Below are 114,828 nucleotides of genomic sequence, written 5' to 3'. Positions count from 1 at the left end.
GCTGCAGGACGAAATCGAGTCGGCGAACGCGCGGTACCTGAACGCAAAAGCGGAGCAGCTGGAAGCCGCCGCGAAAATGTGAGAAAGGAAGGATGACTTGAAAGAGGGATATGTGCTGAAAAGCAATCAAAAGCCGGACGGGGACGCGCTGGAAAAAATCAACCGCTATACCCGCAGGGAGTTTTCCGCCGAGGAGATTTACACCTTTTCGGTGGTGCTGTGCGACAACGAAATCGACCGCGACTGCGAACGATTTGCGGTGGAGGCGCTGGAAAAGCTGGCGGTGCTGTTCGTGGGGAAAACCGGGATTTTCAACCACAGCATGCAGACGCAGAACCAGACGGCGCGCATTTACGACTGCGCGGTGGAACGGGACGGCGAACGGACGACCGAAGCGGGCGAGCCGTACTGCCGCCTGGTGGCGCGGGCGTATCTGCCGAAAAGCGACAAAAACCGCGATCTGATTCTGGAGCTGGACAGCGGGATCAAAAAGGAAGTCAGCGTGGGCTGCGCGGTCAAAAAGGTCACTTGCAGCATCTGCGGCGCGGACCTGAAAAAGGGCGGCTGCGCCCATGGGAAAGGAAAAAGTTACGGCGGGAAAACCTGCTGCGCGGTTTTAAGCGAGCCGACGGACGCCTATGAATGGTCGTTTGTGGCGGTGCCCGCCCAGCGGGAGGCCGGAGTGATCAAGAACTTTTCCACCGAAAACGCGGAAGAGGTGGAAAAAACGCTCGCGCTCGCAAACGGGGAGATCACCCTGAGCGCGGAGCAGGCGCACCGGCTTTCCAAACGGCTGGAAGCGCTGAAAGAGCGGGCCGAGTGCGGGAAGCTGTACCGCGGCGAGCTGGAAAACAGCTTCGTGAAATACGCGGGCATCGCGCAACCGGAAATCCCGGCGCGGACGGCGGCGCGCGTCGCCGCCGAAATGGAGCTCGGGGACCTGAAATGCTTTGAAAAGGCATACCGCAAAAAGGCGGAGGAGGTTCTGCCTCTGGCTCCGCAGCTTGCTGCGGCGCGCCGGGCCGAGGATTTCGGGTTCAATGCGGAATTTAAAATATAAAGAACAAACGGAGGAGAGAAAATGAACATTTCTTTGAACGGTTATGGGGAACAGGTGGCTACTTTTGAGGCGGAAACCGGCGTGGTTCCGGGAATTCCGGTAAAAATGACCGGAAACGGCCTTGTCGGCGCGGGGCAGGCGCAGGACGAATTCTGCGGGGTGGCGGTTTCCGTGCGCGGGGGCTTCGCGGCGGTACAGCTGCGCGGCTATGTGACGGTGCCGTATTCCGGGACCGCTCCGGCGGCCGGATACCGGTTCCTGAGCTGTGACGGGAACGGCGGGGTACGGGTACAGGCCGAAAGCACGGGCAGGAGCCTGCTTGTCACCGACGCGGATGTTACGGCGCAGACCTGCGGAATCATTCTTTAATAACGGGAGGAAAAAAGATGGCATTTTATGAATCGGTAAAACTCGAAAAAGGAATGTACGGCACACCGGGGAAAAGCTTTACGGAGGTTCTGGAAAGCCTGGACCCCACCGAAAATTACGCGGGCACCGGGTTGGAAGGGCTTGACGCGTACCAAAGACAGCTGAAACGCTTCGACATCCGCGTGAGCGGCGCGGATTCCGACCGGCTCGAAAAGTTTTTCCAGACGGCGGATTCCTCGGCGCTTTTCCCGGAGTACGTCAACCGCGCGGTGCGTCAGGGAATGGAGCTGGCGAACCTGCTGCCGAACCTCGTCGCGACGACGACCAACATCGGCTCCATGGATTACCGCACCATTACGTCCAATCCGGGCAGGGACGACAAGGCGCTCAAGCCCGTCGCGGAGGGCGCGCAGATTCCGCAGACCGTCGTCAGGACGCAGGACCATCTGGTCAGGCTGCAGAAACGCGGCAGGATGCTGGTCGCGAGCTACGAGGCGCTCCGCTTCCAGAAGCTGGACCTGTTCACCGTCACCCTGCGCCAGATCGGCGCTTATATCGCCCGCGCGCAGCTTGCGGACGCGGTGGAGGTGCTGCTGCACGGGGACGACGGCCAGTCGCCCGCCGGTACGGTGGAAACGGCCGGGGCCAAACCGGATTACGCCGATATGGTGAACCTGTGGGGCTCCCTTGCGCCGTATTCGCTCAATACCCTACTGGCTTCCACGGCGACCGTAAAGGATATCCTGTCCATCGGCGAGTTTAAGGACGCGAACGCGGGACTGAATTTTCAGGGTACCGGCAAGCTGGCCGCCCCGCTCGGCGCGAACCTTCTGCATGTGCCGGATCTGGAGGACAACCGGATCATCGGGCTCGACAAAACCTGCGCGCTGGAAATGGTGCAGGCCGGAGGGGTGCGGACCGATTACGACAAGCTGATCGACCGTCAGCTGGAGCGCGCCGCCATCACCGCGATCGCGGGGTTTGCCAAGATTTTCGACAGCGCCGTCAAGGTGCTGGGCTATCAGTCCTGAGGGCGACGATATGGTGATTGAGGATGTGGCCGAACGCTTTGCGCTGATGGCGGACTTAAACGCCGAGTCCGCCGCCCGGTTCCTGCCCCTGTGCGAGGACGCGATGACGGAAATCGGCCGCCGCGTCAAAGAGGACGTTCCCGAAGCGCAGGGGCTTCTGTGCGCGGCGGCGGCTTCGCTCGCGCTGTACCGCTGGGCGGTGACGACGGCGGGGGCCGGGGTGGAGAGCTTTTCGGCGGGGGATATCAGGGTGACGAAAAGCTGCGCCGGTGTGGAAATGGCCAGACAGGCGTGGCGGGAATCCGCCGCCGCCGCGGCCCCGTATTTAAAGGACGACGGTTTTTTATTTGAGAGGATCTGCCCATGAAGCGGAAGGAAGCGCTGGAAAGGCTCTTTCAGAAATACGGCGAAAAAGTGATCGTTCGTGACCGGGAAGTCAGCGCGATTTTACGGCCTTTGCAGTACAAAAGCGGCGCGTCCCTGAATCTGCCCACGGAATATTACGATAACCTGCATTACCTTTACACCGGCCCTGCAGGGGAACCGCTTTGTACCGGGGATGCGGTTTCCAGCGGTGCACGCAACTACGTTGTCAAGCGCGCCGACACGGCCCTGATGGCGGGGGAAGAGCTTTACGTCTGGGCGGTTCTGAAGGTGCTGGACGACGGCGCGGACCGGGAGGTGTTTCTGGAAGCGGATGGAAAACGGGCCGCGGTCGCGGACAGCTACACGGTAAAATGCGTGCAGCAAAGCCGCACGGTTTCGGCCTGGGGCGAACAGGACGCGGTTTCCACCGCGCCCGGGCGGATCAGCTATGAGCTGACCGTCCGGAACGTCCGGCCGGAAAACGGCGCGGATCTGTGCGCGCTTTCCGGCTTTTGCCTGATCGCCGCGGGAAACGGCGAAAGGACGGTCTATTCCGGGTGCAGGTGGAAAAACATCACGGCACAGGGCGGGGCGGGCAACACGCCCCGTCAAAGCATGGAGATGGTGGCCGCGGCGCGGACACAGGAAAAGGAGGCGGAAAGCGGTGGACAGTGAGCTGGACGAAATTTCGGAAGGACTGGAACGGGATTTCCGCAGGTACCCCCATCCGCTGGACACGGGGGAGGAAAACGCATGAAAATACAGCCCATGAGCTATAAAAATTATGTGTGGCCCTTTAACCCGAAGCAGGTGGAGGTCGCCTATTCCAGAAATATCCAGAACCTGAAGCTGCCCCTGTACGGGAGCGTTCTGCAGGATCTGGGCTTTGACAAGCGGGTCGTGACTGGGTCGGGGGAATTCATCGGCAGCGGATGCATGGAGGAATTCAGCCGTCTGGCGGCGGTGTTCGCCTCCGGGGAAAGCGGGCTGCTGCGGCTGCCGGGGGACACGCCGTTCCCGGCGGCGTTCGCGTCGCTGAAAATGATCGGCGAAGCCCAGCCGGACTGCGTTTCCTACAGCTTTGTCTTTGTGGAGGACGACGCCGGTCCCAAGGAGGCATCCCTTTCCGAAACAAGCTATGTCTGCAGGGGCGGGGAAAGCCTTTGGGAAGTGGCGAACCTTTACGGGACGGACGTGGACACGCTGAAAGGCCTGAATCCGCTGATCCAGTGGCCGAACGCGCTAAAGGTTGGGCAAAAGGTGGTGCTTCCGTGACCTATGTGGGCGTAACGCCGCAGGGGGTGGGGCTTTTGCTCCCGCCCCCGGTTTCGGCAAGGCTGATTTGCGGGGAGGACGCGCCGGCGGACGGTTTCACCGGCGTGTTCCCGCTTGAAAAAAGCCTGGGGCGGCTGACAGGGCTGAAAATCTATGACCGGAACCGGAAGCTGTGCTTCGACGGAATCGTGGACGAGCAGAAGGAAAGCGTCGGCGGCGGATGGAAGCTGACGCTTTCCGCCCGCAGCCGCGCCGCGCTCCTGCTGGACAACGAGGCCGTTCCGCAGACCTACTGTATGCCGTCGCTGAAGACCGTCTTTGAAAGGCATGTGAAGCCCTACGGCTTTTCGGGCTTTATAGGCGACAGCCGGACCTTTCACGGAACGTACACGGTGACGAAGGGAATGAGCGAGTGGCAGGCCGCCGCCGGATTCTGCACCCGCTTTTTAAAAGTGGCGCCGCGGATTGCGGACGGCACGTTCGACGCGTCCGGCGCGAAGCCGCAGGGGGAGCTGCTGTTTGACAATGCGGGCGGGATCGGGTATACCTCCGTTTCGGTGGAAAACCTGTACTGCAGCGCTCTTTCGGAGGTTCTGGCAAAGTCCGGAAGCGCCGGGACTTACAGCCCGGCTGCACAGAGCGCGGAGGCGGTTTCCCTTGGAATCCGGCGCAGGAGATGCCTTGCGCAGGGCGACGCCGACGGGCTGATCCGCGCCGCGGAGAAAAAGGCGTACCGGGTGACCGCGGACTGTCCGGGGGAAATCGCGGCCGCTCTTTTTACAGCCGCAAGGGTGCGGGACCCGATGCTCGGCACAGTGGAAAAGCTGTATGTTTCACAGACGGAGTACCGCCTGAACGCAGACGGGGAAAGCACCCGGTTTACTTTGAGGAGGTGAGGAGCATGTGGCTTTCACAGCAGGTGATCGCCGCGCAGAACCGGAAAACCGCCGCACAGGTGGCGGAAGTGACCGGGGCGGCGGTGATGCAGGGAGAAAACGAATACCGGAGCATTCCGCTTTTGGGGCCGTGGGGCATCGCCTATCTGCCGCCGAACGCGGCGAAGACGGTCGTTGTCGGCACCGGTTCGGGGAACGCCTGTATCGGCGCGGTGACGGATGAAAAAGGAATCGCCCCGGGCGAGCTGCTGCTGTTTTCGTCCGGCGGAGCGAGCATTTACCTGAAAAACAGCGGAGAGGTCGTCATCAACGGACAGGTCTTTGCCGCTCGGAAGGAGGATTAGCATGGATACGGCGTTAATCGGAGGGGATTTTCTGCCCGGTTCCAACGGCCGCCCAAAGCAGATCGGCGGCGCGCGGGAGCTTTTGCAGCGCGCCGCGGTCCGTTTGACCGTACCGCTCGGCGGCTTCGTGTACGACCCTTCCCTCGGGAGCCGGCTGTATGAACTGAAGCCGGGCGGCAGCGGGCTGAACGAAAAGGCCCTTGCTATGGCGCAGGAAGCGCTCAGGGCCCTGCCGCAGGTCACGGTGGAGAACGCGGAATGCTCGGGGGACCCGCCGGCCGCGGTGGTCACGCTGAGCTGCGGCGGGGAAAAAGCGGAGATAGAGGTGAAATTTTAGTGTACAGCTACAAGGAGATATTGACGCGGATGCAGGATGAGTTTACGTCCCTTGCCGGATACGCCCCGGACGACGCTTCGGACATCGGCATCCGTATGAAGGTGCTGGCAGGGGAGCTTTATTCGATCGGCAGCGCGGTGGACTGGCTGAAAATGCAGACGTTCGCGCAGAGCGCGCAGGGGGAGCAGCTTGAGCTGCGCGCGCAGGAGCGCGGGCTTCAGCGCAAGCAGCCGGTGGCGGCCCGGGGAAGCATCGTCTTTCAGCGCGCCGCGCCGCTCTGGTACGACGTTCCGGTTCCCGCCGGAACGGTCTGCGCGGCCTTTGGCGACGAGCCGGTACGGTACGTCACGACCGAAAGCGCCCTGCTGAGAAACGGCGAGCTGAGCGTCGAGGTCCCGGCAAAAGCGGAACAGGGCGGGAAAAGCGGGAACACGCAGCCGGGCACCGTCACCGTCATGGTCACGCCGCCGCCCGCCATAGAAAGCGCGTCGAATCCGTCCGCCTTCACCGGAGGGGAGGACGGCGAAAGCGACAGCGAGCTGCGCGCCCGTCTGATGCAGAGTTACGCGAGCATTTCCAACGGCACCAACGCGGCCTTTTACCGCGAATGCGCTTTGAAGTACGACGGCGTTTACTCCGTGGGCGTGGTACCGCGCGAAAACGGAGCGGGAACGGTCGGACTCTACCTTGGCGGCAGGGGAGCCGCTCCCCTGCCGGAAATCGTCGGCCGGGTGCAGAATGATCTGAACCTGCTGCGTGAAGTGAACGTCGACGTGAAGGTTGCGGCGGCGCAGACCGTCCCGGTGGAGATCGACATTGCCGTTACCCCGGCGGACGCCGTTTCCGAACAGGATGCGAAGGCCGCCTGCGAACAGGCGGTCAGGGAATACTTTGACGAGCTGTCGGTCGGGGAGCCGGTGATTGTGACCGCGCTGGGCGTATGGGTTTTCGCGACGGGAAAGATCAAAAATTATCTCTTTAACACATCCGTGACCATGGACAGGAAGATCGGCGCGAATCAGCTTGCGGTCTGCGGCACGGTGCGGGTGGGGCATTACGCGGGGGTTGGGCAATGAAAGCTTTGGAATCGATGATCGCGAAAATGAAAGCGGTAAAGCTCTATTCGCTCAGCGGGAATACCACCGTGGACTGTGAGCTGCGGGCGTACGCGCAGGGGTTTGCCATGGTCTGCGGCGAGCTGGAAACGCTGCAGCGGGAAAGCTTTGTCGCCACCGCGTCGGATTACGGGCTGGAAAATGCCGAGAAGCTTTTGCGGATCGGCGCGCAGGGAAACGGGGAAGAACGGCGCAATGCCGTCATGAAGCGCTGCGCCGTTACGCCGAACGATTTTACCGTGAGCGATATGGAGCAGATTTTTGCGATGGAGGGCGTCGATGCCCGAATCTGCGAACGGTTCGCCGATCAATGCATTTATGTAAACTGCATGGACGCGTCGTTCACGGAAGAAAAGAAAGAAGCCGTTTTGCAGACTGCCAAAAACTACCTTCCCGCACATTTGAACGCGGAACTGGATTTTAGAAGCATTTCATGGAACAATATCGACGGTGCGGATGAAACGTTTGACACAAAAGACGCTTTTTCCTACACATGGGATGCGATCGACGGTTTCGGCGGCGGAATGGTAAAGATCTGAAGGAGGAAGCAATGCCTACAAACAATAAAACATCCCTGGGACTGAACAGCTGGGTGGGAACCGACAAACCGATGCGCGGCGACTTTGTGGCGGACAACACGCTGCTGGATTCGCTGCTGGCCGCCCATTTCGGAAATACGCAGATGCATTTGTCGCCGGAGGACCGGACTTTGCTCACACAGGCGTTTACCGTCGGAAGCTATTATGGAAACGGAGAAGCCTCACAGGTGATCACGCTGCCGTTTGCGCCCCGATTCGTGCTGGTTTTTATGGAAGGAATGCCCGCAAACGACTATTTTCCGGGCGGCGGATATAACGAAAACAGCTTTGCGGTTGCTGCCCAGACGGGCGAAAGCAGGGGCGTTTCTCTTTCCGAAGGCAAGCTGACGGTGTACCAGACGCAAAATGCACAGGCCGGAGGAATCCTGAATAATTTAAATAGCGATACGAGGAGTTATCTCTATGTCGCTTTTCGATAGAATTTGCATTATTTCGGGTTTTGAGATAAAATAATAGCGGAAAAACAGCGGATCATGCTGAAAGGGGATGGAAAAACTGGATCTGTACGAAAATGAGGAAAAACCGGAGCGCGCGCTGCTGGTGGAAGTCAATACGGGCGAATATGACGCGGAAACTTCGCTGGCGGAGCTGTACGAGCTTGTCAGCAGCGCGGGAGCGGAACCTTTCGGCGCAATCACGCAGAACCGGCCCACTTACGACAACGCTACCTGCGTCGGGTCGGGAATGATGGAGGAAATAGCGGATTTCTGTGAAAAGCATGAAATCGACCTGCTTATTTTTGACTGTGAGCTTTCTCCTACTCAAATCCGGAATATTGAACAGATCAGCAAGGTGCGCGTCGTGGACCGCACGATGCTGATTCTGGATATTTTCGCGGCGCGCGCGAAAAGCAAAGAGGGCCGGCTCCAGGTGGAGCTGGCGCAGCTGAAGTACCTGCTGCCCCGGCTGTCCGGAAAGGGAACGTCGCTTTCCCGCCTCGGCGGCGGAATCGGCACGCGCGGCCCGGGCGAAAGCAAGCTGGAAACCGACCGGCGGCATATCCGCAGGAGGATCGACACGCTCAGGGAGCAGCTGGAAGCGGTGGAAAAGCACCGCAGCCAGATTACCCGCCGCCGTCAGAAGGACGGGGTCGTCACCGTTGCGCTGGTGGGCTACACCAACGCGGGGAAATCCACGCTGATGAATACCCTGACACAGGCCGGGGTGCTGGCGGAAGATAAGCTTTTCGCCACGCTGGACCCCACCGCCCGCTCGCTGAAGCTGCCGAACGGCGCCACGGTGATGCTGATCGACACCGTCGGGCTGGTGCGCCGCCTGCCGCATCATCTGGTGCAGGCTTTCCATTCCACGCTGGAACAGGCTGCCACCGCCGACATCATCCTGAATATCTGCGACGCTTCCAGCCCGGAAGCACAGGAGCATTTGAAAATCACGAAGGACCTTTTGTCGGAGCTTGGCTGCGAGGGAAGGCCGGTGATCCCCGTGTTCAACAAATGCGACCTTCTTCCCGCGGCCAACATCATCCCGTTTATGGGCAATTCCGTACGGATCAGCGCGGCGACGGGTGCGGGGATCGAAAAACTGCTCAGCGCGATCGAGGAGAATCTGCCGGTCAAAAGCAAACGGGTGAAGATGCTGCTTCCGTTTTCGCAAAGCGGCCTTGCGGCGCAGATCCGCCGCGAGGGGACGGTGGAAAACGAGGAGTACACTGACCTCGGGCTGGTGCTGACGGCACAGGTCCCGTCGACCTTGGACGGTTCCATCGGAAAATATATCATTGAATGAAAAGAGCCGGTTCCCGCAGCAGGGAACCGGCTCTTTTACGTTTTTTTGAGGGCTACGCTTTTTCCAGTACCTTTACGATTTCACCGACGAACATCTTGTGGTAGTCCTTCTGGGGATAGCACTTTCCGTCGATCGCGGGGTCGATAAAGCAGGCGGGGTCAATGGGCTGCCCGTGCAGCTTGCGGCAGATGAAAACGAGCTTTGCCTCTTCAAAATAAGGCGCGGCTTCGTCGTAAACGGGCGTCAGGCCGGCGTCTTTGATTTTGTCGGTATCGCGGCCGGAGCGGCTGCCGCAGCAGTTCAGGGCCTTGCGCTGAGACTCGTCGAAGAAGCAGAGGGAATAAAAATCCTCTTTTTCGACGAATTCGAGAGTATAACGCTGCGGACGGATAAAAATAAAGGAAACGTATCGGTTCCAAAGCTCGCCCAGAGCGCCCCAGCTGGCCGTCATGGTGTTGCACTTTTCCCGGCTGCCCGCGGTAATCAGCATCCACTCCTTATCGATCTTGGTGAATGGATTAAAATTCATGGTGGTAATGTCGATTTGCTGAAACATCAAAAACACCTCCGTTAAATTGGTCCTTGTTTCTATTTTATTTTACCACGTTTGGATATATCTCACAATCAAAAATAATTTGATTTGGATGTTTTTATCTATTAAAGATAAAATGAATATTTATGCACAAAATGCTTGAATTACCGTATAAATAGTGTATAATAAAACACAACAAAACAAACGGGAGGCCTATGCAATGGAAAACAAGATTAAAAAAGTCGTTCTCGCCTATTCCGGCGGATTGGATACTTCGATTATTATTCCCTGGCTGAAGGAAAATTATAACAACTGCGAGGTCGTCGCGGTCGCCGCGGACGTCGGGCAGGGCGCAGAGCTGAACGGCCTTGAGGAAAAGGCGAAAAAGACGGGCGCGTCAAAGCTGTATATCGCCGACCTGAAAAAGGCGTTCGCCGAAGATTATATCTGGCCGACGCTCAAGGCCGGGGCGGTGTACGAGAACAAATATCTGCTCGGGACCTCCTTTGCAAGGCCGCTGATCGCGAAAAGGCTGGTGGAAATCGCCCAGGCCGAGGGCGCGGACGCCATCTGCCACGGCTGCACCGGCAAAGGCAACGACCAGGTGCGGTTTGAGCTTGCCATCAAGGCGTTCGCGCCGAAGATGAAGATCATCGCCCCGTGGAGGGAGTGGTCCATCAAATCCCGCGACGAAGAGATCGACTACGCCGAGGCGCACAATATTCCGCTGAATATTACGAGGGAGACGAACTACTCCAAGGATAAAAACCTGTGGCATCTTTCCCACGAAGGACTCGATCTGGAGGACCCCGCGAACGAGCCGGCCTATCAGAAGCCGGGCTTCCTGGAGCTGGGCGTTTCGCCGGAGCAGGCGCCCGACAAGCCGACTTACATCACTCTTGCGTTTGAGAAGGGCATCCCGGTGTCCCTTAACGGCAGCAGGCTCTGCGCGGTCGACATGATTGCGCAGCTGAATCAGATCGGCGGGGAAAACGGCATCGGTATCGCGGATATCGTGGAAAACAGGCTGGTGGGCATGAAGTCCCGCGGCGTGTACGAAACCCCGGGCGGCACCATTCTGTACCACGCGCACAACAAGCTGGAAGAGCTCTGCCTTGACAGGGACACCTACCACTACAAGCAGGGCGTGGGCAATAAATTTGCGGAGCTGGTTTATTTCGGCCAGTGGTTCACCCCGCTGCGCGAGGCGCTTTCCGCCTTTGTGGAAAGCACCCAGCAGACCGTGACCGGCGAAGTGAAGCTGAAGCTGTACAAGGGCAATATCATCGACGCGGGGGTCACTTCCCCGTATTCTCTCTATGACGAGGATATTGCGACCTTCAGCGAGGACGAGGTCTACAATCAGGCGGACGCCAACGGGTTTATCAACCTGTTCGGGCTGCCGATTCAGGTACAGGCGCTGAAAAAGCAGAAAAAATAAGGGATCATCCATTTTGGGGCAGGCATACGGTCTGCCCCACATTTTCAATAAACGGAGTGTGTGTGACTTGAAGCTGTGGGCGGGAAGATTCCATAAGGAACTCGATCAGAAAACCAATGATTTTAATTCATCCATTTCCTTTGACAGCCGGATGGCAAGGGAAGATATAGAGGGCAGTATCGCCCACGCAGCCATGCTCGGCGCCTGCGGGGTGATCGACGCGGCGGAGAGCGAAAAAATCTGTGCGGAGCTGAAAAAAATCCTCGCGGAGATCGAAAGCGGAACGCTTTCCATCGACGGGGAAGCCGAGGATATCCACACCTTTGTGGAGGGCGAGCTGACCGCGCGGCTGGGAGCCGCGGGCAAACGGCTGCACACCGCGCGCAGCCGGAACGACCAGGTTGCGGTGGACGTGAAGCTGTATCTGAAAAAACAGTGCGTCCTGCTGCACGGCCAGATCAAGGAGCTGATCGGCGTGCTGTGTAAAAAGGCGCTGGAAAACAGCGATGTGGTCATGCCGGGCTACACCCACATGCAGCGCGCGCAGCCCATCACCTTCGGGCACCACCTTCTGGCCTACGCGGAAATGTTCCAGCGCGACCTGTCCCGTCTGGAGGATACCGGAAAGCGCATGGACGAATGCCCGCTCGGCTCCGGCGCGCTGGCGGGGACCACCTATCCGCTGGACCGCGAGATGACCGCTTCGCTTTTGGGCTTTGCCGGGGCGACGAACAACAGCCTCGACGGCGTTTCCGACCGGGATTTCTGCATGGAGCTTGCCGCGGATATCGCCATCGCCATGGTGCACCTTTCCCGGTTTTCGGAGGAAATTATCCTCTGGTGTTCGTGGGAATTCAAATTTGTGGAGCTGGACGATGCGTTTTCCACCGGCTCCAGCATCATGCCGCAGAAAAAGAACCCCGATATCGCGGAGCTGGTCCGCGGCAAGAGCGGGCGCGCCATCGGCGACCTGACCACGCTGCTGACCATGATGAAGGGCCTTCCCCTTGCGTACAACAAGGATATGCAGGAGGATAAGGAAGCGATTTTCGACGCGGCGGACACCCTGCATATGTGCCTGACCGCCTTTATCCCGATGGTGGACACCATGCGGGTGCTGCCTCAGAACATGCGGAAAGCGGCGGCGAAGGGCTTTATCAACGCGACCGACTGCGCCGATTATCTGGTCGGCAAGGGAATGCCCTTCCGCGACGCGTACAAAGTGACCGGCGAACTGGTGGCGTACTGCATTGAAAACGGGCTGACGCTCGAAACCGTGCCGCTTGAGAAGTACAAAGAATTCAGCGGGCTGTTCGACGGCGGGATCTTCGACGCGATTTCGCTGGAAAACTGCGTGAACGGCAGGAAGGTGCTGGGCGGCCCGGCTCCGGAAAATGTGCGCGCACAGGCGGAAAGAGTGCTGAAAAAGCTGGGGGTGCAGCCATGATCCGGGCAGGAGTGGTCGGCGCGACGGGCTACGCGGGCGCGGAGCTCTGCCGGCTGCTGAGCGGGCACCCGCAGGCGGAGCTTGCGGCGGTCAGCTCGGTCAGCTTCGAAGGGCAGGCCCTTTCGGAAATTTACCCGGCGTACCGCGGCGTATGCGACATGGTCTGCGGCACCCAGGGCGAGGTCGTTGAAAAAAGCGACGCGGTCTTTGCCGCGCTGCCCCACGGCCTTTCACAGGAGCTGGCCGCGGAATGCTTCGCAAAGGGAAAGGTCTTTATCGACCTCGGCGCGGATTTCCGGCTGGAAAACGAGGAGGATTACCGCGAGTGGTACGGCGGGACGTTCCTGCATCCCGGCCTTCACGCGCTCGCCGTTTATGCTCTGCCGGAGCTTTTCCGGGAACAGATCCGGGGCAAAAAAATCATTGCGAACCCCGGCTGCTACACCACCGCGGTGCCGCTCGCGTTGGCGCCGGCTTTGAAAAACGGCCTGATTGAGAAGGACGGCATCATTGCCGACTGCAAAAGCGGCGTGACCGGCGCGGGCAGGAAACCGAGCCAGAACACCCATTACCCGGAGCTGAACGAGGGCATGAGCGCCTATAAGGTCGCCTGCCACCGGCATACGCCGGAGATGGAGCAGAGCCTTTCCCATGTGGCGGGCGCGCCGGTGAAGCTGACCTTCGTGCCGCATCTGCTGCCGGTCAACCGGGGAATCCTCGCCACCTGCTACGCGAAGCTGGCCGCGGGAGCGACCATGGAACAGATACAAAAAGCCTATCACGACGCGTACGATTCGGAATATTTTATCCGGCTGCTGCCGCAGGGCATAGAAGCGGACATCAAAAATGTACGATATTCCAATTTCTGCGATATTTCACTCCACGCCGATTCCCGTACCGGCACGCTGGTCGCCATCTCGGCAATCGACAACATGGTCAAGGGCGCGGCGGGGCAGGCAATCCAGAATATGAATCTTGCGTTTGGAATAGAGGAAACAGCCGGGCTGAAAGCATTGCCCCCGGCATTTTAAGGGGATAGTGAAAATGGAATGGATCGAGGGCGGCGTTACCGCCGCACAGGGCTTTACCGCAGCGGGGATTTACAGCGGAATCCGCAAAAACAAATCGAAGCCGGATCTCGCGATGATTTATGCAAAGGTTCCGTGTTCCGCCGCGGCCGTCTATACGCAGAACTTAGTCAAGGGCGCGCCGGTTGTGGTGACGCGGAAAAATATCGCCGACGGCAAAGCGCAGGCGGTGATCTGCAATTCGGGCAACGCCAATACCTGCAACGCCGACGGCGAGGAAAAGGCGTGGAGGATGTGCGAAATTGCCGCGAAGGAGCTCGGCATTGCGCCGCAGGACGTGGTCGTCGCCTCCACCGGGGTCATCGGCCAGGTGCTGCCGATCGAACCGATCGAACAGGCCGCTCCCGCGCTGGCAAAGGCGCTTTCGCCCGACGGCTCGGGGGACGCCGCGAGGGCGATTATGACGACGGACACCGAAATGAAAAATTTAGCGGTCAGGCTGACCATCGGCGGAAAATCCGTCCATATCGGCGGCATTGCGAAGGGCTCCGGCATGATTCATCCGAATATGGCGACCATGCTCTGCTTTCTGACCACGGACGCCGCGATTTCGGCCTGCGCGCTGAACGCCGCTTTGAAGGAAGCGGTGCACGTCAGCTTCAATATGGTCAGCGTCGACGGCGATACCTCCACCAACGACATGACCGCCGTCCTTGCCTCCGGCCTCGCCGGGAACGGGGAAATCACGGGGGAATCTGAAGATTACCATCTTTTTGTGCAGGGCCTGACCGCCCTTTGCACCGCGCTCGCGAGAAAAGTCGCAAAGGACGGCGAGGGCGCGACCAAGCTTTTGGTCTGCCGGGTAACGGGCGCGAAAAGCGAAAAGGACGCGCGGCTGGTTGCCAAAAGCGTGATCTGCTCCAGCCTGTTCAAGGCGGCGATGTTCGGAGCAGACGCGAACTGGGGGCGCGTTCTGTGCGCGATCGGCTACGCGGGCGCGGATGTGGACGTAAGCTTGGTGGACGTCACGTTTGAATCGAAGGCGGGCCGCATAGAGGTCTGTAAAAACGGCACGGGAATCGATTTTGACGAGGATGAGGCAAAGAAAATCCTGACGCAGGAGGAAATCAATGTGGATGTGGCGCTGAACGGCGGAGAGTTCCGCGCCTGCGCGTTCGGCTGCGACCTCACCTACGACTATGTAAAAATCAACGGGGATTACCGGAGCTGAGGAACGCGGGCGGAGGAAGGAACAGTATGGATATCAGCAATGCGGACCGGGCGCGGGTTCTGGTGCAGGCCCTGCCGTATATACAGAAATACGCGGGCAAGACGGTCGTTGTAAAATACGGCGGAAACGCCATGGTGAACGAGGACCTGAAGGACGCGGTCATGAGCGATATCGTTCTGATGCAGCTCGTCGGCATCAACGTGGTGCTGGTGCACGGCGGCGGTCCGGAAATCAGCGCGATGCTCAAAAAGATCGGCAAGGAAAGCCGTTTTGTCGGCGGGCTGCGCGTGACCGACGCGGAAACTGTGGACGTTGTGCAGATGGTGCTGGCGGGCAAGGTCAACAAGGACCTCGTCCAGCTTCTGGAACGGCACAACGGCCGGGCCATCGGCCTGTGCGGGCTGGACGGCGGCATGATGAAGGCAAAAAAGCTCGCTGCGGGGGAGGACCTCGGCTTTGTGGGCGAAATTACCGAAGTGAATACCGAAATCGTTTCCCAGACCACGGCAAACGGCTATGTGCCGATTGTGGCGACCGTAGCCGGCGGCGAAAACGGGGAAGTGTACAATATCAACGCGGACATCGCCGCGGCGCGCATCGCGGCGGAAATGGGCGCGATCAAGCTGATCCTGATGACGGACATCAAAGGGCTTCTCAGCGATAAGGAAGACGAAAGCACCCTGATTCCGGTCGTCAACGTCAGCGACGTGCCGAAGCTGCAGAATCAGGGCATCATCAGCGGGGGCATGATCCCGAAAATCGACTGCTGCGTCGAAGCCGTGCGGCGGGGCGTGAGCCGGGCGCACATCATCGACGGGCGTATCCCGCACTCCATTCTGATCGAGCTTTTTTCAGACGAGGGCATCGGCACGATGTTCTGCTGATTGATCGAACGACCGGGGAATGCCGTACGGGGAAAATGGAATCATAATAGGGGTGACAGAAATGACCTTGGAAGAAATTCAGGAACAGGACCACAGGTATCTTATGCAGACCTACGGGCGGTTTCCCGTGGCGCTTGTTTCCGGCCACGGCGCGACCGCGGTGGACTGCAACGGAAAAGAGTATATCGATTTTACAAGCGGAATCGGCGTCAATTCGCTGGGCTACTGCGACGAACGATGGACGCGGGCCGTCGCGAAACAGGCGGCGACTTTGCAGCATACCTCCAATTTATACTATCAGCCCATGCAGACAAAGCTGGCGGAAAAGCTTTGCGCCCTGACCGGGTTTTCAAAGGTCTTTTTCGGGAATTCCGGCGCGGAGGCAAACGAATGCGCGGTCAAGGTGGCGCGAAAGTACGCCGCCGACAAATACGGAAAAAACCGGTGCCGGATCGTCACCCTGCAAAATTCGTTCCACGGCCGCACCCTCACCACGCTGGCGGCGACCGGGCAGGACGCGTTCCATGAAAAATTTACCCCGCTGACACAGGGCTTTTCCTACGCGTTTCCCAACATGGACAGCGTAAAGGAAAATGTGTCGGGGGACACCTGCGCGGTGATGATCGAGCTGGTGCAGGGCGAGGGCGGCGTTCTGCCGCTAAAAGACGGCTTTGTAAAGGAACTGGCCGCGTTCTGCGGGGAGCGGGATATTCTGCTCATCGTCGACGAGGTTCAGACGGGCGTCGGCCGTACGGGGAAACTGTACTGCTTCCAGAATTACGGGGTCATGCCGGATATCCTGACCAGCGCGAAGGGCCTCGGCGGAGGACTGCCGGTCGGCGCGTGCCTCTGTACCGAGCGCCTCGGCGGGGTGATGGACGCCGGTTCGCACGGCTCCACCTTCGGCGGCAACCCGGTCGTCTGCGCGGGAGCGCTCGCGGTGCTGGACGTGGTCGGGGACGGGGGCTTTTTACGGGAGGTGCGTGAAAAGGGCGCGTACCTTACGGAAAAGCTTTCCGCCATGGAGGAAATCGAGTTTGTCCGCGGGCTGGGCATGATGCTCGGCGCGAAGCTGAAAAAGGGGAGCGCCAAAGAGGCCGCGCAGAAATGCGCAGAAAGCGGCCTTCTGGTCCTGACGGCAAAAGAGCTGCTCCGCTTCCTGCCGCCGCTGACGATTGCCTATGAAGAGATCGACAAGGGTCTCGCGGTCCTGCAAAAAGTGATCCGGACCCTGAAATAAAGGAAGATAGAAAAACGGTAAAATAACATTTGATTTTTAGGAGGGCAACTATGAAACATCTGCTGAAAATGCTTGACCTGACCAGCGAGGATATCGCCTCCGTCCTGAACCTTGCCGACCAGCTCAAATACGAGCAGAAGCACGGCATCGAGCACCGGCATCTGGCGGGGAAAACGCTGGGAATGATCTTTGAGAAGGCTTCCACCAGGACCCGCGTTTCCTTTGAAGTCGGTATGTACCAGCTGGGCGGACTGCCGATTTTCCTTTCCGCGAAGGATCTTCAGATCGGCCGCGGCGAGCCGGTGCAGGACACCGCCCGCGTGCTTTCCCGCTATCTGGACGGCATCATGATCCGCACCTTCAAGCAGTCGGAGGTCGAAGCGCTGGCACAAAACGGCACCATCCCGATCATCAACGGCCTGACCGACTTTTCCCACCCGTGCCAGGTGCTGGCCGACCTGATGACCATCCGCGAGTACAAGGGCAGCCTTGACGGGCTGAAGATGTGCTACATCGGCGACGGAAACAACATGATGAATTCGCTGATCGTGGGCGGCCTGAAAATGAAGATGGAGGTTGCCGTCGCCTGCCCGAAGGAATACCGTCCGGCCGCCGCGGTCCTCGATTTTGCGGTCACACATCCCGCGTTCAGCATGACCACCGACCCGAAGGAAGCCGCAAAGGGAGCCGACGTGGTGATTACCGACGTGTGGGCCTCCATGGGACAGGAGGAAGAAGCGCAGAAACGCCGCGATGCGTTCAAGGGCTTCCAGATCAATGAGGAAATCATGTCCGCCGCCAAGAGCGACGCCATTGTCCAGCATTGTCTGCCCGCGCACCGCGGCGAGGAAATCACTGCGGAAATGTTTGAAAAACACGCGAAGGAAATTTTTGACGAGGCTGAAAACCGTCTGCACGCGCAGAAAGCCGTGCTGGTCAGCCTGATGGGCGGGAAATAAGGGGTTATTTGACCAGCATCCCGCTGTCGGAAACCTGCAGGATCAGAATCTGTTCCTCCAGTCCGGTGGTTGCGTTGATATAGACCAGGACCTGTTCGTTATTCTGTCCGCTGCATACAAATTCATAGGTGAGCACTTCGCTCAGACCGGGGGTTGGAATCAAAGCCAGCCCTCTTTTTTTGACCGTCAGCTTTTTGCTGACGGAAGCCTGCGCCTGGTCGGCGGTGATTTTCGCGGCCAGCGTCCGGTCATGGTGGTTCATGATATAGCCCGTGGAGTTGAACAGAACGATTTCCCCGTCGTCCAGCGCGACGGAAATTTTGATCAGATCGGGGTAGCAGATAATATCGTCTTTGTAATAGGCGTAGTTGATCATGCAGATGCCGTCGTTGATGACGTAGTAGGTCTGCTTCATATCCGAAATGCCCCGGCCCTTCAAAAAGGCGGCGGCTTTTTTGGACGCGTCCTCGTAGCTGAGGTTTTCGGCGGTCACGTCGCGCGAATTCTCCATGCTGGAAATAAATCCTCCCGCCTTTGTCACACAGATGCGGATACCGCCGTTGTTTGCGGTGAAATTATAGGTGGGCAGGTTCCCCGCCGTGTCCTGCGTATGCGCGAGCTTGTCCTGCGCGGCCCCCAGGAATTCCGCCGCGATACTCTGTGCGTTGCCCTGGGCGATCTGTTCGCGGCCCTCGGTCAGCATCGGCTTCATCTGGCTGATATGGTCGGAGAATGGACCGTCGTAAATCAGCGAAGGGAAGTCGGTAAAGTCCTCCGAGGTTTTCTTGAACTCGCTGGAAAGCTGGTCGGACTGAATATCGGTCTTTACGTTCTGCAGGCCGGACTGCAGCGTTTTGGCGTACTTTTCCAGCTGGTTCATGGTCTTGTAGTCCTCTTCGCTGATCTTCTGTCCGGAAGAGATTTTGGTGGACAGCGTCATGGCGAAATCACCGACCTGAGTAATGAATTTGGTCACGTTGTCCAGCGAATGGTCGGTGACCGGCAGCACCGCCAGCGCGGATTTCGCCATGCTGGATTCCCTCATCAGCTTGGCGGCCAGCCCGTTTTGCTGGGTTGACGTATTTGCGTAGGAGGCCTTGTTCAGCGCGGTCTCAATGTTGGACACGCAGCCGTTCAGGTCGCCTACGGCGCGCTTGTAGTTGTATTCCAGATTCATTTTATATTTGTTTGCGGAAACATAACCCATCGCGGTCGTCGCTCCGAGCGTTACAATCAGCGCAACTACGGCGATCAGCGAAATAATTCTTTTTTTATTCATCATTTTTCACCCCATGACGGTATTTTTTACACGCAAGGCAAAAATATACAGATTTTTCGGTTTGAGGCGGAATCAACATGATATAATAATCGCAAGCGAATATGATATCCGCTTCGCCAATTTATAAAGATACCACAACGGCGCTTTGCGCCTGCGGTATCGTAAAAAAATCAAAGCGGGAGGGATTTTTATGGCAAAACCGGTCATCGGCTTAACGCCGCTTTACGATCCAGAGCAGGAGCGGTTCTGGATGCGCCCGAACTATCTGCGCGCCGTTGAGGAAGCGGGCGGCGTGCCGCTGGTCCTGCCGCTGACGGACGGGGAAGAGGACATTGCCGCGCTGACCGGACTGTGCGACGGATTTCTGTTTACCGGCGGGCCGGACGTACACCCCTCGCTGTTCAACGAAGAGACGCTGCGCTTCTGCGGGCCGATCGATCCGCGGCGCGACCGGTTTGAAATCCTTCTGCTGAACCGGGCAGTAAAGCTCGACAAGCCTGTGCTGGGCATCTGCAGGGGCATCCAGCTGATGAATGTGGCGCTCGGCGGCAGCCTGTATCAGGATATCTCGGCGCAGGTGCAGGGACTGCCGGTCGCCCATTACCAGAAGCCTCCCTACGATGTGGCGGTGCACGGCATTGACATCGAAAAGGAAAGCCCGCTCTGCGCCATCCTTCATAAAACGAAAATGACGGTCAACAGCATGCACCATCAGGCGGTAAAGGACCTTGCGCCGCCGCTCCGGTGCGCCGCCAGCTCGGCGGACGGATTGGCGGAGTGCGTCTGGATGCCGGAAAAGCGGTTTTTTCTGGGGGTGCAGTGGCATCCGGAGTATTTATTTGGTTCGGAGAGCGGGGACCTTTTCCGCGCTTTCCTCGGCGCCGCGAGGGAATAATGATCCTTTCCGTATGCGGCGGCGGGCCGTTTTTCTTTGCCATTACTTGCTATTTTTTGTGTGCGAAAGTATAATAGGTAGTATTGCAGTACCGACATTACGGGAAAGAAACCGGAGCAGAAAATTGCTGTGACTGAAAAACAAGCCGGAGGCATTTATGGATATTCAAAAATTTTACAGTTCGATACGGGGAAAGAGAGTGGCCTTCTGCGGCATCGGCGGAAGCAACCTGCCGCTGATCAAAATCTTTGCGCGGCGCGGGGCGGCCGTAACGGCCCGCGACCGGCGGACGGAGGAAAAGCTGGGCGAAACAGCCGGCGAGCTGAAAGAGCTGGGCGTCACGCTGAAGCTGGGGGAGGGCTATCTGGAAAATCTTGACGAAGACATCATTTTCCGTACGCCCGGCATGAAATATTATCTGCCCGAGCTGAACGCGGCCCGCGAGCGCGGCGCGGCGGTCACCTCTGAAATGGAGGTTTTCTTCGACCTGTGCCCCTGTAAAATTTTCGCGGTGACCGGTAGCGACGGAAAAACCACCACCACCACCATCCTTTCGGAAATGCTCAAAGCGGCCGGAAAAACCGTCCATCTGGGCGGAAACATCGGCAATCCCCTTCTGCCTGAAATCGAAAGCATTCATCCCGACGACGTGGCGGTGGTGGAGCTTTCCAGCTTCCAGCTGATTTCCATGCGCCGCAGCCCGGACGTCGCCGTGGTGACCAACGTCACCCCGAACCATCTGGACATGCATAAGGACATGCAGGAGTATATCGACGCGAAAAAGAATATTCTTCTGCACCAGAACGCCTTCGGGCGCGCGGTGCTCAACGCGGACTATGAAATTACGGCCGGCTTCGCAAAGGACGTCCGCGGCGACAGGCTGATGTTCAGCCGGAAGGGCAGATGCGCGCGCGGCGCGTGGCTTAACGATCAAAATGGAATCATCCTGTCGCTGGACGGGAAGGACATTCCCGTGATGAGCGCTTCGGAGATAAGAATCCCCGGCGGCCACAATATTGAAAATTACCTTGCCGCCGTCTGCGCCCTGTGGGGGACCGTCGGCACGGATGTGATGGTTCAGACCGCGCGCACCTTTTCCGGAGTGGAGCACCGCAACGAATTTGTGCGCGAGCTGGACGGCGTGAAATATTACAACGATTCCATCGGGACCACCCCGAGCCGCACGGCGAACGGAACCCTGAAGCTTTTCGACCGCAAGATCATTCTGATCGCGGGCGGCTACGACAAAAAAATCCCGTTTGACTCCTTCGGCCCCGCCGTGGCGGACAGCGTAAAGACGCTGGTGCTGATGGGCGCGACCGCGGACAAAATCGAGCGGAGCGTCAAGGCGGCGCCGAACTACCGGGAGGGCGGCCCGAAGATCCTCCGGGTGCGCTCGCTGGAAGAAGCGGTCCAGGCCTGCCGGGCCGAGGCGGTACCGGGCGACATCGTATCCCTTTCGCCGGCCTGCGCCAGCTTCGACATGTTCCCGAACTACGAAACGCGCGGAGAGGAATTCAAAAAACTGGTGGAACGGCTGTAATCCGGCCGTTTTCCCTTTACATAGATCAACACAGTAAAAAACTGACCAGTCAGGAATATAGCAGATAACGGAGTGAATACCATGGATGAACTGAAGAGGCTTGTTTTTCGCCTCTGCGCAGCTCCCGGCACGCCGGGGGACGAAAACGCCGCGGCAAAAACGGCGGTAAAAGAGCTTTCCCGATACGCACAGGCCCGTATTGACAAGATGGGCAACGTGATTGCGAAAATGGGGAAGCCCGGCGCGGAAAAGCATATTCTGCTTGACGCGCATATCGATCAGATCGGACTGATCGTGACCAATATTGATAAACATGGATTTATCCGGGTTGGCCGCAGCGGCGGGGTGGACCGCCGCGTAATGCCGGGCAGCCCGGTCACCATTTACGGCAAGGAAGTGCTGACCGGCATCGTCTGCTGCACGCCGCCCCACCTTTCGGACGGCAGCGAGGACAGGGTGCTTCCGGTGGAAAAAATGGCGGTGGACGCGGGGCTTTCCCGGGAAGAAGCGGAAAAGCTGATCCGTCCTGGCGACCGGATTCTGTTCCGTGCCGCGCCGAAAAGCCTTCTGGGCACGCGGGTAACCGCCCCCGGGCTGGACGACCGCGCGGGCGTCGCCGCGCTGGTCCGCTGCGCGCAGCTGCTTTCCGGCTGCGATCTCGGCTGTGAAGTCACCCTTCTTTTCAGCAGCCGGGAGGAGGTCGGCGGTCAGGGCGCTTTGACGGGCGCCTATTCCGTCAACCCGACCCATGCGGTGATCGTGGACGTCAGCTTTGCCAAACAGCCGCATGTCCCTCCGGAAAAATGCGGGAAGCTGGGCGGCGGCCCGATGATCGGCATCGCGCCCCCGCTCGACCGTGAAATGGCCGGCGGGATGATCGAAACGGCGAAAAAGAACGGGATTCCCTATAAGCTCGACGTGATGGGCGGCTCGACGGGAACGAATTCCGACGGGATCGCGGCGACGCGACGGGGCGTGAAGGCGGAGCTGGTTTCCATCCCGCTCCGGTACATGCACACGCCGGTCGAGGTCGTCGACCTTACGGATCTGGAAAATACCGCAAGGCTGATCGCGGAATACATCAAGGGGGTGGAGTGATGGACTGGAAGCTTCTGGAGCGCCTGTGTACGGCGCGCGGCATTTCCGGACAGGAGGACGAAGTGCGGAAGATCATTCTCGAGGAGATCAAACCGTACGCCACGAGCATTGAAACCACTCCGCTCGGCAGTCTCATCGTCTTTAAAAAGGGCGCGAAACGCCCCAAAACCAAGCTGATGCTGAACGCCCATATGGACGAGGTCGGTATGATCGTGACCGATATTACGGACGACGGCCTTTTGAAATTCGAACCCGTCGGCGGCATAGACCGCCGCGTCCTCTGCGGCAGGCCGGTCACGGTCGGCGCGGAGGTCGGCGCGGAGGTCGGCGGGGTGATCGGCGCAAAGCCGATTCATCTTCTGGAAGAGGAAGAAAAGGAAAAGTCCGTGCCGGTGAAGGAATTATATATCGATATCGGCGCGAAGGACCGGGAAGAAGCGGAGCGGTATGTCGCCCCCGGGGACCCGGTCACCTTCGACTCTGTTTTCGACACGGCCCACGGCATGATCAAGAGCCGCGCGCTCGACGACCGGGCCGGGTGCGCCATGCTCATCCATATGATTCAGAGCGAGCAGAAATACGATCTGTATTTTGTGTTCGCCGTACAGGAGGAAACCGGGCTGACGGGTTCCCGGACGGCGGCCTTTGCGGTGGAGCCGCAGGCGGCGATCGTTCTGGAAAGCACCACGGCGGCGGATGTGGCCGGGGTGGATAAAGAAAACCGGGTCTGCTTTGTCGGCGGCGGCGCGGTGATCTCCTTTATGGACAAGCGTACGATTTACGATAAGGAATACTATCATCTGGCGTTTCAGGCGGCGAAAAAGGCCGGGGTAAGCTGCCAGCCGAAACGGGCTGTCGCGGGCGGAAACGACGCCGGCGCCATCCACGTTTCCCGCGGAGGGGTAAGAACCGTTGCGGTTTCCCTCCCGTGCAGGTACCTGCACTCCGCGGTGAGCCTGATAGCACAGGAGGACTTCATTTCCGCGCAGAAGCTTGTTTGTGAGCTTGCGGACAGGATTGCGGGCGAGGAACAAGATGATTAAAAAAGTAGAATATGAAGAGGCCCTTTCCCCGTTCGGCGCGACAGTGTTTGGGTGTCAGATCCTTTCCACCGCACAGGCCTACGGCCTGAACGAACCGTTTGCCCAGTTCTGGGTGCAGGAGGAAACCGGTACGCTGCTGTGCAAGCTGGACGATACGGTGATTCTGGACGCCGGGGAAGCGGATTTTGAGGAATTGGCCGATTTTATCCGTATGACGGGTGCGGACCGTTTGCTCTGCGGCTCCGACGCGGCGCGGAAAATCGGGTTCCCGGTTACAAAGCGCGGGCAGATCATGCGTTATGACAATGCTTCGCCCGTGCAGCCGAGGTCCCCGTTTGAAGCGAACCCCAGCTTGCGCGACATTCACGCGCTCCTTTCGGCCTGCGCTTCGGAAAGCTTTACGCCGCCGGAGTTCGAGCCGTTTTATATGGATATGTCCCACCGCATCCGTCACGATACCGCCGTGACGGCGGGAATCCGTCAGGGGGACAGGCTGGTTTCCTGCGCGATCTGTTCCACCCGGACGGAACAGACGGCCGTGCTGTCGGCGGTCTGCGTGGACCCTGAACATCGAAGAAAAGGTCTGGGGCATGAAACGCTTTCCGCGGTGATTTCCCAGCTGCCGGGCAAAAGGATTTTTATTTTGCGCGCTCAGGATGAAAACGAGGATTTCTACCGCTCCTATGGCTTTTCCGGATGCGGGGAATTTTCAGAAATGAAGATTTGATATCTTCAGCATGCGGGCGGGCTGACTCCGCTTCTGGGCCGGGACGGCAAGCCCGTGGTCCGTTTTGTCAATGATGAGGAATAGTTGAGGAACAAACATGCTTTACCCTTCTTTCACAATCGATCAAAAGATAAAGGACGCCGCGGAAAAGGCGTCGAAAATGATTGCGCCGGTTCTGGAAAGAATTGACGGGACTACCGATTACAATCAGCAAAAAATGATCGCGGCGTTTCATCGGGCGGGGGTCAGCGAAAGCCATTTTGCGGCGTCCACCGGTTACGGTTACGGCGACCGCGGGCGCGACGCGCTGGACGCGGTTTATGCCGCGGCGCTCGGCGCTCAGGACGCGCTTGTGCGCTGCAATTTCGTCAGCGGCACCCACGCGCTGACGGTGGCGCTGTTCGGGGTGCTGCGCCCGGGCGACATCATGCTCAGCGTAACGGGGATTCCCTACGACACCCTGCGCGGGGTCATCGGCCTTACCGGCGACGGCAACGGCTCCTTAAAGGAGTTTGGCATCCGGTACGAACAGCTGGAGCTGAAAGCGGACGGGACGCCTGATTATGAGGAAATCGGGCGGCGGGTCAATCCCAAAATCAGGATGGTCTATATCCAGCGCTCGTGCGGATACAGCCTGAGGCCCTCCCTTTTTGTGGAGGATATTGAAAAAATAGCGAAGATCGCAAAATCCAAGGCGCCGGACTGCATCGTGATGGTGGACAACTGCTACGGCGAATTCGTCCAGACGGCGGAACCGGTGGGCCGCGGGGCGGACCTGATGGCCGGTTCGCTGATCAAAAATCCGGGCGGCGGCGTCGCGCCTACCGGGGGGTATATCGCCGGGCGAAAGGATCTGGTGGAAAGCTGTTCCTACCGCCTGACCACGCCGGGCACCGGCCGCGAAATCGGCGCGACCCTCGGCAACAACCGGGAGCTGTTCATGGGCGCTTTCCACGCGCCGCACGTCACCGGCGAAGCGCTGAAAACCGCCTCGTTTACCGCGGCGCTGTTCAGCCTTTTCGGATACGACGTCACCCCGAAGTATGACGAGCCGCGCGCCGATATCATCCAGGCCGTGCTGCTGCGCGGGGAAGAGGCGCTGATCGCTTTCTGCAAAGGGGTGCAGAAGGGCGCTCCCGTGGATTCCTTTGTGACCCCGGAGCCTTGGGATATGCCCGGCTACGACTGCAAGGTCATTATGGCGGCGGGCGCGTTCACGCTCGGCGCTTCCATTGAGCTTTCCGCGGACGCGCCCCTGCGCGAGCCTTACGCCGCGTGGATGCAGGGCGGGCTGAACTACCACAGCGGCCGTCTCGGTGCGATGCTGGCCGCCCAGTCCATGCTGGAGCAGGGGATTCTGGGCGGATAAAGGGCTTGCAAAAAAGCTGTTATTACGGTATAATAGCTTTCGCACGCGGATATGGTGGAATTGGCAGACACGCCAGATTTAGGTTCTGGTGAGTAACCCTCGTGCAGGTTCAAGTCCTGTTATCCGCACCAAAATGGCGGTTCGGCCCGAAGGGCCGGACCGCTATTTTTGTACGATGACCGGCGAAAATCTGCCGGCGCAGGTCCGGAGAAATGGCTGGGGAATTTATTGCAGAAAGAAGAACTGAGGGACTCGCGGAACGCGGGCGGAATGTGCCAATACCTTCAAGTCCTGTTATCCGCACCATTGCGAATGACCCTCGAGTGGTCATAACGACAAAGGCAAGCTGATGATATGTCAGCCTGCCTTTGTTTTCTGCCATTATTAGGTTTAATTTATTAAAAAATATCTTGAAATTACCCTTATATCAAAAGTTTATGATAATATATCTTTATAAATCTAAATAATGTTGCCCTTTTCAATGCAATTCTTATCCTTTTTGGGGGTATATGTGGAGGCATATTTTTTGCCTACTAAACTTTCCAAAGGGTGAAAAGTGTGACTAGTGAAGAATTCAGAAGCAACCCGTTGTTTCTGAGAAATCAATTCAAGAGTGATGGGGTCTTTGAAATGCCAATTATTTGTCGGCAGAACATTGACCTCAAAGATGTTCAACTGATTGGTTATGACCAAATTAAACCCGGCGATAAAGCTAATGAGCAAAGTTTTGTCCACTTTTTTTTGGATGATTACAAATTTGAAGTCGTCTGGAATGATCCTGAGCCGCGTCTTGAAAAACTTAGTCAGTACAAAGGGGTATTGTCACCTCAATTTAGCGCCTATTATACCATGCCGGTATCGTTGCAAATTTACAACACATTCCGTTCGAGGTGGTGCGGTGCATACTTACAGTCTAAAGGATTTACGGTAATCCCTACCGTGTATTGGGGACAACCTCAAAGCTATTGGTATTGTTTTGATGGAATCGAAAAGAACTCCGTTGTTGCACTTTCTACATTGGGTGTAAAAAAAGAAAAGGATTTTTTTCTACAAGGCTACAACGAAATGCTCCGACGTATTGAGCCGAAAGCGGTTATTTGCTACTGTGATCCGTTTCCCGAAATGAAGGGCCATGTTATCAAGGTTGATTACTCCAAAACTAACAATCTGCCACATAAAAAGACTTTTTACGGGTTTGTGGATAATAGCTGTTACAAAGCAGGATCGACACAGTTGCTTGAGGAACCAAAAGAAGTCAACGGACATTATGTAATTAAAACAGGCGGATATGTTATCACATCCGGATTCGGCGGAGGAGGGGGAGGTAGTCGGACATGGGGCAATCGTGAAGCGCTCCCTGATCACTTTGACAGACATGGCAATGATTTTGGTGCTCCAAATGAAGAAAATTATGCACAACAGGCAAATAGGTTTTTCAGGAGCGAGATCGCTATCAAGTGAAAACAGATATGGATGGTATTATCAGAGTTTATGATCCTGAAACAAATACTTTTGGATCATATAATTCTGATGGAACAACCAGAACTTTCTTTAAACCACGCGGCGGCCAAAAGTACTTTGATAACCAGCCTGGAGAATAAATTTAATTATTGGAGGTATAACTAATGAAGAATATCTGTCCTGTATGTAAATATGATGGACTGTTAAATCCCGCTTATGACAATCGTGGCGTAGGTTCTGATGAAGTTTGTCCCTGCTGCGGATTTCAATTTGGGTGCGACGACTTTCCAAATAAAGATGAATCTATTGCAAAATGGCGTAAACATTGGATTAGTTTAGGATGTAAATGGTTTTCAAGAAAAGCACTGCCGCCCATTGACTGGAATGCAGAAGAACAGATGAAAAGATAATTGCTTTCTATATTTATAGACCGCTTTACTTTTAATGTAATATTCGTTTGCCTGATGCCGAAAACCTTTATTTTATGCAGATTCCTGAGTTTGTCGTTATGAACACTCGTACCACTAGCAGAGCCGTCGAACTTGACGACTCTGCTCTCTCTTTCTCTTGATTTCTTCGATTTTCCCGCGTATGCTTGCTTTTTGAGTAAGAAAATGTTGGAAGAGCTCGTGTTGACAGTTGCTGTATTCCATGATATAATTTTTTTGAACTCAAGTCATAAGGTGATTTGAGCGTTTCATCGGAGGGCTTTATCTTAGAATTAGAGCCGGATAAGATGTCGGGAGATTCCCGGTATTTTATCCGGCTTTTTTGCTGGCCGGAAACGCGCTCGACGAGTATATTTTTTAGGAGGACCTTTGCATGCAGTCTCAACAAAACGATAAACAATTTGTTAAATATGTTATTCCAGCCGTTATCGGAATGGTGGTACAGGCTCTTTATGTTATTTTAGACGGTATTATTGTGGGACAGGGGATTGGTGAAATCGGGCTTGCCTCAGTTAATATCGCGTTTCCCTGCAGCATGGTGGTCATCGCGCTGGCTATGCTGATTGCGAGCGGCGGCGCAAATGTATATTCATTTTATAAAGGGCAGGGGGAAGCCGGCAAGGCCAACAATATTTTCAACCAATGCTTAACGCTGGCCGTTTCCATTGGGGCGGTAATAGCCTTGTTAGGCTTCTTCTTCCGTCAGCCGCTGGCGGTGTTTTTTGGTGCAGACGAGATGCTGTTGCCTTCCACCGTAGCGTATTTGAAATGGATCGCGCCATTTTCACTGCTGCAAATGCTTGTTTGCCTTCTTGCGGTATTCGTCCGTAACGACGACGCCCCGCGGCTGGCCATGTTCGCGTCCGTTACCGGAGCGGTCATCAATGCCATCCTTGACGTCATTTTTATCCTTATTTTAGATTTTGGTATTGAAGCCGCAGCTATAACAAACGGGATTGGAATGCTGATAGAGCTTACATTTTATACTGCTCATTTTGCAAGAAAGCGAGGCGTTTTGCGGATTCGCGCGCCTCATTTTGATATCACCGATGTTAAACGCGTGCTCGGCAATGGGTTTGCCACTTTTCTTATGGAATTCAGCCTTCCTGCCGTCACGTTTTCCTTTAACCTGGCGATCATGCGTACGCAAGGAACGCTTGGGGTAACCGCCTACTCGATCGTCGGGTACGTTTGCTCTATAATCAACATGACGTTGATTGGTGTTACCCAGGGCGCTCAACCCCTCATGAGTTTTTACCACGGCAGCGGGGACACTGCGGCTTTTGACCGGGTATACCGTCTTGGAGTCCGCACCAATCTCATTGTCCCGGCGGTATTGGTCAGCCTTTGTATTGCGTTCAGTGGCGGCATTGTAACCCTGTTTCGTGGAGGCAACCCGGAGCTGACAGCCTTGACGACTCGAATGCTCCGTCTTTACCCGATTGCGCACATCGCTATCGGTCCAACGCTCATGAATATCCTCTATTTTCAAACTACGGAGCGCAACGCATTTTCGACGTTGATCTCCTTCCTGCGTTGCATCGGCTTTGTTCAGATATTTCTGTTGCTCTCACTGTTCGTTTTCGACGGAAAGGGGCTTTATCTCACCTTCCTTGCCGGTGAAGCGTGCCATGTGTTCATTTCTCTGATTTTGGTAAGACGGGTAAAGCGAACCGAGAAAAAGGGACTTGATGAGGACACGGAACGCCGCATAACCGTCCACACTTGATCGAAGCTGCCCGCATGGAAGGACAATAGCGAAAAATGCTCGGAGACAATAAACACATGTGACTTTGCAAGGTTTATTGGTGTAAATACTGATTTGTGATTGCCCTCAAACCATTGATATTACTGGGTCCTTAAAAAATGCTGTAAGAACACTCGCACTACGAATTACCCCTCGAATGTTCATAAGGACAAAAACAGGTTGGCTTATTCCAACCTGTTTTTGTTTGTGGTACAATATGCACATACCATGAAAGGGATGGGTCAAATTAATGGAATCTACAACAGATAGATTTTGGAGCTCCTTCCAGAACAATTTTTCAAATTTAAGAATTGCAATAGAAGAGGCCTGTGAAGATTTGAATTCGCCCGGGAAAAAACAGAAAGTTTTTGATTCTTTGAATAATACAATCCATAGCTTATTGGATTATTGGGAGCGGGTAAAGAAAGACAGTAATATATCTGCTGAAACCAAAAAGAAAATGCGTGCCTTTGCTTACGCGAATAATAAACTGAAGCATGAATATGATTTGGTTTCTATTGAAGACAGAAAAGGTGGATTTTCATTTCCTATTACGTTTCCTTTAAAAATTGAAAAAGTTCGATATAAATGGTCTGATTTAGACTATATCCATAGAGAAAGTTCCAATCAGAAAAATGATTTTCAACAATATTGCCGCTTTTTAAAACAAAAGGAAATTATCAGCAGTTTAGAAGATATCTCATCGTTGATTGGACCTGATTCAAAGGATAAATAGCTGACAGATAAAAACATATACCATGTAATACCCGCTTACTCATGCCGAAAGGCCCTGTTGCGGGTTCTACAAGAACACTTAAAGGTTTCGCCGTTCTGACCACATCATCATTTGCATAACAGTAAATATGTAAGAATTACAAGTAACGTACTTAACAAGGTGCCAAGCAAATAATATTCGGCAAATGACGGCTCTTTCGATATTTTATCATATCGGGCAACTGATTTTGCGGTTAATACCAATCCTATCGCGGCATATTGATTTACACTCAATAGCAGTACGATGATCATCCTTTCAAGTGTTCCAATAAACGCCCCGACATTTTTGATGGTTTTATCGCTGCTTCCATCTTTGCTGCCTGGCTTGTATTGGGACAATATTTTCTTAATCGTGATGTTAGCAGGCTTACAAACAATCAAAATAATACAGGACCATCTTAAAGCGGTCATACCGTTATCAGTAAATATGCTCAGAAAACTTTTCGCTTCAGGTAAAACCGCTATATTGTAATTGCAGTATTTGAAAATGATTACCGTAATTATCAGTGACAAAATGTGTATCCATTGATCCGTGCAATAAACAATTGATTCTGAGACGGAATTATCATATTTACTATAGAGATACTTAACCGAATCGATCAAAAAGTGTAAAACGGATAAGACGAAAACTGCGATAGCAATTTGCATAGACCATATTAAGATAGTGCCCACACAGAATACGGCAGCATAAAGGATACTATGAAGCACAACATACTTGTACTTGAAGATCTTCTTCTCGGAAATTGTATCGGTTTGGAGATAGAAATCTCCAAGTACATGAAGAAGTACAAAGAGGATCAATAAATTTTTATACACCGTTATCCTCCTTTATATCCGATAGAACTTTCGCAATGGTTTCTATCGCTTTTCGATAAGTGTAGTAATTTGCAGAGGATAATGCTTTTTGTACATTGGATTGATTGATGTTTAGGATTCTTGCTGTATCCTTTTGCGTACCGCCGGTTTTTAAATAGGAATTGATAATTTCGACTTGACGAGGTGTCCACGTTTCTTTTATTGTCGTTAATAATGAAAAAACGGTATTGATTAATTCGGACATATCAGGATTGCCCTGTACTTCAATTCTGACATTAACCTTTGACTCCATTTTCTTTTTTTCAGATGCCTTTAGTCCGTCGATCATTTTTCTTGCATTATAATAGGCCGGGCCATCGGCTCCCAACGGCATATTGGAATTGATATCCGTGGTTATTTCTCCAACGCCAATGCCAAACCGCAATTGAATTGGGTGCATTTCCCTTTCGATTTTGTCAATAATGAATATCGCGGAGGAACCTGCTTTTAAAAGCCCCTGAAACTCGTCACCAAGGGTTATCATGAATTTTGAAGCGATGTTGTCCCGGTACTCATGATTGATTGCATCCAATACTTCTTTGAGACGGATCTGCACAGCACGTCTGTTTTCTAACTGCTTTGAGTTTTTGATATCTCCGATTATGGCAACCAATGGATTGTAATCAAAGGAAAAGAACATTGAAAACACCTCTGTTGTTGATTATAACTTTCTTTTGGGAACACGTCAATAAAATATGCGCTTATCAGCATATATTTTATGATTATGTGCAGTTAGTAATGTTTTATTATATTATGCGCTAAAAGGGATGTTAATATACAATATGCGCTTAAATGCGCATATTGTATAGCCCTGCTGAATAATGGATGCGCCGACAATGGAATGCCCGTTGAAACGCCACTGATTCTTGGTGTAACACCGCTGATGAGGGAATAGAATACAGAACCGGCAAAGACTAACTTCGCGACGTGGTTACGCAGGTCACGGTAACTGACAGAACGATATAATAAGGATTTTCGGACGAGATCCTGCTTCTTAACTGCCTGTAAGACTTGGATATTACTGGCTTTTTCCATAAATGCTGTAAGGACACCCCACCATAATATTTTGTCTTGCAAACGCAGTCGACTTTTTTTCTTTCGTATGATAAAATATAATAAAAAATAATGTGCGATTTTCATTATTCAGAGGGGAGCATAGCATGATAAAAAATAAACGATCGAATCCATTGAGGTCCATCCTTGTTATCTATTTGGTATGCTTTGTGTTCAGGACCATTGAATATATGATTATTCGCACGGATCAAGGCATTTTCGGTGAGGCGTTTATACATAAACTGATGGGCATCATCGTGCTCATGCTGGCGCTGCGGTATTTTTCACTCAAATGGCCTGAAATAGGATTTACGGGTAAATCAGTAATAAGAAATGCGCTCTTTGGCTTGCTGCTGGGTGCGGCCGTGTTCATGGTTGCCTATGGAACCGAATTCTTCCTGCAACTGTCGGGAGGCAATAGCCCCTCGCTGCAAGCTTATGTGACCAGCTACGCGATCGACGGCAACCAGGGTAGGCAAACCGGTTTGTTGTTTTTTGCCTTTTGTATTATGGGCAACCTTATCAATGTGACTATGGAGGAAGGGATATTCCGCGGCCTGTTTGTTAAGCTGCTGGAAGTTAAATACTCTTCTCTGAAAGCGATCGTTCTTTCTTCCGTCCTCTTTGGCGTCTGGCATATCGCGGCGCCTGTGCGCAGTTTTCTGGATGGAGAAATAAGCTCAACCGGAGCGATCATGTCCGCCTTCCTGCTCATTTTGACAGCAGGAATCGCCGGAACGAAATTCGGCCTGCTGACCAAAATCACCGGATCGCTTTGGATGCCGATGGCTGACCACTTCTTCAACAATACGATTATCAATATTTTGCATGTTGTAACGATTTCCGGAGCAGATGAATTACAGGTCGTACGTATTTCGATTGCTCAGGCGGTGTCGTTCCTCATTGTTCTTTTCATCTATTGGAAAAGCGGAGCATCGCACAAACAGACGTTTCGTGCATAACCGCGTGACGGGTAACCGATTGAGGAGGCTAATATGCAAAGGAAAAAAATACTTCTGTGGGCAGTTGTTGTTTTACTGGTGATTGGGATTGTGTATGGCGGCAGATATTTTATGGAACTTAGAAATTATAGGCAGGGGATAGCAGATATCCATGTCCAAAATATAGATTTATCAGCAATCCCGGATGGGGAATATTTTGGCGACTGCGATGTCGACTTTATCCGTGTCAGAGTCCGTGTCCTGATGAAGGAGGGCAAAATGCAGGAGCTTGAATTGCTGGAACACTACAACGAGCGGGGAGAAGCGGCAAATGTATTGCCGTCCAGAATGCTGGAAGAGCAGCGCATAGATGTGGATACGATATCCGGGGCTACGTCTTCCAGCAAAGTTATCCAGCAGGCCGTGTACAATGCGTTGACGGGAAAACGTGCAGAGTAAGCGTATCTATCATTTTTACCCGGACCAGGAAAGAAATTAGGAAAGCCGCATGGATGCCGGCTCTCCTGATTTCTTTTGCGCTGAAGCTGCAGCAGAAAGCCGCCCTTGTTTACGGGGCGGCAGAGAAACCAAAGGCATCATGAAAGATTACTATATAATATGGGGATCGTTGACCGCTTGTCAATATGGCTGTTAGGGATCCCGGACAGGCAGATACAAAAAGTGATCGGATTTTATAAAAGGACGGCTCCTGCCGGAAAGCAAAAGGGAACCATTTTGTACGGCCAAAAAAGATTTTGGACGAATATTATAAAATGCAAGGAGTGATTTTATGGAAAAGTCAGATTTCATAACAGCACTAAAGAATATCAAATATAGAAAATCATTCGCTGACAGAAAGGGGAATATCAATGGCATCAGTATGAGGACAACTGATTTAGCAATTGAAGCCCTTGAAAAGCAGATACCGAAAAAGCCGATAGCAAATATATCCGATGTTCCTGTTCGGATCGATCATGTTATGTTCAGACCGGGGGTTGCATTTTATACTTGCTTAATCTGTGGAACGCCTACGGCACCCACACAGCAATATTGCGTTGAATGCGGCCAGCGCTTCGATTGGAGTAAAAGCGGCGGATGAGGCTTCGGAGTAATCCGAAGCCCTCATTTTTTATGATGGTGTTTGTTCTTTGCCGGTTTTAGAAAAACCACAATGCAGCCCAGTACCAGTCCGAGAAGCATTGACAATATGAACTTCATAGATAGCACAACTCCTTTATAATTTATTGTACTCTTTTTCTTCAAAACCTTAGATACCTCCGATTGGCTTCCGGGAGGTTTTTTGCTTGGATATACCGTATACCAACATGATCGATCGGCTTATTTTATCGGTGGTATTGTAAATTCCTTCGGTAAAAACGGCCCTCTCAGCTGCTTTTTGGCAGCCGGGAGGGCTTTCTGCTCTTTATTTGTTCTCCGTCAGGCTGGATACGGGTACATTGATCTTGGTAACCGGATCGTTAAGATAATGTACCACACAGCATTGATCGGGTTCATTCAGCCTTTCCATATAGACTTTATTCCCGTTATGAATCACATTTGCCATAACAGGCGATGAGATAATTTCTCTTGCACGTTGATTATCCATAATAAACACCCCTATATTAGCATGTCTTTTTTCTAATCATAAATTCACGGAAACGGCAAAGAAATTAAGCATCGTTTTATCTTATTCAAATATTATAAATCAATTGAACATAATGCCTTCACAATTACGTGATATATTTACAGTAATGATTTAGGAGGCATTTTATATGATGATAATGGCTGGTATAATTTTAGCCTTGTTGGCGATAACATATTTCAGTATAAAAAATCAGTATCGGAATTTGAATGCGGCATATGTGAAAATCCGTCCGGATGCAATGGAGCTTCTAAACGAGCGATTTGACAATGGCGAGATCAGTTATGAAGAATATCGAATATTAAGGAATCAACTGCTGAAATAGAGAGCAAATTCCTCGCCCGCTTACAGTGGCGGCGGGAGGAATTCGGGGACCGGCGCAACAGGTACGAGGCACCGCATAAAGGAAAGCCGCATCGGAAGGAATGATATGCTACCCCCAGATAGGACAGTGAAATAAAAAAGCACTGTTCTTCAGTCTGGGGGTAAAATTATGCCGAATAGGAAGAAGACAACAGCCGAAGAAAAGATCCGTATTGTAGAATTGTATTTGTCAGGCAAAATTGGATACAGCGAAGCAGGAAAACAGGCGGGAGTAGATTGCAAGACGATTGCGCGTTGGGTCAGTCGGTACAAGACGGAAGGGCCTGCGGGGTTTCTGACCCACGGACACGACCGGGCATACGGCAAGGAAACGAAACTATCGGCAGTTTTGGATTATCTTGCTGGGAAAGGTTCTCTTCAGGAAATCTGCGAAAAGTACGGAATCCGTGATACCCGGCAGCTCAGGGATTGGCTGAGGGTATATAATTGTCATGAAGACTTCAGGATACATACGGGAGGGAGTCGCATGACGAAGGGCCGGGATACAACCGCGAAAGAACGGATGGAGATCGTAAAAGCGTGTATCGTCAACGGGAATGATTACGGCGGTACAGCGCTTAAGTATCGAGTTTCTTACCAGCAGGTTTACACCTGGACGAGGAAATACCGAAATATGGGCAGGGCGGGGCTGGAGGACCGGCGGGGACACCGGGCCGGGACGCTTCCGAGCCGGACGCCGGAAGAAGAACTCAGAGACAAGGTTGCTCAGCTTGAACGGAAAAACTATGATCTGGAAATGGAGAACGCTCTGTTAAAAAAAGTGAAGGAATTGGAGAGGAGGCGACGTTGAGCTTCATCAGGCATCCGGCGGCTTACGGCGCGGTAAGCACGCTGTCTGCGGAACGGGTATTCCCTGTTTGGAAACTCTGCGGCTTTCTGCACATCACGCGCTCGGCGTATTACAGATGGCTGAAGCACCCGAAAAGCAGCCGCGAGTTGGAAAACGAACTCATCGCAGGCGAGGTCGAGAAAATCCATAGCCTGCATACGGATATGGGATACCGCAGAATACGGGATGAGTTGGACAGGCATCATGGCATTCATGTCAACGACAAGCGAGTACTCCGCATCGACCGTGCACTTCATATTCAGTCCAGCGTCAAATACCGTCGGCACGGGTGCACAAAAAGTGCGGCATCGCCGGAATACATTGCCAAAAACTATTTGAACCGCAAATTTTATGCGGACGCTCCGAACCGAAAATGGTTGACCGATGTAACGGAATTCAAGTATTTCATCGGCCCGGAAATCCGCAAGGTTTATCTGAGCGCTATTCTGGACTTGTACGACCGGCGCATCGTTGCCTATGCCGTAGGCGATCATAATGACAACAGGTTGGTATTCAATACGCTGGATGCTGCCGTGGCCGCTAATCCGGACGCACACCCGCTATTTCACAGTGACCGGGGGTACCAGTATACCAGCCGTTCTTTTCACTCGAAATTGCATGCCGCCAAGATGAAGCAAAGCATGTCCAGAGTGGCGCACTGTATTGACAATGGGCCGATGGAAGGCTTTTGGGGTATCCTCAAACGGGAAATGTACTATGGACGCAAATTCACCGACCGGAAACAGATCACGCAAGCCATTTCAGAGTATATTTACTTTTACAACTACCGGCGACTGCAGCGCCGATTGTCTGTTATGACACCCATGGAGTTCCATGCACAGTACGCAAAAGCTGCGTAAAAATTGCTGCCCGCCGGTTCCGGCGGACAGCAGTCCTAAAAATCTTTTTATTTTTTCATTGTCCTCTTGACGGGGTGCACACCAGGAAATCCGATGCGGCTCTTTTCTTGAAAGTCATTCATTTAAGGGACCGTGTTCACTGCAGCCGCGAACATCCGCCGGCAGGCGCGCGAAATATTCAGGAGAAGTTGTTATTTCATGTTAAATGATTTATAATGAAAAAAACACTGTCCATCTGTGCACGGGGCTGCACAGCGGGTTCTCTGGAGGAAGCAATGCGGAACAAATACGATAAATATAATATTGGGAGAGAAGTCGGACGAGCCGTGCGGCGTGCCGTGCGCTCCGGCAATTTTGAAGAAATCGGCCGGGCGGTGGACAAGAGCGTCCGGAAGTTTACCGGCGAGGATGATGAAGACCTTCGCAGCGGGAACGATGCGGGTCAGCGCCCGGCTTATACCTACGGCCGGGCATCGCAGGATACGCGGGCTGCCTACCGGGAACCGTCCGTCCGTACCGCGTTCCGGAGCAGGATGCCGGGGGGAATTTCCGGCCTTGTTTATGCAATCGTCGGCGCCAGTGTGGGAATTCCGATGCTGATCGCGGACATTTCGGTCCTCATGGTAGGCGTTACCGGATATATGACTTTATCGGATTTTGCCGTGGCCTTTTCCGTTTTAATACCCATTACGCTGGCCGTTTTCGGCATGATGGGCTACGGAATCGCCCTGCGCCGCCGTGCGCGCCGCTTTGCGCGGTACCGCGAGGCGATGGGCAGCGCGGCTTTCTGCACGGTGGCCAAGCTGGCCGACACGGCCGGAGTGACGCAGGAACGCGCGAAGAAAGACCTTAAAAAGATGATCGTCAGCGGCGCATGCCCGCAGGGGCATCTGGACCGCGATGAAACCTGCTTTATGGTGGACGACAAGACGTATGGCGAGTATCTGGAAGCGGAGAGGGCCTATGCCGCCCGCACGGAAGCCGCACGGACACAAGAGGCGAAACAGGCGGACCCGAAGGAAGCGGAGCTCGCGGCCGTCAGGGAAGAGGGCAACGGGTATCTGCGGCAGATCCGCGCCGCAAACGACGCCCTGTCGGGCGAGGTGATCTCCGGAAAGCTGGACCGGCTTGAAAACGTGACGGCCCGCATTTTTGAGTGTGTGCGGAAGCATCCCGAAAAGCTGCCGGACATCCGCCGGTTTATTCGTTACTATATGCCCACGACCCTGAAGCTGGTGAAGTCTTACGAAGAGTTTGAAACACAGCCGGTACAGGGGGAAAATATTACCAGAGCCAAGGAGGAAATCGAGCGGGCGCTGGATACGGTCAACAAAGCCTTTGAAAACCTGTTGGATGCCCTGTTCGCCGACGACGCGCTTGACGTTTCCGCGGATATTTCCACGCTGGAAACCATGCTCAAACAGGAGGGCCTGACCGGCAGCGACTTTGCGAAAGAGCCGGACGAAAGCAAACTTTCTTAAAAGGAAACCGAATGATAAAGAATTATTAATTGGTATGGAGGATTTACCATGAATCAGAATGAGATCCCTGTTCCGGAGCTCACCCTTGACCCGGCTTCCGGGCAGCCCGTTTCCGCACAGACGATTCTTGAGCAGGCGGTCCCCGCGCAGGGCGCCGCGCCGGAACCGCAGCTTACTCCTGCCGAACAGAAGATGGTGGCGGATTTCGCCGCGAAGATCGACCTGACGAACAGCAACCAGATTCTTCAGTACGGCGTGGGGGCCCAGAAAAAAATGGCCGACTTTTCCGAAAGCGCGCTGGAAAACGTGCGCACCAAGGATTTGGGCGAAGTCGGTAAGATGCTCTCCGGCGTAGTGGCCGAGCTGAAAAGCTTTGAGGTCGACGAGGACGATAAAGGCTTTTTCGCGCGTTTCAAGCGCGGCGGCAATAAAATCATCGCCCTGAAAGCCCGTTACGCCAAGGCGGAAACCAACGTCGACCAGATCTGCGACGTGCTGGAAGCGCATCAGGTACAGCTTTTAAAGGATATTTCCATTCTGGATAAAATGTATGAGGTCAATAAGACCTATTTCAAGGAGCTTTCCATGTATCTGCTCGCCGGAGATCAGAAGCTAAAGCAGGTGCGCTCAAACGACCTTCCCGCCCTGCAGCAGAAAGCGCAGGCATCCGGCCTGCCGGAGGACGCACAGGCGGCGAACGACCTGTCCAACATGTGCAACCGTTTTGAAAAGAAGCTGCACGATCTGGACCTGACCCGCATGGTATCCATTCAGATGGCGCCCCAGCTGCGCCTGATACAGAACAACGATCTGATTATGAGTGAAAAAATCCAGTCGACCATTGTCAACACCATTCCTCTGTGGAAAAGCCAGATGGTGCTGGCGCTGGGCGTGGAGCACTCCACACAGGCGGCCAAGGCCCAGCGCGAGGTCACGGATATGACGAACACCCTGCTGCGCAAGAATGCCGACGCGCTCAAAATGGCGACGATCGAAACGCAGAAGGAGTCCGAGCGCGGAATTGTGGACATCGAAACGCTGAAGCATACCAACGAGACGCTCATCTCCACGCTGGACGAGGTTATGCAGATCCAGAAGGACGGCCGCGAAAAACGCACGCAGGCGGAACAGGAGCTCAGAAAGCTGGAGACCGACCTGAAAAACAAGCTCCTGCAGCTGCGCTGAGCTTTTTTGAAGCCGATCAAGCCGTTCCTCCTTTTTAGCCCGCTCCGTGAGGGGGCTGGCAGGCGAAGCCTGACTGGGGAGTCTGTATGCCTGCTTCCGACATTCTCAAGGGAACCCGGTTCGCCGGGTTCCCTTTTTGCGTTCGCACAGGGGCCGGGCCGCCGTTTTTCGGTCATCGCGCCAATCGGGCCGGCAACGGGATAAAACGGCAGGAATTTGCGGCGGGCGGGGCGGACGCTCCCTTTTATCCGGATTTTTTTACCTGTTGCGGGCGGAAATGCGACCGGACGGCGTTTTTCCCTTTTCATCCCGCCGCAAACCCGCTATACTGTCTGCAGAGGGGGTGGTCAGGTGAAGATACGCATTGAGGTAGTCAACGATCTGGATGAGGATGAGGTGCTGATCCGCTGCGGCCGCGTGGACGACACCATTCAGAAAATACACCGCTATGTTCTGGAACAGTCCTCCCAGAACACCAAGATCACCTTTTTCAAACAGAATCAGGAATTCTATTTTCCGCTGGACGAGGTCCTGTTCTTTGAAACGGAGGGAGAGCATATTTACGCCCACACCGCAAACGACGCTTACCGGATCAAATACCGTCTGTACGAGCTGGAGGAAATTCTTCCGAAAAACTTTGTGCGGGCGGCGAAATCCACCATCGTCAATATCCTGCAGGTGTACTCCATCACGCGGAACCTTACCGCTTCCAGCCTGGTTCAGTTCATCAACAGCCACAAACAGGTATACGTGTCGCGGTACTATTACAGCGAGCTGCGGCAGCGTTTAAACGAAAGGAGCACTTATGAAAAGTAGAAATTGGTTTTGGGGAATTTTCTTCCTGCTCTCGGCGGTATTTGTCATTGCCAGCCAGACAGGGTCTTTTGTACAGATCGGGTTTGCCAGCGTTCTGGCGACGGTTCTGCTCGCGGCGCTGCTGATCAGCAGCGCGGTTCACCGCAATTACTTCGGCATTTTCGTTCCTCTGGCATTTCTTTATGTGATCTACCAGCAGCCGCTTCACCTCGTCCGGATTTCCCTCTGGCTTTTGATTCTGGCCGCCATTTTTGCCAGCACGGGCTTCAGCTTCCTCTTTCACAGGCACCCGAACAGCCACATGTGCTGGCGCCATGGAGAGTCCATTCAGCCGACGACGGAAAACATCGACGACAACAACCCCTACGCAAAAGTGAATTTCGGCGCATCCAGCAAGTATCTGCACGGCGACCGCCTGAAAAGCGGACAGTTCTACGTCTCGTTCGGCGCGCTGGAGCTGTTCTTCGATCAGGCTCAGCTCAGTCCGGACGGCGCGGAGATTTTCCTTGACTGCAGCTTCGGTGCAATCAAGCTCTATGTTCCCCGCTCCTGGCAGGTCATTGACCATGTAAGCACCAGCCTTGGCGGCGTGGACAACGACATCCGTCTGGCACAGCCCGCGGAAAACGCCCCGCAGCTTACCCTGACGGGCAACGTACAGCTCGGCGGCATAGAGGTCCATTATATCTGAGCCGATTTTTCAAAGCCGCGGCGCGGTTTGCGGGGACGATAAACAGCGTAGCGGTTTTTTTGCCGCATAGACGCCGTCCGGCTGTCAATAATAGACCGGAAGGTGATAAAATGTATCCGGAACGCGTCTATTATGAGCCGGACGCTCTTTCCTATGAACTGGGGGAGCAGCTGCGGCAGAAATTCAATGAAGCGCCGTGGATACCGATCCACAGCCATAACAATATCGAGGAGCTTCGCGGCAATTCCAACCGGGAATTCGGCCGTATGAAGCGGTACCTGATCGTCGGCGTCCGCAAGACGCACAAATATGTGGAAAACCATAAGATTTCCGATTTTCTGGTGCCGTATACCTCCTCCGGCTGCAGCGCGGCGTGCCTTTACTGCTATCTGGTCTGCAACTACAACAAATGCTCGTATTTGAGGCTGTTCGTCAACCGGGAGCAGATGCTCGGCAAGCTGATGAAAACGGCCGCCGCCGCGGACCGCGATCTGACCTTTGAAATCGGCAGCAACAGCGACCTTGTACTGGAAAACACCATTACGGGAAACCTCGTCTGGACGATCGAGCGCTTTGCAAAGAGCGAAAAGGGCTTTCTGACGTTCCCGACCAAGTTCGACATGGTGGACCCCCTGCTGAATCTGGAACACCGGGGCAGGACCATTTTCCGTATGAGCGTCAATCCTCAGGAAATCATCAGCAGGGTGGAATTCGGGACCTCTCCGTTAAAAAACAGGATACAGGCTTTGAATAAGATGTGCGAAGCGGGGTACCGGGTGGGGTTTTTGATTGCCCCGGTCGTTCTTCTGGGCGGCTGGCAGAAGCTCTACGCGCAGCTGATTCAGCAGCTTGTCGACGAACTGTCTCCGAGGGCAAAGAAAGAGCTGACCATTGAGATCATCTTTATGACCTACAGCTATGTTCACCGGGCGATCAACAACGAAGCGTTTCCCAACGCGGCGGAGCTTTACGACGCTTCCCTGATGACGGTGAGAGGGCGCGGAAAGTACTGCTACCGCAACGAGCTGCGCGCGCAGGGGGAAGAACTGCTCCGGCGGGAGATCGCGGAAAAGCTCGGCGGCTGTTCCATTCTCTATGTCGTGTAATTAAATTCTGAGTCCTTACCGCTTTTTCCGGCATATGATGGGGCGGAGGGATGAAAATGTACGAACCGAATTTCAGCGCGGAACTGACCGCCCAGAAGGTCGAGCGGGAATTCCAGTATGAGAATACCGTGATGATCACCATGACCGCCGAATTCCCGGAGGTAAGGCTCGGGGGAAACCGGGCGGCCGAAAGCCGGATCAACGGCATGATCCGGATGCAGACGGAAAATTTCTACCGCTATGTTGCGGGAACCCTGTACCGGCAGGCCGTTCAGGAATACCGCGATTCCCAGACAAACGGATTCCCGTTCCGGCCGTATGACGCCGTTTTGAGATATGAAACGGCCTACAACGAAAACTGTTTTCTGAGCCTTTACCGCGACCAGTACGAATATACGGGCGGGGCGCACGGCAACACCGTCCGTCGTTCCGACACGTGGAGCCTGCAAAACGGCAGGCGTTATCCGCTCGCGCGGTTCTTCGGGCCGCACAGCAATTACCGGTACCGGCTTCTGCAGAATATTTTAAAGCAGGCCGACCGGAATATGGCGGAAAATCCGGGGATCTATTTTGATGATTACCGCAAGCTGATCGCCCAGTACTTCAATGAGGAGCAGTATTACCTGACCCCGCAGGGCGTCGCGATCTATTATCAGCAGTATGAAATCGCGCCGTATTCCACGGGGATCGTCGTTTTTACCGTTCCGTATGACGTTTTGGGCTGGAAGCCGTCCTGTGCGCTCCGCTGAAAAAAATTCAATAAAAACACACGAAAAAGCTGCAGTCCGCGGCTTTTTTCTTTTTTCAATGTTTTCTCCCCACCCCCAACCCCTCCCATTCTTATACAAAGCTCCTCCGACTGTGGGGTGACTATTCGACAAAACGATACAAACAATCGCAAAATCGGACAGGCTGCGGCGTCCGGCGGAAAAATGCTTTCCGGAGGATGCTAAAAAATGATACAAACAGGTTTTGTTATTGTAAAGACTTAAAAGGGAGGATGCACTACAATGGAAACGAAATAAGGGGGGCGATCCCCCGGAAGCGGAGGAGAAAAATTTGAAAAGAATACTTGCTGCAATTTTAACCGTATGCATCGCGGGCCTTGCGTTGGGCGGATGCGCCGGCGCGCCTGCGGCGAACACCGCGTCGGCGGGCACACAGTCCGGCGCGGAAGTCGTTTCCAAGGCGGAGGGCAACAAAAAGCTGACGGTCGGCTTCGCGCAGATCGGGCAGGAATCCGGCTGGCGCGACGCGGAAACGGCGTCCATTCAGTTCTATGCCGGACAGCATGTGGACACCATCGATTTCAAGTTTGCGGACGCACAGCAGAAGCAGGAAAATCAGATTAAGGCGATAAAATCCTTTATTGAGATGGGCGTTGACGTCATCGGCCTCGCCCCGGTTGTGGAAACGGGCTGGGACGCCGTGTTTACAGAGGCGAAGGACGCCGGGATCCCGATCGTTCTGCTCGACCGCAGGGCAAAGGTTTCCGATGACCTGTACGCCACGTTTATCGGCTCCGATTTCATCACGGAAGGGCAGAACGCCGCCGACGAGCTGGCAAAGCTGCTGAACAACAAGGGAAACGTTGTTGAACTGGAAGGAACCGTGGGCGCTTCCGCGGCGAATGACAGAAAGAAAGGCTTTGACGATCAGCTGGCTGCGAAATATCCGGACATGAAGGTTCTGGCTTCTCAGACGGGCGATTTCACAAGGGCCAAGGGCAAGGAAGTCATGGAATCCTTCCTGAAAACCTACGGCAACCAGATCAATGCGGTTTACGCGCATAACGACGACATGATGCTCGGCGCGATCGAGGCTATGAAAGAAGCGGGAATGAAGCCCGGCAAGGACATCAAGACCGTTTCCTGCGACGGCGTCAAGGGGATTTTCCAGGCCATGGTCGACGGGGAAGCAAATGTCACCGTAGAGTGCAACCCGCTGCTCGGACCCCAGTTCTTTGAGACCTGCCAGAAGCTGAAGAACGGCGAAACGGTTGAAAAGTGGATCAAATCCGAAGAAAGCGTTTTCCGCGCCGATACCGCCGCCAAAGACCTTCCCACCCGCGTTTATTAACCTTTTTTATACAATTCTCCGACTCTCTTTAAAATCCGCTCCGTCTTTGTTCGGCGGAGCGGATTTTGCTTCATGGCACACGGGAAAACAATATCACAAAGGAGGAGTCCGCTCATGAGCAGCGAAAATATGCTGATTCGGATGGAACATATTTCCAAGAGCTTTCCGGGGGTGGCGGCGCTGGACGATGTTCCCCTCGAGCTGAAAAGCGGAGAAATCCATGCCCTTCTGGGAGAAAACGGCGCGGGGAAGTCGACTTTGATCAAGGTTCTGACGGGCGTGGAGGAACGGGACGGCGGGTCCGTTTTGCTGGAAGGCGTCCCCATTTTTCCCCAGAGCCCGCAGGACGCGCAGAAGCTGGGCATCAGCACGGTCTATCAGGAAGTCAACCTCTGCCCCAACCTCTCGGTGGCGGAAAATATATACATCGGAAGGGAACCGAAAAAAAGAGGAAGCATCGACTGGAAAAAAATCAATCAGGACTCGGGCGACCTGCTGAAACGGTTCAATCTTACGATCGACGTGACGAAAAATCTGGATTTTTATTCGGTTGCGGTGCAGCAGATGGTGGCCATTGCGCGCGCGGTCGACATCTCCGCGAAGGTGCTCATCCTCGACGAGCCGACTTCCAGCCTGAGCAGCGTGGAGGTGGAAAAGCTTTTTGAAGTGATGAACATGCTGAAGGCGCAGGGAATGGGAATCCTTTTCGTCACGCATTTTCTGGATCAGGTGTACGCGGTTGCGGATACCATCACCGTGCTGCGCAACGGGCGTTACGTCGGCACCTACGCGGCCGCCGAGCTGCACAAAACGCAGCTTGTCGGCAAAATGCTGGGCAAAGAGTACGCCGAGCTGGACCTTTCCTCCGAAAAGGAGGAGCTGACCGGCGGGGAGCTCAGCCTGCTGGAGATGAAGCGGGCCTGCGGGCCGGGAACCGTCAGCGGCGTCGACCTGAAAATTTATAAGGGAGAAGTGCTCGGCATTTCCGGGCTGCTCGGTTCGGGGCGCTCGGAGATTGTCCGCCTGATTTTTGGGATTGATCCTCTGGAGCAGGGGGAGATCAGCCTGAACGGCCGGAAGCTGGCGGGGAAAGGGCCCCTTCCGGCGATTCGCCGCGGCGTTGCGTTCTGCCCCGAAAACCGGAAAACAGAAGGAATTATCGGGGACCTGAGCATCCGGGAAAACATCATTCTCGCCCTGCAGGCGAAAAAGGGCATGCTCAGGGCGATTTCCCGCGCGCAGGCCGAGCGCGTTGCCGACAAATACATCAAACTGCTGGACATCAAGACCCCGTCCCAGGAGCAGCGGGCGAAAAACCTGAGCGGCGGAAACCAGCAGAAGGTCATTCTGGCAAGATGGCTTGCCACGGACCCCCAGCTGCTGATGCTTGACGAACCCACCCGGGGCATCGACGTGGGGACCAAGGCGGAAATTCAGAAAATGATCGTCGGGCTGGCCGAGCAGGGGATGACGGTGGTCTTTATTTCATCCGAAATCGACGAAATGCTCCGCTGCTGCAGCCGCATGATCGTCCTGCGCGACAAAAAGAAGGTCGGCGAGCTCAGCGGGAAGGACATTGCCGAAAGCGCGGTCATGAGCTTAATTGCGGGAGGGGTTAAAAATGGAGAAGATCAAGAAGCTGTCTAAATACCAGGGGTTCTGGCCGGTCGTTGTGCTGCTCGCCATTCTGCTGATCAACGGGATTGTTTCCGGCGGAGCCTTTTTCGAGATCAAAATCGTGGATGCGCACCTGTACGGAAGGCTGATCGATATCCTGCGCAACGGCAGCAAGCTGATGCTCCTGGCGACCGGCATGACGTTCGTCCTCGCGACGGGCGGGACGGATATTTCCGTCGGCTCCGTCATGGCGATCAGCGGTGCCGTCGCGTGCAGCGTCGTGGACGGCAGGGTCCTGCCGGGCGCGGGGCAGAGTGTCCAGACGGCTATTTTGCTGGCGCTTCTGGGCGGCATGCTCTGCGGCGCGTGGAACGGCTTTCTGGTGTCCAAAGTCAAAATCCAGCCCATCGTCGCGACAATGATCCTGATGGTGGCGGGCAGAGGCATTGCCCAGCTGATTACCGACGGAAAAATCGTCACCGTCAATTCGGACGCGTATTACTTCATCAACGGCGGCTATATTCTGGGCTTTCCGTTTCCGCTTTTCATCGTGCTTTTCGTGGTGGCGCTGGCGCTGCTTTTCACCAAAAGGACGGCGTTCGGGCTTTTCCTGGAATCCACGGGGTGCAACCCGGTCGCCAGCCACTTCGCGGGCATTAACGTCAACAGCGTGAAATGGATGGTCTACACCTTCTGCGGCGTCACGGCGGCGGTTGCCGGGCTGATCGAGAGCGCGGGTATCAAGGGTGCCGACTGCAACAACGCCGGGCTCTTTATGGAGCTGGACGCCATCCTCGCGGTGGCGATCGGCGGGACCTCGCTCAGCGGCGGGCGGTTCTCCGTTCCGGCCAGCCTTGCCGGCGCGCTGATTATCCAGAGCATCACGACCTCCGTCTACGCCATGGGGGTGGCGCCGGAAATCACCGCCGTGGTGAAAGCGATCATCGTCATCTGCATCTGCCTCTTCCAGTCGGCGGAATTCAAGGACAAAATGAGAAAGAGATTCTCCGGTCACAAACAGGAAAGGACGGCGAAACCGGCATGAGCGAATCGGTAAAAACAACGAAAAGATTCCGGATACGGAATATGTCGCTGCTGGTCACTGCCCTGCTGTTTATCGGACTTTTTACGGCGGGCTCGGTCGCCTATGACAGATTCCTTTCGCTGTCCACGTTCTGCAACCTGCTGAACGACGGCTCCTATATGATGATCGCCTCCATCGGCATCACGTTTGTCCTGCTGACGGGCGGCATCGACATCTCCATCTCGTCCACCATTGCGTTTACCTGCGTGTTCTCGGCGTTCCTGCTCAGAAGCGGGGTGCCGGCGGGCGCGGTGATTCCGCTGGTGCTGCTGATCGGCCTTCTGTTCGGCGCGCTGATGGGCTTTATGATCCACTCCTATCGGCTCCAGCCGTTCATCGTCACGCTGGCGGGGCAGTTCTTCATGCGCGGCCTGTGCGCCGTCATCAGCACGGAGTCCATTCCGATTACGGATGATTTCTATAAAAAAATGGCGCTGAACAAAATTGCCTTTGCGGGCGCGAAAATCTATTATTACGTCCTGATCGCCGCCGCGGTCCTGCTCGGGGCGATGTTCGTGCTGAAATTCACCCGGTTCGGCAGGACCGTTTACGCGGTTGGCGGCAACGAGCTGTCCGCCTCGCTGATGGGCCTGCCCGTGGGGAGAACCAAGGTGGCGGTTTACGCGATCAGCGGCTTCTGCGCGGCGCTGGCGGGCGTGGTGTTCAGCTTTTATACGCTGGCGGGCTATTCGCTTCAGAACGTGGGGCTTGAGATGGACGCGATTTCCTCCGCGGTCATCGGCGGCACACTGCTGACCGGCGGCGTCGGCACCGTGATCGGCACCACCGTGGGCGTGATGATTCAGGGCGTTATCCAGACCATTGTGACGTACCAGAACCTGAACACCTGGTGGACGAAGGTGTTCAGCGCTGCGCTGCTCTGCCTGTTCATCGTCATTCAGCGTATTCTGGCGGGCAGGTCGGAAAAAATCAAGGACGGAAAACTGGAAAAATCCGCATGAATATGGCAAAATAATTTGATATTTTTTCCTGAATATTATATAATATACACAATTCTCAATCTAAGAAATCAGCAGCCGATGAGGTGAGCGTCTTGCGAAAGATATTGGACAAATTTTTGAACATCCGGTTCCGGAACAAAATGGTACTGTCCTATCTTTTTATGGCGCTCATTCCATTTGCTGTTTTTTCCATTGTCAGCGGACTTGTGTTTGTCAACCAGGCGCAGCAGACCGCAATGGACCACACCGCCCAGACGATCAATCAGGTGTGCGACTCCATCGACGTATATATCGGGACGATTGAAAAAACCGCGAATTATATTTCCGTTGAGCTGAAAAACAACGAGTTCTGGAACCTTCAGTCGGAGGAAGACCCGAAGTGGAAAACGCAGACCGGCCAGATCAGGGAGCTTCTGCAGAATATCGCCTCCTCCCACGACGAGATTGCCGGAATCCTGATCGCCACCAGAAACGACCTCTATGTCAGTACCGGCATGTCCCGGATTTCCCGCGACTCGTTTCACAACGAGTCCTGGTACCGTCAGGCGGAGCAGTCCCCGGAGGAGATCCGCCTCATCAGCGACGCGACGGGCAGGAACATCGTCACCAATCAGGACTACAGCGTGGACGACGTTTTTTCGCTTACCAAGGCGGTCAGGGACCCCAAAACCGGGGAAGTGCTGGGCGTGATCCTGTTCGATATCCGTCACGACATCATCAAAAAGTCCATCAACAGCGTCACCATCGGCGAAAAGGGCTTTGTGTTTGTCACGGATGCGGACAACAGCATTGTCTATGCTCCGGTCAACGACGTGGTGTACCGCGTCAGCCCGCTCTGGCTCGGCGGCAGCGGAAACGCGTTTGTCACCGCGAATATCCGGGGCGGGAACTACCAGATCCATTCCGAGAAATCGGAATACACCGGCTGGCGCACGGTGGGGGTGTTTTCCAACGACGAGGTCATGGCGGGCGTCAACACCATCATTTATATCCTGTTCGGATGCATCCTGTTTACGGTGCTGTTTGTGCTGTTTTCTTCCTTTGAGCTGGCCGAAACCATTACAAAACCCATTTTCAAGCTACAGACCCTGATGAAGCAGGCGGAGGGCGGCGACCTTTCGGTGCGCTTCAACAGCAAATACAACGATGAGATCGGCGAGCTGGGACTGAGCTTCAACCATATGATCGACCAGATCGGGAACCTGATCCGCATGGTGTACGTGGAGCAGCAGAACAAGCGGTTTGCCGAGCTGAAATCCCTGCAGGAGCAGATCAAGCCGCATTTTCTGTACAATACGCTGGACACCATCAGCTGGATGGCGAGGGACTACGGGGCAAGCGACATCGTCCGGCTGGTCGACGCGCTGACCAGCATGTTCCGTATCGGGCTGAGCCACGGCAAGGATATGATCACCATCCGGGAGGAAATCACCCATGTGTCCAATTATCTGTATATTCAGAAAATCCGCTACAAGGATAAGCTGAATTACCGGATCGAGGTGAATGAAAAGCTCGCCGGCTGCAAGGTCCCCAAGCTGATTCTGCAGCCTCTGGTCGAAAACGCCATCTATCACGGCGTCAAGGAAAAGCGCGGGGGCGGCACCATTGCGGTGACCGCGCACAGGAAGGGGAATCTGGTGGTTTTCAGGGTGCACGACGACGGCGCGGGGATTCCCGCCGACCGGCTGGAGCTGCTGAACCATCAGCTGAACAACCACACGGAGCTGGACCAGAAACAGAGCTTCGGCCTCTTTTACATTCAGGAAAGGATCCAGCTGTGCTACGGAAAGGAGTACGGAATCTCCATAGAGAGCCGGGAGGGCGAGGAGACCACGGTGACGGTGATCCTTCCGGCGGATGACGGCGGCTGAGCGAAAGGAGAGGAGATATGTATAAGGTGCTGATCGCGGACGATGAAGAGATCATCCGCAGAGGGATCGCCGGCCTTTTGAAGCAGGACCGGGAAATGCAGGTAGTGGCGCAGGCGGAGGACGGGGAAACCGCGCTGGAGCTTGCGGGAAAATTTGCGCCCGACCTGCTGTTCGTCGATATCAACATGCCGTTTCTGAACGGCATCCAGTTTATTGAAAAGCTGAAGGGCGTTTTAGAGGACGCGCTCGTCGTCGTCATCACCGGGTACGACGATTTTCAGTATGTCCAGAGCGCGCTGCGGCTGGGCGTTTACGATTATCTGCTGAAGCCGATCATGGAGGATGTGTTTTATCGGTCGCTGGACCGCGCCAAGGAAGAACTGAAAAGGAGCCGGGAGCAGACGAAGTACCTGGAATGGGCGAAAGTGCTCCTTGAAAAAAACAAGGCGAAGCTGACGGAGAATTTTTTAAATGACTGGCTCGGCGGCCATTTCTGTGAAGAGGAAATCGACGAGCGGGTCAGCTTTCTGAAATTGAAGTTCCCGGAAGCGTTCGGCGTCGTCGTCGCCGGGCTGGACTATAAAAACAATATGGAAATCGGCGGGGACTGGAACGACGACCTGCTTTATTACGCGGCGGAAAATATTGCGCGGGAGCTTTTCCAGCCGTTTTGCCCGGCCGCCCTTTTCCGCAATCCGGCGGGGAACCTGGTGATGATTTCCTCCAGTCAGCCGCAGGACGCCTGGCAGGACACGGTGAAGCAGCTTCGCAGCCTGCTGGAGCAGCATCTGCCCGTGCGGGCGACGCTGGCGCAGGCGGAGGGAACCGGACGGCGGGAAATTCCCGCGGAATATGAACGTGCCCTCGGCCGCTTTTACGAACTGATGGAGGTCCCCCAGCTGATCAAGGACGTTCAGAATTACATTGACGAAAATTATAAGAACGAGGAATTTTCGCTTCAGGACGCGGCCTGCGCGTTCCATGTGTCCCCCCAGCATCTGAGCCGCGTTTTCCGCCATTCCATGGGGATCACCTTTGTGGATTACGTGACCCGCGCCCGTATCCGCAAGGCGATCGAGCTGCTTTCCAACGAGGAAATGAAGATTTATGAAATCGCCGAGCTGACGGGGTATTCCAGCCAGCACTATTTCAGCAGCGCCTTTAAAAAGGTGCTCGGCGTTTCCCCGGCGGAGTACCGGAAGAACGGGCAGAGTAAAATATCTGTGGCAATGTGAGGGTAAGGGAAATGAGAAAACGGATGCGAGGCTTTCTTGCGGCGCTGCTCTGCGCCGCGGTTCTGCTTTCCCTGTTCCCCGGCTGCAGCAGGCGGGAGCCGGAGAAGGTGGAGTACCTGATCGGGGTTTCCCAGGCGAACATGAGGGAATCGTGGAGGCTGGCGCTCATCAGGGAGCTGAAGGAGGAAGCCGGGAAGCATCCCGGAGTCCGGCTGATTTTTACGGACGCCACGCAGAACAGCGACAAGCAGATCGCGGATATCCGGCGGCTGCTCGCGTGCGGGGTCGATCTGCTGATCGTATCGCCCTGCGACGTGAAAAAGATCACCCCTGTGGTCAGCGGCGTGTACAAATCGATCCCGGTCATCGTGATGGACCGTGTGGTGGAGGGCTACGATTATTCCCTGTTTATCGGGCCGGACAACCGCAGCATCGGCAAACAGGCGGGGGAGTCCGTGCTGCGTATGCTGGACGGGATTCCGGGCGGCGTGCTGGAAATCTGCGGAAGCACGGGCTCCCAGACGAGCGCGGAGCGCAGCGAGGGCTTCCAGAGCTTTCTGAAACCGTACCGCCAGCTCGGCATCCGCAAAATTTCCATTGAGAACGAATCGCGCGACAGCACGGAGGACTATCTGCTGGCAAACAGGGAGAAGCTGAACGGGGTGCGGGTCATTTTCGCGCACAACGATTACATGGCCTTAGGCGCCTGCCGCGCCATCGAAAAGCTGGGGCTGAAAAATATCCGGATTATCGGGGTGGACGGCTTCACCGGGGAAAACGACGGGATCGGGCTGGTCAAAAAGGGCATGATCGACGAGACCATCACCTGCCCGACCGGCGGACGGGAAGCGATCCGGTTTTCCCTGGATATCCTTCAGAATGTGGCCGGCGTGCCGAAGCAGGAAATCCTGCACAGCCATAAAGTGACGAAAGAAAACGTGGACGCGTTTGAGGAAAACCTGAACAAGCCGCAGATTCCTCCTCCGCAGACCATCCGCGTGGGCTACGCGCAGGTGGGGACGGAAAGCGCGTGGCGCCTTGCCAATACGGAATCCATCCAGTCCGCGGCAAAGGAATTCGGAATCCAGCTCTTTTATGAGAACGCCGACCAGTCGCAGCAGCGGCAGATAGAGGCGCTCCGGAAATTTATCGCCATGAAGGTGGACGTGATCGTCCTTTCCCCGGTGATCGACAGCGGCTGGGACGAGGTGCTGCGGGAAGCGAAGGAGGCCGGCATCCCGGTGATTTTGTCCGACCGCGAAATCACGGTGAAGGACGACGGCATGTTCCTGACCTTTATCGGGGCCGATTTCGTGGAGGAGGGCCGCCGCGCCATGCGCTGGATCGCGCAGAACGTTCCCTCCGGCGGGAAAAAGGGCGGAGTCCGCATTATGGAGCTTCAGGGGACGGTGGGCGCGTCGCCCGCCGTGGAGCGGACCGTTGGCTTTGAGGAGATTTTAAAGGAATATTCCGGGTATCAGATCGTTTATTCGCGCAGCGGGGACTTTACCTACGACGGCGGAAAGCGGATTGTGGAGGAATACCTGAAAAACCGTAAATGGGATATCGACGTGGTTTACGCCCACAATGACGATATGGCGCTCGGCGCGGCGGAGGCGCTGGAGAAAAACGGGATCGCTCCCGGAAAGGACGTAAAGATCATTTCCATCGACGGTACAAAGAACGCGCTGCACGCCATTCTGAAAGGGAAAATGAACTGCGTGGTGGAGTGCAACCCCCTGCTCGGCCCGCAGCTGATGAAAGCGATTACCGACCTGATGTCCGGCAAGGAGCTTCCCCTGCGGATCATTACCGACGAAAAGGTCTTTACCAAAGAAAATACGGAGGAAACCATTCAGAGCAGGAAGTACTGAAACCGGTCTTTCCGGGAATATACTATAAGCAGCGGTTCCGTTGTCGGCGGGGCTGCTGTTTTTACCATTTAAAGGATGTTAGGGGGAAATACTTGACAAATATGCGGGGGGAGCATACAATCAATTGTATTAACTGATTAGTACAGTTTGGAGAATCATTGAAATCGAGGGCTCCGCAAAGCGGAGAAAAGGAGAAAGGGAAAATGAACAAAAAGCAGATCGCGGGATTGGTTGCGGCGGCATTGGTCTTCGTCTTCGTATGCGGCGCCAATTTGCTGGTCAAAAACGCCGCGGAGAGCCAGAACAAAAAGGCGCTTGCCGAAAGCCTGCTGGATTCCGTCGGCTCAAAGGTGACGCTTCCGTTCGAGCCGTTTGTCGGGGTGGTCAAGGTGGACGGCACGATCATGAAGTCGTCCTCTTCGTCGTCTCTGTTCCCGACGGAAGGGTACGACCATGAAAAGACGCTCAGCCTGATCGACCAGTACCAGCAGTCCGGAGAGAACAGGGGCATCCTGCTCTACGTCAACACGCCGGGCGGAAGCGTGTACGAAACGGATGAGCTGTACCAGCGGCTGCTAAAGTACAAAAAGGACACCGGCCGCCCGGTCTGGACCTATATGGCCAACGAAGCCTGCTCAGGCGGATACTATGTTTCCATGGCTTCGGATAAAATCTATGCGAACCGGAACACCTGGACGGGTTCCATCGGCGTGATTCTGTCGCTGTCCAACTACAAGGGGCTGATGGATAAGCTCGGCGTGGACATCATCCTGTTTACCAGCGGGCCGAACAAATCCATGGGTAATCCGGGCGTGGACGTGACACAGGAGCAGAAGAAGATTTTTCAGAGTCTGGTGGACGAATCCTACGAGCAGTTTGTGGGGATCGTCGCGCAGGGCCGGAACATGAGCGCGGAGACGGTCAGGCCGATCGCGGACGGGCGCATCTATACGGCGCAGCAGGCGCTTGACCTCAAGCTGATCGACGGCATACAGAACTATGAGGATACGCAGTCCCGGATGGAAGAAGAACTTGGGGAAGACGTGGCTTTCTTCACACCGAAAAACAGCGAGCTTGCTTTGAGCTCCCTGTTTTCCATGGCGAAAAGCTACACCAGCACCGATGTGGATAAGGTGAAGGAATTCCTACAATCACAGGAGAGCGGGGTGCCGATGTATTATGCAGTCACAGGAAAATAACAACCCGGCCTGCGGCGGATTTTTCGTCCGCCTGGCGGCGTACCTCATCGATCTGCTGCTTGTGGGAACGATGCTGCTGATCGTGAAGATTCCCATGTTTTTCGTGCGGCTCAGTCACCCGGACAATTTCCTGACCGGCCCCCTGCTGTTCCGGTTCAGCCTGCTGGACATTCTGCTGTATCTGGCCGCTTCCGCCTATTTTGTGATTTTGACCTATCAGACGGGCGCTACCGTGGGAAAACGGCTGATGAACCTTCGGGTCGTTTCGGTTGACGGCGGGCCGCTCACCCTGCTGAACGTCCTTTACAGGGAAACCGTCGGGCGGTATCTGTCGTCCCTGCTGTTTGTCGGCTATATCCTGGTGGGATTAAACAATGAAAAACGAGGTCTGCACGACATGATCTGCGACACCAAAGTGGTTTATGTCTGCAAATGCATGCAGCTGCCTCCCAGACGGGCGTATCAGCCCATGCCCGCGTATATGCCGTATTACGGGCAGCCCGTGCCGCCCGTGGCCCCGGTGCCGCCGCAGCAGGCGCCGGCCGCGCCGGAACGGAACCCCATCGACGACGGGAGCGCGGACGGCGGGCAGGAGGGTGCCGGCGGCCCAGCCGATGGCCCGCAGGAATGATGCGGCCCCTTTCTGTGATAAATTTTCAAAATGGAATGACATTCCAGGGATTTTGCCTTATAATAAAGCCATACAGACATCGGTCTTTTTGAGTACAACGGCAATGCGGTCGCTACGGCGGCCGCATTTTGCTTTTCAGGAGGTAGTGAGATGAGTATCAGATGGGTTCCCAACCGGATTCCCAAAACGGACGACAGTTATCTGCAGGTCATGTCTCTGAAGAATGTGGAAAAGGCCGCCGCCTTTCACAGGAGCTTTCCGCAGTATGCCCCAACGCCGCTTTTGCCGCTTACCCATATGGCCCGGCGGCTTGGACTGGGCGGAATTTATGTCAAGGATGAATCCCGCCGCTTCGGCTTAAACGCCTTTAAGGTGCTGGGCGGCTCCTACGCCATAGGGCGGTTTATCGCGCAGAGGCTGAAGAAGGATGTTTCGGAGCTGCCGTATGAGGTGCTGATTTCCCAAAAGCTGAAGGAGGAATTCGGAAGCTTTACCTTCTTTACCGCCACCGACGGGAACCACGGGCGCGGCGTGGCCTGGTCGGCCAACCGGCTCGGCCAGAAGGCGGTTGTGTTTATGCCGAAGGGGTCCTCTCCGGTCCGGCTGGAAAACATCCGGAAAGAGGGCGCCGCGGCGACGATAGAGGACGCGAACTACGACGAATGCGTCCGCATCGCGGCCGCGCAGAGCGCAAAGACGCCGAACAGCGTGGTAATTCAGGACACCGCGTGGGAAGGCTACGAGGAAATTCCGACTTGGATTATGCAGGGGTACGGCACCATGGCTTCGGAAGCGGACGCGCAGCTGAAAGGGTTCGGTGTGGAACGCCCGACCCACATTTTCATTCAGGCCGGGGTGGGGTCCCTTGCCGCCGCCGTGCAGGGATATTTTGCAAACCTGTTTCCGGGGCATTGCCCGGTTACGGTGATTGTGGAGCCGGACGCCGCCGACTGCATTTACCGCTCCGCCGCCGTGGGCGACGGACAGATCCGCGCTGTCCGGGGGGACATGAAGACCATCATGGCGGGGCTCGCCTGCGGCGAACCCAACACCATTGGCTGGGATATCCTGAAAAACCACAGCGCTTATTTCGTTTCCTGCTCCGATGAAATCACGGCGAAGGGGATGCGCACTCTGGGCGCGCCGCTCAGGGGGGACTCCCAGGTGATTTCGGGGGAATCCGGCGCGGTGACCATGGGCCTGCTTTGCGCGGCTATGGAGCGCGAGACGCTGAAGGATCTTCGGAAGGCCCTCGGGCTGGATGAAAATTCACGGGTGCTGCTGTTTTCCACCGAGGGGGACACGGACCCGGAAAAATACCGCAGGATTGTCCACGACGGGGAATACCCGTCGTTCCTGTGACGGCTGCGGGGAATGCATATCAAACGACCAATTCGACGACAGGAGGAAACGGATATGATACCGGACTATCGGGAGATTCGCCGCAGGGCACAGGGCTATGAGGCCGCGATGACCGCATTTCTGCGCGATCTGATCGCAATCCCGGGGGAAAGCGGAAAAGAAAAGCAGGTAATTGCGCGCATTGTCCGTGAGATGCGCGCGCTGGAATTTGACCGGGTCGACGTCGACCCGATGGGAAACGTTCTGGGCCGCATGGGCGCGGGGGAAAAGCTGATCGCCTATGACGCGCACATCGACACCGTGGGGACCGGCGACAGGAGCAACTGGAGCTTTGACCCGTATGAGGGCTATGAAACCGATACGGAGATAGGCGGGCTTGGCGCTTCCGACCAGCTGGGCGGGATGGTCAGCGCGGTCTACGGGGCGAAAATCATGAAGGACATGGGCCTCCTTTCCGAAAAATACACCGCGCTGGTGACCGGCACGGTGCAGGAGGAGGACTGCGACGGGCTCTGCTGGCAGTATCTCCATCAGGAGGATCAAATCACCCCGGAGTTTGTCGTCAGCACCGAGCCGACCGACGGCATCATCTGCCGCGGGCAGCGCGGACGGATGGAAATCCGGGTGGAGGTGAAGGGCGTGTCCTGCCACGGCTCCGCCCCGGAGCGCGGCGACAACGCCATCTACAAGATGGCCGACATCCTTCAGGGCATCCGCGGGCTGAATGAACGGCTTCCCGCCGACCCGTTCCTCGGGAAGGGGACCGTCACCGTCTCGGAAATCTTCTTTAACTCGCCGTCCCGCTGCGCGGTCGCGGATTTCTGCGCCGTTTCGCTCGACCGCCGCCTCACCGGCGGAGAAACGTATGAAACGGCGCTGGAGGAGGTGCGCGGCCTGGAGTCCTGCCGAAAGCACGGGGCGTCCGTCGCGATGTATACCTATGAGCGCCCGAGCTACACCGGCCTGACGTATCCCACCGACTGCTACTTTCCGACCTGGGTGCTCCCGGAGGACGCGCCCGCCCTGCGGGCCGCAGTGGAAGCGCACAGGGGCCTTTACGGCGAGCCGGAGGTCGGAAAATGGACGTTTTCCACGAACGGCGTTTCCATCATGGGCCGCTATGGAATCCCCTGCGTCGGCTTCGGCCCCGGGAAAGAAAAAGAGGCCCATTCCCCCGACGAAAAGACCTGGAAGCAGGACCTTGTCCGGTGCGCCGCCGTCTACGCGGCGATCCCTTCCGTTTACTGCGGATAACCGCGCCCTGTTTGTACGATCAAAAGTCCTGTCCGGCTGAAATCGCCGCGTCAAAAACACCCGGAGTACTATGTACTCCGGGTGTTTTTTTTACCGGGGACAATGCTGTCCACGACAGTTTCTCCAAACAGGCCCGAAGACCTGTTGATTTTTGTCGAAGGTATGCTATGATAGAAATATCACGACGCAGGCGGGTCCCTCCGCCCTCCGCTGGAGACGGGGAGGGAGCTTGCCGCAGAAACGGAAGGACAGTATGATCGATATTCAGATAGGCTCCTTTAAGGAAGCACAGATATTATTTCTCTATGAGGACGCGGACCACACCTCGCTGCCGGTCCAAAAAATGTTCCGGGCGGAATTTCTCGAAAGCTTTCCGTTCTGTCAGGATTCCCGCCTGACCCTCTATATCGGGCTGGGGAAACGCGGGGAACTGAGCGCCCGCAGAATGACGGACGCCGTCGCCAAGGGTGCCCGGGAGCTCCGGAGGCTTCATCAGTACGAGGCGGAAATCAATCTGTCCGCAATGGTGCCCGTCTGCGGGCTGGATTGTATCCGCAGCGCGGTTTTGGGCGTCAAGCTGGGTCTGTATGATTACTCCCCGTACCGGGCGGACAGCCGGGAGGATTCCTTCCGCTTCTTTCTGCACGGGATTCCGCAGCGCCTGACGGAAACGGCGGAGGAATATCTGGAAAAGGCCGTCAATCTGGCGGACAGCGTGGTGCTGGCCCGCAACCTTGTCAACGCCCCCGCCAATCGGATGACCCCGTCCATCATGGCGGACACCCTGAGACGGGAAGCGGGAAAATGCGGGGTGCAGGCCGAGATCCTGGACGAAAAGGAGTCCGGGCGGCTGGGAATGTCCGCGTTTCTGACGGTCGGCAGCAGCAGCGCGAACCCGCCGCGCCTGATCGTCCTGCGCTATCTTGCGGATCCCCAGTCCCCGCTGAGGACCGCGCTGGTGGGAAAGGGAGTTACCTGCGACACGGGCGGATACTGCCTGAAAAGCAAGGACTCCATGCTGGGCATCAAGGGGGATATGGCCGGCGGCGCGGCGGTGGCGGGCGCGATTTTCGCCCTTGCGCGAAATCAGGTGAAAACGAACGCCGTGGCCGTGATCCCGGCCTGTGAAAACCGTATTTCCAGACAGAGCTTCCTTCCGGGGGACGTCGTTCGGTCCATGTCCGGCAAGACGATCGAAATCCGGAACACGGACGCGGAAGGCAGGCTGATTCTGGCGGACGCCGTTACATACGCCATCCGTGCGGAGGGTACGACCAGGGTGCTGGATATCGCTACGCTGACGGGCGCGGTCGTGGGCGCGCTCGGCTTTACCACGGCGGGCGTCCTGACGGACAGCGACCAGCTGTGGGACGACCTGTCCGCGGCGGCGCGCATTTCCGGCGAACAGTACTGGCGGCTGCCTATTTTCCCGGAGTATGAGGAAATGGTGAAAAGCAGGATTGCCGACGTCAAAAATATGGGCGAGCATTATTGCGGGACGATTTCCGCCGGTTTATTTATCCGGGAGTTTACGGAGCATCTGCCGTGGATCCATCTGGACATTGCCGGGACGGCGTGGGTGGACAAGCCGGTTTTCGAGCATCAGTCGGCCGGCGCCACCGGCGCGGGAGTCACCACGCTTTACGACCTGCTCAATACGGAAGGACAGTGCAGCGGGCAGAAGATATAAAAAGAACAGGAGCCGCACCAGTTGGCGCGGTTCCTGTTTTCGGGGACTCTATCAAAATAAGGGAATATTCAAAACTTTGCGGCATTCAGCCGTTTGGAAAAATCTCGCGGATTTTCTGTTCGATCAGCTCCGCCATCTTCCGGTGGCCCGCCTGCGTGTAATGGATGCCGTCTTCCGGGCCGACTTCCACGCTTCGGCCCGGATTCAGAAAATGCACGCGGTTCCGTTTTGCGGTCTGCTCATACTCTTCCGCCAGCAGAAGGCTGTTTTTCATCCCTTCGCCGAACATCAGGCGCCAGGCGCGGATCCCCACGTCGGCGATGGGGACCGGCGCGACCAGAAGCACCTGCGGGGCGCCTCCTTCGCTGCCGGACTCCGATTTTAAAATCGTCCGGATCAGATTTTCCATACCCGACGCAATGTCGCACACGGGCAGGGAAAAACGCTTTTTCAGATCGTTTGTGCCCAGCATGATGACGACCAGGTCCAGCGGCTTGTGGCTTTCCAGACAGGGGAGAAGGTAAGTTTTGCCGTTTTTATATTCCTCAATCGGGTCGTCCCAGACGGTCGTTCTGCCGCCCAGCCCTTCTTCGATCACATCGTACCCGCCGCCAAGCAGCTTTTGCAGCAGGCCGGTCCAGCGGACGTCCCGCGCGTATCTGCCCGTCATGCCGGGTTTCATCCCGTAGGTATTGGAATCGCCGTAGCAAAGAATATTTCTCATTTCTTCAGCCCCTGTTTGCAGTATTGGCCGACGATTTTGGCTATAACGCCCCACTGCCGGTCCATTTCCTCCACCAGCCGGAACTGGGTCCGGGCGCGGTCAAGGTTGTGGCTCCCGCGGCTGATCTTGAAATAGGTGTCGCCGGCAAGATAATCCGCCAGAAAGCGGATACCGCATTCCAGCGTCATCATCTTCGCGCCGTCGGGCAGCCTTCTGACTTCCTCGTCGGTCAGCACCTTTCCCGCGACTTCCAGAAAGCCTTTGGTATACGCTTCAAACAGCCCGAGGTCAAAATGTACCTTGGACAGATCCCGTTCGTCCTCCGCCGCCGTGCTCGCCCCGAAGCGGATGGAGTCGCCGAAATCGTACAGGGAAAGGCCGGGCATCACTGTGTCCAGGTCAATGACGCATACGCCTTTTCCGGTTTCGCTGTCGACCAGCACGTTGTTCAGCTTGGTGTCGTTGTGGGTGACCCGCAGGGGAAGCTCCCCCCGCGCCTGCATATCCACCAGAAGACGGGTGTAGTCCTCCTGCCCGAGCACGAAAGCAATTTCCTCTTTCACACCGGCCGCTCTGCCTTTTACGTCCGCGGCGAGCGCCTCTTTAAACTGGAGGATGCGGTTCGGCGTGTCGTGGAACAGCGGGATGGTTTCGTGGAGCGTAGCCGCCGGATAGTCGGCTAAAAGCAGCTGGAACCGGCCGAAGGCCCGGGCGGTGTTGTAAAATTCCTCTTTGGTCCTTGTCTGCTGAAGGGTCACGGTGTTCTCGATAAAATAATAGGAGCGCCAGTAGCCGCCGTCCCCGTCGACATAATAGTACGCGCCGTCCCGTGTGGGAATCAGGTTCAGCGTTTCGCGGTAAGGGTCGCCGCCGGCAGCGGCGATGGCTTTGTGCAGGTAACGGGTAACGCCTATCACGTTTTCCATCAGCTCCGCCGGCTTGCGGAACACGTTGGTGTTGATCCGCTGAAGGATGTATCTGCGGGTTTGTTCCTCAAGCTGGAAAAAGACGGAAAAGGTGTCGTTGATATGTCCGCTTCCATAGGGCAGGATTCCCACATACTGGCCCTCGAACTGAAATTTCTCCGCGATCGCGGGAAGAAGCTCCTTTTTCACCGGTTTCATGTATTGCCCTCCCAAAGCTTATCAGGATAGATCCCCTGTTTTCTCATTTTACGGATTGCTTCCGCCACCACCGGTTTGTCCTCGCGGTAGGTGACCCCGTACCATTTGTCCGGGGACCGCAGCACTTTTACGCTGGCTTTTTTGCCCTTGAGCAGCTCATCCACCACGGTGGGCAGGAAGAACTCTGCTTTCAGAGGGTCCTTTTCTAAAGCGCTGTCCAGAAACGCGGGAAACCTTGCCGCGATTTCCCCGAGGATCGATTCGGAAAAGCCCCACAGATTCATGGAGACGACGCTTCCCCCGGGGATGGTTACCCACGTGTTTCCGCCGTCCTCGGTGTACTGGGCCGCGTTTCCCCGCTTTTCAATGTGGGTGCGTTCGTGGATATCCTCCAGAAATCCGTCCGGGGTGGCGACGCAGACGCCCCTTGCCACATGGCCGTGGTCCGTCAGCGTGTTTTTTAGCGTGTAGCCCACCATCGCGTAACGGTACAGCCCGTCGTCCCGGCTGTGGAGAAGAGTATCGTAAATCAGGCGGAACGCGTCTTTTCCGTAATAATCGTCGGCGTTGATCACCGCGAAGGGCCCGTCGATCGCGTCGCGGCAGCAGAGCACCGCGTGCGCGGTGCCCCAGGGCTTCCCGCGCCCGGGCGGCACCCGGTACCCCTCGGGCAGTACGCCGACCTCCTGATACGCGTATTTTACCTCTATGATTTTGGACATTCTGTCCCCGATAATTTCTTTAAAATCCGCCTCAATGGATTTCTTGATCAAAAAAACAACCTTTTTGAAGCCGGCCTTTACCGCGTCGTAAAGCGAAAAATCGATGATGATCTCCCCGTTGTCCCCCACGGGGTCAATCTGCTTCGGACCGCCGTATCTGCTGCCCATTCCCGCCGCCATGACAACGAGTACAGGTTCCTTCATGCTGCATTCTCCTTTGTACGTTTGCTTTTTTACACTCTCTGCCCTTATTTTAGAGGATGATTGCTTTAAAATAAATATCTTATCCATCACAAAATTTGCACAAAAAATCATTTTTGCACAAAAAGAATCCGCCCGGGATTCCCGGACGGGCCGTATTTTCTGCTGTTCTGTTATGGATCGGCATCACTCAAAATGGGGCGGGCGGCCTTTTTGGCTGTCGGTCCGCAGCTTGACGGAGGAAGAGTACTCCGAGGGGGTCATCCCGGTCACCTTTTTGAAATGGCGGGAGAAGTAATGGATGGACGAGTACCCGAGGTCGTTCGCGATTTCGGTGAAATTCTTCGTCCCCTCGCGGATGGACTGCTTGGCGCTGTCCACCTTCATCTTCCCGAAGTATTCCATCACGCCGCCGCCGGTTTTTTCGCGGAACACCTTTTGGAGGAAGGAACAGCCGCACATGTTGTCCCGGCACACGTCGCTCAGGGTGACCTTGCTGTGTATGTTCTGGCTCAGGTACGCCACGATCCGGGAAAAGGTGTCCTGACCCGATTTTTCCTTAATGGAGGAGGAAACGCGTTCCTCGCCGGCCCCGCCTTTCCGGATCAGGCTGATGAGCATCAGCTCCAGACAGAGCTTGATGACCTGTTCCGAAGCAAAAGCGCCTTTGCCGCTGCGCACCAGCTCCTTCATATCCACATCGTCCAGCGGGGAGGAAAAGGCGTCGAAGGATTCCTCGATCGCGCGGCCGAGCAGGTCGCGTTCAAAATCGCCCACCTTCAGAATCTTGTTGTCGAAGAAATGCATGGCGGGGGAGTCGCATTTGAACGTGATGACCACAAGGTTCGGCGCGATCACGCCGTTGGCCCACAGGCTGTGAAATTCATAGGGCTTGTGAAAGATGATGTCGCCCTTTTTCAGCACGTAATTGGTGTTTCCGGCGGTCACGTCCACCTGCCCCTTGTCCACGTACAGGAATTCCCAGAAATTGTGGGTTTCGCCCGGAAAATAGAAATCGCTGTTGTACTCAAAATAATGGACGGTGATCAGTTCGTTGATTACGATTTCCTGCTTCAAAAAGGTGCTTACAAATTGCGTCATCAGTCTCAGCTCCTTACCTGCGTCAAGCCTTTTATAATATTTAATCATAGCATTCCTTTTCTCTGTAAATATTTCAATACGGAAATATCCGGGATGGGAATCACCGCCCGGGGAAGGTTTGTCATTCTGCGCATAAAATTTGTACAATGTCCGTTTTCCGGTGCTTTTAGCCGTTTTGCGAATTGACAAATGAAATGGCCGTGCTATAATACGAGCAACACAAGGCAAAGGCGCTGCGTTCGGCTGAACGGGGCGTTTTTTTGTTTCCGGGGAGTAAGCTGATACGGAATTTGTCGCGGGCCGGGGTCCGCCCGCAAGACAGGAGAAAATCGCCGCCTGTGAAAGCAAAAGACCTTTTGTGCAACTTAAATGGATTGTGCAAATTTAATGCAAAAAATTCTAAATCAATATTGGTGAAAACACCGTAAAATAGGGATGTTGAACGGCGAATTGGATAAAAATGAAACATTGAAATCCGATTTATTGGTCAATATGCAATCAGTAGGTGTGCCTCAAATTCAAAACATAAAACTTAGGAGGTCTGAAAATGAAAAAGAAATTATGTTCTCTTATGGCCATCGTTTTAATCTGCGCCATGGCGCTCGGCGGCTGCGGCGGAGCTGCTCAGTCATCGGCCCCGGCTGCTTCCGGCGAAGCGCCGGCCGGAGACGCGAAGAGCGACGTAACCGTTACTTATTACTCCATGTGGAACGAAACCGAGCCGCAGGGACAGACCATTGCGGAAGCGGCGGAAGCCTTCAAGGAGAAGACGGGCATCACCGTCGACATCAACTGGCAGGGCCGCGATATCCGCAAGACCCTTCAGCCCGCGCTGGACGCCGGACAGGAAGTCGACCTTTTTGACGAGGACCTCGAGCGTGTAAACGGCACATGGGGCAAATATCTGCTCAATGTGGAGGATCTGGCCGCCAAGTCCTACGACACTACGGACGGCAAACCGCTGACCGACGTGATCAACAAGAAGCTGGTCGACCTTGCCCGGTCCCTCGGGCCGGACGGAAAGCTTTCCACCATCCCTTACCAGCCGTCCACCTTCCTTGTCATGTACAACAAGGACATCTTCAAGACAGCCGGAATTACGGCGGTTCCGAAGACCTGGGAAGAGTGGCTCGACGCCTGCGCCAAGATCAAGGCGGCCGGCAAAACCCCGATTACCGTGGACGACGCGTATATGGCTTCTTTGTTCGGCTACCATATGGCCCGCCTGATCGGCAAGGATAAGACGCTTGCCATGGTGGAAAACAAGAAGATCGACGATCCCGCCGTTCAGACCTTCGGCGAGCAGTGGAAGGAAATGTACGACAAGGGCTACATATCCAAGAACGCGGCCGGCAATATCTATCCCGCGGGCCAGCAGGAAGTCGCAAGCGGCGACGTGGCCATGTATCTGAACGGGACCTGGCTCCCGAATGAAATCAAAAATTCCGCTCCGGCGGACTTCAACTGGGGAACCTTCGCGTATCCGGCGGTCGGCAAGGACGGCGACGGCCCGGAGGCCAACCAGTACGGCGCGCAGTGCTTCGGCATCAATAAGGACAGCAAGCACGCGGAGGAGGCCTTCCAATTCATCGTCTTTATGACCACCGGCGAATGGGACAACAAGCTTGCGGCGGAGTCCATCGGCGTTCCGATGGCGAACGACGCAACGTGGCCGACGCAGCTTGCGGACGCCAAGGCGGTTCTGGACGCGACCACCACCCGGTATCCCTGGGCGGTCGGCATGGAAAACGACGCGGACATCAACGCGAAGATCAAGACCAATTTCGCCCTGCTTGTCAGCGGCAAGCTTGACGCGAAGGGCTTTGCGGACGCAATGAAGAAATAATTCAATCACACAACGGCGGGGAAAGGGCGGCATCGTGTTTACGCTGCCGCCCTTTTGTCCATGGAATTCTCGGGAGGTTCTTATGAAAACAAAAAATAAATCAATGATTGTTATTTTTCTGGCACCCGCGATTTTTCTGTACACCATGGTTTTCCTGTACCCTACCATAAGGACCGTCATTATGAGCTTCTTTAAAGTAGAGGGCGTTACGGACGCCGTCTCGGCATGGAAGTTTAACGGGCTGGGGAATTTCAGGACCCTTTTCCATACACCCCTTTTTATGAGCGCGCTGCAGAATATCAGCCTGATCTGGCTTGTGGGCGGCGTCGGCGTCATGCTGGTCTCGCTGCTTTTCGGGGTGATCCTCACCAGCGGAGTCCACGGGAAAAGCTTTTTCCGCTCCGTGATCTACCTGCCGAACGTCATTTCGGCGGTCGCCATGGGGACCATGTGGATCAACTATGTTTACAATCCCAATTTCGGCCTTCTCAGCTCGATCCTGAAGACCCTCGGCTTTTCGGAAGCGGCCGCCACGCAGTGGACCGGCCCGGAAATGGTGTTCTGGAGCATGCTCGTCGCCTACTGCTTCGGCATGGTGGGGTACCATATGCTGATCTGGATGAGCGGGATCGAGCGGATCCCGGTGGATTTTTACGAGGCCGCCACCATCGAGGGGGCCAACGTGTTCCAGCGGTTTTCAAAAATTACGCTTCCCCTTCTGAAGGGGGTCTGCCGCACGAATATCGTGCTCTGGACCGTCAGCACCATGGCTTTCTTTGTATGGAGCCAGCTGTTTTCGCCCGTGAATCTGAGCGCGAGCACCGTCACGCCGATGTCCTATATGTATGAGCTGGTGTTCGGCGCGAGCAACTCGGCCATTACGGTGCGCGATTCCGGAGCGGGCGCGGCGATCGGCGTTATCCTGACCATTGTGGTCGTGATCGTCTTTCTGTTTACGCAGCTCATTGTCCGTCACGACGACGTTGAGCTTTAAGGGGGAATGAACAATGGCTAATAAAAAAATCAGGCAGAAAACAAATTGGAAAAAAGAACTGGCCCTTGCTCCGGGCTATCTGATCGTCGGAATCTGGGTCGTTTTTACCTTTGTGCTGATCGGCTGGATTATCCTGGCGTCATTCTCCACTACCAGAGAGATTTTTGACGGCAACCTGTTCAAATTCGCAACCGGGCTGCACCCGGAAAACTACGTGAAGGCGTGGAAAACGCATAAGGTATCCAGCTATTTTATGAATTCCCTTGTCTACACGCTGATTTCCTGTACGGTTGTCATTATCGTTGCCGCGCCGGCCGCCTATGTGCTCAGCCGCTTCAAATTCCGCGGCAACGGGTTTCTCCAGAACTTATTCGCGACCGCGCTGGGGATTCCCGCGATCATGATTATCATGCCCCTGTTCGCGCTGTTCAGCCAGATGCATGTCAACCAGTCCAGGGGGCTGCTGATTTTCCTTTACATAGCGATCAACGTCCCGTTTACCGTCTTCTTCCTGAATACCTTTTTCCACAATCTTTCGGTTACGTTTGAGGAGGCCGCGGCCATCGACGGCTGTTCGCCCATGAAAACGTTCTGGATGATCATGCTGCCGCTGGCGCAGCCCGGTATCATCACGGTGACGATCTTCAACTTCATCACCATCTGGAACGAGTATTTTATTTCCCTGATTTTCGCCAATACGGCAAAGACCCGCCCGGTCGCCGTCGGCCTGTACTCCATGATCCAGTCCATGCGCTATACGGGGGACTGGGGCGGCATGTTCGCGGCGGTGGTCATTGTGTTCCTGCCGACGTTCATTCTGTATATCTTCCTTTCGGAAAAGATCATTGCCAGCGTGACCGGCGGAGCCATCAAAGGGTAAGTCCGGCATTGCGGTCAATAAAACAAGGGAGGACGTTTTGATTGAAAATTTATCCGTCGCTGCTGAAAATACCCGGCGCCGCGCTGAAAAACGGCAGTCCTCTGCCGCGCTTTCGCGACCGCGCGCAGGAGAAACCCCTGATCGACGCGGGCCTGCTGGAAAGCGAGAAAAAGGGCTTCGCCTACCAGACCGGTTTCCGCGAGCTGCCCTATACGGTTCAGGACAGCTTTCACCGAGACCTGAAGCCGCGGGAGATGAAAACCGTCGTTATGGAGAACGATTTTCTGCGCGCCGTCTTCCTTGCCGATTTCGGCGGGCGGCTGTGGTCGCTTTTCGACAAAAAGGCGGGGCGGGAGCTTCTGTTTTCCAACCCGGTTTTCCGCCTTGCCAACCTTGCGATCCGCAACGCGTGGTTCTCCGGCGGCATCGAGTGGAATCTGGGGCAGTTCGGCCACACCTGCCTAACCTGTGAGCCGATGTTTTTTGCCCGCTGTACGGGAAAGGACGGGGAGCCGTTCCTGCGCATGTACGAGTACGAGCGGCAGAAATGCTTCTTCCTGCAGATTGATTTCCACCTGCCGGAGGATTCCGACCGGCTGTTCGCCCATGTGAAAATCCTCAATACGCAGCCCCGTGCGGTGCCGCTTTACTGGTGGACCAATATCGCGGTGCGCGAGGAACGGAATGTCCGCGTCCTGTCGCAGAGCGACGGGGTCGTCTGCATCAGGCCGGAAACCATGGGCTCGCAGAATTCCGCCCACGGCTTTGCCCACGACACCATGCCGTATCTGAAAAGCCTGAACGGGCTGGACGCGAGCTATCCGCAGAACCTCACGTATTCCAGCGAATATTTCTTCCAGAACCGGCACGCTCTGTCCGACGCGTGGGAGGCGGCGGTGTACGACGACGGCTCCGCGTTCTGGGAACGCTCCACCGCGGCGCTGTGCTACCGGAAAATGTTCTGCTGGGGCATGCAGCGCGGGGGCTGCCACTGGAAGGACTTCCTTTCGCGGGACGGGGAAGGGAACTACCTTGAGATTCAGGCGGGCTTATCCCCTTCGCAGGTGCACGGCGGGGACATCGGGCCGAACGGCTGTGTGCGGTTCACACAGGTTTTCGGCGGGATGGAGGCCGACACACAGAAAGCCTTTGGTGACTGGGAAGCCTCCAAGCAGTATATTCACGGCCTGATCGACAGCCGCCTGAGCGGGGAAGAGCTGCTGCGGACGGACAGCCTCTGCGAAGCGCTGGAGGATACCCCGCCGGACGAGGTGCTGCATTTCGGCAGCGGCTGGGGCGCGCTGGAAGCCGCCCGCGATCCGGAGATGATTCCGAAGGGCCTCGTTTTCCCAAAGGAGACGCTCGGCGAAAAGCAGGCGCCGTGGCTCGCCCTGCTGCAGACGGGCCGGATGCCCGAACAGGAAAAGGGACTGCCCGTCTCCTGGATGACGGATTCCCGCTGGACGGCGCTTCTGGCCGCTTCTCTAAAAAAAGAGGAAAACAGAAGCGCACAGGCGCTGCTTCACCTGGGGCTGATGCTTTACGAGAGCGGCAAATGGCGGGAGGGAATCGGCGCGATGGAGGAGTCCCTTGCCATTTGTCCCACCGCGATTTGCTGCCGGAATCTGGCGCAGGCCATGGTGCAGGACAACCGGCTGGAAGCGGCCTGCTCCTATATGGAACAGGCGCTGGCTCTGGGCGGCGCCGAACAGTCCGAGGTCATGGCGCAGGACGCGATCGACATCTTCGCAAAGGCCGGACGCTGGCAGAAGGCGTGGGACTGCTACTGCGCGCTTCCGGATTCGCTGAAGGCCGGGGAGCGGGTGCGGCTGAACACCGTGCGCGCCGCCTTTGAGCTGGAGAAGTGGGATTTTCTAAAGGAACAGTTTGCTTTTCCTTTCGCCGTGATGCGGGAGGGGGAGACCATGCTGCTCGACACCTGGTTCATGACGCAGGCCGTGCGGCTGGCGCGGCAGAGGGGGGAGCCGGACTGGAGAACGCTTCTGGACGAAGCGCGGGCCACGCTCGACCCGCCCTACAATCTGGATTTCCGTATGACGATGTGACTGCTTTTGGCAGCCGTATGGCGTTTATTAAGCCATACGGCTGTTTTTTGTGTGAGAATACGGGCATACTTACGCGCGTGCGGGAGCCTCGGATATTTTTCGTAACATAATTGATACTGTTCATTTTCGGTATATAATGATATAATAAATAATCAATATAAAAAAGAAAGGCGTGGTGAAATGAAGCTGAGAGCCGTTGCGATGGCGCTTGTAATGGCGGTGACCCTGTCGGGCTGCTCCTTTATCGGCCTTGACGCCCAGACGCTGATGCACCCGCCGAAACCGACCGGGGAAAAAGCGGATATTCACGCGCTGCTGGAAAGCAAAACCGACGGGAAGATGACGCTGAAATATCCGAAAAGCGGGGACTACCGCTCCGCGATTATCACGCACGACCTGTGCGGCGATAAAAACGACGAGGCCATGGCGATTTACCAGAAGGAAGACGAGACCTCCGGAACCAACATCATGTTCATGAAAAAGGACGGAAAATGGGTGGATATGGGCTTCTTCAGCAATCCCGCCGCCCAAGTGGACAAAGTCTGCTTCGGCGACCTTGACGGCGACGGAAAGAGCGAGGCCGTCGTGGGCTGGGGCAGCAGCCTGAACAATACCAGCACCATCTGCGTCTATTATTATAAAAACGGGAAAATGAACGAGCTGAAGCTGGAACAGACCTATACCGAGCTTGCGGTAATGGATTTTGACGGCGACGGCAGGGACGAGATTTTCACCGCCAACACCAGCGTGGGCGACCAGCCCGCGCTTGCCCGGCTGTTCCGGGTCAAGGACGGCGCCGTGGAGGTAATGGGCTCCTGCCGTATGGACGGCGGCGTCACGAAATACGCCTCCGTGAAGGCCGGGCTGATCAACGAGCGTCAGAACGGCATTATTCTGGACGGGATCAAAAACGAAGGCTCCCTCGTGACGGAGCTCCTATACTGGGACCAGAAGACAAAGCGCCTGAAATCCCCGTTTTACGACGTGAAAACGCAGACGGCCAATTATACGATGCGCAATACGTCCGTTGTTTCAAAGGATATCAACGGCGATAAAATCATAGAAGTTCCGATCGTCAGCCTGATGCCGGGCCACAACGGTGAAAAAACGGATGACGCGGACTATATTACCAACTGGCACCGTTACGACACCCAGACCAACACGTTTGTCCGGGTGATGAGCATGGTCCTGAATTATTCCGACGGCTACTGGTTTCTGGTACCGGACATGTGGCGCGGCAAAGTGACCACCAAAACGGATACCGTGACGCGTATGATTACGTTTTACCGGTGGAATGCGAAGGGGAAAAATTCGGGGACCCTCGGCCCGGCGCTTCTGAAAATTCAGGCGTTTTCTCAGAAGGAATGGGACAGCGGCACAGGAACGGCCGGCTTTTACAAGCTGCTTGACTCTGACAATCTGGTATTTGCAGCCAGCTCCCCGTCGCCGGACGACGCGCTTTCCCTCAGCATCGGCGACGTGAAAAACAGCTTTGAGCTGATCAGCCAGGATTAAATCAGGATAATGGAGGAACGGGTATGAAAAATATCCTTGTTGCCGAAGACGAACAGGCAATCCGGGAATTTGTAGTAATCAATCTGAAACGGGCCGGCTACAATGCTTTTGAAGCGGCCAGCGGGGACGAGGCGCTCGCGGTTTACGACCGGGAAGCGGGCAATATCGACGTGGCGGTGCTGGACATCATGATGCCCGGCAACAGGGACGGCCTTGCCGTCTGTAAGGAGCTGCGGCAGAAAAGCGGCTCCATCGGCATCATCCTTCTGACCGCGCGCACACAGGAAATGGATAAGGTCAGCGGCCTGATGATGGGCGCCGACGACTATGTGACAAAACCGTTCAGCCCCAGCGAGCTCGTCGCAAGGGTGGACGCGGTGTACCGCCGCGTCGCGCTGGAGCAGATGAGGAACGAAAACAATTTCAAGGAGGAAATCCGCTCCGGGGAATTCGCGCTCAACCTGCGCAACCGCACCCTGATGAAGAAGGGCGTGCCGATCGAGCTGACCCAGGTGGAGTTTCAGATCATGGAGTATTTCTTTTCCAATCCGGCCACCGCGCTCGACCGCTCCGATATTTTAAAGCATGTGTGGGGGGACGCGTATTTCGGCGAGGAGAAGATTGTGGACGTGAACATCCGCCGCCTGCGCATGAAGGTGGAGGACGAACCCTCTAACCCCAAGCACATTGTCACGGTCTGGGGGCTGGGGTACAAGTGGGAGGCATAGCCTTCCCGGGGCAGATCAACGATCGTTAAGGAAAGGGGAAATCGGCATGAGAACGAACGGCATTACCAGGCGCTGGCTCTTAAACAGTCTGGGTGTCATTCTGCTCATTCTGGTTACCTTGATTCTCGTCCTTTCTTATGTTGTGCGCGGCTATGTGTACAACGGAATCCAGACGGCGCTGAGCAGCCGCTCCGACGAGCTGACCAACGTGTTCGCGGACTACGGCAGGAAATCGCCGCAGGAATTCAGCACCGCCGCCCGCAATTATGTGGAAAACTTCCCCAATAAAGAGAGCATGGAGCTGATGGTGTTCAACTCCAACGGAAAGATCATCATTACCTCGGTGGGCTTTGCGCCGGACGAAAGCCAGCCCATGCCGGACTATAAGCTGGCGCTGGAAAGCACGGGGGGTTACGGCATCTGGACGGGCAGCCTGACCAGCGGGGAAAAGGTGATGGCCGTTACGCGCGTCATGCGCAACAACGAGGGCGGCTTTGTGGGCGCCATCCGCTATGTGGTTTCGCTGGAGGAGGCCGACAAGCAGGTCGCCATTATTCTGGGGTCCCTGATCCTCGCGGGGCTTCTGATCATTCTGTTCGTGATTGTTTCGAGCTATTATTTTATGAATTCGATTATTACGCCGATCAAGGAAATCGGCGCGACCGCCAAGCGGATTGCGCAGGGCGACTTTAAGGCCAGAATAGAAAAAAGCAACGACGACGAAATCGGCCAGCTCTGCGACACCATCAACGACATGGCCGACGAGCTGGGCGCCGCCGAAAAAATGAAAAACGACTTCATCTCCTCGGTGTCCCACGAGCTGCGGACCCCGCTGACCGCCATCAAGGGCTGGGCGGAAACCATGCAGGGCGGCGGGAACGACAAGGAGACGCTGGACCGCGGCATGGGCATCATCATCCGCGAATCGGAGCGCCTTTCCGGGATTGTGGAGGAGCTTCTGGACTTCTCCCGGATGCAGAGCGGGCGCATGACGCTGACCATGGACAAGATCGACATTCTCGCCGAGCTGGGCGAAGCGGTCTATATGTTCAGCGAACGCGCCAATATGGAACATAAATTTCTGCTTTACGAGGAGCCCGCCATGCTTTCGCCCGTTCTGGGCGACATCAACCGCCTGCGGCAGGTGTTTGTCAATATCATCGACAACGCCCTGAAATATACCGAAGAGGGCGGCACCATCAGCGTGACCGCGACGGAGTCCGGCGGGTTTATCCGCGTCGTGATCAGCGACAACGGCTGCGGGATTCCGGCGGAGCATCTTCCAAAGGTGAAAAAGAAATTCTACAAGGCGAATCAGACCATCCGCGGTTCCGGAATCGGCCTTGCGCTTGCCGACGAGATCATGAAGCTCCACTCCGGCAGCCTGGAGATCGAGAGCCATGAGAACGTGGGGACCGCCGTCACCATCTTTATACCGACCTTAAAACAGCTGGAGACCCAGCCGCAGACCGACGAGACAATGAACGAAGAAAGGAATTCCGAAAAGAATGGGTAGAGAAAAGACGAAATGCATCACATCCATCGGAGGACAGGCGCTGGTGGAGGGAATCATGATGCGCGGTCCGAAAAAAACGGTGGCCTCCGTGCGCGTGAGCGACGGTTCCATCTCCACGCAGGAAATGAGCGCCAGCCTGATGCGGGATAAATATTCCATCCTGCGCCTGCCGCTGCTGCGCGGAATCGCGGGTTTTATCGATTCGCTTTCCGTGGGGTACAAGGCGCTTTCCTATTCCGTGGACAAGGCGGGTCTGGAAGAGGACGAGGAACCGTCCAAGTTTGACAAATGGGTCGAAAAGACCTTCGGCGATAAAATGATGAACGCGATTATGGTGGCGAGCACCGTGCTGGGCCTTCTGCTGGCGGTGGGGCTGTTCTTCTTTCTGCCGACGATCCTTTTCAATCTGGTCCGCGACTACGCGGCCGGCCCGTCCATAGCGCCGTGGCGCTCCCTTGCCGAGGGCGTCATGCGCATTGCGATTTTTATCGGATACGTTTATTTTTGCTCCCGCATGCCGGAAATCCGCCGGCTTTTCCAGTATCACGGCGCGGAGCATAAAACCATCTTCTGCTATGAGAACAACGAAGAGCTCACCGTCGAAAACGTGCGTAAGCACAGCCGGTTCCACCCGCGCTGCGGGACAAGCTTTCTGGTCATAATGCTGCTCCTGAGCATTATTGTGGGATTCTTCATTCCGTTTGGCAACCCGTTTGTCAGGACGATTGTCAAGCTTTTGTGCGTCCCGCTCATCGTCGGTGTCGGCTACGAATTTATCCGCCTGTGCGGCCGTCACGACAACGCCTTCACGCGCGTTATTGCCGCCCCGGGGCTGTGGGTACAGCGGATTACCACCAAGGAACCGGACGACAGCATGATCGAGGTGGCGATCGAAGCCATGAAACAGGTCATTCCGGAAAACGGCGAGGACAAAATCAAGATCGGCGAATAAAGGACAAAGCGGGTGCGGACAGCTTGACACTGGGCGAAACATACCGGATGGGAAAAAACATACTGGCCGGCGCGGGGATTGAAAGCCCCGCGTTCGACGCTTCCTGCCTGTTTGAGAAGGTGTTCGGCCTTGACCGCCAGAGGAGGATCGTCCATGCCGCCGAACCGGCCGAAGAGCAGAAGACGGAGGAATATCTCCGCCTTTCGCGCGAACGCGCGGGCGGCAGGCCGCTGCAGTATATTCTGGGCAGCTGGCCCTTTCTGGGGCTTACGCTTGCGGTCGGCGAGGGCGTGCTGATTCCGCGGGAGGAAACCGAGCTTCTGGTCCAGACGGCGGCGGAGCTGCTCCGCGGCAGGGAGAACCCGGAAGTCCTCGACCTCTGCTCCGGAAGCGGCGCGGTGGCGCTGGGGCTTGCATCCCTCTTTCCGGGCGCGTCCGTACTCGCGGCGGAGCTTTACGGCGAGGCGCTTTCCTATCTTGATCTCAATATCAGAAATACGGGGTTCCGACAGGTGAAATCCGTACAAACGGATGTTTTAAATCCAGAAAGCGCGGCGCGGTTCGCTTCCTTTGACTGTATCGTATCCAATCCTCCCTACGTGGCTGCCGGCGAACTGCGGACGCTCCAGGCCGAGGTGCGGCGGGAACCGCGCACGGCGCTTTTGGGGGGAGAGGACGGCCTGCTGTTTTACCGCGCGATCGCCTCGCTCTGGCTGCCGAAGCTGAAGCCGGGCGGCGCGGCGGCGGCAGAGATCGGCGAAGGGCAGGCGGAACCGGTGGCCCGCCTTTTCCAAAACGCCGGCCTGTCTGAAATCCGGGTGGTCAAAGACTTTAACGGCTTTGACCGGGTCGTCGCGGGTATCCGGAAAAGCAATTAAACATTTGTTCGAATTTTTCTTTCCCTGTCTTGATTTTCGGCAGGAAATACGATATAATTTTTTAGATGATAAAAAATTTGAGGCCGCGCGGCGGGGAAATCCTCACAGCCGCGGCCTGTCATAAACCGGAGGGAAAAATGGCGACAACAGATAAAAACGCGGCGCTTGAAACGGCACTGGCACAGATTGAAAAGCAGTTCGGAAAGGGCGCGGTCATGCGTCTGGGCCAGAATGAGGCCATGCATGTGGAAGCCATCCCGACCGGCTCCCTGTCGCTGGACCTTGCGCTGGGGATCGGCGGCCTTCCGCGCGGCCGTATCGCCGAGATTTACGGGCCGGAAAGCTCCGGTAAAACCACGCTTGCCCTCCACTGTATCGCACAGGGGCAGAAAAACGGCGGCAACGCGGCGTTTATCGATGTGGAACACGCGCTGGACCCCGTGTACGCCCGCGCTTTGGGTGTCGACGTGGATTCTCTGCTGGTTTCGCAGCCGGACACCGGCGAACAGGCGCTTGAAATTACGGAGGCGCTTGTGCGCTCCGGCGCGATCGATGTGATCGTCATCGACTCCGTTGCGGCTCTGGTGCCGCGCGCCGAAATCGAGGGCGAAATGGGCGACAGCCACGTCGGCCTGCAGGCCCGTCTGATGAGCCAGGCCCTGCGCAAGCTGGCGGGCGCGATTTCCAAATCGAGCTGCGTCGCCATTTTTATCAATCAGCTGCGTGAAAAGGTCGGCGTGATGTACGGCAGCCCGGAAGTGACCCCCGGCGGCCGTGCGCTGAAATTTTACGCTTCCGTAAGAATCGATATCCGTAAGATCGAAACGCTGAAAAACGGCACCGAAATGATCGGCTCGCGCACCCGCGCAAAGGTCGTAAAAAATAAGATCGCCCCGCCGTTCCGCGAGGCGGAGTTTGACGTGATGTACGGCAGGGGAATCTCCCGCGAAGGCGAGCTGCTGGACCTTGCGGTCAAGCTGGACGTCATCCAGAAGAGCGGCGCGTGGTTCTCCTACAAGGAAACGCGGCTGGGACAGGGCCGCGACAACTCGAAAGTATTTTTGGCGGAAAACGCCGATATTGCAAATGAAGTGGAAGCCCTTGTCAGGGAAAACGTGGGGAAGCTTTACACGAAGACCGCTCCGGCGGCCCCCGCCGTCAGACCGGTGGAGGTCGCGCCCCCCGCGCCCGCGAAAACGAGCAGCCGGGGCCGTTCCGCGAACATTGACATCTCCGCGGACGACTGATGCTGATTACGGCGGTGGAACCGCGCAGGAAAGGGCTTTCCGCACTGTTTCTGGACGGAGAATTCGCTGCGAATATCGACACGGAAACGCTTCTGAGATCGGGCCTTCGGCCCGGCCGCGAAATCGACGACGATCAGCTGCACGGGCTGATTCTGGAGAGCGACAACCGGCGCGCCGGGGAAAAGGCGCTTTATCTGCTGGAACACCGGAACCATTCACAGAAGGAGCTTGCCGATAAGATCAGCCGGATCACCACCCGGGAAGCCGCCGAGGCGGCGGCCCGGCATATGGCGGAGCTGGGCCTTGTCAACGATGGGGAATACGCGCGGGACCTGGCGGCCGACCTCTTTCGCCGCAAAGGCTATTCCGCTTCGCGCGTGCGGCGGGAATTGCTGCAAAAAGGGATTGAGGAAGAGCTTGTACAGCAGATCCTGGAAGAAAAAGCCCCCGATCCCGTGGAGAAGATCCGGGAACTGCTCGATAAAAAGTACGGGCGGCTTCTGGGTGACGAAAAGGGACGCCGCAGGAGCATTGCCGCGCTGCAGAGACTCGGCTACGGCTGGGACGATATCCGCGCCGCGATCAATCAATTTGAAAATGAGGACGAATAGATGGCATATAGTGTAGGACTGGTGAGCCTTGGCTGCGCCAAAAATCAGGTGGACGGCGAAATGATGATGGCCGCACTGCAGAAGGCGGGCTATGAAATCCGCGACGCCGCCGCTCTTGCGGACGCCGCGATCGTAAACACCTGCGGGTTTATCGACGCGGCGAAAAAGGAATCCATCGAAGAGATTCTGGAGCTTGCCAGGCTGAAGGCGGAGGGAAAAATCAGGGCGATCGTCGTTACCGGCTGTATGGCCGAGCGCTACCGGGAGGAAATCCTGAAGGAGCTGCCGGAGGTGGACGCCGTCGCCGGCATCGGCGCGGACAGCGACATTGCCGCGGTGATTGAAAAAGCCCTCGACGGCGTAAAGGTGGAAAGCTTTCCGGAAAAGACGCTTCTGCCGCTCAGCGGCGAACGCCGGCTGTCCACGCCGGGATATTTCGCCTACCTGAAGATCGCGGAAGGGTGCGACAACCGCTGCGCTTACTGCGCGATTCCGTTCATCCGCGGACCCTACCGCTCCCGGACGGAGGAGGATATTGTAAGCGAGGCGAGGGACCTTGTCCGCGGCGGCGCAAAGGAACTGATCCTGATCGCGCAGGACACCACCCGTTACGGCTGGGACCTTTACGGGGAGCTCCGGCTGCCGAAGCTGCTGCGGGAGCTGTGCAAGATCGGCGGCCTTTCCTGGATCCGCGTGCTGTACTGTTATCCCGACTATATCACCGACGAGCTTCTCACCACCATTGCGCAGGAAGAGAAAATCGTGAACTATATGGACCTGCCGCTCCAGCACTGCAGCGAAAGGCTCTTAAAGGCGATGCGCCGCACGGGAAGCCGCGCGGCGCTGACCGCCCTGATCCGCAGAATGCGGGAGAAAATTCCCGGCCTGGTGCTGCGCACCACGCTGATTACGGGTTTTCCCGGCGAGACCGAGGAGGACTTTACCGAGCTTGCGGAATTCGTCCGCGAAATCCGGTTTGAACGGCTGGGCTGTTTCACCTATTCGCAGGAGGAGGGCACCGCCGCGGCGGAAATGCCCGGCCAGATCGACGAGGACGTGAAAAGCCGCCGGATGGAACGGATTATGGAAGACCAGATGAACATCATGCAGGAGTGGGGCGAAAAGCAGGTCGGAAAGACTTACCGCGTGCTGGTGGAAGGGTTCGACCGCTGCGCCGGGTGCTGGTTCGGCCGCTCGTACGCCGATTCTCCCGACATAGACGGAAAAATATTCTTTACCGCAAAGGGTGCGAGGCCGAAAACCGGAAGCTTTGCGGATGTGAAAATAACCGAATGCGTCGACTGTGACCTGACCGGAGAAATCATACTTGAGGAGGAGAGAAAATGAACCTGCCGAATAAACTGACCGTTCTGCGCATTGTTCTGGTTCCTTTTTTTGTAGCGGTGCTTTTGATCCCCCGGATTCCGCACCATTATCTTTGGGCGGCGATTCTGTTTTCCGGCGCGGCGCTGACCGACCACTACGACGGAAAGCTGGCCCGCAAGAACAACCAGATTACGAATTTCGGGAAATTCCTCGACCCGCTCGCCGATAAGATCCTTGTGGTGTCGGCGCTCGTCTGTTTTGTCGACCTCAGGCTGGCCGCTTCCTGGTGCGTGATCCTGATTATCGCGAGGGAATTTATGGTGACCTCCATCCGGCTGGTCGCGGTGGACAGCGGTGTTGTGATCGCCGCCAATAACTGGGGCAAGACAAAGACGGTCAGCCAGATCATCGCGATCATCGCCATTCTGGTTTTCCAGTACGCGGAGGAGCTGGTTTCCATGGGATGGATTCCCGCCTTTACCTTCGGCGGGGTGCCGGGCGCTGCGGTTTTTGACGGTGTGGGCTACGCCCTGATCCTGATCGCGACCTTCTTCGCGCTGCTTTCCGGCGTGATTTATATTGTGCAGAATATCGGGGTCATCAATACGACAAAATAAGCTCCCCGAAAAGGGATATGATAAAGCATGGCATTGACGGGGGTTTACTTCACTAATATTTTGGTATATACTATTGTCACATTCTTTGAAAATCGTGCTATATTATCAGTACGATTGAAATGCGTTGAGCGGAAGAAGTAACCGCAGTGCGGGCATCAGAGAGAAAGCGCCGGGGCTGGAAGCGCTTTTTGCAGGGCAGGCGGCGAAATGCATCCGTGAGCAGGCGGGGGGAAATCAGTATCTCCGCACGGCCGGCGCCGTTAACCGCTGATATAGTGATAAAACGGAGTGGAACCGCGGTACAATGACCGCCTCCGTCCCTTTTTGGGGACGTGGGCGGCTTTTTTATTGGAGGCAGGTATGTTTAACAATCTGAAAGAAGAACTTGATTCGGTGATGGACCGCGACCCGGCGGCAAGGTCGCGGCTGGAGGTGTATTTCCTTTATTCCGGCTTCAAGGCGGTCCGTGCCTATCGCAGGGCGCACTGGTTTTACCAGCGTAACATGAAATTCATCGCGCGGTATTTATCGCAGCGGGCGCGGCATAAAACCGGGATCGAGATCCACCCCGGCGCGCAGATCGGAAAAGGGCTGTTCATTGACCACGGCATGGGCGTGGTGATCGGCGAAACCACCGTCATCGGCGACAACTGCACACTGTACCAGGGCGTGACGCTCGGCGGCACCGGCAAGGACCATGGCAAGCGCCATCCCACCCTCGGCGACAATGTGATGGTCGGTTCGGGCGCGAAGGTGCTCGGCCCGTTCCGCGTAGGGAACAACGCCCGTGTGGCGGCGGGCGCGGTGGTGCTGGACGAGGTGCCGGACAACGCCACGGCGGTGGGTGTACCGGCGCGGATTGTCCGCCTGAACGGCGTCAGGCCGTGCAATCTGGACCAGATCCATGTTGCGGACCCGGTTGCGCAGGAGCTTTGCCAGATGGAAGTAAGATTGAAGAACATACAAAATCTGCTTGAAGAAGCGCTCGGAAAAAGAGAGGAAAAAGAAGATGAAAATTTATAACACGCTGACGCGACAGAAAGAAGAGTTCGTTCCGCTTACTGTGGGGGAAGTCAAAATTTACGCGTGCGGCCCTACGGTGTACAATTACATCCATATCGGCAACGCGCGGCCGATTTGTGTGTTTGACGTGCTGCGCCGTTATTTTGAGTACCGCGGCATGAAGGTGATTTTCGTCCAGAACTTTACCGACATCGACGACAAGATCATCAACAAGGCAAAGGATGAGGGCACGGACTACCTGACGGTTTCCGAACGGTATATCGAGGAGTATAAGACCGACGCGAAGGGGCTGAACGTCCGCCCCGCGACCATCCATCCACTCGCGACCCAGAATATCGACGAGATTATCAGCATTATTTCCGATCTGATCGAAAAGGGCTACGCTTATCCCGCTGAAAACGGCGACGTGTATTTCCGCACCAAAAAGGACGCGGGCTACGGCAAGCTTTCCCACCAGCCGCTGGAGGACCTGCAGGCCGGCGCGCGCATTGCCACCGGGGAAATCAAAGAGGATGCCATGGACTTTGCCCTCTGGAAGGGCTCCAAGCCGGGCGAACCCAGCTGGCTTTCTCCCTGGGGAGAGGGCAGGCCCGGCTGGCACATCGAGTGCTCCGCCATGGCGCGCCGCTATCTGGGCGAAACCATCGATATCCACTGCGGCGGTCAGGACCTGATCTTCCCTCACCACGAGAACGAGATTGCGCAGAGCGAATGTTGTAACAATGTGCCTTTCGCCAATTATTGGATGCACAACGGCTACATCAATGTGGACAACCGCAAGATGAGCAAGAGCCTCAACAATTTCTTTACGGTGCGCGACGTTGCCGAGCGGTACGGCTATGAGCCGATCCGCTACCTGATGGTCGCCTCGCATTACCGCACGCCCATCAACTACAGCACGGAGGTTATCGAACAGTGCCAGGCGGCGCTGGAAAGACTTTACAACTGCCGCGACAATCTGAAATTCCTGATGGAGCACGCGCCCTCCGGCGAAAAGCAGGGCGAGCACGACGTCCGCCGCAGGCTGAGCGAGTATGAGGACCACTTCATCGAAGCGATGGAGGACGACCTGAACACCGCCGACGCGCTTTCCGCTTTGTTCGATCTGGCGCGCGACATCAATTCCAGCCTGAACGTTTCCACCGCGCCGTCAAAGGAGCTGTGCCGTTTCGCGCTGAACCTGTTCCAGGAGCTTGCCGACGTGCTCGGCCTGCTCTATGTCAAAAAGGAATCCGCGCTCGATGAGGAAATTGAAAAGCTGATTGCGGAACGCACAGAGGCCCGAAAGAACAAGGACTGGGCGACCGCGGACAAAATCCGCGACGAGCTGAAGGCCCGCCATGTGGTTCTGGAGGATACTCCGCAGGGAATCAAATGGAAAATAGAGCAGTAATTCCGTTACGGCGGCGAAAGGCAGATTGAGAATGGCAAAGGACAACAATAAAACGAATGTCATGCGGATTCTGGACCAGGCGAAAATTTCGTACAACCACTATTTTTACGACCATGAGGACGGAAAGATCGACGGCGTTTCCGTGGCGCACAAGCTGGGGCAGGACGTGGAACGGGTCTTTAAAACGCTGGTGACCCGCGGGGCCAGCCGGGAATATTTCGTGTTTGTCATCCCCGTCGCGCAGGAGCTGAATCTGAAAGCGGCCGCCAAAAGCGTGGGCGAAAAATCGGTGGAAATGATCCATGTGGACGAAATCAACAAGGTGACCGGGTACATCCGCGGCGGCTGTTCGCCCGTCGGGATGAAAAAGCAGTTCCAAACGGTGATTGACAGCAGCTGCGAACAGCTGCCGGCTATCATCGTCAGCGCGGGAAAAATCGGCGCGCAGGTGGAAGTCGCGCCGCGGGAGCTGCTTCGGTTTATCGGCGGAAAGACGGCCGCGCTCACCTTGTAGGGATACCGCAGAAAAGGACATGCGCCTTTCGGGAAAAGCCGCGGATACCGCTTGTGTCCGCGGCTTTTTTGTATGAGAAATTCCCCCTGGCGTGGGTCCGGTGAAGCCTTACCGGAGCCCCTCCTTTCCTTAGACATATTCCCCTGTTTGTCGAAAAACAGGACAAAACCTGAAACTGTCTATTTTATTCCGCGGGGATCCATTCTATAGTGGTACTACCGGCACTTTCTTTCGGGAGCGAAACTTTTATCCGGAGCCGGCGGATGCCGTAAAAATATCGGTTTGCAAACGGAGCGTAAAAAATGGAATACAGACATAAGATGATGCGTACCGCCGTGGGCGCGGTCATAGAAAAAGCAATCCGGGATATCCGGTCCGACCCCCGGCGCAGTATCCGCAATCTGGCGGATATGGGCGACAATTTTTCAAAAACGGTGGCTCAAAAGCATTTTTTTGAAATTGCTCATGAGGTTTTAAAAAATCCCGATAATCCGTACTATGAGCTGATTTTGAATATGATCCGGAATGTTGACGCGGAGACGGTCAAAACCGTCAGCCTGAATTTCGGGTACAGCTGCCTGAATTACGGAGCGGAGATCCTTCGGACGAAGGAAGCCGCCGTAAAGCGAAAGCTCCCGTGGCTGCTGCGGTTTGAATGCGGTCCGGACCATGCGGATTCGCTGGGGCTGCGCCGGGTGGACGAAATCGTTTCAGACGCCGTTTCCCTCGGCATCTATACCTATGTTTTTCAGATTGGGGATTCCACTGAACGGCTGGGGCAGATTCTGGAGCTTTGCCAAAATCATGAAGAATGCTGCTTTTTTGCGGCGGTGACGCCCAACTTTATCTTTGACCGGAATAAGGAACAGCTGATGAAAACGCCGAACCTGATTCTGTCCGTCGATATGTCTGCGGGCTGTGGGGAGGATGAAGCAAACTGTGCGCTGCGGCAGCTGCACGCGGGAAAATGCTTCTACGGTTTCCACGTCGGATATACCGGCGAGAATGCGCAGCGGCTGACCTCCGAGGAATTCCGGCAGCGGATGATTGACTGCGGCTGTATTTTCGGCTGCTATGTCAGCGCCGGGCGCGGCGACGGGGAACTGGAGGACAGGATTTACAAATACGTCTGTTCCAAACGCGGGAAAAAGGGCGGGCCGCTGTTCGTTTTTGATCTGGACCGGGATGAACGGTATATCGGAAACACCATCCTGTGCGGAACAGATCTGTTTGTCGGCGCGGACGGAAGGGCCCGGCTGGCCGACGGACGCCTGGCTGACCTGCACAGCACGACGGTTTCTGAGCTGGCCGCCATGCCGGAGGTACGCTTTGCTTAAAAAGTTTACGGTTTATTTAGATATTTTTTATCCTCATGAGCTATAATCATAGTATTGAGGTACGCTGGGAATCCTGCCGGACGTACCATGAAGGAAGAGGATTGCCCGATGGATTGGTTCAGAAGAATGATGATGGGAAGGTACGGCACCGACCAGTTTTCCGTTGCGCTGGCGGTGTTCTATGTGCTGCTGTCCCTGATCGCGCAGCTTTTCAGGCTGCCGGTTTTGCTGCTGTTGGCCTATGTTCCCCTTGTGTTTTGCTTTTACAGAATGTTTTCAAAAAATATCAGCAGGCGGTATCAGGAAAACACCCGTTTTCTGAAATGGTGGGGCCCCGTTCAGGAACGCTTTCGCCGCACGTTTTACCGGCTGCGGAACCGGATGCATAACACCGCGTACAGGATGAGGGACAGAAAGACCCACCGGTACTATAAATGTCCCCATTGCTCCAATATCCTGCGCGTTCCGAAAGGGAAGGGAAAAATCAGCATCACCTGTCCCGTGTGCCGGACGGAATTTGTTAAAAAAACCTGATCGGTGGCGGCCTTTCCTGTTCCGAAAGAAACCGCAGCCATTGCCGTACATCCCGCGGGCTTTACCGCGGGATGTTTTTTTATAAATTTTAGTAAATCATTTTCAAAATATTTCCAAAAGGCATTGATAAACAGAATGCAATTTAATATAATTTGAATGAATATGTAGAAAACGCTTTCATTCAATCCCATGGCGCAGATGGTCAGATATTTCTGCACAGACAGTTTAAAAAACGGAGGGTTCTCAAATGGAGAACAGTCAAAGCACAGTCACAAAAGAATATTCCGATCTGATAGACAAGCTGCCGGGCGTAATCAAATCCAGTATTGTCCAGTCCGGTGACGCGATCACTGAAATTCATGTGCTTTCCGATATGAGCCGCTCGCCAAAACAGATCGCGCGTGACATACAGTCCGCCATCCTGGTACAGTTCAATACGACGATTGACCATAAGCTGATCAGTATCGCTCAGATTCCGTCGGAAAACAGCCAGAAAATAAAGGACAGGCTCGTCTTCGAAGAGATCAGCATTGCAAAGAGCAAGAACCGTTCTACGGCTGCCGTTTCCCTTTGCGACGGAGAGTCCACCTTCAGCGGGGAAGCCTCCGCCTTAAATGACAGTGTGGACGTCAATAAAATGATCTGCCAGGCGACTTTGAATGCGGTTACTAACTTTATAGAGCCGGATATGTCGCTTTCCCCTATAGATGTAAAGCTGTTTGACCTTACCGAAGGGAAAGCGGTTGCCGTTTGTATTGCGGTCAAATTCAGAAACAGCGTAGAGCGCTATCTGGGCAGCTCCTTTGTCGGCGACGATGCCGGTTATGCGGTCGTAAAAGCCACTCTTGACGCGCTGAACCGCAGAATTTCCAGCATTTAGCGCATTTCATTTGGAAAAAATCAGGTTTGCAGCCAGATCCATTAGCGTAGCGGATATAGCCTGTTTATTCAGCGGAGAACAGAGATTGTTTTACGGAGGGCTATATTCAATGAAAAAAGTTCTGTTTGCATTACTGTCTGTATTGTCTGTAATCGCAACTGCTGGTGCAAGCTTTTCTTGGCAATAACTGTTAATACATAGCTTTGCAGACCTGATTTTTTTATAAAGAAGGAGGTACATATGAGCCGCTCTTCAAAAATTTATGCTTACATAGTCTCAATAATTGGTCTCTCTCTTGGCTCATACTGTGTTTATTTATATTTCAGACAGATTCTGGCTCAATCCGATTCCAAACAGGCGTTGGCACAGTTTGGAGTTCTGACTTTTTTATATATTATCTGTCGTTGTCTCCCCATCTATATACGTGATGATTATTCCATCGATATGTCATTTGTCTGTAATCTGGCCTCGATTTTTTGTTATGGACCGATTTTTTCCGCTGCGATGGTTACAATCAGCACCCCTTTCATCGTCATACCCACAAATACGGGAGAAAGAACATTCACTCATATTTTTAATAGGGAGCCGATTAAAACGGCGTTCAATGCGGGGAATATCACAACTTCCGCTTTTATTGCCAGCTTGCTGTACCAAAAAGTTGGGGGTGTAGTCGGAGATTTCTCGCTGCCGCAAATTTTGCTGCCCTTGGTGGTAGCCTCTTTTTCTTTTATTCTGCTGAACTGCAGTATTCTGATGCTCCTTTTCACGTTGAATGGCCAGGGAGCATTTTTCCCAGCGCTTCTAAAAAATCTATGGGAATTTATGCCCAACATAGCGGCGTCCGCACCCATTGCATATTTTATTGCCAAAATTCTTGTAATGGAGAACGGAGTATATCTGGTTCTTTTTATTATGCTGCCTCTGCTTCTTGCACGCTACAGCTTTGTCCTTTATCTTGACGCGAAGGCGAACTATTACAATATGGTCAAAACCCTGACGGCCGCGCTGGAGGCAAAGGACAAGTATACCGAAGGCCACGCGCACCGCGTGGAGGAATATGCGGAAATGATCGCCCGGAAAATGCACTATCATCCGGGCGATATCGACGACATTAAGGTGGCTGCCCTTCTGCATGACGTGGGCAAAATCGGTATCGACGAAAAAATACTGAATAAGCCCGGCCCGCTTACGCCGGAGGAACGCGCCGTTATTATGACGCATCCGCAGATCAGCGCGTCCATTCTGAAAAATGTAAAGCTGAACGACGCGATCCGCGAAGCGATTCTCCACCATCACGAGCGGTATGACGGCGGCGGCTACCCGGACCATACAAAAGGCGGGGAGATTTCCACCGCGGTCTATATTATCGGCGTGGCGGACGCTTACGACGCCATGACCAGCGACCGCCCCTACTGCGCCAGCATGCCGGTGGAGCGGGTGGTGGAAATTCTAAAAGAGGAAAGCGGAAAACAGTTCCACCCGAAGGTGGTTTGCGCTTTTCTGGAGGTCCTCCGCGAGCAGGGCGTCATTTCATAGAACCGGAGATTAAGAATGGTATTATTTGTTTTTGTGCTGGCGGGTTTTCTGATTGCGACTGCCGTCAACCATATAAGGGGCGTAAAAAATCAATACGGCAATCTTTCCTTCGTCCGCGGCCTGTGGCTTCCTGTGGCCGGCCTGCTGGCGGAACTTCCGTTTTCCCGGTTCCCCGACTTTGCCGCGAAGGTTCCGTGGCTTTTTACGGGGATCAGCTATCTGTGTATTATTGTCTTTCTGATTCTGAATCGGCGCCGGCTGACCGCGGTGATCCTTGCCGGAGCCGGCACGCTCTGCAACCTGCTTGTCATTGTGTGCAACAATTTCCGCATGCCGGTATCTCCTTCGGCGCTTGCGATGTTCCCCGGTATGACCCCGGAAGCCGTCTACGCGAAAAAAGCCAACTATTTTGTCGCCACCGGCGGAGCGAGGCTCTATTTTCTGGGCGACGTGATCCCCGTGCCGGTCCCCTGTATCGGCAGCTTTATCAGCGCGGGGGATATTCTGCTGGGATTGGGGATCGCCTGCCTGATCGTTTCCGTCCTGACAGAAAGCACAAGCCCGCGCCGCCTTGTGCGGAAATAAGCCTGCGGGCAGCCGGGCCCGGTTTCCTCCATGGCAAAATTACTCTTGAATCATAATCGTGTTATATAGTATAATATACATTATGGATGAGTGTTTGTTTTATCTATTTTGCTAAAATGGCTGAATGTTAAAATGGAGGAAAAAACATGGAATATGCATCGCAAACCAAACAGCAGCTTGCAAATTCTTTGAAGGACCTGATGAGCCGGACCCCATTCAACAAAATCACCGTCCAGAATGTAACCAGTAATTGCGGATTGAACCGTCAGACGTTTTATTACCATTTCAAAGATATGTACGAGCTGTTGAGCTGGATTTACCGGAACGATATCTTCGGCCAGATGGGGGAAGAACAGGACGTGCAGTGGGAGGAGGCGGTCGTGCAGGCTATGAGATACTGCAAAGCCAACCGCGCGTTCTGCAGAAATACCATCCGCTCCATCAAAAAAGAATATATGGAAGGTTTTTTACAGCCCGTTGTGCACTCCTGGGTGGAAAAGCTGGGAATTGATCTTGAAAACTGCAAATACATAAGCAAGGAAGATGCGGATTTTCTGGTCGATTTTTTTACCACCGCGTTTGTAAATTACGGCATCCAGTGGGTCAGCCGGGGAATGCAGGAGGATGAGGATTTTGTCATCAAAAAAATCAAAGCTCTGCTCCGGATGATTTACCACGGCACGGAAAAACAAAAAAAAATTGCGATATGATTTTGATCCCCGTACATTCCGTACGGGGATTTTTTATTATACGGAAATATGATGTATCCATTTTTGCTAAATAGCATGAATCTATTATAGAAAAATTAAATAATTCAAGTAGCACCATATACAAGAATAACCAAAAAAAATAATTGAATCATATGATATTTATCAAATCTAAACAAAAAACGTGAATTGTCTAAATACAAAATTCCTTTTCAGTGCTATGATATGAACATAGATGGTAATACGGCGCAAGCCGGAAAACCAAAGTTATGGGAAGGTGCCTTAGGGCAAACAAAGATACAATTTATTGTATCGGAAAAACATTTTAGGGGAGGTTTTTTTATGGCCAAGTATGTCATGGCGCTGGATGCCGGCACAACGAGTTCCCGCTGTATTCTTTTCAATGAGAAGGGTGAAATGTGCAGCGTGGCACAGAAAGAGTTCACGCAGTATTTTCCGAAGCCGGGCTGGGTTGAGCATGATGCGATGGAAATTTGGTCCACCCAGATCGGTGTTGCTCAGGAAGCAATGCTGAAGATTGGCGCGGTTGCGGCGGATATAGCGGCAATCGGTATTACCAATCAGCGTGAAACAACCGTTGTGTGGGATAAAAAAACAGGCGAACCTGTTTACCACGCCATCGTTTGGCAGTGCAGACGTACATCGCAGTACTGCGACTCCTTAAAGGCGAAGGGCTTAACAGAAATCTACAGGAAAAAGACAGGTTTAATGATCGATGCTTACTTCTCGGGCACAAAAGTAAAATGGATCCTTGACAATGTTCCGGGCGTAAGGCAAAGAGCAGAAGCCGGCGATTTACTGTTCGGCACCATTGAAACATGGCTGATCTGGAACCTGACAAAGGGCAAGGTTCATGTCACCGATTATTCCAACGCTTCCAGAACAATGCTGTTCAACATTACGGAACTCAAATGGGACAAAGAGATTCTTGCAGAGCTCAATATCCCCGAGAGCATGCTCCCGACTGCGAAACCGTCCAGCTGTGTATACGGCGAATCCGATCCGTCCTTCTTCGGCGGGGCGATTCCGATTGCCGGCGCCGCGGGCGACCAGCAGGCAGCCTTGTTCGGCCAGACCTGCTACACTCCGGGCGAAGCGAAGAATACATACGGCACAGGCTGCTTCATGCTGATGAACACGGGCGAAAAACCGGTTTATTCAAAGAACGGCCTGGTCACCACCATTGCATGGGGCCTTGACGGAAAAGTCAATTATGCGCTCGAAGGTTCCATCTTCGTAGCCGGCGCCGCAATTCAGTGGCTGCGCGACGAGATGCGTCTGGTTGACACATCGCCCGATTCCGAGTATCTGGCGACAAAGGTCAGCGATACAAACGGCTGCTACGTCGTTCCCGCGTTTACGGGCCTTGGCGCTCCGCACTGGGATCAGTACGCGAGAGGCACCGTCGTCGGTATCACCAGAGGCGTCAATAAGTATCATTTTGTCAGAGCTACGCTCGAGTCCCTTGCCTATCAGACTTATGACGTGCTGAAAGCGATGCAGGAAGATTCCGGCATTACGCTGAACGCCCTGAAGGTAGACGGCGGCGCGTGCGCAAACAACTTCCTGATGCAGTTCCAGGCCGATGTGATCAACGCACCCGTACACAGACCGGTGTGCATTGAAACAACGGCAATGGGCGCCGCTTATCTGGCCGGCCTTGCGGTTGGCTACTGGGCAAGCAAGGAAGACGTTATTAAAAACTGGCAGATTTCCAAGATTTTTGAGCCTTCCATGGATGCCGCTCATCGTGCGGAGATCATCAAAGGCTGGAGCAAGGCTGTTAAGTGCTCCTTCGGCTGGGCCAAGGAAGACTGATTCTTCCGTTTTGCATTACGGTTAGAGAGTAAACGATTAAAATTCAGGCCGGCCCCTCGGCAGGGGAAACCTCCTATCGAAAGGGGCCGGTATTAAAAAAAGATTGAGGTGTATTGTTAATGTTACCATATCTTGCGGAATTTTTGGGAACAATGATGCTGATCATGCTGGGCGACGGCGTTGTCGCCAACGTTACACTGAATAAATCCGGGATGAAGGGTGCGGGCTCCATTCAGATCACTTTGGCCTGGGGCCTTGCGGTTCTGATTCCGGCGTGCATTTTCGGCGCGGCTTCCGGCGCAAGCTTCAACCCCGCTTTGACCATAGCGCTTGCCGCGATCGGCAAATTCAGCTGGGCCATGGTCCCCGGTTATATCATTGCTCAGGTAGCCGGCGGCTGTGTAGGCGGTATTATCGTTTATCTGATGTTTAAGGATCAGTTCGACGCGACGGAAGAGGCCGGACCGAAACTCGGCGTTTTCTCAACCGGTCCTGCTGTCCGCAATATTCCCCGCAATATTTTCTGCGAAGCCGTTGCAACCTTCGTACTCGTGTTTGCCATCCTTGGCATCGGCAATGTGACCGGCGCCGGCACGGTCGGCGTTTCCAACCTGTTTGTATTCGGAATCATCGTCTCCATCGGTATGTCCTTCGGCGGGCTGACCGGTTACGCGATTAACCCCGCCCGTGACCTCGGACCCCGTATCGCCCACGCCATCCTCCCCATTAAGGGCAAAGGCGATTCCAACTGGAGCTACGGCCTTGTCGTTCCGATTTTCGGGCCCATCATCGGCGGTTTGCTCGGCGCGTTCTTATATGCGTCGATCCCGTGGTAATTCATGGTTGTCTTAGGTTATATTAAAGAATTAATATGCCTTGTAAGTACATAGCGATGAATTGATAAAATATTTGCAGGGGCGAATAAAATTTGCCCCTGCATTATTTTAAAAAATTCCAAATAAATTAAAGAGTGGTGTTCACAAAATGGTAGATGTAATCATCATCGGCGGAGGTGTCGTGGGCTGCGCGGTGGCCAGAGAATTGTCAAGATACAGCCTGAACATTGCCTTGCTGGAAAAAACCGATGATATCAGCAACGGCCAAAGTAAGGCAAATACCGCGATTATTCACGGCGGCTATGATGCGCATCCCGGTACCCAAAAAGCGAAGTTCAACGTGCTCGGCAACAAAATGTACGACCAGATCTGCGAAGAGCTGGATGTTCCGCACAAATGGAATACCTCCCTGGTTGTTTCCTTCAGCCCGGAAGACCATGAAAGCCTGGAAGCTTTAAAAAGGCAGGGGATAGAAAACGGAGTCCCCGGACTCAGCATTATCGGACAAGATGAACTTAGAAAAAGAGAACCGAACATTGGCAGCACGGCGTACGAAGCGCTCCTGGTCACCAACGGCGGAATCGTCTGCCCCTATGAACTGACCGAAGCCTTTGCCGAAAACGCTGCGATGAACGGTGTTAATTTCTACCGTGAAGCAGAAGTTACTGCGATTGAAAAAGAAAAAGACGGATGGAAAGTTATAAGCAAGGCTGGTACCTTTACAGCAAAAGCGGTCGTGAACTGTGCCGGACTTTATTCCGACGTAATCAACAATATGGTTTCCGAGGATAAAATCACCATTGTTCCCCGCAGAGGCGAGTATTACATCGTCGATAAGAAATTCTGCGATGCCTTCCACGCGTCGATTTTCCAGCTGCCGACCAAAATGGGCAAGGGAATCCTGGTGACCCCCACCGTGGACGGGACCATCCTGATCGGGCCGACCGCAGAGGATATCGATGATAAGACGGACACCAGAACCACACCCGAAGGGCTTGCCAAGGTCCTGAAATTCGCCAGCCTTACCTGGGAGCATATTCCCGCCAGAAACTACATCACCACGTTCTCCGGACTGCGCGCGCACTGCGACAGAAATGAATTTGTCCTCGGCGAAGCGCCGGACGCGCCGATGTTCTTCAACGCGGCGGGCGTGGAATCCCCGGGACTGACCTCGTCCCCGGCGATTGCCGTGTATCTGGCGGACAGGATCACCGACAAGCTCGGAGCGAAGAAAAAGGATGATTTCAACCCGATCAGAAAAGGGATACCGAAGTTCAGGGAGATGACGGACGAAGAAAGGGCAATGGCAATTTCCATCAACCCGGATTACGCAAAGGTCGTCTGCAGATGTGAAACCGTGACGGAAGCCGAAATCAGGGAAGCAATCCGCAGGCCGGTCGGGGCGAGATCGGTCGACGGCATCAAGAGAAGGACAAGAGCCGGAATGGGACGGTGCCAGGCGGGCTTCTGTACCCCGAGAACCCTGGAAATATTGTGTGAAGAGCTTCATATATCCCCGCTGGAAGTGACAAAGTTCGGAGGAAACTCCAAATATCTGGACAGTTACCTTTTTGAGAAAGGGGATCATGAAGATGCGTAATGTAGACATTTTGATCATCGGCGGCGGACCTGCCGGCCTGGCGGCCGCGGTTTCCGCCTATGAAGCGGGTGCGAGGAACATTCTGATTCTCGAAAGAGAAGAAAACCTCGGCGGTATTCTGAAGCAGTGTATCCACAACGGCTTCGGGCTCCACACCTTTAAGGAAGAGCTCACCGGCCCCGAATACGCGCAGAGATATATCGACAAGGTGCTGGAGTACGGCATCCCCTCCCAGTGCGACACTATGGTCATCAACATCACCCCGGACAAGGTGGTGACCGCGGTCAGCAGGGGCGCGGGCCTGGAGCATTTCAAAGCGAAATCCATCATCCTTGCCATGGGCTGCCGCGAGCGCCCCAGAGGATCCCTCGCCACACCGGGCTGGAGATGCTCCGGCATCTACACGGCGGGCACCGCACAGAAATTTACGAATCTGAAGGGCCTGATGCCCGGCAGGCGCGTCCTCATTCTCGGTTCCGGAGATATCGGGCTGATTATGGCGCGCAGAATGACTTTCCTGGGCGCAAAGGTTCTGGCGTGCGTGGAGCTGATGCCTTTCTCCGCCGGATTGAAAAGAAATATCGTGCAGTGTCTTGACGATTACGGTATTCCGCTTCTGCTCAGCCATACGGTGGTCGATATTGCCGGAAGGGAACGCTTAGAAGGCGTAACGGTTGCAAAGGTCGATCCCAAAACGCTTAAGCCCATTCCCGGGACGGAAGAGTATTACGAGTGCGATACTCTGCTGCTCTCCGTCGGCCTGATTCCTGAAAACGAGCTGTCCACCATGGCCGGCGTAAAGATTTCCCCGGCGACAAACGGCGCGGAGGTAAACGAAAATCTCCAGACCTCCGTGGATGGGATTTTCTCCTGCGGAAACGTGCTGCATGTGCATGATCTGGTCGACTTCGTATCCGAGGAATCCGCCAAAGCCGGCGTCAATGCCTACAAATATGTACAGGGCCAGCTGGCGGAGGACGAAGAGACGCTGGAAGTGGTCAACGGCTTCGGCGTATCCGGCGCGGTTCCCCAGCATATCTCAAAAAAGCTGGATGAGCCGATCACCATTATGTTCCGTCCGAGGGGCGTTTACAAGGATGCAAAGGTTTGTATCGATGTCGGAGACGTTCAGGCAGCCGAGAAAAAGAGCCGGATCTTGACCCCCGGCGAAATGGTGACGCTGAAATTCACTCCGGAATATCTGCGGAAAAATGCCAATGCTGACAAAATCACTGTAAGAGTGGAGGCGCAGCAGTCATGATAAAAGAAATTACCTGCATCGGCTGCCCGATGGGCTGCCGGATTACCGCGGAGGTGGACGGCGATCGGATTTTATCCATCGAGGGCTATACCTGCAATATCGGTAAAAAATATGCACAGGAGGAGCTGACGCTTCCGACCAGAATGGTGACCGCCCTGATGAAGGTGTACGGAACCACTCAGCCGCTTTCCGTCAAAACCTCCCGGCCGATCGAAAAGAGTAAAATTTTTGATTGCCTGAAAGAGATTTCCCGCCACACGGTCATGCGTCCGATCCATATCGGGGAAGTCCTTATTAAAAATGTATGCGGTACGCCGGTCGATATTATAGCGACGAAAGAGCTGGAATAAGATCGGAGCGCTGCCGTAATGATCTATTAAAATAAATGACAGGAGGCGTTTTTTGTGAAGAAGTTAATTAACAGCGTGGACAATGTGGAACAGGAAATGATTGTCGGCATGGTAAAAGCGTATCCTAATCACGTCAGGAAACTGGACTGCGGCAACGTGGTCGTCAGGGCTCACAAAAAAGAAGGCAAGGTGGCGCTTATCAGCGGCGGCGGCAGCGGCCATGAGCCTGCGCACGGCGGTTATGTCGGCGAGGGAATGCTTGACTGCGCCGTAGCGGGGGCGGTGTTCACTTCTCCCACTCCTGATCAGATTTATGAGGGCATCAAAGCCATCGCTACGGATAAGGGCGTGCTGATGGTAGTGAAAAACTACACGGGCGACGTCATGAACTTCGAGATGGCGGCGGAAATGGCCGAAGCGGACGGAGTCAGCGTAAAATACGTGGTGACCAACGACGACGTGGCGGTCAAGGACAGCCTTTACACGACCGGGCGCCGCGGCGTTGCCGGAACCGTGTTTGTCCATAAGATTGCGGGCGCGAAGGCCGAAACCGGGGCGGACCTGGACGAGGTCCACCGCGTGGCTCAGAAGGTCGTGGACAATGTCAGGACAATGGGCATGGCCCTTACGCCCTGTACCGTTCCCGCGGCCGGCAAGCCCGGTTTCGAGCTCGGCGAGGACGAAATGGAAATCGGAATCGGCATCCACGGCGAGCCGGGTACCCACAGGGAGAAAATCAGGAGCGCGGATGAAATCGTCACCATGCTTCTGGATAAGATCGTAGCGGACATTGATTACAGCGGCAAAGAAGTTGCGGTCATGATCAACGGTTCCGGCGCGACGCCCCTGATGGAGCTCTTCATTGCCAACAATAAGGTCCATGATTACCTGACGGAAAAAGGAATCAAAATTTATAAGACGTTCGTCGGCAATTACATGACCTCCATTGAAATGGCGGGCTTCTCCATTTCCCTGCTCCGTCTTGACGAAGAGCTCAAGGAGCTTCTCGATGCAAAGGCCGATACCCCTGCGTTTAAACAATAAAGGTTTGCTGTGTGCGGCGGGGCGCACCGTTCCGCCGCATAATTTTCATCTGGTTGCATATCTATCATTTATTATTGAATGATATGGATATATCTTTTGAGAAAGGGAAATCATTATGACGGACAGCAGTAAAGTAATAGAAATACTGAAACAGATCGGCGAGCAAATTCAGATGGAAAAAGATTTTTTAACGGAACTGGACAATGTCATTGGTGACGGTGACCATGGAATCAATATGGCCAGAGGATTCAAAGAGGTAGAAAAGAAACTGGCCGATCTCTCCGGAAAGGATATCGGGTCTATTCTGAAAACGGTCGGCATGTCGCTGGTTTCCACTGTGGGGGGCGCTTCGGGCCCGCTTTACGGAACCGCGTTTATGAGGGCCGGCGTCGCGGTCGGCGCGAAAACCGAAATAGACGGCAGCGACTTTATTGCCGCGCTGGAAGCCGCCATCGGCGGAATCGAAATGAGGGGAAAGGCGCACGAAGGCGAAAAGACGATGCTGGACGCCCTGATTCCCGCGCTGAATGCCATTAAAAAAAGCTATGCGGAAAATAACGACTTTAAGGCTGCGCTCGCCCAGGGGGTGGAAGCCGCTGAAAAGGGCGTTGAATATACCAAAACCATTATTGCAACAAAGGGAAGGGCCAGCTACCTTGGGGAAAGAAGCCTTGGGCATCAGGACCCGGGAGCAACCTCCGCCTGCTTAATGCTGAAAGTAATCGACAGAATGTTATAAAGTTGTCAGGAAAGGTTCAATATGGTAGGAATTATTATTGTATCCCACAGTCAAAAGCTTGCCGAAGGCGTTGCCGAACTGGCAAAGATGATGGCGGCCGACGCGCCGGTTGTTCCGGCCGGGGGCCTTGACGACGGTACCTTTGGCACCAGCTTTGAAAAAATCAGTACAGCCATAGACTCCGTGTATACCGATGACGGCGTAGTGATCCTGATGGATATGGGCAGCGCGGTCATGACGGCGGAGATGGTGATTGAAAATATGCCCGAACGAAAAATACGGATGCTCGACTGCCCCCTGGTAGAGGGTGCGGTAGTAGCCGCGGTCGGCTCCAGCGCCAACCAGAGCCTGGAGGAGATCGCCGAGTCCGTACAGGATGCCGCTTCAGAGAAAAAGCTCTGAAATTAATTTTTGATTACTCCTTTACTTATTCCATGTTTCGACACACACCATAGCAGCAGGCACATCGTTTCGTATGACATGAAACGGTGTGCTTGTTGTTTTCCGGCACATTTTTTCGGCTCTGCGTGAACGGCTTTTCTGAAAGGGCGGTATAACGCCATCCGCTTTGGGAATAGTAAAAATGTCCCCAATGCTATGGAAAAGAGGAGAAACTCATGAGTAAGAAATACAGTATTACGAATATGAACGGCGATACCGAGAATGATGAGAAAAAATGTGGCCTCACCGATATGAACTGCCTCGGCCAGGATGTCAACAGCGCTTATCCCAAAAAGGACGATAAAACATCGTCTGACGAATGGAAAATCAGCGGATCATCGGCCGGAAAAGGAAAAGATTCTGTCGAAGCCACACCTGACGACATTATTCCGGACAACAACAGATAGCAAAAAATAAGCCCTCCCATTTTTTCGGGAGGGCCTCCATTATGTGGTTTCACGGACGGCCTCGTCGTCTCTGAACAGCAGTGAAATACACCAGATCGCGGCGATTGCAACCAGTACATAGATGATCCGGCTGAACATTCCGGACTGACCGCCGCCGATCCATGAAACAAAGTCGAACTGGAAAATACCGATGGACCCCCAGTTCAGACCGCCGATGATAACCAAGAGCAATGCGATTTTATCTAACATCTTTTTCACTCCTTTGCCTTATTATGCACCTTTCCCTTTTTATTTATTCATAAGAATTAAGATGGGAAAGCCGGGTCCCCGCTTCCTCTTGACTTTTTTTCAAAGTGGCGTAAAATTTGGATTAAGAATCAATTCGGGGCGGAAAAATAAAGATAATTCGCGTTTCATAATATTAAGGGAACACGGACACCGGGTAAAAAAACCGGTCTTTTGGAAGGGATGAGCGTATGAGAAAGGCAGTGGGTGTTCTGATGCTGTGGGCGGTGATGCTGACGATTTGCGGGCCGGCTTCTGCGGCCGCGGTGCCGGGCGTGACGAAAAGCGGCGCAGCTTCCGCGGGAAGCCTGGAACCGTCCGTTATGCCGTACTTTACCAATCAGCCCGTAAGTCCCGGCGTCATGCCTTATGATACCAATCAACAGGTCGATCCGGTTATTGTGCCGAGCCAGAGAGATTCCGCCGTGCGTTCGGCCGGTGCGGTCAAGTGATTTTGATAAAATACTTGACAAGCAGGGCGGAATATAATATGCTATAAACTAATAACACAAATGCGCAGATGGGGACAGAATGCATCCTTTCCGCTCACAGAGAGCCGTCGGCAGGTGAAAGACGGCGCGGTGAATGCAGGATATCACCCCGGAGCAGGCAGCTGAACAGTCGCTAAGTAAGTACGCCCGGTTTCCCACCGTTACAGGGGAGTGCATTGTTTGATGCATGCTGAGATGCCGGTTTTCCGGCGAATTTAGAGTGGTACCGCGAAGGTAAGCCTTCGCCTCTATGCAGGGGCGAAGGCTTTTTTATTTTATCTGAGGAAGATGTGTCTTTAAGGAGGAATACGAATGCAGTTAACAGGGGCGCAGATCATTATGGAATGTCTGCTGGAGCAGGGCGTGGATACGGTTTTCGGCTATCCGGGCGGGGCGGTGCTGAATATTTACGACGCGCTTTACGAGTACAGGAATAAGATCAACCACATCCGCACCGCCCACGAGCAGGGCGCGGCCCACGCGGCGGACGGTTACGCGCGGTCGACCGGAAAAACGGGGGTCTGTATCGCAACATCCGGCCCGGGCGCGACCAACCTTGTCACCGGGATCGCCACCGCCTATATGGATTCGGTCCCGATGGTCGCGATTACCGGCAACGTAAGCTGTGACCTTCTGGGGCTGGACAGCTTTCAGGAAGTGGATATCACCGGCATCACCATGCCGGTCACCAAACATAATTATCTGGTGAAAAATATCGAGGACTTAGCCGATACGATCCGCAAGGCGTTTTTGATTGCCGGTACGGGCCGGAAAGGGCCGGTGCTTGTGGATATTCCAAAGGACGTAACGGCGCAGAAATACGAATATACGCCGCAGCCGCCGCTCCCGGCGCCGAGGGGAGACTTCCCCTGGGCGGAGCGCTTCGAGCAGGCTTTGGAGATGCTCCGGACGAGCGAAAGGCCGTTTATCTATACGGGCGGCGGGGTCATTGCCGCGGAGGCCTACGGCGAGCTGAAAAAATTCGCGGAACTTCTCGACGCGCCCGTTTCCTCTTCGCTGATGTGTCAGGGCGGCTACGACCAGACCGGCCCGCGCTATATCGGAATGCTGGGCATGCACGGAACGAACACGGCGGCCCTCGCCATTAAAAACTGCGACCTGCTGATTGCCGTGGGAACACGCTTTTCCGACCGCGTGCTGTGCAACGCGAACCTGTTTGCGCGGCACTGCCCGATTATCCAGATTGAGATCGATACGGCGGAATTCAATAAGAATATCGATGTGGACCTGAAGATGAAGGGCGACGCCAGAGAAATTCTGGCGCACCTGAACGGGATGCTTTCACAGCGTCAGCACAAGCTGTGGATGGAGGAGATCGCGGAGTGGAAAGCGCTGTATCCGCTGGTGCAGGAAAGCACGTCGGAGGAAGAGGTCCTGCCGCAGGAGGTCCTGGAAACCCTTGACCGCCTTACGGATTCCGAAGCGATCCTTGTTACCGAGGTCGGCCAGCACCAGATGTGGACGGCGCAGTTCTACCGGTTCCGCACCCCCCGGCACTTTGTCAGCTCCGGCGGGCTGGGGACCATGGGCTTCGGCCTCGGCGCGGCGATCGGCGCGCAGGTCGCAAACCCCGGCAAACGCGTCATCAACATCGCGGGCGACGGAAGCTTCCATATGAACTGCAACGAGCTTTCCACCGCGGCGCAGTACAATATCCCGGTGATCGAGCTGGTCTTCAACAATCAGGTGCTCGGTATGGTGCGTCAGTGGCAGAAGCTTTTCTATGGCGGCCGCTTTTCGCAGACGACGCTGGACAGGACCACCAATTATGAAATGCTGGCGCAGGCGTTCGGCGTGAAGGCGTTTACCATCAGCCGCAGAAGCGAAATCGAACCAGTGCTGAAGCAGGCGCTTGCCCTGCGGGAACCGGTCCTGATCAACTGCCATATCAATCCGGACGTCAATGTGCTGCCCATGGTACCGGCGGGCGGCTCGGTGGAAAATCCGATTCTTGAAATGTGAGGAGCGACAGATTATAATGAATCATGATAACGATAAAGAATATGTTTTGTCCGTACTCGCCAGAAATAATCCGGGCGTTCTTCTGCGCATCGCCGGGCTGTTCAGCCGCCGCTGCTACAACATTTTGAGCATTGTCGCGGCCCAGACGGAAAACACGGAATACTCCCGTATCCTGATCGTCGTTTCGGGCGACGACCGCATTGTCCGCCAGGTGGATAAACAGGTGAGCAAGCTGGTCGACATCAAGGAAGTGACCGTGCTCAACCGGGAAGAGGCCGTCGTGCGCGAGCATCTGCTTTTGAAGGTGGAGCGGAACCTGCAGAACAGCGAAAAGCTGGTGGAAATCGCGAATGTGTTCCACGCCGGTATTTTAAATGTACAGCCGGATTCCATGATCATGGAGCTGACCGGCGACGCGAACACCATCAACTCTTTTATTGAACTGTACAATCCGTACAATGTCCTGAAAATCCTGCGCACCGGCGCAATGGCCATGATGAAATAATAATCGTTGGGGGTATCAGCTTGTTGACGTTAGATCAGGTTTATCACGCCGCCTATGTTTTAAAGGGAGTGATCCGCGAGACGGCATTGATTCACGCACCGCTCATCAATCCGGAAAGCCAGATTTACCTGAAGACCGAAAATCTTCAGATCACCGGTTCGTTTAAGGTACGCGGCGCATACTACAAAATATCTCAGCTGACCGAGGAGGAAAAGGCAAGGGGCGTGATCGCCTGCTCCGCCGGCAACCACGCGCAGGGAGTGGCGCTTGCCGCCGCGAAAAACGGGATCCGGTCGCTGATCTGCATCCCGGACAGCGCGCCGATTTCCAAGGTGGAGGCGACCAAAAGCTACGGGGCCGAGGTCTGTCTGGTCAAGGGAGTCTACGACGACGCGTATCAGAAGGCCTGTGAGCTGCGGGAGGAAAGCGGCGCGACCTTTATCCATCCGTTTGACGACGCGCAGGTGATCGCCGGCCAGGGGACCATCGGGCTGGAAATTCTGAGTCAGCTGCCGGATGTGGACGCGGTGATCGTCCCGGTCGGCGGCGGCGGGCTGATTTCCGGCGTTGCCTACGCCGTCAAATCGCTGAACCCCAACTGCAAGGTGTACGGCGTACAGGCCGGCGGCGCGCCCAGCATGGTGCAGGCGCTCGCCGACAAGCAGGTGGAGGCCCTGAAATGCGTTTCGACCTTTGCGGACGGAATCGCGGTAAAATGTCCGGGGGACACGACCTTTGACATCTGCAGCAAATATGTCGACGAGGTGGTCACGGTTACGGACGACGAGATCGCCACGGCGATTCTCACGCTGATCGAGCAGCAGAAGCTGATTGCCGAGGGGGCGGGCGCGGTGGCCGTTGCGGCCGCCATGTTCAATAAGGTTGATGTGAAGGGTAAAAAAGTGGTATGCTTATTGTCGGGCGGCAATATCGACGTGACCATCCTGTCCCGCGTCATCAGCCGCGGCCTGCTGAAAGCCGGGCGATCGGGCGACCTCGTGATCGCCATGGTCGATAAGCCGGGCCAGCTGAAGGACGTTTCCGCGATCATTGCCGATCTGGGCGCCAATGTGGTCAGTGTCCATCATGACCGCGGCGGGGAGAATACCGGCATCAACGACTGCTACCTGCACATCCGCATGGAGACCAGAAACCGTGAGCATCTGGAGCAGATCCGCAGGGCGATTGTCGATGCGGGATACCATATCAAAAATATGTAATTCATTAAATGGAGGATGACAACATGAGTCAGGTTATTTCAACAAAAGACGCACCGGCCGCTATCGGCCCGTATTCCCAGGCGATCGGGGCGGGCAATACCGTATACCTCAGCGGGCAGATTCCGATCGTTCCCGCGACCGGGGAGATCGCCGAGGGCGACATCACCGTGCAGTCCGAACAGGTCATGCATAATATCGCCGCGGTGTTAAAGGCGGCGGGCGCCGATTTTACAAACGCGGTAAAAACCACCTGCTTTTTGGCGGATATGGCCGATTTCTCCGCCTTCAACGCTGTCTATGGAAAATACTTTACAGGCAAACCCGCGCGTTCCTGCGTCGCCGTGAAGCAGCTTCCCAAGAATGTGCTGGTGGAAGTCGAAGTCGTCGCGGTGAAGTAAAAAATTGGTTGTGCCGGCCTCTCTCAAAGAGGGAGTCAAAAAGACGTCGCGTGACGAATCGATCACTTAGGGACCTGCTTTTCAGCAGGCCCTTTTTTCGTACAGCAAAACAGCCGGAGGGATCCAGTGAACTGAGAGCCTCTCTCATAAAGCAATTAATTTTGGATATTATGTAATATATATTTGACATTATGCATAATATATGATATACTGCGTGTATCGGAAGTGCAAAGGAGGAATTTCGGTTGGGCAAGAATCTTCGCCTGAAATCCGCAAGGGCCGCGCTGGATATGTCGCAGAAGGAAGTCGCGGAGGCGGTCGGGGTCACACGGCAGACCTTAAATGCTATCGAAAACGGCGATTATAATCCATCGGTAAACCTGTGCATTGCCATATGCAGGGTTTTGGGGAAAACATTGGATCAGCTATTTTGGGAGGATGACGATCATGAAAAAAATTGAATTTGACGAATTGCAGCAAAACAGACGCTACCGGTACGGTTATCAGTCTTTTGTTCTGTTATCGTTCCTAATCCTCATGGATACGTTTATCGGCGGACTGGGCTTTGTGTGGATGGAGCCCCCGATGAACACCTTTATTCTGTTGCTGGCCGGGTGCACGTATTTTATCTGCCGCTGCATCTGGGGCGACGCGCTGGTAGGCCCGAAGGAAACGCCCCGGCGGGTCACCGCCAAAACGGCCGCGGTGATCATTTTGGCTGCTGTCGTTGCGGTGATTGCCGCGGGATACGGGCTTGTAAGGTACTCCTATCAGTTTTCCGCCGGAGCGGGCGGAAGCGGGGGAACGCTTACTCTGGCCTGTACGGCGATGTGGTCGGTCATCGCGCTGGTCTTTGCAGTGAAACATTTTATAAAAAGAAACCCGGAGAGGTAAAAAAAGGGCCGCCGATTCATCGGCGGCCCTTTGATTTATCCGCGGCGGATATTCTTCGTCTTTTCCCGGATGATCTCTTTCATTCTCTGCAGGGATTCATTGGAACGCATGGATTTCATAGTTGGGAACGCGCTGATAATGCGGCATTGAAGGCACTTGATGTCCGCTTCAATTTTATCCTTCTTTTCGTAAAGCTCACTCAGGGCTTTCTGATAAGCCGCTCTCGTTTCCTCATCGATCAGGCACGCCAGCGCGGACTGCATGGTTTCAATTTTATCCGCTTTAAAGGCCGCGGCCCTTTCTCTGATTTCATCCAGCACCTGCTGCATTTCGTCCAGCTTTCCGTTCAGCTTGAAGGTGGTGTAGACGGACAAAGTGGTGTCACAGACAAAGTACAGCACAAAAATACCGGCTGCCCAAGGCAGAACCGTTTCGGGAACGGATTCCAGCAGGTCGAGGAGCGTCGGGTGGATCAAAAGGATGCCGACCACACACATCACGCCGAACAACAGCGAATTTTCAAGGCAGATCCTGCCCTGAAAATGATATCGATGGGTGGAATAGTCCCAGTATTTTGTATGGAATATTTTTTCAAGGGCGAATCCTGTCCCGTATTCCAGCAGGGTCGTGATGACGACCCCGGCCAGATAAAGAACGACAAGATTGTCCTTAAAGGGCGTCAGGGCGGACACGACGACCACGCCGCCTACGCCGTAAATCGGGCAGAACGGTCCGTTCAGGAATCCGCGGTTGACGAATTTTCCGACGGGGACGGAACAGAAAATACTCTCAGTCAGCCAGCCGAGGAAACTGTATACGGTAAAAACGAGAAATAAGATCCAGAAATTATCCATTTTTCTCCCTCATTTTGCAGGATAGGTATAAGTTTAACTGCTTACAGCCATTTTGTCAAACTGCAAAACAAGGCGCTTTCTGAAGCAAGAGAAGCAAATAATACAATAGGGCGGCCAGAACCGCCGGAGTGAGAATCCAGCTTACCACATCCACCTCTATGGCGGTCACCTTCAGCAGCCGGTTGATGCTCAGGGAAGCGTTGTAAATCTCGCTCATAAAAAGGATGGCGATATAGGCCCGGATGCCGAAAATCGGCACCAGCCCCGCGATCAGGAGGACGCGCATCACCGAGTCGCTGAAATTGTATTTGAGGGAATACAGCTGCTGGTCAAGGCCCTTGAGCATCCCGTCCACCACGCTGTCAAGGTACATCAGCGGAAGAATCGGCGCCATAATGCGCAGAATATTTCCCACCTGTGCGCTTTTATAAAACGCCATTCCGATACTGTCCGCAAATACGATGAGGACCGAGGTCATCAGAAACGAAAAGGTGAGTGTAAAGCGCATCGCCTTTTCAACCGACCTCTGAATCGTCACCCGTTTTCCGCCCGCGTTGGCCTCCGCCATTTCGGGAATCAGCAGCATGGACAGGGCGGCGAGAAAGGCGGAAGGGAAAAACAGAATCGGCATCACCATGCCCTGCATGGTCCCGTACTGCGCCAGCGCGCCGCTGTCCCCGGCGCCGTATTTTCTCAGCCCGCGGGGAATGAGAATGTTTTCGGTGCTGCTCAGCAGGCTGCGGAAAAAGGAGCCGAACAGGACCGGGGCCGCAATATGAAGGACGCTTTGGAAAACGCCGCTGCTTTTCGCTTTGGAAAGGCCGCGCCGGCCGGCGAAGACAAGGTACAGCACGACGATATACGCGCAGGAAAAGACCTCGCCTATGGTAGAGCCGAGCATCAGCGCCTCCAGCGGCGCGGCGAGCCTGGTGAACAGGAAAATGGAAGCGCCGATGGTGACAAACTGCTCCAGCCACTCGCCGCACGCGGGAACGATCGTGTTGCGGATGGCAAGGAAATAACCTTTCAGGCAGGAGCATATCGCGATAAAGGGAAGGCTTGGCGCCAGAATCCGCAGCGGCGCTGCGGCGACGGCGTCGCCGATAAAATGTACGGAAATAAAATCCGCACAGGTAAACAGCGCCCCCGCCGCCAGGAGGCTCAAAACAAGCGCGTAGCAGACACAGCGCCGGATGCTGTCCCTGGTGCCGCGCCCTTCCGCCACAAGGCGCGTGACGGCAAGGCCCACCCCCGAGGTGCTCAGGGTGATGCCCAGAACAAAGACCGACAGGATCAGCTGATACAGTCCCATGCCGGACGCGCCGATTTTTGAGCAGATGAACACCCGGAACCAGATGTTGCTCAGCCGCAGAAGGACGCTGCTGGCGGTCAGGATGACCGCATTCAGGTAAAAAACGCGCTTTTTCATTCGATTAACACCTTTAATAAACTTCATTAATCAAGTGTATTCGCGCGCCCTGCAAAATAAGTCTATAAATTTTCAGAATCCTGGGTTATAATGAAAAGGAAACAGCCGGGAAAGCTTTGCTTCCCCGGCTCAGACTGACGACAAAGTTGTGCAACCGCAAAATTGCTGTGCAATTCTGCTTTCTGCGTTGGCTTGCACAATTGTCGCAGTCTGACAGTATAAGACAGCAGGAGGAAACAATGGACTGGACGGAAGTAACGGCAGAAGTGGACGCAAAGGAGATCGACAGGGCCGGCGACATTGCCCAGATGGTGGTGCCGTACGGAATTTATATTGAGGATTATTCGCATCTGTGCGAAGAGGTGGAGGAAATCGCGCACATCGACCTGATCGACGAGGACCTGCTGAAAAAGGACCGCTCAAAGGCAAAGGTGCACGTCTATATCAGCCCGGAGGAAAACCCCGTGGAGGCCATCGCCTTTTTAAGCGAGCGCTACAACGCGGAGGGAATCCGGCATACGATCACCACGGCGAACTGTGCGGAGGAGGACTGGATCAACAACTGGAAAAAATATTTCAAGCCGATTCCGGTGGGCAAAAAGCTTTTGATCCGCCCCACCTGGGAAGAAGAATACGATGCCGGGGACCGCAAGGTGCTCCACCTGGAGCCGGGGCTGGCGTTCGGCACCGGCACCCACGAAACGACGCGCCTGTGCATGGAGCTGCTGGAGGAAACCGTCACGCCCGGCTGCGAGGTGTTGGACGTCGGCTGCGGAAGCGGCATCCTTTCCGTCGCGGCCCTGCTTCTGGGCGCGAAGAAGGCCGTCGGTGTGGACATCGACGCGCTCGCGGTCAAGACCGCCGAACAGAACGCCGAAATCAACGGGGTGGCCGACCGCTTTACCGGCATCTGCGGCGACCTGACCGACAAGGTCAGCGGAAAATACAACATTGTCGTCGCGAACATCGTCGCGGATGTGATCATCCTGCTCACAAAGGACATCGAGCGGTTTTTGTATCCGGATACGGTTTATCTGATGAGCGGAATTATCGACACCCGCGAGCGGGACGTTCTGGACGAGGTGGAGAAAAAGTTTACAATCGTCAGTCGCAGAACCGAAAAAGGCTGGGTCGCCCTCGCGGCCAAAAGGAGATAAGCATGCTACTGGAAAACGGGACGGACACCTGCAGCTGTCCGAAGATCAACTGTGAGCGCCATGGGGAATGCGCCGAGTGCCTCGAGCATCATCGAAGCCATAAAAAATATCCGCCGTACTGCAAGCGCGCCGGACGTACAAAAAGCAAAAAAGAGAACCCGCCGGACTGAAAAGCCCGGCGGGTTCTTTCTATCGGCAAGGTTATTCGTTTTCCGTGTAGTTCCCCAAAAAGGAGAAACGGGGAAGCTCGTCGTGAAGCGAACAGATCAGATTCAGCGTCGCGTCTTCCCGCACATTGCCGGTAAAATCAAGATAAAAATCGTATTCAAAGTTTTTATCCTGAATCGGGCGGCTCTCTATTTTCGTCAGGTTCAGCCCGAGCGCCGCAAAGCGCGCGAGCACGCTGTAGAGCGTGCCGGTTTTGTGGAGAAGCGAAAAGCACAGGCTGATTTTCCGGGCGCGGTCCGGGATAAACAGGCTGCGGCTGATGACGATAAACCGCGTGCAGTTGTTGGAGCTGTTCTGGATATCCCTTTCCAGAATGTGCAGCCTGTATTCGTTCGCCGCGTGCTCGGAGCAGATGGCAGCGATCCCAGCCTCCTGCCGCTGCGCGACCATCTGCGCGGCCGTGGCCGTGTTGGAGCACGGCAGGGGCCGCAGATCGTTTCTGGTGATGTATTCCGAGCACTGGGACAGCGCCTGCGGGTGGGAGTACACCGTGCCGATGGTGCGGACGTCCACTTTTTTAGCCGCCGCCAGGCAGTGGTGAACGTGCAGAGTCGCCGCGTTGACAATATAGAACCGGTATTTCAGAATGAGGTCGTAAACCTCGCTGACCGAACCGGCGGAGGAGTTCTCTACCGGCAGGATTCCAAGGTCCGCGTCCCCGCTGGCAACGGCCGAAAAAATCCCGCCGAAGCCCTGGTAAAACTGGGGGGCCGCTTTGGGGTACAGCAGGCTGAGCGCCTCGTGGGAAAAGGAACCGTTTTCCCCAAGGCAGGCGATTTTTTCCGCCTTTTCCGGCGCGGCGCCGGCTTTGCGGATGGTTTCCCGCAGCTCTCCGCCGCCGCCGAGCAGGTTGTACTGCACCGCCCGGCTCATATCCATCATGCCGGAATAAAGGAGCCGCGCTTCGCCGCCGTATTCCCCGGCCTGACGCACGATCCGGTCCAGAATTTCCTGCTCGCGCCCGCCGTTGAACACCGGAAGCTTCTGCTCCTGCTTGACGGCGGCGACCTGCTTCGCGCAATCCATCCGACGGACGAAAAGCGGAAGAAGTTCACGGTCGATCCGGTCTATTTCCTGTCTGATTTCTTCAAGGGTCATGCTTTCATTCCTCCGGTATGCAGATTGATCAGGTTCATCAGCGCGACCGCCGCCGCGGCTTCCACCACGGGGACCGCGCGCGGGACGATGCAGGGATCGTGCCGCCCGTGCACGCGGAGCTTTGTATTCACCTTTGCGGTCAGGTCCACGCTGTCCTGTTCCATCGCGATCGACGGCGTCGGCTTGAACGCCGCGCGGAAAAGGACCGGCATCCCGGTGGAAATCCCGCCCAGGATTCCGCCCGCGTTGTTGGTTCTCGTTTTAATTCTATCGCCGTCACAGTAGTAGGGGTCGTTGTTTTCGCTGCCGAAAAGCGCCGAAGCGCCGAAGCCCGCGCCGAACTCCACGCCCTTGACCGCCGGAATACCGAACAGGAAGGAGGAAAACACCGGCTCGATCCCCCCGAACAGGGGGCCGCCGACGCCCGCCGAAAGGCCGGTCACCGCGCACTCGACCACGCCGCCCACGCTGTTTTGCGCAAGCCGGGCGGCCTCGATGGTATCCCGCATCTTCTGTTTTGCATTTTCATTGATAACGGGAAAATATACCGAGGATAAGGAAGACAATAAGTCCTCCGGAATATATACGGGGTCGAACGGGTCGTCCGTCACGTCCTTCACTGAGAAAACGTGCGCGCCGATCACAATGCCGCGGCGCTGTAAAATCTGGCGGCACACCGCGCCCGCAAAGACGAGGGGGGCCGTCAGCCGCCCGGAAAAATGCCCGCCGCCGCGCGCGTCGTTGTATCCGCCGTAACGCAGGTGCGCGGGAAAATCCGCGTGTCCCGGACGGGGAACAAGCTTCAGGTTGTCGTAGTCCCCGGACCGGGTGTTCGTATTTTCAATCAGCGCGCACAGCGGCGCGCCGGTCGTTGTGCCGTTGAGCATCCCGCTGACGATCTGCGGCAGGTCGCTTTCCTTTCGCGGCGTGCTCGTAGGATCCCTGCCCGGCGCGCGGCGGCTCATCTGCAGCGCTGCGGCGTCGAAGTCGATCGGTTCCCCGGCGGGCAGGCCGTCCAGCACCACTCCGATCGCTTTTCCGTGGCTTTCGCCGAAGATGGATATTTTTACCGTTTCACCCCATGTGGAAGACATTTGCTTTTCCTCCCAACCGATTGTAATCTTCAAAAAAGGCCGGATAGCTCTTCTGAACGCTCTGCGCGTCGCTGACCGTGACGCTGCCGCCGGCTTTCAGCGCGGCAATGGAAAAGGCCATCACAATGCGGTGGTCGTTAAAGCCCTCCGCTTTGCCGCCGTGCAGCATCGGGACGCCGTCGATGATCAGTCCGTCGTCCGTTTCCGTAACCCTTCCACCCAGCTTGGTCAGCCCGTCGGCCATGGCGAAAAGGCGGTCGCTTTCCTTGATCCTCAGCCGCCGCGCGTTGTAAATCCGCGTGCGTCCGCGGCAGAGCGCGGCGGTCGCCGCCAGAACCGGCACAAGGTCGGGAATCTGGGACGCGTCGATTTCCATGCCTTTCAGCTCGTTTGGCGAGACGGACAAAACGGAACCGTGCCACTCCGCCTTTGCGCCGAATTCCCGGAAAAGCCGCTCCGCCGCGCGGTCTCCCTGACAGGAATCCCGGTTCAGGCCCTCCAGACGGAGGGTGCCGCCCAAAGCACCCGCGGCGAGAAAGAACGCCGCCTGCGACCAGTCCCGCTCCACCCGGTACGCGCATGGGCGGTATTTTTGGCGTCCCGCAATGTTCCAGCCGTTTTCGGCGGACTCCGCCGTTACGCCGAATTCCCGCATGATTTCGACCGTCATATCCACGTATCCCGCACTTTCCAGCGGGGAGGAGAGTATCAGCTCGCTGTCGCCGTCCAGAAGCGGCAGCGCGAGCAGAAGGCCAGTAATGAACTGGGAGCTGACGTTTCCCGGCAGCACGAACCGGCCCGGGGTTATCCGCCCGCTGACGGAAAGCGGAAGCCCGCCGCGGGTCCCGCACGAAACGCCGTGCCGCGGCAGGCAGTCCAGGTACACGCCGATGGGACGCTCCGGCAGGCGGCCGCCGCCGGTAAATTCCGCGTTCAGCCCCAGCGCCGCCGCGACGGGAATCAGAAAGCGCAGGGTGGATCCGGATTCCCCGCAGTCGATCCGCACGGGGTCCCCGCCGCCGCAGATCGCCCGCATCGCGCGGCAGGTCGCCGTAATGTCGTTGCTGATCGCTTCCCCGTCGAAAAGAGGGGCTCCGCCCGCCAGCGCGGAGCAGATCGCCGCGCGGTGCGCCGCGCTTTTGGAGGGGGGCACGAGGATGCTTCCGTTCAGGACGGAAGGGGAGATCGTTACATTTGCCATCACAGCACCCCGGCCAGCTCGGCAAGGCGGGCGCGGGAAACCCGGTCCGCAAAGCTTTCGCCGATTCCCCGCAGCATGATCAGGCTGATCCCGCCGCCGCTGCTCTTTTTGTCCAGCGCGGTAGCTTCCAAAATCCGGTTTACGGGCATTTCGTCCTTTACCGGCAGGTTGTATTTTTTCAGGACGGCGATGATTTCATCAGCCGTTCCGGCCTTTGTAATCCCCGCGTTTTCGCCGCATTTTGCCATCATCACCATGCCGATTCCGACCGCTTCCCCGTGGGAAAGCTTTTTAAAGCCGTACAGCTTTTCCAGCGCGTGGCCGAAGGTGTGGCCGAAGTTCAGGAGCATGCGCTCGCCGGTGTCGAATTCGTCCCGCTCGACCACCTCGCGCTTAATGTCCACACAGCGGAAAATCAGTTCTTCTATCTTCCGGGAAATCTCTTCCCCGGCAATCCTGTCGAACAGGACCCGGCTTTTGATGCAGCCGTATTTGATGGCCTCCGCCATCCCGTCGGAAAAGTACCGCGGGGGAAGCGTGGAGAGCGTGTCCGGGTCAATCAGCACCAGCCCGGGCTGGTGGAACGCTCCGACCAGGTTTTTGCCCTGCGGCAGGTCCACGCCGGTTTTTCCGCCGACGGAGGAATCGATCTGCGCCAACAGGGTGGTCGGTATCTGAATGAACGGGATTCCGCGCAGAAAGGTCGCCGCGGCGAACCCCGCCATATCGCCCGTTACCCCGCCGCCCAGGGCGACGATAAAGTCGCTGCGGGTAAGGCCCCGGGCCGCGCATTCGGCGTACATGGCTTCAATGGAGGAAAGGCGCTTGCTTTCCTCGCCCGCCGGAAAAGAGAACGGGGAAGCGGAAAAGCCCGCGGCTTTCAGAGAATCCAGCACGCGCTTTCCGTACAGCGGGATCACGTTGCTGTCGCCGATGACGACCGCTTTGGCGCCGGGTTTGAAAAGCTCCCCGGCGCGCTTGCCCGCCGCGTCCATACAGCCGCGCTCAATGATGATCCGGTAGGCGCCGGACGTGTGAACCGTCAGTTCCATTATTCACCAAGCCTTTCCTTGATCAGTCTGCCCCTGCGCAGAAGCGCGCGCAGGGCTTCGGCGTCGCCTTGCGCGACCGCCTCTTTGATATCGGTGATATTCGTGATGAGCGTATCCAGCTCGTCGGCAAGCGCCTTCCGGTTGTCGATGAAAAGCTCCGCCCAAAGCCGCTCGTTGATATTCGCGACACGGGAAACGTCCCGGTAGCTTCCGGCGGAAAAGCCGTTGTGCTCCGGGCACCGCGGGCTCATGACATAGGCGCAGGCAAGCACATGGGGAAGCTGGCTGGTAAACGCGATCATTTGGTCGTGGTGCTCCGGTGTGGTGACCACCGTGCCGCCGAAATGAAGCTCCACGGCGACCGCCTTGAGCATATCGACGGCGGGCTGCGGCGCGCCGCACGGAACGATCAGGTAGCTGGCGTCCAGAAAAAGGTCGGCGTCGCTTGCCGCGAAGCCGCTCTGTTCCTTGCCCGCCATGGGGTGCCCCCCCACGAAGGAAAAGCCGTGCTTCTCCGCCAGAAGCGGAAGGTGCCTGCAGATTTCCGACTTGATGCCGCAGGTGTCGGTGACGAGGCACGACGCCGGAATCAGATGGGCGTGCGAAGCGACAAAGTCGATACCGGCCTGCGGGTACAGGCAAAGGTAGAGCAGGTCGGCGTTTCGGATATCCCCGTCGTCCCCGATCCTGTCGATCGCGCCGCAGCCCAGCGCGGCTTTCAGGACCCCGGGGTCCCGGTCGATTCCGGCGACGGTGCATTCGCTGTATTTCTGAAAGGCTTTCGCGAGCGAACCGCCGATCAGGCCCAGGCCGACGATCACGATTTTTTTGTTCATACAGGCTTCCCTCCGTACGCAGTATTTTTAAACTTTATTATAGCAAAGATCGGCGGGGGAATCCACCTTTCTTCCAAAAGCTTTCGCGGCGGCCTTCACATGCGCCGCCACCTTGTCAAACTGGTCGGGCGTCAGGGACTGCGCGCCGTCGGACAGGGCCTTTGCGGGGTTGTTGTGCACCTCGATGATCAGTCCGTCCGCCCCGGCCGCGACCGCGGCGAGCGCCAGCGGCTCCACCAGCCAGGCAATGCCGGAGGCGTGGCTCGGGTCGACCACCACCGGCAGATGGGAAAGCTTTTTCAGAATCGGGATGGCGGAAATGTCGAGGGTGTTGCGCGTGTAGGTCTCGTAGGTCCGGATTCCGCGCTCGCACAGGATCACGTTGTCGTTGCCGCCGGACATAATGTATTCGGCGCTCATCAGAAGCTCCTCGATCGTGCTGGAAAGCCCGCGCTTGAGCAGGATGGGCCTTCTGATTTTTCCAAGCTCCTTCAACAGCTCGAAATTCTGCATATTTCTCGCGCCGACCTGGATGACGTCCACATTCTCCTTCAGGAACAGGTCGATCTGGCCGATGCTCATGAGCTCCGTGACGATCGGCAGGCCGGTTTTCCTTTTCGCTTCCCTGAGAAGCTCCAGCCCCTCGGCCCGCAGCCCCTGGAAGGCGTAGGGGGAGGTCCTGGGCTTGAAGGCGCCGCCGCGCAAAAACTGCGCGCCCGCCTTTTTGACCCGTTCGGCCACGCCGCAGATCTGCTCCTCGCTCTCCACCGAGCACGGCCCGGCAATCAGCGCGAGCCCGCCGTCGCCGATGGTCTGGCCGGTCGGCAGGGTGATCACCGTGTTGTCCGGATGAAACTTGCGGTTCGCCTTTTTATACGGCTCCTGCACCCGTTTTACGCTTTCCACAAAATCCTGCGCGGCAATGAAGTCGATGTCGATGGCGGAAGTGTCGCCGATCAGCCCGAGCACGGTGCTCTGCGTTCCCACCCAGGTGTTGACCTTCACGCTGTATTCCCTGGTGAGCAAATCCGTGAATTCTGAAAGCTGCTGCGGGGTACATTCGGGTTTTAATACGATAATCATACTGTTCCTCCTTAGATGCGGGCCGGTAAAAATGAATAAAAAAATAACGGAGCCGCTGTCAGCTCCGTCAAAAATATCAGCCCGTTATCAGTCAATAAAATACGGCTATATCCTTTTACACAAAAGCTTACAGTTGACTTTGCTGCACGCACAAAAATCCCACGCCATAAAATAGCGGGGATAACCGAAACCTGTAAATCGTGTTGTGTATGCGGACAAATTCATCATGTAACTCCTTTGCGTTCACCTTATTCCGTATCATAATACAGAATGCCGCCGGTGTCAAGATGAAATTGCGGGGATTTGGGCGTAAAGAAGAAAGAACGTGAAAATCCATACGAAATTTCTTGATTGTTCCATACTGATTTGTTATAATCAATAAGTATATCAACCTGAGAATCAGCAAGTGTCTTTACGGAAAGAAGTGACGCCGATGCCCCAGACGGCAATGAGTACACTCGGTATGGAAAACATAGTCAATTACCTCGGCGGCGGTGTTTTCTGCTGTAAGAACGATGGTGTCCTGACGATTGTCTATGCAAGCGCTTCCTTTTACGGGATGTTTGGGTACAGCGAAGGGGAAATCACCGCGCTGAACGGGCCGGCGCCGAACCGGCTGCTGACCGGCGACCAGCGAATCAACTGGGGCAGACTTGCCGAAAGCCTGAAAAAACGCGGCCTTGCCGAGCTGGAACTGAAGCTGGTTCGGAAAGACGGGGATTCAATCTGGACCATCTGCTGTTTGCGTCTGATGGCGGCGGGGGATGGTTCCGAGTATTTTTGCGGCGTATTGGAGGATATTACCAAGAGAAGGCATTCCATTAAACGGGAAAGGGAACAGCTTGAAATTATCAAAAAAGCCAAGCGGGAGCTTGCCGCCAGCGAGGAACGCTACCGCATCATCATGGAGCAGGCGGCCGACCCGATCTGCGACTATAATTTCAAGACGCAGGAGCTTTACTGCTCGCCCCCGTTCAAAGAAAAGTTCGGTATTGAAGTAAACGCGGACGGCCTTTTAGACCAGCTCTACCATTCGGATATTATTTTCGACGACGACAAGTCGCGCATCCTCAACGACATCTACGGCTTTTTAAACGGGACGAATCCCAAAAGCCCCGAATACCGGTTCAAGGACGTCAACGGCGATTACCGGTGGTACCGGGTGCGCAGCACGGTGATCCGGGACGAGCAGAAGGAACCGCTCCGGATGATCGCCTTTATTTCCGACATCGACCGGCAGAAACGGGAAACGATCAGCTTAAAGGAGAAAGCGGAGCACGACCAGCTGACCGGCCTTTACAACCGGATGACCACCAACGCGCTGATCGACAAGGCGATCGGCCAAAGCTCCCCGGGCAGCCGCCACGCCCTGTTTACCATCGATATCGATAATTTTAAGAATGTAAACGACAATCTGGGCCATCTGGTGGGGGACGAAGTGATTGTCGACATCGCTTCCAAAATCAAGAAAAAATTCCGCGAGGACGACATTATCGGCAGGATCGGCGGGGACGAGTTTGTTGTGTTCCTGATGGATATTTCCCGCGAGGACGTCAGGCGGAAAGCCGATGTGCTGCAGGCCATCTTCCGCAACGCCCATCCTCAGGACGACGCGGAGTTCCGGGTTTCCGGCAGCATAGGGGTCGCGTTTTACCCGGAGGACGGGAAAAACTACAACGAGCTGTTTGCAAAGGCCGACGCGGCCATGTACGCCGCGAAGAACAGCGGGAAAGACGCTTACCGCACCTACGCCGACACGACGCTTCAGGATCAATAACAGGGTCCCGCTTATTCGTTTGGAATGAGCGGGATTTTTACTGTCTCCCGGATTTTTTCCGCAACTGTTTCCACCCCGCCGTCCGCGTCCACCGAGAAATCCGCCGCCGCGCGGTACCTGTCCGTCCGCTCGCTGTAAAGGCGGCGCATGGTTTCCTCCCGGCCGGGCCCGCTGAGCAGCGGGCGGGTGGAGTCGCCGGAAAGGCGCTGCCGGATGGTTTCCAGCGAAGCGTTCAGCAGTACGATCACGCCGTTTCCTTTCAGGGCGGCCGTGTTTTCGGGGTCCATCAGCGCCCCGCCGCCCGTGGCGATGATCAGGCCGCTTTTCAGGGACAGTTCTTTTGCCGCCGCACGTTCCATCGCGCGGAAGGCGGCTTCTCCCCGCGAGGAGAAAATTTCCGCAACCGTCATGCCCTCCTTCCGTTCGATATAGCGGTCCATATCCACAAAGGTACGGCCCGTGATCCGGGCAAGGCGGTTTCCCACGCAGGTCTTTCCGCTGCCCATATAGCCGCATAAAACGATATTGCCGAATTTCTTTTTCATTTCCGCCACGGCGTCGCCGCAGAGCGCCTGAATGTCGCCGGCGGCAAATTTCGCCCCGTACCAGATTTCGTGCGCGGCGGCCGCCTGCCAGACCAGCATGCTCATCCCGCCGACGGCCCGCACGCCGTTTTTGCGCGCGGTCCGGATCAGGAGCGTTTCGTCCGGGTTGTATACCGCGTCGAAAACACAGCAGGCTTTCCGGACGGTTTCCTCCGGAACCGGGCATTCCCCGGTGCGGGGGAACATGCCGACCGGCGTGGCGTTGGCCAGTAAATCGATTTTTCCGCCGATGTTTTCCAGCAGGCAGAAATCCGCCCGTGCGCCCGCCGCTTTTGCGCGGATATCCGCGCAGAGCTTTTCCGCCGCCGCCAGCCCGTGCGGGCGCACGGCCACGGTCACGCTGCCGCCGGCAAGGGCCGCCTCAAACGCCAGCACCCTGCCCGCGCCGCCCGCGCCGAGCACGACCGTGCGTCCGCTCAGGCTTGTGCCGCCGGCCTCCAGCGCCTTGCAGAAGCCCGTGCCGTCCGTGGTGAACCCGGTCAGACGGCCGTCCGTATTTTTTACGGTGTTGACCGAATGGAAAAATTCCGATTTTTCGTTCAGCCCGTCCAGCAGCGGAATAATCGACTGCTTATGGGGAATGGTGATGTTGAAGCCGCTCAGGGTACGGAGCAGCTCCATCCGGCCGGGCAGTTTCTCCGGCGCGATGTCCAGGACGCCGTAGCCGCCGGTTTTTCCGCTCAGGGCGAAAAGTCTTTCATGAATAAACGGGGACATGGTATGCGCAATTGGATGCCCAATCACGGCGAAATGATTCTCGGCCATTTTCTTTCCTCTTGCTTTCTGAAAAAAAGGTTAAAAAAATATTGACAAAGTCATGGTTTGCTAATAATATGTGGTTATACAATCAGTGTCCGGAGCGATTTATGTGGTTTTTTCTGTGGCAATTGTAACATACGAGAGATATTATTGTCCACAATAAACAATAACGTTTTCCGCGTGCCGATGTTTCAAAATTTGTAATTCAAGATTTTTAAGGAGGATACGACATGGTTTTTGAGAAGGTAAAGGCGATTCTCAGCGAACAGTTTGACGTTGAGGAGGACTCTATCACTCCCGAAACAAGCATTGCTGACGATCTGGGCGCCGATTCCTTGGATGTAGTCGACCTGTTGATGTCCATCGAGGACGAGTTTGAAATCGAAGTTCCCGATGAAGAGATTGACAACATCAAAACCGTTGGGGAACTGGTAAAGTACATTGAAGATAATGTCTGAGTGACACGTCTTCCTGAAACCGCTGTGCATTTTGCATGGCGGTTTTTTAATTTTCTTCTGTTTTTGTGTGATTTTATTGTGCTTTTACTTGAAATAGCACCGCGCATCAGATATAATATTTTTAAGTTTCGCATTTTTTTAACAGAAGGAGAGTTAAAGTCGTTGAGTGAATTCAGCTTTTTAACGAACGGCATTCAGTTCATGGCCCAGAACCCCAAGATGCTGGTCATGTGGGCGATCGGCGCGCTGCTGATCTGGCTTGCCATTGAAAAGGATTTCGAACCGGCACTGCTCTTACCGATGGGATTCGGAGCAATTCTTGTCAACCTGCCGCTTCCCGGCGTAGTGGGGGAATCCGGCA

The 114,828-nt window shown here is 55.3% G+C and carries 117 protein-coding genes, 1 tRNA gene, 1 pseudogene and 2 other annotated features (2 of these 121 only partly in view); of the genes and pseudogenes, 100 read left to right on the top strand and 19 right to left on the bottom strand.

The genetic code is table 11. The features are described from left to right. The 14 genes from VXK30_RS16040 to hflX all read left to right on the top strand — a co-directional run. A protein-coding gene (locus VXK30_RS16040; RefSeq protein ID WP_275717646.1) for a serine/threonine protein phosphatase crosses the window boundary here: on the top strand, positions 1–82 show its 3' portion. The gene continues 1,043 nt to the left of window position 1, outside the view; the window shows 82 of its 1,125 coding nt (coding positions 1,044–1,125); its start codon lies off the left edge, out of view; the stop codon is at positions 80–82. 15 nt (positions 83–97) lie between these two features. Further along, on the top strand, positions 98–1,060 hold the full coding sequence (locus VXK30_RS16035) for a hypothetical protein (protein WP_275717647.1): 963 nt from the start codon (positions 98–100) through the stop codon (positions 1,058–1,060). A gap of 21 nt (positions 1,061–1,081) precedes the next feature. Continuing rightward, on the top strand, positions 1,082–1,429 hold the full coding sequence (locus VXK30_RS16030; RefSeq protein WP_275717648.1) for a hypothetical protein: 348 nt from the start codon (positions 1,082–1,084) through the stop codon (positions 1,427–1,429). Positions 1,430–1,446: 17 nt separating this feature from the next. After that, positions 1,447–2,460, top strand: coding sequence for a phage major capsid protein (locus VXK30_RS16025; RefSeq protein ID WP_275717649.1), 1,014 nt, complete (start codon positions 1,447–1,449; stop codon positions 2,458–2,460). 10 nt (positions 2,461–2,470) lie between these two features. Further along, positions 2,471–2,827, top strand: a complete 357-nt coding sequence (locus tag VXK30_RS16020; RefSeq protein ID WP_275717650.1) for a hypothetical protein — start codon at positions 2,471–2,473, stop codon at positions 2,825–2,827. Next, complete coding sequence (locus VXK30_RS16015; protein ID WP_275717651.1) at positions 2,824–3,501, top strand: hypothetical protein; 678 nt, start codon at positions 2,824–2,826, stop codon at positions 3,499–3,501. The genes VXK30_RS16020 and VXK30_RS16015 overlap by 4 nt, the downstream gene beginning before the upstream one ends. A gap of 78 nt (positions 3,502–3,579) precedes the next feature. Further along, entirely contained in the window at positions 3,580–4,101 is a 522-nt protein-coding gene (locus VXK30_RS16010; protein WP_275717652.1) for a LysM peptidoglycan-binding domain-containing protein, read from the top strand. Beyond that, the gene (locus VXK30_RS16005; protein ID WP_275717653.1) at positions 4,098–4,997 is read left to right on the top strand and encodes a hypothetical protein; all 900 of its coding nucleotides are present in this window, start codon (positions 4,098–4,100) and stop codon (positions 4,995–4,997) included. Before VXK30_RS16010 ends, VXK30_RS16005 begins: the two co-directional genes overlap by 4 nt. A 5-nt stretch (positions 4,998–5,002) precedes the next feature. Next, positions 5,003–5,341 carry a hypothetical protein gene (locus VXK30_RS16000; protein ID WP_275717654.1) on the top strand — a complete coding sequence of 113 codons (339 nt, stop codon included), beginning with the start codon at positions 5,003–5,005 and terminating at the stop codon, positions 5,339–5,341. A 1-nt stretch (position 5,342) separates the two neighbouring features. Next, on the top strand, positions 5,343–5,678 hold the full coding sequence (locus VXK30_RS15995; RefSeq protein ID WP_275717655.1) for a histidine kinase: 336 nt from the start codon (positions 5,343–5,345) through the stop codon (positions 5,676–5,678). Then, the gene (locus VXK30_RS15990) at positions 5,678–6,754 is read left to right on the top strand and encodes a baseplate J/gp47 family protein (protein WP_275717656.1); all 1,077 of its coding nucleotides are present in this window, start codon (positions 5,678–5,680) and stop codon (positions 6,752–6,754) included. The genes VXK30_RS15995 and VXK30_RS15990 overlap by 1 nt, the downstream gene beginning before the upstream one ends. After that, the gene (locus VXK30_RS15985; protein ID WP_275717657.1) at positions 6,751–7,332 is read left to right on the top strand and encodes a hypothetical protein; all 582 of its coding nucleotides are present in this window, start codon (positions 6,751–6,753) and stop codon (positions 7,330–7,332) included. The genes VXK30_RS15990 and VXK30_RS15985 overlap by 4 nt, the downstream gene beginning before the upstream one ends. Before the next feature lie 11 nt (positions 7,333–7,343). Continuing rightward, positions 7,344–7,811 carry a hypothetical protein gene (locus VXK30_RS15980; protein ID WP_275717658.1) on the top strand — a complete coding sequence of 156 codons (468 nt, stop codon included), beginning with the start codon at positions 7,344–7,346 and terminating at the stop codon, positions 7,809–7,811. A 67-nt stretch (positions 7,812–7,878) separates the two neighbouring features. Continuing rightward, positions 7,879–9,138, top strand: coding sequence for a GTPase HflX (gene hflX / locus VXK30_RS15975; protein WP_275717659.1), 1,260 nt, complete (start codon positions 7,879–7,881; stop codon positions 9,136–9,138). A 52-nt stretch (positions 9,139–9,190) separates the two neighbouring features. Here the strand turns inward: hflX and VXK30_RS15970 are convergent, their stop codons facing one another. Continuing rightward, positions 9,191–9,694, bottom strand: coding sequence for a flavin reductase family protein (locus VXK30_RS15970; protein ID WP_275717660.1), 504 nt, complete (start codon positions 9,692–9,694; stop codon positions 9,191–9,193). Between the two features lie 196 nt (positions 9,695–9,890). On the opposite strand from VXK30_RS15970, the gene VXK30_RS15965 reads away from it, so the two are divergent. The 7 genes from VXK30_RS15965 to argF all read left to right on the top strand — a co-directional run bounded on the left by VXK30_RS15965 (position 9,891) and on the right by argF (position 17,900). Further along, positions 9,891–11,111, top strand: a complete 1,221-nt coding sequence (locus tag VXK30_RS15965; RefSeq protein WP_275717661.1) for an argininosuccinate synthase — start codon at positions 9,891–9,893, stop codon at positions 11,109–11,111. 67 nt (positions 11,112–11,178) lie between these two features. Then, on the top strand, positions 11,179–12,558 hold the full coding sequence (gene argH, locus VXK30_RS15960) for an argininosuccinate lyase (RefSeq protein ID WP_275717662.1): 1,380 nt from the start codon (positions 11,179–11,181) through the stop codon (positions 12,556–12,558). Next, positions 12,555–13,589 carry an N-acetyl-gamma-glutamyl-phosphate reductase gene (gene argC, locus VXK30_RS15955; RefSeq protein WP_275717663.1) on the top strand — a complete coding sequence of 345 codons (1,035 nt, stop codon included), beginning with the start codon at positions 12,555–12,557 and terminating at the stop codon, positions 13,587–13,589. Before argH ends, argC begins: the two co-directional genes overlap by 4 nt. 13 nt (positions 13,590–13,602) lie before the next feature. Then, positions 13,603–14,817: a bifunctional glutamate N-acetyltransferase/amino-acid acetyltransferase ArgJ gene (argJ, locus tag VXK30_RS15950; RefSeq protein WP_275717664.1), complete on the top strand. Its 1,215-nt coding sequence runs from the start codon at positions 13,603–13,605 to the stop codon at positions 14,815–14,817. Between the two features lie 26 nt (positions 14,818–14,843). Further along, positions 14,844–15,701 carry an acetylglutamate kinase gene (argB, locus tag VXK30_RS15945; protein WP_275717665.1) on the top strand — a complete coding sequence of 286 codons (858 nt, stop codon included), beginning with the start codon at positions 14,844–14,846 and terminating at the stop codon, positions 15,699–15,701. A 61-nt stretch (positions 15,702–15,762) separates the two neighbouring features. Then, complete coding sequence (locus tag VXK30_RS15940; RefSeq protein WP_275717666.1) at positions 15,763–16,941, top strand: aspartate aminotransferase family protein; 1,179 nt, start codon at positions 15,763–15,765, stop codon at positions 16,939–16,941. 50 nt (positions 16,942–16,991) lie between these two features. Continuing rightward, a complete protein-coding gene (gene argF, locus VXK30_RS15935) occupies positions 16,992–17,900 on the top strand; it encodes an ornithine carbamoyltransferase (RefSeq protein ID WP_275717667.1) in 909 nt (302 codons plus the stop codon). Between the two features lie 4 nt (positions 17,901–17,904). Here argF and VXK30_RS15930 read toward each other — a convergent pair whose 3' ends face one another. Then, positions 17,905–19,182 (bottom strand): PepSY1/2 domain-containing protein, encoded by a 1,278-nt coding sequence (locus VXK30_RS15930; RefSeq protein WP_275717668.1) that lies wholly within the window; start codon positions 19,180–19,182, stop codon positions 17,905–17,907. Between the two features lie 187 nt (positions 19,183–19,369). On the opposite strand from VXK30_RS15930, the gene VXK30_RS15925 reads away from it, so the two are divergent. The 12 genes and pseudogenes from VXK30_RS15925 (at position 19,370) to VXK30_RS15875 (ending at position 30,247) form a co-directional block, all read left to right on the top strand. Beyond that, positions 19,370–20,074, top strand: coding sequence for a gamma-glutamyl-gamma-aminobutyrate hydrolase family protein (locus VXK30_RS15925; RefSeq protein WP_275717669.1), 705 nt, complete (start codon positions 19,370–19,372; stop codon positions 20,072–20,074). 157 nt (positions 20,075–20,231) lie between these two features. Continuing rightward, positions 20,232–21,617, top strand: a complete 1,386-nt coding sequence (gene murD / locus VXK30_RS15920) for a UDP-N-acetylmuramoyl-L-alanine--D-glutamate ligase (RefSeq protein WP_275717670.1) — start codon at positions 20,232–20,234, stop codon at positions 21,615–21,617. Positions 21,618–21,698: 81 nt separating this feature from the next. Next, on the top strand, positions 21,699–22,715 hold the full coding sequence (locus VXK30_RS15915; protein WP_275717671.1) for a M42 family metallopeptidase: 1,017 nt from the start codon (positions 21,699–21,701) through the stop codon (positions 22,713–22,715). Beyond that, positions 22,715–23,758 carry a M42 family metallopeptidase gene (locus tag VXK30_RS15910; RefSeq protein WP_275717672.1) on the top strand — a complete coding sequence of 348 codons (1,044 nt, stop codon included), beginning with the start codon at positions 22,715–22,717 and terminating at the stop codon, positions 23,756–23,758. The genes VXK30_RS15915 and VXK30_RS15910 overlap by 1 nt, the downstream gene beginning before the upstream one ends. After that, positions 23,751–24,485: a GNAT family N-acetyltransferase gene (locus tag VXK30_RS15905; RefSeq protein WP_275717673.1), complete on the top strand. Its 735-nt coding sequence runs from the start codon at positions 23,751–23,753 to the stop codon at positions 24,483–24,485. The genes VXK30_RS15910 and VXK30_RS15905 overlap by 8 nt, the downstream gene beginning before the upstream one ends. A 9-nt stretch (positions 24,486–24,494) precedes the next feature. Next, positions 24,495–24,569: pseudogene (locus VXK30_RS17225) on the top strand (hypothetical protein); the annotation flags it as partial. A gap of 13 nt (positions 24,570–24,582) precedes the next feature. Beyond that, a complete protein-coding gene (locus tag VXK30_RS15900; RefSeq protein WP_275717674.1) occupies positions 24,583–25,854 on the top strand; it encodes a methionine gamma-lyase family protein in 1,272 nt (423 codons plus the stop codon). Positions 25,855–25,899: 45 nt separating this feature from the next. Then, a tRNA-Leu gene (locus VXK30_RS15895) sits at positions 25,900–25,985 on the top strand. A gap of 427 nt (positions 25,986–26,412) precedes the next feature. Then, on the top strand, positions 26,413–27,315 hold the full coding sequence (locus VXK30_RS15890) for a DUF4417 domain-containing protein (protein WP_275717675.1): 903 nt from the start codon (positions 26,413–26,415) through the stop codon (positions 27,313–27,315). Between the two features lie 164 nt (positions 27,316–27,479). After that, positions 27,480–27,725 carry a hypothetical protein gene (locus tag VXK30_RS15885; RefSeq protein WP_275717676.1) on the top strand — a complete coding sequence of 82 codons (246 nt, stop codon included), beginning with the start codon at positions 27,480–27,482 and terminating at the stop codon, positions 27,723–27,725. 412 nt (positions 27,726–28,137) lie between these two features. Then, a complete protein-coding gene (locus VXK30_RS15880) occupies positions 28,138–29,493 on the top strand; it encodes an MATE family efflux transporter (RefSeq protein WP_275717677.1) in 1,356 nt (451 codons plus the stop codon). A gap of 268 nt (positions 29,494–29,761) precedes the next feature. Further along, entirely contained in the window at positions 29,762–30,247 is a 486-nt protein-coding gene (locus tag VXK30_RS15875) for a hypothetical protein (protein ID WP_275717678.1), read from the top strand. Positions 30,248–30,354: 107 nt separating this feature from the next. Here the strand turns inward: VXK30_RS15875 and VXK30_RS15870 are convergent, their stop codons facing one another. After that, a complete protein-coding gene (locus VXK30_RS15870; RefSeq protein WP_275717679.1) occupies positions 30,355–31,101 on the bottom strand; it encodes a DUF3307 domain-containing protein in 747 nt (248 codons plus the stop codon). Beyond that, on the bottom strand, positions 31,094–31,780 hold the full coding sequence (locus VXK30_RS15865; protein WP_275717680.1) for a SatD family protein: 687 nt from the start codon (positions 31,778–31,780) through the stop codon (positions 31,094–31,096). The genes VXK30_RS15870 and VXK30_RS15865 overlap by 8 nt, the downstream gene beginning before the upstream one ends. Before the next feature lie 520 nt (positions 31,781–32,300). Here VXK30_RS15865 and VXK30_RS15860 point away from each other — a divergent pair. The 3 genes from VXK30_RS15860 to VXK30_RS15850 all read left to right on the top strand — a co-directional run bounded on the left by VXK30_RS15860 (position 32,301) and on the right by VXK30_RS15850 (position 34,233). Continuing rightward, positions 32,301–33,155, top strand: a complete 855-nt coding sequence (locus VXK30_RS15860) for a CPBP family intramembrane glutamic endopeptidase (protein WP_275717681.1) — start codon at positions 32,301–32,303, stop codon at positions 33,153–33,155. Positions 33,156–33,188: 33 nt separating this feature from the next. Next, positions 33,189–33,593, top strand: a complete 405-nt coding sequence (locus tag VXK30_RS15855) for an FMN-binding protein (protein WP_275717682.1) — start codon at positions 33,189–33,191, stop codon at positions 33,591–33,593. Between the two features lie 331 nt (positions 33,594–33,924). Further along, positions 33,925–34,233 carry a hypothetical protein gene (locus VXK30_RS15850; RefSeq protein ID WP_275717683.1) on the top strand — a complete coding sequence of 103 codons (309 nt, stop codon included), beginning with the start codon at positions 33,925–33,927 and terminating at the stop codon, positions 34,231–34,233. 324 nt (positions 34,234–34,557) lie between these two features. Here VXK30_RS15850 and VXK30_RS15845 read toward each other — a convergent pair whose 3' ends face one another. Then, the gene (locus VXK30_RS15845) at positions 34,558–34,740 is read right to left on the bottom strand and encodes an H-type small acid-soluble spore protein (RefSeq protein WP_275717684.1); all 183 of its coding nucleotides are present in this window, start codon (positions 34,738–34,740) and stop codon (positions 34,558–34,560) included. Between the two features lie 166 nt (positions 34,741–34,906). Here VXK30_RS15845 and VXK30_RS15840 point away from each other — a divergent pair, with 166 nt between their 5' ends. The 21 genes from VXK30_RS15840 (at position 34,907) to VXK30_RS15740 (ending at position 58,986) form a co-directional block, all read left to right on the top strand. Further along, positions 34,907–35,101 (top strand): hypothetical protein, encoded by a 195-nt coding sequence (locus tag VXK30_RS15840; protein ID WP_275717685.1) that lies wholly within the window; start codon positions 34,907–34,909, stop codon positions 35,099–35,101. A gap of 168 nt (positions 35,102–35,269) precedes the next feature. Next, positions 35,270–35,950: a helix-turn-helix domain-containing protein gene (locus VXK30_RS15835; protein WP_329493119.1), complete on the top strand. Its 681-nt coding sequence runs from the start codon at positions 35,270–35,272 to the stop codon at positions 35,948–35,950. After that, a complete protein-coding gene (locus VXK30_RS15830; RefSeq protein ID WP_329493117.1) occupies positions 35,947–36,849 on the top strand; it encodes an IS3 family transposase in 903 nt (300 codons plus the stop codon). Before VXK30_RS15835 ends, VXK30_RS15830 begins: the two co-directional genes overlap by 4 nt. Before the next feature lie 215 nt (positions 36,850–37,064). Further along, entirely contained in the window at positions 37,065–38,330 is a 1,266-nt protein-coding gene (locus VXK30_RS15825) for a 5-bromo-4-chloroindolyl phosphate hydrolysis family protein (protein ID WP_329493747.1), read from the top strand. Positions 38,331–38,378: 48 nt separating this feature from the next. Beyond that, entirely contained in the window at positions 38,379–39,515 is a 1,137-nt protein-coding gene (locus tag VXK30_RS15820; RefSeq protein WP_275713238.1) for a toxic anion resistance protein, read from the top strand. 351 nt (positions 39,516–39,866) lie between these two features. Further along, on the top strand, positions 39,867–40,331 hold the full coding sequence (locus tag VXK30_RS15815; protein ID WP_275713240.1) for a LytTR family DNA-binding domain-containing protein: 465 nt from the start codon (positions 39,867–39,869) through the stop codon (positions 40,329–40,331). Continuing rightward, positions 40,321–41,022, top strand: a complete 702-nt coding sequence (locus tag VXK30_RS15810; RefSeq protein ID WP_275713242.1) for a LiaF transmembrane domain-containing protein — start codon at positions 40,321–40,323, stop codon at positions 41,020–41,022. The genes VXK30_RS15815 and VXK30_RS15810 overlap by 11 nt, the downstream gene beginning before the upstream one ends. 110 nt (positions 41,023–41,132) lie before the next feature. Further along, a complete protein-coding gene (locus VXK30_RS15805) occupies positions 41,133–42,128 on the top strand; it encodes an SPL family radical SAM protein (RefSeq protein ID WP_275713243.1) in 996 nt (331 codons plus the stop codon). Positions 42,129–42,184: 56 nt separating this feature from the next. Beyond that, entirely contained in the window at positions 42,185–42,877 is a 693-nt protein-coding gene (locus VXK30_RS15800; RefSeq protein WP_275713245.1) for a DUF3298 and DUF4163 domain-containing protein, read from the top strand. Between the two features lie 310 nt (positions 42,878–43,187). Then, positions 43,188–44,207 (top strand): ABC transporter substrate-binding protein, encoded by a 1,020-nt coding sequence (locus VXK30_RS15795; protein ID WP_275713247.1) that lies wholly within the window; start codon positions 43,188–43,190, stop codon positions 44,205–44,207. A 114-nt stretch (positions 44,208–44,321) separates the two neighbouring features. Next, complete coding sequence (locus VXK30_RS15790) at positions 44,322–45,854, top strand: sugar ABC transporter ATP-binding protein (protein ID WP_275713249.1); 1,533 nt, start codon at positions 44,322–44,324, stop codon at positions 45,852–45,854. Then, positions 45,829–46,869, top strand: coding sequence for an ABC transporter permease (locus tag VXK30_RS15785; RefSeq protein ID WP_275713251.1), 1,041 nt, complete (start codon positions 45,829–45,831; stop codon positions 46,867–46,869). The genes VXK30_RS15790 and VXK30_RS15785 overlap by 26 nt, the downstream gene beginning before the upstream one ends. Then, on the top strand, positions 46,866–47,870 hold the full coding sequence (gene yjfF / locus VXK30_RS15780) for a galactofuranose ABC transporter, permease protein YjfF (protein WP_275713253.1): 1,005 nt from the start codon (positions 46,866–46,868) through the stop codon (positions 47,868–47,870). Before VXK30_RS15785 ends, yjfF begins: the two co-directional genes overlap by 4 nt. Positions 47,871–47,962: 92 nt before the next feature. Continuing rightward, positions 47,963–49,741 (top strand): cache domain-containing sensor histidine kinase, encoded by a 1,779-nt coding sequence (locus tag VXK30_RS15775; RefSeq protein ID WP_275713254.1) that lies wholly within the window; start codon positions 47,963–47,965, stop codon positions 49,739–49,741. A 17-nt stretch (positions 49,742–49,758) separates the two neighbouring features. Continuing rightward, positions 49,759–50,976 (top strand): response regulator transcription factor, encoded by a 1,218-nt coding sequence (locus VXK30_RS15770; protein ID WP_275713255.1) that lies wholly within the window; start codon positions 49,759–49,761, stop codon positions 50,974–50,976. Between the two features lie 11 nt (positions 50,977–50,987). Beyond that, positions 50,988–52,850, top strand: a complete 1,863-nt coding sequence (locus VXK30_RS15765) for a substrate-binding domain-containing protein (RefSeq protein WP_275713257.1) — start codon at positions 50,988–50,990, stop codon at positions 52,848–52,850. A gap of 203 nt (positions 52,851–53,053) precedes the next feature. Continuing rightward, complete coding sequence (gene sppA / locus VXK30_RS15760) at positions 53,054–54,049, top strand: signal peptide peptidase SppA (RefSeq protein WP_275713259.1); 996 nt, start codon at positions 53,054–53,056, stop codon at positions 54,047–54,049. After that, positions 54,030–54,680, top strand: a complete 651-nt coding sequence (locus VXK30_RS15755; RefSeq protein ID WP_275713262.1) for an RDD family protein — start codon at positions 54,030–54,032, stop codon at positions 54,678–54,680. The genes sppA and VXK30_RS15755 overlap by 20 nt, the downstream gene beginning before the upstream one ends. Positions 54,681–54,830: 150 nt before the next feature. Continuing rightward, positions 54,831–56,042 carry a diaminopropionate ammonia-lyase gene (dpaL, locus tag VXK30_RS15750; RefSeq protein ID WP_275713264.1) on the top strand — a complete coding sequence of 404 codons (1,212 nt, stop codon included), beginning with the start codon at positions 54,831–54,833 and terminating at the stop codon, positions 56,040–56,042. Positions 56,043–56,096: 54 nt separating this feature from the next. Beyond that, a complete protein-coding gene (locus VXK30_RS15745; RefSeq protein ID WP_275713266.1) occupies positions 56,097–57,296 on the top strand; it encodes a YgeY family selenium metabolism-linked hydrolase in 1,200 nt (399 codons plus the stop codon). Between the two features lie 229 nt (positions 57,297–57,525). Continuing rightward, positions 57,526–58,986, top strand: a complete 1,461-nt coding sequence (locus VXK30_RS15740) for a leucyl aminopeptidase (protein ID WP_275713268.1) — start codon at positions 57,526–57,528, stop codon at positions 58,984–58,986. Between the two features lie 85 nt (positions 58,987–59,071). Here VXK30_RS15740 and VXK30_RS15735 read toward each other — a convergent pair whose 3' ends face one another. The 4 genes from VXK30_RS15735 to VXK30_RS15720 form a co-directional block, all read right to left on the bottom strand. Next, the gene (locus VXK30_RS15735) at positions 59,072–59,710 is read right to left on the bottom strand and encodes an SGNH/GDSL hydrolase family protein (protein WP_275713270.1); all 639 of its coding nucleotides are present in this window, start codon (positions 59,708–59,710) and stop codon (positions 59,072–59,074) included. Continuing rightward, positions 59,707–60,834, bottom strand: a complete 1,128-nt coding sequence (locus VXK30_RS15730) for a phosphotransferase enzyme family protein (protein WP_275713272.1) — start codon at positions 60,832–60,834, stop codon at positions 59,707–59,709. The genes VXK30_RS15735 and VXK30_RS15730 overlap by 4 nt, the downstream gene beginning before the upstream one ends. Beyond that, the gene (locus VXK30_RS15725) at positions 60,831–61,760 is read right to left on the bottom strand and encodes a sugar phosphate nucleotidyltransferase (protein ID WP_275713274.1); all 930 of its coding nucleotides are present in this window, start codon (positions 61,758–61,760) and stop codon (positions 60,831–60,833) included. Before VXK30_RS15725 ends, VXK30_RS15730 begins: the two co-directional genes overlap by 4 nt. Before the next feature lie 183 nt (positions 61,761–61,943). Continuing rightward, the gene (locus VXK30_RS15720) at positions 61,944–62,858 is read right to left on the bottom strand and encodes an AraC family transcriptional regulator (RefSeq protein ID WP_275713276.1); all 915 of its coding nucleotides are present in this window, start codon (positions 62,856–62,858) and stop codon (positions 61,944–61,946) included. A 547-nt stretch (positions 62,859–63,405) separates the two neighbouring features. Here VXK30_RS15720 and VXK30_RS15715 point away from each other — a divergent pair. From VXK30_RS15715 to VXK30_RS15560, 31 genes are all read left to right on the top strand, one after another. Beyond that, on the top strand, positions 63,406–64,704 hold the full coding sequence (locus tag VXK30_RS15715) for an ABC transporter substrate-binding protein (RefSeq protein ID WP_275713278.1): 1,299 nt from the start codon (positions 63,406–63,408) through the stop codon (positions 64,702–64,704). Positions 64,705–64,786: 82 nt separating this feature from the next. Then, the gene (locus VXK30_RS15710; RefSeq protein ID WP_275713279.1) at positions 64,787–65,698 is read left to right on the top strand and encodes a carbohydrate ABC transporter permease; all 912 of its coding nucleotides are present in this window, start codon (positions 64,787–64,789) and stop codon (positions 65,696–65,698) included. 13 nt (positions 65,699–65,711) lie between these two features. Beyond that, entirely contained in the window at positions 65,712–66,578 is an 867-nt protein-coding gene (locus tag VXK30_RS15705) for a carbohydrate ABC transporter permease (protein WP_275713281.1), read from the top strand. Between the two features lie 41 nt (positions 66,579–66,619). Then, the gene (locus tag VXK30_RS15700; RefSeq protein WP_275713283.1) at positions 66,620–68,644 is read left to right on the top strand and encodes a DUF5107 domain-containing protein; all 2,025 of its coding nucleotides are present in this window, start codon (positions 66,620–66,622) and stop codon (positions 68,642–68,644) included. A gap of 180 nt (positions 68,645–68,824) precedes the next feature. Further along, the gene (locus tag VXK30_RS15695; protein WP_275713285.1) at positions 68,825–70,159 is read left to right on the top strand and encodes an FG-GAP-like repeat-containing protein; all 1,335 of its coding nucleotides are present in this window, start codon (positions 68,825–68,827) and stop codon (positions 70,157–70,159) included. Between the two features lie 23 nt (positions 70,160–70,182). Continuing rightward, the gene (locus VXK30_RS15690) at positions 70,183–70,887 is read left to right on the top strand and encodes a response regulator transcription factor (RefSeq protein ID WP_275713287.1); all 705 of its coding nucleotides are present in this window, start codon (positions 70,183–70,185) and stop codon (positions 70,885–70,887) included. A gap of 46 nt (positions 70,888–70,933) precedes the next feature. Next, a complete protein-coding gene (locus tag VXK30_RS15685) occupies positions 70,934–72,403 on the top strand; it encodes a sensor histidine kinase (RefSeq protein ID WP_275713289.1) in 1,470 nt (489 codons plus the stop codon). Next, entirely contained in the window at positions 72,396–73,355 is a 960-nt protein-coding gene (locus VXK30_RS15680) for a DUF1385 domain-containing protein (RefSeq protein WP_275713291.1), read from the top strand. The genes VXK30_RS15685 and VXK30_RS15680 overlap by 8 nt, the downstream gene beginning before the upstream one ends. Before the next feature lie 23 nt (positions 73,356–73,378). After that, positions 73,379–74,233 (top strand): peptide chain release factor N(5)-glutamine methyltransferase, encoded by an 855-nt coding sequence (gene prmC / locus VXK30_RS15675; protein WP_275713292.1) that lies wholly within the window; start codon positions 73,379–73,381, stop codon positions 74,231–74,233. Positions 74,234–74,370: 137 nt separating this feature from the next. Next, a complete protein-coding gene (gene recA, locus VXK30_RS15670; RefSeq protein ID WP_275713293.1) occupies positions 74,371–75,480 on the top strand; it encodes a recombinase RecA in 1,110 nt (369 codons plus the stop codon). Continuing rightward, complete coding sequence (locus VXK30_RS15665; protein WP_275713295.1) at positions 75,480–76,091, top strand: regulatory protein RecX; 612 nt, start codon at positions 75,480–75,482, stop codon at positions 76,089–76,091. Before recA ends, VXK30_RS15665 begins: the two co-directional genes overlap by 1 nt. Further along, positions 76,092–77,438: a 30S ribosomal protein S12 methylthiotransferase RimO gene (gene rimO, locus VXK30_RS15660; RefSeq protein WP_275713297.1), complete on the top strand. Its 1,347-nt coding sequence runs from the start codon at positions 76,092–76,094 to the stop codon at positions 77,436–77,438. Next, entirely contained in the window at positions 77,435–78,034 is a 600-nt protein-coding gene (gene pgsA, locus VXK30_RS15655; protein ID WP_275713298.1) for a CDP-diacylglycerol--glycerol-3-phosphate 3-phosphatidyltransferase, read from the top strand. The genes rimO and pgsA overlap by 4 nt, the downstream gene beginning before the upstream one ends. Before the next feature lie 115 nt (positions 78,035–78,149). Continuing rightward, positions 78,150–78,353 (top strand) — a binding site (T-box leader). A 41-nt stretch (positions 78,354–78,394) separates the two neighbouring features. Further along, entirely contained in the window at positions 78,395–79,057 is a 663-nt protein-coding gene (cysE, locus tag VXK30_RS15645) for a serine O-acetyltransferase (protein ID WP_038325983.1), read from the top strand. Further along, a complete protein-coding gene (cysS, locus tag VXK30_RS15640; protein WP_275713302.1) occupies positions 79,044–80,450 on the top strand; it encodes a cysteine--tRNA ligase in 1,407 nt (468 codons plus the stop codon). Before cysE ends, cysS begins: the two co-directional genes overlap by 14 nt. A 31-nt stretch (positions 80,451–80,481) precedes the next feature. After that, positions 80,482–80,964: a Cys-tRNA(Pro) deacylase gene (gene ybaK / locus VXK30_RS15635; protein ID WP_275713303.1), complete on the top strand. Its 483-nt coding sequence runs from the start codon at positions 80,482–80,484 to the stop codon at positions 80,962–80,964. A gap of 302 nt (positions 80,965–81,266) precedes the next feature. Further along, complete coding sequence (locus VXK30_RS15630; RefSeq protein WP_275713304.1) at positions 81,267–82,301, top strand: hypothetical protein; 1,035 nt, start codon at positions 81,267–81,269, stop codon at positions 82,299–82,301. Positions 82,302–82,409: 108 nt separating this feature from the next. Next, positions 82,410–82,835, top strand: coding sequence for a hypothetical protein (locus VXK30_RS15625; RefSeq protein WP_275713306.1), 426 nt, complete (start codon positions 82,410–82,412; stop codon positions 82,833–82,835). A gap of 247 nt (positions 82,836–83,082) precedes the next feature. Further along, on the top strand, positions 83,083–83,715 hold the full coding sequence (locus VXK30_RS15620) for a hypothetical protein (protein WP_275713307.1): 633 nt from the start codon (positions 83,083–83,085) through the stop codon (positions 83,713–83,715). A gap of 822 nt (positions 83,716–84,537) precedes the next feature. Then, complete coding sequence (locus VXK30_RS15615; protein WP_275713309.1) at positions 84,538–85,251, top strand: HD-GYP domain-containing protein; 714 nt, start codon at positions 84,538–84,540, stop codon at positions 85,249–85,251. A gap of 15 nt (positions 85,252–85,266) precedes the next feature. After that, a complete protein-coding gene (locus VXK30_RS15610) occupies positions 85,267–85,836 on the top strand; it encodes a DUF5317 domain-containing protein (RefSeq protein ID WP_275713311.1) in 570 nt (189 codons plus the stop codon). A gap of 146 nt (positions 85,837–85,982) precedes the next feature. Continuing rightward, positions 85,983–86,546, top strand: a complete 564-nt coding sequence (locus VXK30_RS15605; protein ID WP_275713313.1) for a TetR/AcrR family transcriptional regulator C-terminal domain-containing protein — start codon at positions 85,983–85,985, stop codon at positions 86,544–86,546. Between the two features lie 339 nt (positions 86,547–86,885). Beyond that, complete coding sequence (gene glpK / locus VXK30_RS15600) at positions 86,886–88,382, top strand: glycerol kinase GlpK (RefSeq protein WP_275713315.1); 1,497 nt, start codon at positions 86,886–86,888, stop codon at positions 88,380–88,382. Between the two features lie 119 nt (positions 88,383–88,501). Then, positions 88,502–89,218, top strand: coding sequence for an MIP/aquaporin family protein (locus tag VXK30_RS15595; protein ID WP_275713316.1), 717 nt, complete (start codon positions 88,502–88,504; stop codon positions 89,216–89,218). Between the two features lie 148 nt (positions 89,219–89,366). Then, the gene (locus VXK30_RS15590; protein WP_275713318.1) at positions 89,367–90,818 is read left to right on the top strand and encodes an NAD(P)/FAD-dependent oxidoreductase; all 1,452 of its coding nucleotides are present in this window, start codon (positions 89,367–89,369) and stop codon (positions 90,816–90,818) included. Beyond that, positions 90,811–92,079 carry an NAD(P)/FAD-dependent oxidoreductase gene (locus VXK30_RS15585; protein WP_275713320.1) on the top strand — a complete coding sequence of 423 codons (1,269 nt, stop codon included), beginning with the start codon at positions 90,811–90,813 and terminating at the stop codon, positions 92,077–92,079. Before VXK30_RS15590 ends, VXK30_RS15585 begins: the two co-directional genes overlap by 8 nt. Then, positions 92,076–92,429: a DUF1667 domain-containing protein gene (locus VXK30_RS15580; protein ID WP_275713322.1), complete on the top strand. Its 354-nt coding sequence runs from the start codon at positions 92,076–92,078 to the stop codon at positions 92,427–92,429. Before VXK30_RS15585 ends, VXK30_RS15580 begins: the two co-directional genes overlap by 4 nt. 54 nt (positions 92,430–92,483) lie before the next feature. Then, complete coding sequence (gene dhaK, locus VXK30_RS15575; protein ID WP_275713324.1) at positions 92,484–93,473, top strand: dihydroxyacetone kinase subunit DhaK; 990 nt, start codon at positions 92,484–92,486, stop codon at positions 93,471–93,473. 115 nt (positions 93,474–93,588) lie between these two features. Then, positions 93,589–94,212, top strand: coding sequence for a dihydroxyacetone kinase subunit DhaL (gene dhaL, locus VXK30_RS15570; RefSeq protein ID WP_275713326.1), 624 nt, complete (start codon positions 93,589–93,591; stop codon positions 94,210–94,212). A 21-nt stretch (positions 94,213–94,233) separates the two neighbouring features. Further along, the gene (gene dhaM, locus VXK30_RS15565; RefSeq protein ID WP_275713328.1) at positions 94,234–94,614 is read left to right on the top strand and encodes a dihydroxyacetone kinase phosphoryl donor subunit DhaM; all 381 of its coding nucleotides are present in this window, start codon (positions 94,234–94,236) and stop codon (positions 94,612–94,614) included. A gap of 215 nt (positions 94,615–94,829) precedes the next feature. Next, positions 94,830–95,060, top strand: a complete 231-nt coding sequence (locus VXK30_RS15560; RefSeq protein ID WP_275713329.1) for a hypothetical protein — start codon at positions 94,830–94,832, stop codon at positions 95,058–95,060. A 39-nt stretch (positions 95,061–95,099) separates the two neighbouring features. Here VXK30_RS15560 and VXK30_RS15555 read toward each other — a convergent pair whose 3' ends face one another. Next, positions 95,100–95,309: a DUF378 domain-containing protein gene (locus VXK30_RS15555; protein ID WP_038325962.1), complete on the bottom strand. Its 210-nt coding sequence runs from the start codon at positions 95,307–95,309 to the stop codon at positions 95,100–95,102. Positions 95,310–95,536: 227 nt separating this feature from the next. Here VXK30_RS15555 and VXK30_RS15550 point away from each other — a divergent pair, with 227 nt between their 5' ends. From VXK30_RS15550 to VXK30_RS15520, 7 genes are all read left to right on the top strand, one after another. Next, positions 95,537–95,797, top strand: coding sequence for a hypothetical protein (locus VXK30_RS15550; protein WP_275713331.1), 261 nt, complete (start codon positions 95,537–95,539; stop codon positions 95,795–95,797). Positions 95,798–95,853: 56 nt separating this feature from the next. Then, positions 95,854–96,089 (top strand) — a binding site (T-box leader). A gap of 59 nt (positions 96,090–96,148) precedes the next feature. Continuing rightward, entirely contained in the window at positions 96,149–97,819 is a 1,671-nt protein-coding gene (ilvB, locus tag VXK30_RS15545; protein ID WP_275713332.1) for a biosynthetic-type acetolactate synthase large subunit, read from the top strand. A 16-nt stretch (positions 97,820–97,835) separates the two neighbouring features. After that, on the top strand, positions 97,836–98,324 hold the full coding sequence (gene ilvN, locus VXK30_RS15540) for an acetolactate synthase small subunit (RefSeq protein WP_275713334.1): 489 nt from the start codon (positions 97,836–97,838) through the stop codon (positions 98,322–98,324). Between the two features lie 20 nt (positions 98,325–98,344). Next, positions 98,345–99,544: a threonine ammonia-lyase gene (gene ilvA, locus VXK30_RS15535; RefSeq protein WP_275713335.1), complete on the top strand. Its 1,200-nt coding sequence runs from the start codon at positions 98,345–98,347 to the stop codon at positions 99,542–99,544. 23 nt (positions 99,545–99,567) lie between these two features. Then, the gene (locus VXK30_RS15530; RefSeq protein ID WP_275713336.1) at positions 99,568–99,942 is read left to right on the top strand and encodes a RidA family protein; all 375 of its coding nucleotides are present in this window, start codon (positions 99,568–99,570) and stop codon (positions 99,940–99,942) included. Between the two features lie 245 nt (positions 99,943–100,187). Then, positions 100,188–100,403 (top strand): helix-turn-helix transcriptional regulator, encoded by a 216-nt coding sequence (locus VXK30_RS15525; protein ID WP_141826396.1) that lies wholly within the window; start codon positions 100,188–100,190, stop codon positions 100,401–100,403. Further along, positions 100,390–100,836, top strand: a complete 447-nt coding sequence (locus VXK30_RS15520) for a hypothetical protein (RefSeq protein WP_275713338.1) — start codon at positions 100,390–100,392, stop codon at positions 100,834–100,836. Before VXK30_RS15525 ends, VXK30_RS15520 begins: the two co-directional genes overlap by 14 nt. A gap of 35 nt (positions 100,837–100,871) precedes the next feature. Here the strand turns inward: VXK30_RS15520 and VXK30_RS15515 are convergent, their stop codons facing one another. Further along, a complete protein-coding gene (locus VXK30_RS15515) occupies positions 100,872–101,690 on the bottom strand; it encodes a putative ABC transporter permease (RefSeq protein WP_275713340.1) in 819 nt (272 codons plus the stop codon). Positions 101,691–101,745: 55 nt separating this feature from the next. Beyond that, positions 101,746–103,119 carry an oligosaccharide flippase family protein gene (locus VXK30_RS15510; protein WP_275713342.1) on the bottom strand — a complete coding sequence of 458 codons (1,374 nt, stop codon included), beginning with the start codon at positions 103,117–103,119 and terminating at the stop codon, positions 101,746–101,748. Positions 103,120–103,358: 239 nt separating this feature from the next. Here VXK30_RS15510 and prmA point away from each other — a divergent pair, with 239 nt between their 5' ends. Next, complete coding sequence (prmA, locus tag VXK30_RS15505; protein ID WP_275713344.1) at positions 103,359–104,276, top strand: 50S ribosomal protein L11 methyltransferase; 918 nt, start codon at positions 103,359–103,361, stop codon at positions 104,274–104,276. 2 nt (positions 104,277–104,278) lie between these two features. After that, complete coding sequence (locus VXK30_RS15500) at positions 104,279–104,446, top strand: hypothetical protein (RefSeq protein WP_275713345.1); 168 nt, start codon at positions 104,279–104,281, stop codon at positions 104,444–104,446. Between the two features lie 31 nt (positions 104,447–104,477). On the opposite strand, the gene pheA is transcribed toward VXK30_RS15500, so the two are convergent. From pheA to aroF, 6 genes are read right to left on the bottom strand one after another with little or no spacing between them, the layout of a single operon-like run. After that, a complete protein-coding gene (gene pheA, locus VXK30_RS15495) occupies positions 104,478–105,602 on the bottom strand; it encodes a prephenate dehydratase (protein ID WP_275713347.1) in 1,125 nt (374 codons plus the stop codon). Beyond that, positions 105,599–106,696, bottom strand: coding sequence for a chorismate synthase (aroC, locus tag VXK30_RS15490; RefSeq protein WP_275713349.1), 1,098 nt, complete (start codon positions 106,694–106,696; stop codon positions 105,599–105,601). The genes pheA and aroC overlap by 4 nt, the downstream gene beginning before the upstream one ends. Next, positions 106,677–107,897 carry a 3-phosphoshikimate 1-carboxyvinyltransferase gene (aroA, locus tag VXK30_RS15485; RefSeq protein WP_275713350.1) on the bottom strand — a complete coding sequence of 407 codons (1,221 nt, stop codon included), beginning with the start codon at positions 107,895–107,897 and terminating at the stop codon, positions 106,677–106,679. Before aroA ends, aroC begins: the two co-directional genes overlap by 20 nt. Then, positions 107,897–108,949, bottom strand: a complete 1,053-nt coding sequence (aroB, locus tag VXK30_RS15480; RefSeq protein ID WP_275713351.1) for a 3-dehydroquinate synthase — start codon at positions 108,947–108,949, stop codon at positions 107,897–107,899. Before aroB ends, aroA begins: the two co-directional genes overlap by 1 nt. Continuing rightward, positions 108,949–109,785: a prephenate dehydrogenase gene (locus tag VXK30_RS15475; protein ID WP_275713353.1), complete on the bottom strand. Its 837-nt coding sequence runs from the start codon at positions 109,783–109,785 to the stop codon at positions 108,949–108,951. Before VXK30_RS15475 ends, aroB begins: the two co-directional genes overlap by 1 nt. A 27-nt stretch (positions 109,786–109,812) precedes the next feature. Further along, positions 109,813–110,868: a 3-deoxy-7-phosphoheptulonate synthase gene (gene aroF / locus VXK30_RS15470; RefSeq protein WP_275713355.1), complete on the bottom strand. Its 1,056-nt coding sequence runs from the start codon at positions 110,866–110,868 to the stop codon at positions 109,813–109,815. 406 nt (positions 110,869–111,274) lie between these two features. Between aroF and VXK30_RS15465 the strand changes: the two genes are divergently transcribed. After that, complete coding sequence (locus tag VXK30_RS15465) at positions 111,275–112,645, top strand: sensor domain-containing diguanylate cyclase (RefSeq protein WP_275713356.1); 1,371 nt, start codon at positions 111,275–111,277, stop codon at positions 112,643–112,645. 11 nt (positions 112,646–112,656) lie between these two features. Here VXK30_RS15465 and VXK30_RS15460 read toward each other — a convergent pair whose 3' ends face one another. Continuing rightward, entirely contained in the window at positions 112,657–114,015 is a 1,359-nt protein-coding gene (locus tag VXK30_RS15460) for a shikimate kinase (protein ID WP_275713357.1), read from the bottom strand. 224 nt (positions 114,016–114,239) lie between these two features. Here VXK30_RS15460 and acpP point away from each other — a divergent pair, with 224 nt between their 5' ends. After that, entirely contained in the window at positions 114,240–114,467 is a 228-nt protein-coding gene (gene acpP / locus VXK30_RS15455) for an acyl carrier protein (RefSeq protein ID WP_038325944.1), read from the top strand. A gap of 219 nt (positions 114,468–114,686) precedes the next feature. Next, a protein-coding gene (locus tag VXK30_RS15450) for a sodium ion-translocating decarboxylase subunit beta (RefSeq protein WP_275713658.1) crosses the window boundary here: on the top strand, positions 114,687–114,828 show its start. It continues 941 nt past the right edge of the window; 142 of the gene's 1,083 nt are visible here — the first part of the coding sequence; it begins with the start codon at positions 114,687–114,689; its stop codon lies off the right edge, out of view.

This window comes from Caproiciproducens sp. CPB-2 (assembly GCF_036287215.1).
GTDB lineage: Bacteria > Bacillota > Clostridia > Oscillospirales > Acutalibacteraceae > Caproiciproducens.
The sequence above is the reverse complement of the archived record's forward strand: the minus strand, read 5'-3'. Positions and strand labels throughout refer to the sequence as shown.

Excerpts from the sequence above, each read along its gene's own strand:
- VXK30_RS15580 (WP_275713322.1), top strand. The coding sequence starts at position 92,076 with ATGATAAAAGAAATTACCTGCATCGGCTGCCCGATGGGCTGCCGGATT.
- aroC (WP_275713349.1), bottom strand. The coding sequence starts at position 106,696 with ATGTCTTCCACATGGGGTGAAACGGTAAAAATATCCATCTTCGGCGAA.
- VXK30_RS15665 (WP_275713295.1), top strand. The coding sequence starts at position 75,480 with ATGCTGATTACGGCGGTGGAACCGCGCAGGAAAGGGCTTTCCGCACTG.
- VXK30_RS15995 (WP_275717655.1), top strand. The coding sequence starts at position 5,343 with ATGGATACGGCGTTAATCGGAGGGGATTTTCTGCCCGGTTCCAACGGC.
- VXK30_RS15800 (WP_275713245.1), top strand. The coding sequence starts at position 42,185 with ATGTACGAACCGAATTTCAGCGCGGAACTGACCGCCCAGAAGGTCGAG.
- VXK30_RS16020 (WP_275717650.1), top strand. The coding sequence starts at position 2,471 with ATGGTGATTGAGGATGTGGCCGAACGCTTTGCGCTGATGGCGGACTTA.
- VXK30_RS15560 (WP_275713329.1), top strand. The coding sequence starts at position 94,830 with ATGAGTAAGAAATACAGTATTACGAATATGAACGGCGATACCGAGAAT.
- recA (WP_275713293.1), top strand. The coding sequence starts at position 74,371 with ATGGCGACAACAGATAAAAACGCGGCGCTTGAAACGGCACTGGCACAG.
- VXK30_RS15745 (WP_275713266.1), top strand. The coding sequence starts at position 56,097 with ATGATACCGGACTATCGGGAGATTCGCCGCAGGGCACAGGGCTATGAG.
- VXK30_RS15855 (WP_275717682.1), top strand. The coding sequence starts at position 33,189 with ATGCAAAGGAAAAAAATACTTCTGTGGGCAGTTGTTGTTTTACTGGTG.
- VXK30_RS15515 (WP_275713340.1), bottom strand. The coding sequence starts at position 101,690 with ATGGATAATTTCTGGATCTTATTTCTCGTTTTTACCGTATACAGTTTC.
- VXK30_RS15555 (WP_038325962.1), bottom strand. The coding sequence starts at position 95,309 with ATGTTAGATAAAATCGCATTGCTCTTGGTTATCATCGGCGGTCTGAAC.
- VXK30_RS15685 (WP_275713289.1), top strand. The coding sequence starts at position 70,934 with ATGAGAACGAACGGCATTACCAGGCGCTGGCTCTTAAACAGTCTGGGT.
- VXK30_RS15630 (WP_275713304.1), top strand. The coding sequence starts at position 81,267 with ATGGAATACAGACATAAGATGATGCGTACCGCCGTGGGCGCGGTCATA.
- VXK30_RS15605 (WP_275713313.1), top strand. The coding sequence starts at position 85,983 with ATGGAATATGCATCGCAAACCAAACAGCAGCTTGCAAATTCTTTGAAG.
- VXK30_RS16015 (WP_275717651.1), top strand. The coding sequence starts at position 2,824 with ATGAAGCGGAAGGAAGCGCTGGAAAGGCTCTTTCAGAAATACGGCGAA.
- VXK30_RS15730 (WP_275713272.1), bottom strand. The coding sequence starts at position 60,834 with ATGAAACCGGTGAAAAAGGAGCTTCTTCCCGCGATCGCGGAGAAATTT.
- VXK30_RS15840 (WP_275717685.1), top strand. The coding sequence starts at position 34,907 with ATGATGATAATGGCTGGTATAATTTTAGCCTTGTTGGCGATAACATAT.
- murD (WP_275717670.1), top strand. The coding sequence starts at position 20,232 with ATGGATATTCAAAAATTTTACAGTTCGATACGGGGAAAGAGAGTGGCC.
- aroF (WP_275713355.1), bottom strand. The coding sequence starts at position 110,868 with ATGATTATCGTATTAAAACCCGAATGTACCCCGCAGCAGCTTTCAGAA.
- VXK30_RS15610 (WP_275713311.1), top strand. The coding sequence starts at position 85,267 with ATGGTATTATTTGTTTTTGTGCTGGCGGGTTTTCTGATTGCGACTGCC.
- VXK30_RS15980 (WP_275717658.1), top strand. The coding sequence starts at position 7,344 with ATGCCTACAAACAATAAAACATCCCTGGGACTGAACAGCTGGGTGGGA.
- VXK30_RS15615 (WP_275713309.1), top strand. The coding sequence starts at position 84,538 with ATGCCCAACATAGCGGCGTCCGCACCCATTGCATATTTTATTGCCAAA.
- VXK30_RS15585 (WP_275713320.1), top strand. The coding sequence starts at position 90,811 with ATGCGTAATGTAGACATTTTGATCATCGGCGGCGGACCTGCCGGCCTG.
- VXK30_RS15475 (WP_275713353.1), bottom strand. The coding sequence starts at position 109,785 with ATGAACAAAAAAATCGTGATCGTCGGCCTGGGCCTGATCGGCGGTTCG.
- VXK30_RS15850 (WP_275717683.1), top strand. The coding sequence starts at position 33,925 with ATGGAAAAGTCAGATTTCATAACAGCACTAAAGAATATCAAATATAGA.
- ilvN (WP_275713334.1), top strand. The coding sequence starts at position 97,836 with ATGAATCATGATAACGATAAAGAATATGTTTTGTCCGTACTCGCCAGA.
- VXK30_RS15820 (WP_275713238.1), top strand. The coding sequence starts at position 38,379 with ATGAATCAGAATGAGATCCCTGTTCCGGAGCTCACCCTTGACCCGGCT.
- VXK30_RS15770 (WP_275713255.1), top strand. The coding sequence starts at position 49,759 with ATGTATAAGGTGCTGATCGCGGACGATGAAGAGATCATCCGCAGAGGG.
- VXK30_RS15825 (WP_329493747.1), top strand. The coding sequence starts at position 37,065 with ATGAAAAAAACACTGTCCATCTGTGCACGGGGCTGCACAGCGGGTTCT.
- VXK30_RS15810 (WP_275713242.1), top strand. The coding sequence starts at position 40,321 with ATGAAAAGTAGAAATTGGTTTTGGGGAATTTTCTTCCTGCTCTCGGCG.
- VXK30_RS15735 (WP_275713270.1), bottom strand. The coding sequence starts at position 59,710 with ATGAGAAATATTCTTTGCTACGGCGATTCCAATACCTACGGGATGAAA.
- VXK30_RS15500 (WP_275713345.1), top strand. The coding sequence starts at position 104,279 with ATGCTACTGGAAAACGGGACGGACACCTGCAGCTGTCCGAAGATCAAC.
- VXK30_RS15925 (WP_275717669.1), top strand. The coding sequence starts at position 19,370 with ATGGCAAAACCGGTCATCGGCTTAACGCCGCTTTACGATCCAGAGCAG.
- VXK30_RS15885 (WP_275717676.1), top strand. The coding sequence starts at position 27,480 with ATGAAGAATATCTGTCCTGTATGTAAATATGATGGACTGTTAAATCCC.
- VXK30_RS15875 (WP_275717678.1), top strand. The coding sequence starts at position 29,762 with ATGGAATCTACAACAGATAGATTTTGGAGCTCCTTCCAGAACAATTTT.
- aroA (WP_275713350.1), bottom strand. The coding sequence starts at position 107,897 with ATGGCAAATGTAACGATCTCCCCTTCCGTCCTGAACGGAAGCATCCTC.
- VXK30_RS15915 (WP_275717671.1), top strand. The coding sequence starts at position 21,699 with ATGGATGAACTGAAGAGGCTTGTTTTTCGCCTCTGCGCAGCTCCCGGC.
- VXK30_RS15550 (WP_275713331.1), top strand. The coding sequence starts at position 95,537 with ATGAGAAAGGCAGTGGGTGTTCTGATGCTGTGGGCGGTGATGCTGACG.
- VXK30_RS15835 (WP_329493119.1), top strand. The coding sequence starts at position 35,270 with ATGCCGAATAGGAAGAAGACAACAGCCGAAGAAAAGATCCGTATTGTA.
- VXK30_RS16030 (WP_275717648.1), top strand. The coding sequence starts at position 1,082 with ATGAACATTTCTTTGAACGGTTATGGGGAACAGGTGGCTACTTTTGAG.
- VXK30_RS15790 (WP_275713249.1), top strand. The coding sequence starts at position 44,322 with ATGAGCAGCGAAAATATGCTGATTCGGATGGAACATATTTCCAAGAGC.
- VXK30_RS15965 (WP_275717661.1), top strand. The coding sequence starts at position 9,891 with ATGGAAAACAAGATTAAAAAAGTCGTTCTCGCCTATTCCGGCGGATTG.
- VXK30_RS15710 (WP_275713279.1), top strand. The coding sequence starts at position 64,787 with ATGAAAACAAAAAATAAATCAATGATTGTTATTTTTCTGGCACCCGCG.
- VXK30_RS15970 (WP_275717660.1), bottom strand. The coding sequence starts at position 9,694 with ATGTTTCAGCAAATCGACATTACCACCATGAATTTTAATCCATTCACC.
- VXK30_RS15985 (WP_275717657.1), top strand. The coding sequence starts at position 6,751 with ATGAAAGCTTTGGAATCGATGATCGCGAAAATGAAAGCGGTAAAGCTC.
- pgsA (WP_275713298.1), top strand. The coding sequence starts at position 77,435 with ATGAACCTGCCGAATAAACTGACCGTTCTGCGCATTGTTCTGGTTCCT.
- VXK30_RS15510 (WP_275713342.1), bottom strand. The coding sequence starts at position 103,119 with ATGAAAAAGCGCGTTTTTTACCTGAATGCGGTCATCCTGACCGCCAGC.
- VXK30_RS15460 (WP_275713357.1), bottom strand. The coding sequence starts at position 114,015 with ATGGCCGAGAATCATTTCGCCGTGATTGGGCATCCAATTGCGCATACC.
- VXK30_RS15595 (WP_275713316.1), top strand. The coding sequence starts at position 88,502 with ATGTTACCATATCTTGCGGAATTTTTGGGAACAATGATGCTGATCATG.
- VXK30_RS15910 (WP_275717672.1), top strand. The coding sequence starts at position 22,715 with ATGGACTGGAAGCTTCTGGAGCGCCTGTGTACGGCGCGCGGCATTTCC.
- glpK (WP_275713315.1), top strand. The coding sequence starts at position 86,886 with ATGGCCAAGTATGTCATGGCGCTGGATGCCGGCACAACGAGTTCCCGC.
- VXK30_RS15900 (WP_275717674.1), top strand. The coding sequence starts at position 24,583 with ATGCTTTACCCTTCTTTCACAATCGATCAAAAGATAAAGGACGCCGCG.
- VXK30_RS15590 (WP_275713318.1), top strand. The coding sequence starts at position 89,367 with ATGGTAGATGTAATCATCATCGGCGGAGGTGTCGTGGGCTGCGCGGTG.
- VXK30_RS15520 (WP_275713338.1), top strand. The coding sequence starts at position 100,390 with ATGAAAAAAATTGAATTTGACGAATTGCAGCAAAACAGACGCTACCGG.
- argF (WP_275717667.1), top strand. The coding sequence starts at position 16,992 with ATGAAACATCTGCTGAAAATGCTTGACCTGACCAGCGAGGATATCGCC.
- VXK30_RS15940 (WP_275717666.1), top strand. The coding sequence starts at position 15,763 with ATGACCTTGGAAGAAATTCAGGAACAGGACCACAGGTATCTTATGCAG.
- dhaL (WP_275713326.1), top strand. The coding sequence starts at position 93,589 with ATGACGGACAGCAGTAAAGTAATAGAAATACTGAAACAGATCGGCGAG.
- VXK30_RS15880 (WP_275717677.1), top strand. The coding sequence starts at position 28,138 with ATGCAGTCTCAACAAAACGATAAACAATTTGTTAAATATGTTATTCCA.
- VXK30_RS15705 (WP_275713281.1), top strand. The coding sequence starts at position 65,712 with ATGGCTAATAAAAAAATCAGGCAGAAAACAAATTGGAAAAAAGAACTG.
- VXK30_RS15930 (WP_275717668.1), bottom strand. The coding sequence starts at position 19,182 with ATGATGAATAAAAAAAGAATTATTTCGCTGATCGCCGTAGTTGCGCTG.
- argC (WP_275717663.1), top strand. The coding sequence starts at position 12,555 with ATGATCCGGGCAGGAGTGGTCGGCGCGACGGGCTACGCGGGCGCGGAG.
- argB (WP_275717665.1), top strand. The coding sequence starts at position 14,844 with ATGGATATCAGCAATGCGGACCGGGCGCGGGTTCTGGTGCAGGCCCTG.
- VXK30_RS15690 (WP_275713287.1), top strand. The coding sequence starts at position 70,183 with ATGAAAAATATCCTTGTTGCCGAAGACGAACAGGCAATCCGGGAATTT.
- acpP (WP_038325944.1), top strand. The coding sequence starts at position 114,240 with ATGGTTTTTGAGAAGGTAAAGGCGATTCTCAGCGAACAGTTTGACGTT.
- prmA (WP_275713344.1), top strand. The coding sequence starts at position 103,359 with ATGGACTGGACGGAAGTAACGGCAGAAGTGGACGCAAAGGAGATCGAC.
- ilvB (WP_275713332.1), top strand. The coding sequence starts at position 96,149 with ATGCAGTTAACAGGGGCGCAGATCATTATGGAATGTCTGCTGGAGCAG.
- VXK30_RS15725 (WP_275713274.1), bottom strand. The coding sequence starts at position 61,760 with ATGAAGGAACCTGTACTCGTTGTCATGGCGGCGGGAATGGGCAGCAGA.
- aroB (WP_275713351.1), bottom strand. The coding sequence starts at position 108,949 with ATGGAACTGACGGTTCACACGTCCGGCGCCTACCGGATCATCATTGAG.
- dhaM (WP_275713328.1), top strand. The coding sequence starts at position 94,234 with ATGGTAGGAATTATTATTGTATCCCACAGTCAAAAGCTTGCCGAAGGC.
- cysE (WP_038325983.1), top strand. The coding sequence starts at position 78,395 with ATGTTTAACAATCTGAAAGAAGAACTTGATTCGGTGATGGACCGCGAC.
- rimO (WP_275713297.1), top strand. The coding sequence starts at position 76,092 with ATGGCATATAGTGTAGGACTGGTGAGCCTTGGCTGCGCCAAAAATCAG.
- sppA (WP_275713259.1), top strand. The coding sequence starts at position 53,054 with ATGAACAAAAAGCAGATCGCGGGATTGGTTGCGGCGGCATTGGTCTTC.
- VXK30_RS15530 (WP_275713336.1), top strand. The coding sequence starts at position 99,568 with ATGAGTCAGGTTATTTCAACAAAAGACGCACCGGCCGCTATCGGCCCG.
- cysS (WP_275713302.1), top strand. The coding sequence starts at position 79,044 with ATGAAAATTTATAACACGCTGACGCGACAGAAAGAAGAGTTCGTTCCG.
- VXK30_RS16010 (WP_275717652.1), top strand. The coding sequence starts at position 3,580 with ATGAAAATACAGCCCATGAGCTATAAAAATTATGTGTGGCCCTTTAAC.
- VXK30_RS15720 (WP_275713276.1), bottom strand. The coding sequence starts at position 62,858 with ATGACGCAATTTGTAAGCACCTTTTTGAAGCAGGAAATCGTAATCAAC.
- VXK30_RS15905 (WP_275717673.1), top strand. The coding sequence starts at position 23,751 with ATGATTAAAAAAGTAGAATATGAAGAGGCCCTTTCCCCGTTCGGCGCG.
- VXK30_RS15695 (WP_275713285.1), top strand. The coding sequence starts at position 68,825 with ATGAAGCTGAGAGCCGTTGCGATGGCGCTTGTAATGGCGGTGACCCTG.
- argJ (WP_275717664.1), top strand. The coding sequence starts at position 13,603 with ATGGAATGGATCGAGGGCGGCGTTACCGCCGCACAGGGCTTTACCGCA.
- VXK30_RS15625 (WP_275713306.1), top strand. The coding sequence starts at position 82,410 with ATGGATTGGTTCAGAAGAATGATGATGGGAAGGTACGGCACCGACCAG.
- VXK30_RS15755 (WP_275713262.1), top strand. The coding sequence starts at position 54,030 with ATGCAGTCACAGGAAAATAACAACCCGGCCTGCGGCGGATTTTTCGTC.
- VXK30_RS16000 (WP_275717654.1), top strand. The coding sequence starts at position 5,003 with ATGTGGCTTTCACAGCAGGTGATCGCCGCGCAGAACCGGAAAACCGCC.
- VXK30_RS15860 (WP_275717681.1), top strand. The coding sequence starts at position 32,301 with ATGATAAAAAATAAACGATCGAATCCATTGAGGTCCATCCTTGTTATC.
- ybaK (WP_275713303.1), top strand. The coding sequence starts at position 80,482 with ATGGCAAAGGACAACAATAAAACGAATGTCATGCGGATTCTGGACCAG.
- VXK30_RS15805 (WP_275713243.1), top strand. The coding sequence starts at position 41,133 with ATGTATCCGGAACGCGTCTATTATGAGCCGGACGCTCTTTCCTATGAA.
- VXK30_RS15845 (WP_275717684.1), bottom strand. The coding sequence starts at position 34,740 with ATGGATAATCAACGTGCAAGAGAAATTATCTCATCGCCTGTTATGGCA.
- pheA (WP_275713347.1), bottom strand. The coding sequence starts at position 105,602 with ATGACCCTTGAAGAAATCAGACAGGAAATAGACCGGATCGACCGTGAA.
- VXK30_RS15680 (WP_275713291.1), top strand. The coding sequence starts at position 72,396 with ATGGGTAGAGAAAAGACGAAATGCATCACATCCATCGGAGGACAGGCG.
- VXK30_RS15715 (WP_275713278.1), top strand. The coding sequence starts at position 63,406 with ATGAAAAAGAAATTATGTTCTCTTATGGCCATCGTTTTAATCTGCGCC.
- VXK30_RS16025 (WP_275717649.1), top strand. The coding sequence starts at position 1,447 with ATGGCATTTTATGAATCGGTAAAACTCGAAAAAGGAATGTACGGCACA.
- VXK30_RS15865 (WP_275717680.1), bottom strand. The coding sequence starts at position 31,780 with ATGTTCTTTTCCTTTGATTACAATCCATTGGTTGCCATAATCGGAGAT.
- yjfF (WP_275713253.1), top strand. The coding sequence starts at position 46,866 with ATGAGCGAATCGGTAAAAACAACGAAAAGATTCCGGATACGGAATATG.
- VXK30_RS15765 (WP_275713257.1), top strand. The coding sequence starts at position 50,988 with ATGAGAAAACGGATGCGAGGCTTTCTTGCGGCGCTGCTCTGCGCCGCG.
- VXK30_RS15620 (WP_275713307.1), top strand. The coding sequence starts at position 83,083 with ATGGAGAACAGTCAAAGCACAGTCACAAAAGAATATTCCGATCTGATA.
- dpaL (WP_275713264.1), top strand. The coding sequence starts at position 54,831 with ATGAGTATCAGATGGGTTCCCAACCGGATTCCCAAAACGGACGACAGT.
- hflX (WP_275717659.1), top strand. The coding sequence starts at position 7,879 with ATGGAAAAACTGGATCTGTACGAAAATGAGGAAAAACCGGAGCGCGCG.
- VXK30_RS15785 (WP_275713251.1), top strand. The coding sequence starts at position 45,829 with ATGGAGAAGATCAAGAAGCTGTCTAAATACCAGGGGTTCTGGCCGGTC.